At 63.0% G+C, this 111,407-nt stretch carries 105 protein-coding genes, 2 tRNA genes, 1 other RNA gene and 3 pseudogenes (1 of these 111 only partly in view); 42 read left to right on the top strand and 69 right to left on the bottom strand.

Going from position 1 to position 111,407, the window contains the following annotated elements:
* From PG898_RS05275 to PG898_RS05255, 5 genes are all read right to left on the bottom strand, one after another.
* A protein-coding gene (locus PG898_RS05275) for an APC family permease (RefSeq protein WP_041206191.1) crosses the window boundary here: on the bottom strand, positions 1-497 show its beginning. The gene continues 847 nt to the left of window position 1, outside the view; 497 of the gene's 1,344 nt are visible here — the first part of the coding sequence; it begins with the start codon at positions 495-497; its stop codon lies off the left edge, out of view.
* Positions 498-943: 446 nt separating this feature from the next.
* Entirely contained in the window at positions 944-2,287 is a 1,344-nt protein-coding gene (locus PG898_RS05270) for an APC family permease (RefSeq protein ID WP_226173121.1), read from the bottom strand.
* Positions 2,287-2,424 carry a hypothetical protein gene (locus PG898_RS05265; protein WP_005331854.1) on the bottom strand — a complete coding sequence of 46 codons (138 nt, stop codon included), beginning with the start codon at positions 2,422-2,424 and terminating at the stop codon, positions 2,287-2,289. The genes PG898_RS05270 and PG898_RS05265 overlap by 1 nt, the downstream gene beginning before the upstream one ends.
* A gap of 236 nt (positions 2,425-2,660) precedes the next feature.
* A complete protein-coding gene (gabT, locus tag PG898_RS05260) occupies positions 2,661-3,938 on the bottom strand; it encodes a 4-aminobutyrate--2-oxoglutarate transaminase (protein ID WP_270824344.1) in 1,278 nt (425 codons plus the stop codon).
* Positions 3,939-4,086: 148 nt separating this feature from the next.
* Positions 4,087-5,550, bottom strand: coding sequence for an NAD-dependent succinate-semialdehyde dehydrogenase (locus PG898_RS05255; RefSeq protein WP_182785965.1), 1,464 nt, complete (start codon positions 5,548-5,550; stop codon positions 4,087-4,089).
* A gap of 309 nt (positions 5,551-5,859) precedes the next feature.
* On the opposite strand from PG898_RS05255, the gene puuR reads away from it, so the two are divergent.
* The 3 genes from puuR (at position 5,860) to PG898_RS05240 (ending at position 8,110) form a co-directional block, all read left to right on the top strand.
* A complete protein-coding gene (gene puuR / locus PG898_RS05250) occupies positions 5,860-6,471 on the top strand; it encodes an HTH-type transcriptional regulator PuuR (RefSeq protein ID WP_042650494.1) in 612 nt (203 codons plus the stop codon).
* A 49-nt stretch (positions 6,472-6,520) separates the two neighbouring features.
* Positions 6,521-7,798 carry an NAD(P)/FAD-dependent oxidoreductase gene (locus tag PG898_RS05245; protein WP_270824345.1) on the top strand — a complete coding sequence of 426 codons (1,278 nt, stop codon included), beginning with the start codon at positions 6,521-6,523 and terminating at the stop codon, positions 7,796-7,798.
* Between the two features lie 138 nt (positions 7,799-7,936).
* Positions 7,937-8,110: a hypothetical protein gene (locus tag PG898_RS05240; RefSeq protein WP_167332174.1), complete on the top strand. Its 174-nt coding sequence runs from the start codon at positions 7,937-7,939 to the stop codon at positions 8,108-8,110.
* A 98-nt stretch (positions 8,111-8,208) separates the two neighbouring features.
* On the opposite strand, the gene ggt is transcribed toward PG898_RS05240, so the two are convergent.
* The gene (gene ggt / locus PG898_RS05235) at positions 8,209-9,990 is read right to left on the bottom strand and encodes a gamma-glutamyltransferase (RefSeq protein ID WP_270824346.1); all 1,782 of its coding nucleotides are present in this window, start codon (positions 9,988-9,990) and stop codon (positions 8,209-8,211) included.
* A 115-nt stretch (positions 9,991-10,105) separates the two neighbouring features.
* On the opposite strand from ggt, the gene PG898_RS05230 reads away from it, so the two are divergent.
* Positions 10,106-10,720 carry an arylesterase gene (locus PG898_RS05230; protein ID WP_005331877.1) on the top strand — a complete coding sequence of 205 codons (615 nt, stop codon included), beginning with the start codon at positions 10,106-10,108 and terminating at the stop codon, positions 10,718-10,720.
* 83 nt (positions 10,721-10,803) lie between these two features.
* Here the strand turns inward: PG898_RS05230 and rdgC are convergent, their stop codons facing one another.
* The gene (gene rdgC, locus PG898_RS05225) at positions 10,804-11,715 is read right to left on the bottom strand and encodes a recombination-associated protein RdgC (RefSeq protein ID WP_005331880.1); all 912 of its coding nucleotides are present in this window, start codon (positions 11,713-11,715) and stop codon (positions 10,804-10,806) included.
* Between the two features lie 180 nt (positions 11,716-11,895).
* Here rdgC and PG898_RS05220 point away from each other — a divergent pair, with 180 nt between their 5' ends.
* From PG898_RS05220 to PG898_RS05210, 3 genes are all read left to right on the top strand, one after another.
* Positions 11,896-12,324, top strand: coding sequence for a GNAT family N-acetyltransferase (locus PG898_RS05220; RefSeq protein WP_005331882.1), 429 nt, complete (start codon positions 11,896-11,898; stop codon positions 12,322-12,324).
* 107 nt (positions 12,325-12,431) lie between these two features.
* Positions 12,432-13,658, top strand: coding sequence for an exonuclease SbcCD subunit D C-terminal domain-containing protein (locus PG898_RS05215; RefSeq protein WP_005331884.1), 1,227 nt, complete (start codon positions 12,432-12,434; stop codon positions 13,656-13,658).
* The gene (locus PG898_RS05210) at positions 13,655-17,419 is read left to right on the top strand and encodes an AAA family ATPase (protein WP_270824347.1); all 3,765 of its coding nucleotides are present in this window, start codon (positions 13,655-13,657) and stop codon (positions 17,417-17,419) included. Before PG898_RS05215 ends, PG898_RS05210 begins: the two co-directional genes overlap by 4 nt.
* Positions 17,420-17,490: 71 nt before the next feature.
* Here PG898_RS05210 and PG898_RS05205 read toward each other — a convergent pair whose 3' ends face one another.
* The 5 genes from PG898_RS05205 to cysK form a co-directional block, all read right to left on the bottom strand.
* Positions 17,491-18,036: a cytochrome b gene (locus tag PG898_RS05205; protein WP_182785953.1), complete on the bottom strand. Its 546-nt coding sequence runs from the start codon at positions 18,034-18,036 to the stop codon at positions 17,491-17,493.
* Positions 18,037-18,310: 274 nt separating this feature from the next.
* The gene (gene crr, locus PG898_RS05200) at positions 18,311-18,820 is read right to left on the bottom strand and encodes a PTS glucose transporter subunit IIA (protein ID WP_005325875.1); all 510 of its coding nucleotides are present in this window, start codon (positions 18,818-18,820) and stop codon (positions 18,311-18,313) included.
* Positions 18,821-18,863: 43 nt separating this feature from the next.
* A complete protein-coding gene (gene ptsI / locus PG898_RS05195) occupies positions 18,864-20,591 on the bottom strand; it encodes a phosphoenolpyruvate-protein phosphotransferase PtsI (RefSeq protein WP_005325873.1) in 1,728 nt (575 codons plus the stop codon).
* Between the two features lie 44 nt (positions 20,592-20,635).
* Positions 20,636-20,893 carry an HPr family phosphocarrier protein gene (locus PG898_RS05190; protein WP_005303128.1) on the bottom strand — a complete coding sequence of 86 codons (258 nt, stop codon included), beginning with the start codon at positions 20,891-20,893 and terminating at the stop codon, positions 20,636-20,638.
* A 442-nt stretch (positions 20,894-21,335) separates the two neighbouring features.
* The gene (gene cysK / locus PG898_RS05185) at positions 21,336-22,304 is read right to left on the bottom strand and encodes a cysteine synthase A (RefSeq protein WP_041206184.1); all 969 of its coding nucleotides are present in this window, start codon (positions 22,302-22,304) and stop codon (positions 21,336-21,338) included.
* A 163-nt stretch (positions 22,305-22,467) separates the two neighbouring features.
* Between cysK and PG898_RS05180 the strand changes: the two genes are divergently transcribed.
* The 3 genes from PG898_RS05180 to PG898_RS05170 are packed head-to-tail and all read left to right on the top strand — an operon-like array spanning position 22,468 to position 25,651.
* Positions 22,468-23,310, top strand: a complete 843-nt coding sequence (locus PG898_RS05180) for an AAA family ATPase (protein WP_270824348.1) — start codon at positions 22,468-22,470, stop codon at positions 23,308-23,310.
* Positions 23,311-24,474, top strand: a complete 1,164-nt coding sequence (locus tag PG898_RS05175; protein WP_270824349.1) for a vWA domain-containing protein — start codon at positions 23,311-23,313, stop codon at positions 24,472-24,474.
* Positions 24,475-24,529: 55 nt separating this feature from the next.
* The gene (locus PG898_RS05170) at positions 24,530-25,651 is read left to right on the top strand and encodes a beta-ketoacyl-ACP synthase III (protein WP_171269260.1); all 1,122 of its coding nucleotides are present in this window, start codon (positions 24,530-24,532) and stop codon (positions 25,649-25,651) included.
* Between the two features lie 74 nt (positions 25,652-25,725).
* On the opposite strand, the gene tsaA is transcribed toward PG898_RS05170, so the two are convergent.
* A complete protein-coding gene (tsaA, locus tag PG898_RS05165) occupies positions 25,726-26,430 on the bottom strand; it encodes a tRNA (N6-threonylcarbamoyladenosine(37)-N6)-methyltransferase TrmO (RefSeq protein WP_171269259.1) in 705 nt (234 codons plus the stop codon).
* 198 nt (positions 26,431-26,628) lie between these two features.
* On the opposite strand from tsaA, the gene PG898_RS05160 reads away from it, so the two are divergent.
* Entirely contained in the window at positions 26,629-27,609 is a 981-nt protein-coding gene (locus PG898_RS05160; protein WP_171269258.1) for an NAD-dependent epimerase/dehydratase family protein, read from the top strand.
* A gap of 72 nt (positions 27,610-27,681) precedes the next feature.
* Here PG898_RS05160 and PG898_RS05155 read toward each other — a convergent pair whose 3' ends face one another.
* The 4 genes from PG898_RS05155 to cydD all read right to left on the bottom strand — a co-directional run bounded on the left by PG898_RS05155 (position 27,682) and on the right by cydD (position 32,119).
* Positions 27,682-28,074, bottom strand: coding sequence for a DUF488 domain-containing protein (locus PG898_RS05155; protein ID WP_171269257.1), 393 nt, complete (start codon positions 28,072-28,074; stop codon positions 27,682-27,684).
* A gap of 9 nt (positions 28,075-28,083) precedes the next feature.
* A complete protein-coding gene (rcsF, locus tag PG898_RS05150; protein WP_005325859.1) occupies positions 28,084-28,455 on the bottom strand; it encodes an Rcs stress response system protein RcsF in 372 nt (123 codons plus the stop codon).
* Positions 28,456-28,611: 156 nt separating this feature from the next.
* The gene (gene cydC / locus PG898_RS05145; RefSeq protein WP_171269256.1) at positions 28,612-30,357 is read right to left on the bottom strand and encodes a heme ABC transporter ATP-binding protein/permease CydC; all 1,746 of its coding nucleotides are present in this window, start codon (positions 30,355-30,357) and stop codon (positions 28,612-28,614) included.
* On the bottom strand, positions 30,350-32,119 hold the full coding sequence (gene cydD, locus PG898_RS05140) for a heme ABC transporter permease/ATP-binding protein CydD (protein ID WP_171269255.1): 1,770 nt from the start codon (positions 32,117-32,119) through the stop codon (positions 30,350-30,352). The genes cydC and cydD overlap by 8 nt, the downstream gene beginning before the upstream one ends.
* 201 nt (positions 32,120-32,320) lie before the next feature.
* On the opposite strand from cydD, the gene PG898_RS05135 reads away from it, so the two are divergent.
* Positions 32,321-32,394 (top strand) — tRNA-Gly (locus PG898_RS05135).
* Between the two features lie 104 nt (positions 32,395-32,498).
* A tRNA-Gly gene (locus tag PG898_RS05130) sits at positions 32,499-32,573 on the top strand.
* Positions 32,574-32,692: 119 nt separating this feature from the next.
* Here PG898_RS05130 and arcA read toward each other — a convergent pair.
* Positions 32,693-33,412 (bottom strand): two-component system response regulator ArcA, encoded by a 720-nt coding sequence (arcA, locus tag PG898_RS05125; protein WP_005325853.1) that lies wholly within the window; start codon positions 33,410-33,412, stop codon positions 32,693-32,695.
* Between the two features lie 376 nt (positions 33,413-33,788).
* Between arcA and PG898_RS05120 the strand changes: the two are divergent.
* Together PG898_RS05120 and PG898_RS05115 are read left to right on the top strand one after the other, a co-directional pair.
* Positions 33,789-34,119 (top strand): annotated as a pseudogene (locus PG898_RS05120) (DUF3293 domain-containing protein).
* Between the two features lie 117 nt (positions 34,120-34,236).
* Entirely contained in the window at positions 34,237-34,716 is a 480-nt protein-coding gene (locus tag PG898_RS05115; RefSeq protein WP_043130163.1) for a putative 4-hydroxy-4-methyl-2-oxoglutarate aldolase, read from the top strand.
* A gap of 4 nt (positions 34,717-34,720) precedes the next feature.
* Here PG898_RS05115 and PG898_RS05110 read toward each other — a convergent pair whose 3' ends face one another.
* Positions 34,721-35,197, bottom strand: coding sequence for a hypothetical protein (locus PG898_RS05110; RefSeq protein ID WP_171269254.1), 477 nt, complete (start codon positions 35,195-35,197; stop codon positions 34,721-34,723).
* 167 nt (positions 35,198-35,364) lie between these two features.
* Between PG898_RS05110 and PG898_RS05105 the strand changes: the two genes are divergently transcribed.
* Positions 35,365-35,754, top strand: a complete 390-nt coding sequence (locus tag PG898_RS05105) for an META domain-containing protein (protein WP_171269253.1) — start codon at positions 35,365-35,367, stop codon at positions 35,752-35,754.
* A gap of 71 nt (positions 35,755-35,825) precedes the next feature.
* Here the strand turns inward: PG898_RS05105 and PG898_RS05100 are convergent.
* The 4 genes and pseudogenes from PG898_RS05100 to PG898_RS05085 form a co-directional block, all read right to left on the bottom strand.
* A pseudogene (locus PG898_RS05100) lies at positions 35,826-36,170 on the bottom strand (IS4 family transposase); the annotation flags it as partial.
* Between the two features lie 85 nt (positions 36,171-36,255).
* Positions 36,256-37,437 carry a M20 metallopeptidase family protein gene (locus tag PG898_RS05095; RefSeq protein ID WP_171269252.1) on the bottom strand — a complete coding sequence of 394 codons (1,182 nt, stop codon included), beginning with the start codon at positions 37,435-37,437 and terminating at the stop codon, positions 36,256-36,258.
* The gene (locus tag PG898_RS05090) at positions 37,437-37,886 is read right to left on the bottom strand and encodes a hypothetical protein (RefSeq protein WP_005339141.1); all 450 of its coding nucleotides are present in this window, start codon (positions 37,884-37,886) and stop codon (positions 37,437-37,439) included. Before PG898_RS05090 ends, PG898_RS05095 begins: the two co-directional genes overlap by 1 nt.
* Positions 37,883-38,701 (bottom strand): DUF3100 domain-containing protein, encoded by an 819-nt coding sequence (locus PG898_RS05085; RefSeq protein ID WP_171269251.1) that lies wholly within the window; start codon positions 38,699-38,701, stop codon positions 37,883-37,885. Before PG898_RS05085 ends, PG898_RS05090 begins: the two co-directional genes overlap by 4 nt.
* A 219-nt stretch (positions 38,702-38,920) precedes the next feature.
* Here PG898_RS05085 and PG898_RS05080 point away from each other — a divergent pair, with 219 nt between their 5' ends.
* Together PG898_RS05080 and PG898_RS05075 are read left to right on the top strand one after the other, a co-directional pair.
* Positions 38,921-40,138, top strand: a complete 1,218-nt coding sequence (locus PG898_RS05080; protein WP_171269250.1) for a GNAT family N-acetyltransferase — start codon at positions 38,921-38,923, stop codon at positions 40,136-40,138.
* A 161-nt stretch (positions 40,139-40,299) separates the two neighbouring features.
* On the top strand, positions 40,300-40,806 hold the full coding sequence (locus PG898_RS05075) for a GNAT family N-acetyltransferase (RefSeq protein ID WP_005325838.1): 507 nt from the start codon (positions 40,300-40,302) through the stop codon (positions 40,804-40,806).
* Positions 40,807-40,866: 60 nt separating this feature from the next.
* Here the strand turns inward: PG898_RS05075 and PG898_RS05070 are convergent, their stop codons facing one another.
* The gene (locus PG898_RS05070; protein WP_005325836.1) at positions 40,867-41,367 is read right to left on the bottom strand and encodes an SRPBCC family protein; all 501 of its coding nucleotides are present in this window, start codon (positions 41,365-41,367) and stop codon (positions 40,867-40,869) included.
* Between the two features lie 182 nt (positions 41,368-41,549).
* Here PG898_RS05070 and PG898_RS05065 point away from each other — a divergent pair, with 182 nt between their 5' ends.
* Positions 41,550-41,981, top strand: a complete 432-nt coding sequence (locus PG898_RS05065) for a GNAT family N-acetyltransferase (protein ID WP_171269249.1) — start codon at positions 41,550-41,552, stop codon at positions 41,979-41,981.
* A gap of 161 nt (positions 41,982-42,142) precedes the next feature.
* Here the strand turns inward: PG898_RS05065 and ssrA are convergent.
* Both ssrA and smpB read right to left on the bottom strand, forming a co-directional pair.
* Positions 42,143-42,502: a transfer-messenger RNA gene (gene ssrA, locus PG898_RS05060) on the bottom strand.
* Positions 42,503-42,624: 122 nt separating this feature from the next.
* Positions 42,625-43,113 (bottom strand): SsrA-binding protein SmpB, encoded by a 489-nt coding sequence (gene smpB, locus PG898_RS05055; RefSeq protein ID WP_041206169.1) that lies wholly within the window; start codon positions 43,111-43,113, stop codon positions 42,625-42,627.
* A 240-nt stretch (positions 43,114-43,353) separates the two neighbouring features.
* Here smpB and PG898_RS05050 point away from each other — a divergent pair, with 240 nt between their 5' ends.
* Both PG898_RS05050 and PG898_RS05045 read left to right on the top strand, forming a co-directional pair.
* Positions 43,354-43,788: an SRPBCC family protein gene (locus tag PG898_RS05050; RefSeq protein WP_043133123.1), complete on the top strand. Its 435-nt coding sequence runs from the start codon at positions 43,354-43,356 to the stop codon at positions 43,786-43,788.
* Complete coding sequence (locus tag PG898_RS05045; protein WP_171269231.1) at positions 43,781-44,140, top strand: RnfH family protein; 360 nt, start codon at positions 43,781-43,783, stop codon at positions 44,138-44,140. The genes PG898_RS05050 and PG898_RS05045 overlap by 8 nt, the downstream gene beginning before the upstream one ends.
* A 97-nt stretch (positions 44,141-44,237) precedes the next feature.
* Here PG898_RS05045 and PG898_RS05040 read toward each other — a convergent pair whose 3' ends face one another.
* Both PG898_RS05040 and PG898_RS05035 read right to left on the bottom strand, forming a co-directional pair.
* Positions 44,238-44,873, bottom strand: a complete 636-nt coding sequence (locus PG898_RS05040; RefSeq protein ID WP_270824350.1) for an NAD(P)H-binding protein — start codon at positions 44,871-44,873, stop codon at positions 44,238-44,240.
* Positions 44,874-45,000: 127 nt separating this feature from the next.
* On the bottom strand, positions 45,001-45,339 hold the full coding sequence (locus PG898_RS05035) for an outer membrane protein assembly factor BamE (RefSeq protein WP_171269229.1): 339 nt from the start codon (positions 45,337-45,339) through the stop codon (positions 45,001-45,003).
* Positions 45,340-46,042: 703 nt separating this feature from the next.
* Between PG898_RS05035 and udp the strand changes: the two genes are divergently transcribed.
* Positions 46,043-46,798, top strand: a complete 756-nt coding sequence (gene udp, locus PG898_RS05030; RefSeq protein ID WP_025326293.1) for a uridine phosphorylase — start codon at positions 46,043-46,045, stop codon at positions 46,796-46,798.
* A gap of 129 nt (positions 46,799-46,927) precedes the next feature.
* Here udp and PG898_RS05025 read toward each other — a convergent pair whose 3' ends face one another.
* Positions 46,928-47,623: an RluA family pseudouridine synthase gene (locus tag PG898_RS05025; RefSeq protein WP_171269228.1), complete on the bottom strand. Its 696-nt coding sequence runs from the start codon at positions 47,621-47,623 to the stop codon at positions 46,928-46,930.
* A gap of 208 nt (positions 47,624-47,831) precedes the next feature.
* On the opposite strand from PG898_RS05025, the gene rihA reads away from it, so the two are divergent.
* Both rihA and PG898_RS05015 read left to right on the top strand, forming a co-directional pair.
* Positions 47,832-48,767, top strand: coding sequence for a pyrimidine-specific ribonucleoside hydrolase RihA (gene rihA, locus PG898_RS05020; protein ID WP_171269227.1), 936 nt, complete (start codon positions 47,832-47,834; stop codon positions 48,765-48,767).
* 29 nt (positions 48,768-48,796) lie between these two features.
* A complete protein-coding gene (locus PG898_RS05015; protein ID WP_041206165.1) occupies positions 48,797-49,267 on the top strand; it encodes a hypothetical protein in 471 nt (156 codons plus the stop codon).
* A 75-nt stretch (positions 49,268-49,342) separates the two neighbouring features.
* On the opposite strand, the gene PG898_RS05010 is transcribed toward PG898_RS05015, so the two are convergent.
* The 3 genes from PG898_RS05010 to PG898_RS05000 all read right to left on the bottom strand — a co-directional run bounded on the left by PG898_RS05010 (position 49,343) and on the right by PG898_RS05000 (position 51,947).
* Entirely contained in the window at positions 49,343-49,639 is a 297-nt protein-coding gene (locus PG898_RS05010; protein WP_171269226.1) for a winged helix-turn-helix domain-containing protein, read from the bottom strand.
* On the bottom strand, positions 49,636-50,166 hold the full coding sequence (locus PG898_RS05005; protein WP_005325768.1) for a DUF1523 family protein: 531 nt from the start codon (positions 50,164-50,166) through the stop codon (positions 49,636-49,638). The genes PG898_RS05010 and PG898_RS05005 overlap by 4 nt, the downstream gene beginning before the upstream one ends.
* A 158-nt stretch (positions 50,167-50,324) precedes the next feature.
* Positions 50,325-51,947, bottom strand: coding sequence for a methyl-accepting chemotaxis protein (locus PG898_RS05000; protein ID WP_171269225.1), 1,623 nt, complete (start codon positions 51,945-51,947; stop codon positions 50,325-50,327).
* Positions 51,948-52,110: 163 nt separating this feature from the next.
* On the opposite strand from PG898_RS05000, the gene PG898_RS04995 reads away from it, so the two are divergent.
* The gene (locus tag PG898_RS04995; protein WP_171269224.1) at positions 52,111-52,743 is read left to right on the top strand and encodes a LysE family translocator; all 633 of its coding nucleotides are present in this window, start codon (positions 52,111-52,113) and stop codon (positions 52,741-52,743) included.
* Positions 52,744-52,819: 76 nt separating this feature from the next.
* On the opposite strand, the gene PG898_RS04990 is transcribed toward PG898_RS04995, so the two are convergent.
* The 11 genes from PG898_RS04990 to PG898_RS04940 form a co-directional block, all read right to left on the bottom strand.
* Positions 52,820-54,028: a cation:proton antiporter gene (locus PG898_RS04990; protein ID WP_171269223.1), complete on the bottom strand. Its 1,209-nt coding sequence runs from the start codon at positions 54,026-54,028 to the stop codon at positions 52,820-52,822.
* 25 nt (positions 54,029-54,053) lie between these two features.
* Complete coding sequence (locus PG898_RS04985) at positions 54,054-55,157, bottom strand: beta-N-acetylglucosaminidase domain-containing protein (RefSeq protein ID WP_171269222.1); 1,104 nt, start codon at positions 55,155-55,157, stop codon at positions 54,054-54,056.
* 89 nt (positions 55,158-55,246) lie between these two features.
* On the bottom strand, positions 55,247-56,974 hold the full coding sequence (locus PG898_RS04980; protein ID WP_005325763.1) for a potassium/proton antiporter: 1,728 nt from the start codon (positions 56,972-56,974) through the stop codon (positions 55,247-55,249).
* Between the two features lie 280 nt (positions 56,975-57,254).
* Positions 57,255-57,401, bottom strand: a complete 147-nt coding sequence (locus PG898_RS04975; protein WP_005325762.1) for a hypothetical protein — start codon at positions 57,399-57,401, stop codon at positions 57,255-57,257.
* Positions 57,401-58,087: a M15 family metallopeptidase gene (locus PG898_RS04970; RefSeq protein ID WP_171269221.1), complete on the bottom strand. Its 687-nt coding sequence runs from the start codon at positions 58,085-58,087 to the stop codon at positions 57,401-57,403. The genes PG898_RS04975 and PG898_RS04970 overlap by 1 nt, the downstream gene beginning before the upstream one ends.
* The gene (dapE, locus tag PG898_RS04965; protein WP_171269220.1) at positions 58,084-59,211 is read right to left on the bottom strand and encodes a succinyl-diaminopimelate desuccinylase; all 1,128 of its coding nucleotides are present in this window, start codon (positions 59,209-59,211) and stop codon (positions 58,084-58,086) included. The genes PG898_RS04970 and dapE overlap by 4 nt, the downstream gene beginning before the upstream one ends.
* A 22-nt stretch (positions 59,212-59,233) precedes the next feature.
* Positions 59,234-59,584 (bottom strand): ArsC family reductase, encoded by a 351-nt coding sequence (locus tag PG898_RS04960; RefSeq protein ID WP_171269219.1) that lies wholly within the window; start codon positions 59,582-59,584, stop codon positions 59,234-59,236.
* Positions 59,585-59,784: 200 nt separating this feature from the next.
* Positions 59,785-60,099, bottom strand: a complete 315-nt coding sequence (locus PG898_RS04955) for a hypothetical protein (RefSeq protein WP_042648987.1) — start codon at positions 60,097-60,099, stop codon at positions 59,785-59,787.
* Between the two features lie 613 nt (positions 60,100-60,712).
* Complete coding sequence (locus PG898_RS04950) at positions 60,713-61,369, bottom strand: adenine nucleotide alpha hydrolase (protein ID WP_171269218.1); 657 nt, start codon at positions 61,367-61,369, stop codon at positions 60,713-60,715.
* A 188-nt stretch (positions 61,370-61,557) separates the two neighbouring features.
* Entirely contained in the window at positions 61,558-62,901 is a 1,344-nt protein-coding gene (locus PG898_RS04945) for an anaerobic C4-dicarboxylate transporter (protein ID WP_171269217.1), read from the bottom strand.
* A 345-nt stretch (positions 62,902-63,246) separates the two neighbouring features.
* The gene (locus PG898_RS04940; protein ID WP_171269216.1) at positions 63,247-63,855 is read right to left on the bottom strand and encodes a TetR/AcrR family transcriptional regulator; all 609 of its coding nucleotides are present in this window, start codon (positions 63,853-63,855) and stop codon (positions 63,247-63,249) included.
* A 234-nt stretch (positions 63,856-64,089) separates the two neighbouring features.
* Between PG898_RS04940 and PG898_RS04935 the strand changes: the two genes are divergently transcribed.
* Together PG898_RS04935 and PG898_RS21310 are read left to right on the top strand one after the other, a co-directional pair.
* Positions 64,090-65,181 (top strand): alkene reductase, encoded by a 1,092-nt coding sequence (locus PG898_RS04935; RefSeq protein ID WP_171269215.1) that lies wholly within the window; start codon positions 64,090-64,092, stop codon positions 65,179-65,181.
* A gap of 199 nt (positions 65,182-65,380) precedes the next feature.
* Positions 65,381-65,566, top strand: a pseudogene (locus PG898_RS21310) (SDR family NAD(P)-dependent oxidoreductase); the annotation flags it as partial.
* Here PG898_RS21310 and PG898_RS04930 read toward each other — a convergent pair.
* Positions 65,486-65,662 carry a hypothetical protein gene (locus PG898_RS04930; RefSeq protein WP_253264860.1) on the bottom strand — a complete coding sequence of 59 codons (177 nt, stop codon included), beginning with the start codon at positions 65,660-65,662 and terminating at the stop codon, positions 65,486-65,488. The pseudogene PG898_RS21310 and the gene PG898_RS04930 overlap by 81 nt on opposite strands.
* On the opposite strand from PG898_RS04930, the gene PG898_RS04925 reads away from it, so the two are divergent.
* On the top strand, positions 65,631-66,182 hold the full coding sequence (locus tag PG898_RS04925; protein WP_333563612.1) for an SDR family NAD(P)-dependent oxidoreductase: 552 nt from the start codon (positions 65,631-65,633) through the stop codon (positions 66,180-66,182). The genes PG898_RS04930 and PG898_RS04925 overlap by 32 nt on opposite strands.
* Positions 66,179-67,180 (top strand): NADP-dependent oxidoreductase, encoded by a 1,002-nt coding sequence (locus tag PG898_RS04920; protein ID WP_253264858.1) that lies wholly within the window; start codon positions 66,179-66,181, stop codon positions 67,178-67,180. Before PG898_RS04925 ends, PG898_RS04920 begins: the two co-directional genes overlap by 4 nt.
* 76 nt (positions 67,181-67,256) lie before the next feature.
* On the opposite strand, the gene asnS is transcribed toward PG898_RS04920, so the two are convergent.
* Positions 67,257-68,657, bottom strand: a complete 1,401-nt coding sequence (gene asnS, locus PG898_RS04915; protein WP_041206162.1) for an asparagine--tRNA ligase — start codon at positions 68,655-68,657, stop codon at positions 67,257-67,259.
* A 199-nt stretch (positions 68,658-68,856) separates the two neighbouring features.
* Here asnS and PG898_RS04910 point away from each other — a divergent pair, with 199 nt between their 5' ends.
* Positions 68,857-69,201 (top strand): hypothetical protein, encoded by a 345-nt coding sequence (locus PG898_RS04910; RefSeq protein ID WP_171269214.1) that lies wholly within the window; start codon positions 68,857-68,859, stop codon positions 69,199-69,201.
* Between the two features lie 118 nt (positions 69,202-69,319).
* Here PG898_RS04910 and PG898_RS04905 read toward each other — a convergent pair whose 3' ends face one another.
* Entirely contained in the window at positions 69,320-70,141 is an 822-nt protein-coding gene (locus PG898_RS04905; protein ID WP_171269213.1) for a HAMP domain-containing protein, read from the bottom strand.
* A 135-nt stretch (positions 70,142-70,276) separates the two neighbouring features.
* Positions 70,277-71,551, bottom strand: a complete 1,275-nt coding sequence (gene bioA / locus PG898_RS04900; RefSeq protein ID WP_171269212.1) for an adenosylmethionine--8-amino-7-oxononanoate transaminase — start codon at positions 71,549-71,551, stop codon at positions 70,277-70,279.
* Positions 71,552-71,742: 191 nt separating this feature from the next.
* On the opposite strand from bioA, the gene bioB reads away from it, so the two are divergent.
* From bioB to htpX, 5 genes are all read left to right on the top strand, one after another.
* Entirely contained in the window at positions 71,743-72,831 is a 1,089-nt protein-coding gene (gene bioB / locus PG898_RS04895; protein ID WP_171269211.1) for a biotin synthase BioB, read from the top strand.
* Complete coding sequence (gene bioF / locus PG898_RS04890) at positions 72,828-74,024, top strand: 8-amino-7-oxononanoate synthase (RefSeq protein ID WP_171269210.1); 1,197 nt, start codon at positions 72,828-72,830, stop codon at positions 74,022-74,024. Before bioB ends, bioF begins: the two co-directional genes overlap by 4 nt.
* Entirely contained in the window at positions 74,014-74,889 is an 876-nt protein-coding gene (locus tag PG898_RS04885) for a methyltransferase domain-containing protein (RefSeq protein ID WP_171269209.1), read from the top strand. Before bioF ends, PG898_RS04885 begins: the two co-directional genes overlap by 11 nt.
* Before the next feature lie 87 nt (positions 74,890-74,976).
* Positions 74,977-75,657: a dethiobiotin synthase gene (gene bioD / locus PG898_RS04880; protein WP_171269208.1), complete on the top strand. Its 681-nt coding sequence runs from the start codon at positions 74,977-74,979 to the stop codon at positions 75,655-75,657.
* 114 nt (positions 75,658-75,771) lie between these two features.
* Positions 75,772-76,644 (top strand): protease HtpX, encoded by an 873-nt coding sequence (htpX, locus tag PG898_RS04875; RefSeq protein ID WP_171269207.1) that lies wholly within the window; start codon positions 75,772-75,774, stop codon positions 76,642-76,644.
* Between the two features lie 89 nt (positions 76,645-76,733).
* Here htpX and PG898_RS04870 read toward each other — a convergent pair whose 3' ends face one another.
* A complete protein-coding gene (locus tag PG898_RS04870) occupies positions 76,734-78,536 on the bottom strand; it encodes an MOSC N-terminal beta barrel domain-containing protein (protein ID WP_270824352.1) in 1,803 nt (600 codons plus the stop codon).
* Positions 78,537-78,888: 352 nt separating this feature from the next.
* Between PG898_RS04870 and PG898_RS04865 the strand changes: the two genes are divergently transcribed.
* Entirely contained in the window at positions 78,889-80,550 is a 1,662-nt protein-coding gene (locus PG898_RS04865) for an NAD(P)-binding protein (protein WP_171269205.1), read from the top strand.
* The gene (gene nifJ / locus PG898_RS04860; protein WP_171269204.1) at positions 80,547-84,152 is read left to right on the top strand and encodes a pyruvate:ferredoxin (flavodoxin) oxidoreductase; all 3,606 of its coding nucleotides are present in this window, start codon (positions 80,547-80,549) and stop codon (positions 84,150-84,152) included. Before PG898_RS04865 ends, nifJ begins: the two co-directional genes overlap by 4 nt.
* A gap of 166 nt (positions 84,153-84,318) precedes the next feature.
* On the opposite strand, the gene PG898_RS04855 is transcribed toward nifJ, so the two are convergent.
* The 6 genes from PG898_RS04855 to PG898_RS04830 form a co-directional block, all read right to left on the bottom strand.
* Positions 84,319-84,534 carry a YdcH family protein gene (locus PG898_RS04855; protein ID WP_043131615.1) on the bottom strand — a complete coding sequence of 72 codons (216 nt, stop codon included), beginning with the start codon at positions 84,532-84,534 and terminating at the stop codon, positions 84,319-84,321.
* Between the two features lie 286 nt (positions 84,535-84,820).
* Positions 84,821-85,411, bottom strand: a complete 591-nt coding sequence (locus PG898_RS04850; RefSeq protein ID WP_171269203.1) for a hypothetical protein — start codon at positions 85,409-85,411, stop codon at positions 84,821-84,823.
* 11 nt (positions 85,412-85,422) lie between these two features.
* A complete protein-coding gene (locus tag PG898_RS04845; RefSeq protein WP_171269202.1) occupies positions 85,423-86,769 on the bottom strand; it encodes an MATE family efflux transporter in 1,347 nt (448 codons plus the stop codon).
* Between the two features lie 139 nt (positions 86,770-86,908).
* Positions 86,909-88,732 (bottom strand): SulP family inorganic anion transporter, encoded by a 1,824-nt coding sequence (locus PG898_RS04840; protein WP_270824353.1) that lies wholly within the window; start codon positions 88,730-88,732, stop codon positions 86,909-86,911.
* A 70-nt stretch (positions 88,733-88,802) separates the two neighbouring features.
* Positions 88,803-89,387 (bottom strand): nucleotidyltransferase family protein, encoded by a 585-nt coding sequence (locus PG898_RS04835; protein WP_270824367.1) that lies wholly within the window; start codon positions 89,385-89,387, stop codon positions 88,803-88,805.
* Positions 89,377-89,634, bottom strand: coding sequence for a GNAT family N-acetyltransferase (locus PG898_RS04830; RefSeq protein ID WP_268433321.1), 258 nt, complete (start codon positions 89,632-89,634; stop codon positions 89,377-89,379). The genes PG898_RS04835 and PG898_RS04830 overlap by 11 nt, the downstream gene beginning before the upstream one ends.
* A 146-nt stretch (positions 89,635-89,780) precedes the next feature.
* Here PG898_RS04830 and cysM point away from each other — a divergent pair, with 146 nt between their 5' ends.
* A complete protein-coding gene (gene cysM / locus PG898_RS04825) occupies positions 89,781-90,683 on the top strand; it encodes a cysteine synthase CysM (RefSeq protein WP_270824354.1) in 903 nt (300 codons plus the stop codon).
* 39 nt (positions 90,684-90,722) lie between these two features.
* Here cysM and PG898_RS04820 read toward each other — a convergent pair whose 3' ends face one another.
* The 4 genes from PG898_RS04820 to PG898_RS04805 are packed head-to-tail and all read right to left on the bottom strand — an operon-like array spanning position 90,723 to position 94,450.
* Complete coding sequence (locus PG898_RS04820) at positions 90,723-91,907, bottom strand: iron-containing alcohol dehydrogenase (RefSeq protein WP_270824355.1); 1,185 nt, start codon at positions 91,905-91,907, stop codon at positions 90,723-90,725.
* A 17-nt stretch (positions 91,908-91,924) separates the two neighbouring features.
* The gene (locus PG898_RS04815) at positions 91,925-92,434 is read right to left on the bottom strand and encodes a hypothetical protein (protein ID WP_270824356.1); all 510 of its coding nucleotides are present in this window, start codon (positions 92,432-92,434) and stop codon (positions 91,925-91,927) included.
* Positions 92,424-93,014 (bottom strand): TetR/AcrR family transcriptional regulator, encoded by a 591-nt coding sequence (locus tag PG898_RS04810; RefSeq protein WP_270824357.1) that lies wholly within the window; start codon positions 93,012-93,014, stop codon positions 92,424-92,426. The genes PG898_RS04815 and PG898_RS04810 overlap by 11 nt, the downstream gene beginning before the upstream one ends.
* 8 nt (positions 93,015-93,022) lie before the next feature.
* Positions 93,023-94,450, bottom strand: a complete 1,428-nt coding sequence (locus tag PG898_RS04805; protein WP_270824358.1) for a coniferyl aldehyde dehydrogenase — start codon at positions 94,448-94,450, stop codon at positions 93,023-93,025.
* 212 nt (positions 94,451-94,662) lie between these two features.
* On the opposite strand from PG898_RS04805, the gene PG898_RS04800 reads away from it, so the two are divergent.
* Positions 94,663-94,956, top strand: coding sequence for a hypothetical protein (locus PG898_RS04800; RefSeq protein ID WP_163148587.1), 294 nt, complete (start codon positions 94,663-94,665; stop codon positions 94,954-94,956).
* Between the two features lie 63 nt (positions 94,957-95,019).
* Here the strand turns inward: PG898_RS04800 and PG898_RS04795 are convergent, their stop codons facing one another.
* The 8 genes from PG898_RS04795 to PG898_RS04760 form a co-directional block, all read right to left on the bottom strand.
* Entirely contained in the window at positions 95,020-95,469 is a 450-nt protein-coding gene (locus PG898_RS04795; RefSeq protein WP_106887397.1) for a C40 family peptidase, read from the bottom strand.
* A 117-nt stretch (positions 95,470-95,586) separates the two neighbouring features.
* Positions 95,587-96,501 carry a hydrogen peroxide-inducible genes activator gene (locus tag PG898_RS04790; protein ID WP_163135960.1) on the bottom strand — a complete coding sequence of 305 codons (915 nt, stop codon included), beginning with the start codon at positions 96,499-96,501 and terminating at the stop codon, positions 95,587-95,589.
* Positions 96,502-96,806: 305 nt separating this feature from the next.
* Positions 96,807-97,772, bottom strand: a complete 966-nt coding sequence (locus PG898_RS04785) for an alpha-L-glutamate ligase-like protein (RefSeq protein ID WP_005325705.1) — start codon at positions 97,770-97,772, stop codon at positions 96,807-96,809.
* A 3-nt stretch (positions 97,773-97,775) separates the two neighbouring features.
* Positions 97,776-99,314, bottom strand: a complete 1,539-nt coding sequence (locus tag PG898_RS04780; protein WP_005325703.1) for an inactive transglutaminase family protein — start codon at positions 99,312-99,314, stop codon at positions 97,776-97,778.
* A 3-nt stretch (positions 99,315-99,317) separates the two neighbouring features.
* A complete protein-coding gene (locus PG898_RS04775) occupies positions 99,318-100,106 on the bottom strand; it encodes an ATP-dependent zinc protease family protein (RefSeq protein ID WP_005325701.1) in 789 nt (262 codons plus the stop codon).
* Between the two features lie 52 nt (positions 100,107-100,158).
* Positions 100,159-101,136 (bottom strand): tRNA 5-methoxyuridine(34)/uridine 5-oxyacetic acid(34) synthase CmoB, encoded by a 978-nt coding sequence (gene cmoB, locus PG898_RS04770; RefSeq protein WP_171269194.1) that lies wholly within the window; start codon positions 101,134-101,136, stop codon positions 100,159-100,161.
* On the bottom strand, positions 101,133-101,873 hold the full coding sequence (cmoA, locus tag PG898_RS04765; RefSeq protein WP_111911251.1) for a carboxy-S-adenosyl-L-methionine synthase CmoA: 741 nt from the start codon (positions 101,871-101,873) through the stop codon (positions 101,133-101,135). Before cmoA ends, cmoB begins: the two co-directional genes overlap by 4 nt.
* 383 nt (positions 101,874-102,256) lie before the next feature.
* Complete coding sequence (locus PG898_RS04760; protein WP_171269193.1) at positions 102,257-103,105, bottom strand: DUF72 domain-containing protein; 849 nt, start codon at positions 103,103-103,105, stop codon at positions 102,257-102,259.
* Between the two features lie 432 nt (positions 103,106-103,537).
* On the opposite strand from PG898_RS04760, the gene aspS reads away from it, so the two are divergent.
* The 3 genes from aspS (at position 103,538) to PG898_RS04745 (ending at position 108,022) form a co-directional block, all read left to right on the top strand.
* Complete coding sequence (gene aspS, locus PG898_RS04755; RefSeq protein ID WP_171269192.1) at positions 103,538-105,316, top strand: aspartate--tRNA ligase; 1,779 nt, start codon at positions 103,538-103,540, stop codon at positions 105,314-105,316.
* 68 nt (positions 105,317-105,384) lie between these two features.
* On the top strand, positions 105,385-106,125 hold the full coding sequence (locus PG898_RS04750; protein WP_005325689.1) for a YebC/PmpR family DNA-binding transcriptional regulator: 741 nt from the start codon (positions 105,385-105,387) through the stop codon (positions 106,123-106,125).
* Between the two features lie 271 nt (positions 106,126-106,396).
* On the top strand, positions 106,397-108,022 hold the full coding sequence (locus PG898_RS04745; protein WP_171269191.1) for a phosphoethanolamine transferase: 1,626 nt from the start codon (positions 106,397-106,399) through the stop codon (positions 108,020-108,022).
* Between the two features lie 68 nt (positions 108,023-108,090).
* Here the strand turns inward: PG898_RS04745 and nagC are convergent, their stop codons facing one another.
* Genes nagC through nagB form a run of 3 tightly spaced genes read right to left on the bottom strand, consistent with a single transcriptional unit; the run spans position 108,091 to position 111,265 of the window.
* Positions 108,091-109,305: a DNA-binding transcriptional regulator NagC gene (gene nagC / locus PG898_RS04740; RefSeq protein ID WP_025326348.1), complete on the bottom strand. Its 1,215-nt coding sequence runs from the start codon at positions 109,303-109,305 to the stop codon at positions 108,091-108,093.
* 4 nt (positions 109,306-109,309) lie between these two features.
* Complete coding sequence (nagA, locus tag PG898_RS04735; protein ID WP_171269190.1) at positions 109,310-110,455, bottom strand: N-acetylglucosamine-6-phosphate deacetylase; 1,146 nt, start codon at positions 110,453-110,455, stop codon at positions 109,310-109,312.
* Between the two features lie 9 nt (positions 110,456-110,464).
* A complete protein-coding gene (gene nagB, locus PG898_RS04730; RefSeq protein WP_171269189.1) occupies positions 110,465-111,265 on the bottom strand; it encodes a glucosamine-6-phosphate deaminase in 801 nt (266 codons plus the stop codon).
* Positions 111,266-111,407 lie beyond the last annotated feature (142 nt).

Raw genomic sequence — 111,407 nt, 5'->3', positions numbered from 1 at the left:
ATGAGGCCGAGGAAGGTGAGGATGATGGCGATCTGGATGAACACGATGAAGCCGTTGAGGTTCGCCACCAGCTTGATGCCACGCAGGTTCAGGAAGGTCATCACGGTCACCAGGCCGAAGATGAAGATCCAGGGATCGACGCCGGGGAACATGGCGGTCAGATAGATCTTGGCCAGGAGGATGTTGATCATCGGCATGAACATGTAGTCGAGCAGGGAGGACCAGCCCACCATGAAGCCCACATAGGGGTGGAACACCTTCTGGGCATAGGTGTAGGCCGACCCCGCCGAGGGGAAGCGGCGCACCAGATGGCCGTAGCTGAAGGCGGTCAGCAGGATGCCGCCAAGGGCCAGCAGGTAGGCGGTGGCGACGCGGCCGTCGGTGATGTCGCCGACGATGGCGAAGGTATCGAATACTGCCATGGGGGTGAGGTAGGCCAGACCCATCACCACCACCTGGAACAGGGTGAGCGTCTTGAGCAGCTTGGCACCGGCCATCACGCTTTCTCCTCTGCACGGGCCCCATGGGCGAAATGGGACGGGCTCAGGGACGCGGCAGCGCGTCGCTGGACACAGGGGACGCCACTCTGTTGTACAGATGGATGGCGTACGCCGGCGGGGACCGGCAGAAAAGCAGTGAAATGCCCCATGTTTTTCCTCACAACGTCGGGAGATTGTTTGGCAATCTCGGTATCAATTCCGGCACAAGGTCCGGCCTCTTGGTGAATGGTGGTTTGCCCCACAAAAGCAAAGAACCGATGCTGTAAAAACATCGGCTCTCAAGGGGCGCGATATTGTGCCCTCAGGGGGGGAGGGAGACAAGCTAAAAAGGCCCCCAACGGGGATTTTGTTGCCCGGGTAAGGAGTCATCGAGGCCCGCAGGGCTTGAAAAGGGGGGCGACATCAAGACAGAGCCCGCACGGGGCGGGCTCGGGGGAGAGGTGTCAGGAGGCGTCACCCTCGGGGCGGCGCAGCTGGACCCGGAAGACGGTCAGGCGCAGCAGCAGGTAGAGGGCGCCGAGGGCGGCCCAGATCAGTCCCAGCTCGAAGGAGGCCGGCTCCAGATTGAGCCAGAGCACGCCGATGCAGGCGGCTCCGCACAGGGGGAGTACCAGGAACACCAGGTGCTCCCGCAGGGTCTTGTTGTGACCGAGCCTGACATAGAAGTGGGCAATCACCGCCAGGTTGACGAAGGTAAAGGCCACTAGGGCACCAAAGTTGATGAGCGCCAGCGCCATCTCCAGATCGAATGACACGGCGGAGAGGGCCAGGGCCCCCACCAGCAGCACGTTCAGGGCCGGGGTCTGCCAGGTCGGGTGGATGTAGCCGAAGAAGCGGCTCGGCAGGGCGCGATCCCGCCCCATCACGTAGAGCAGGCGCGACACGCCGGCGTGGGAGGCGAGCCCGGAGGCCAGCACCGCCACCGTGGTGCAGACCAGCACGACGGCCTGGAACAGCTTGCCCCCCACGTAGAGGGCGATCTCCGGCAACACCGCATCCGGCTGCTGGAAGCGGGAGATGTCCGGGAAGAACAGCTGCAGGAAGTAGGAGACGCTGATGAAGAGCACGCCACCGATGAGGGCGGTGAGCAGGATGGCGCGGGGGATCACCCGATCCGCGTTGGGGGTCTCCTCGCACAGGGTGCTGATGGCGTCAAACCCCAGGAACGACAGGCAGAGGATGGAGGCGCCGGTCAGCAGCGGCGTCAGGGCCATCTGATCGGAGAAGAAGGGGCGGCTGCTGGTGACGGTGCCGAGCCCTTCCCCCTGGTGGACGCCCCAGGCGATAAGACCGATGAAGACGGCGATGATGCTGAACTGCATGATGACGATCAGGCTGTTGAAGTTCGCCACCAGCTTGATGCCGCGCAGGTTCAGGAAGGTCATGATGGCGGCCAGCCCCAGGATGTAGATCCAGGGATCAACCCCGGGCAGCAACACCTCCAGATAGATCTTGGCCAGCAGCATGTTGATCATCGGCATGAACATGTAGTCGAGGAGGGAGACCCAGCCCACCATGAAGCCCACATAGGGGTGGAACACCTTCTGGGCATAGGTGTAGGCAGATCCTGCCGAGGGGAACTTGCGCACCAGGTGGCCGTAGCTCATGGCGGTAAACAGCATGCCGATGAGGGCGAACAGGTAGGCGGTCGGCACATGGCCTTCGGTGATCTCGGTGACGATGCCGAAGGTGTCAAACACGGCCATGGGGGTCAGGTAAGCCAGCCCCATGATGACCACGTGCCACAGCTTGAGGCTCTTTTTCAGACCGGCGGGATGAGCATGCATCATGCTGTCTTCTCCATCCGGGCCGAGGGGATCAGGGTGACGGTGATGTCAGCCTGGGCATTGGGGGCGCCAATGTGTAGCACAGACGGCTGGCGCAGACCGGCGCGGGCCGGCAGGAAAGCGGTGATATACCCCATGGTGTTCCTCACTAAGAAGCGGGTGTCGTGAGATGGCTGTCCATCTCGTTATCATTTCCGGTCTGTTCCGGCCTCGTTATGGATTTATTTGACGCAAAAAAAGAACCGGGCTGCGATGAGCGGACGGTCCTTGAATACGGCGGCGCATTGTGCATTCGTGCTGTCCCCTTGACAAGCATATCAAGGGGACAAAAACGCATTTTTTTGCACTTGATAGGCGAACGCTTTCTTCCGGATCAGGTCAATGAGGCCACCAGGGATTGCTCGAGCAAGAGCAGCCCTTCATCGATGATGGCCGCCGGGGCGGTCAGGGGAGCGAGAAAACGGATCACGTTCCCGCGTACGCCGCAGGCCAGCAGCACTAGGCCGCGCTTGCCCGCCTCGGCCACCAGCCGCTTGGTGAGATCCGGGGCTGGCTGACTGGCATCGCGCCCGTTGACCAGCTCCATGGCCACCATGGCCCCGGGGCCGCGGATGTCGCCGATGCAGTCAAACCGCTCCGCCAACTGGTGCAGGCGCGCCTTGATCTGCTCGCCCTGGGCCAGGGCTTGCTGATTGAGCCGCTCCTCCTCGATCACCGTCAGCACCGCCAGGGCGGCGGCGCAGGCGATGGGGGATCCCGCATAGGTGCCACCGAGACCGCCTGGCTTGGCGGCGTTCATGATGGCCGCCTTGCCCACCACGGCGGAGAGGGGGAAACCACCCGCCAGGCTCTTCGCCAGCGTCATGATGTCCGGCTCGACGCCGCTGTATTCGATGGCGAAGGTCTTGCCGGTGCGACAGAAACCGCTCTGGATCTCGTCACAGATGAGCAGGATGCCGTGCTGGTCGCAGATCTTGCGCAGCGCTTGCAGGAAGCTCGGGGAGGCGACATAGAAGCCCCCTTCCCCCTGCACCGGCTCGATGATGATGGCGGCCACCCGGGCCGGTTCGATGTCCGAGCTGAAGCAGAGATCCAGCGCCGCCAGGGCATCCGCCTCGCTCACCCCCAGGTAGTCGGCCGGGAAGGGCAGGTGATAGACCTCTCCCGGGAAGGGGCCGAAGCCGGTCTTGTAGGGCACCACCTTGCCGGTGAGCGCCATCCCCATCATGGTGCGGCCGTGAAAGCCCCCCTTGAAGGCGATGGTGCCGCTGCGACCGGTGTGGGCGCGGGCGATCTTGATGGCATTCTCCACCGCCTCGGCGCCGGTGGAGAGGAACAGGGTACGTTTGGGGGTGGGGCCCGGCATCAGGGCGTTGAGCTTCTCGGCCAGCTCGATATAGCCCGGATAGGGGGTGACCTGGAAGCAGGTGTGACTGAATTTCTCGAGCTGCTCGCGCACGGCGGCGACCACCTTGGGGTGATTGTGGCCGGTGTTGAGCACGGCGATGCCGGAGGCAAAGTCGATGTAGCGGTTGCCCTCCACGTCCCACAGCTCGGCGTTCTGGGCCCGGTCGATGAAGACCGGCAGCAGGGTGCCGACGCCCTGTACCACGGCCGCTTCACGGCGGGCCTGCCAGGATTGGTTACTCATCTCTATTCTCCCTCTGGGGCAAGCCCCTCAATTCACTGTGATGGGCCGGCAGCCTGGCTGCTGACCCTCTCCTTGTGGTGGTGCCATGGGATGGACGACGCGAGACACCCCAGTCACTAAAGATTTTATATTTACAATAAATGAATATTTAAGCAATGGAGCCGAAGCAGAGATACTTGGTCTCCAGATACTCTTCCAGGCCCTCGCTGGCCCCTTCCCGACCGAGCCCCGACTCCTTGATGCCGCCAAAGGGCGCCAATTCGGTCGAGATGATCCCCTCGTTGATGCCGACCATGCCGTATTCCAGCTGCTCGGCCACCCGCCAGACGCGGGCGATGTCGCGGCCATAGAAGTAGGCGGCGAGGCCGTAGGGGGTGTCGTTGGCGATGGCGATGGCCTCGGCCTCGGTCTCGAAGCGCACCAGCGGGGCCACGGGGCCGAAGATCTCCTCCTGCAGGATGGGGTTGTCCGGGGCCACGCCGGTCAGGATGGTGGGGTGGTAGAAGAGCGGGCCGGCGGGATGGGCTTGCCCCCCCACCAGGACCCTGGCACCGGCGGCCTCGGCCTGGTTGACCAGGGAGGCAACCTTGTCGGCGGCGGCGGCATTGATGAGGGGGCCAATCTGGGTACCCTCACCCATGCCATCCCCCACCTTGAAGCTGCGCACCGCGGCGGCCAGCTTCTCGGCGAAGGCGTCATGGACACTGGCCTGCACCAGGATGCGGTTGGCACAGACGCAGGTCTGGCCGGCGTTGCGGTATTTGGAGGCGAGCGCCCCCGCCACGGCGGCGTCGAGATCCGCATCGTCAAACACGATGAAGGGGGCGTTGCCGCCGAGCTCCAGAGAGAGCCGCTTCATGGTGTCGGCGCACTGGCGCATCAAGAGCTTGCCGATGCGGGTGGAGCCGGTGAAGGAGAGCTTGCGCACAGTCTTGTTGCTGCACAGCTCGTTGCCCACGGCGGCCGCCTGATGGGAGGTGACGATGTTGATGACCCCGGCGGGGATGCCCGCCTGCTCGGCCAGGGCTGCGAGCGCCAGCGCGCACAGGGGCGTCTCGGCGGCGGGCTTGATGACGATGGTGCAACCGGCGGCCAGCGCCGGGCCGGCCTTGCGGGTGATCATGGCGATGGGGAAGTTCCAGGGGGTGATGGCGGCCACGACCCCAACCGGCTGCTTGATGGTGGCCAGACGCCTGTCACCGCTGAAACCCGGGATGGTGCGGCCATAGGCGCGCTTGCCCTCTTCCGCGAACCACTGGATGAAGCTGGCGCCGTACGCTACTTCCCCTTTGGCCTCGGCCAGGGGTTTGCCCTGCTCGCAGGTCATGATGCGGGCCAGTTCATCCTGGTTGGCCATGATGAGCTCGAACCAGGCGTAAAGCTTGTTGCTGCGCTCCTTGGCGGTGAGGGCCGCCCAGGCGGGCTGGGCCCGGTGAGCCGCCGCGATGGCAAGCCGGGTATCCGCCTCGTCCATGTCGGGTACCTGGGTGATGAGCTGGCCGGTCGCCGGGTTCAGGACCTCGAACCGGCGTCCGCTCCGGGCCTCGCACCAGCGGCCATCCATATAGGCAAGGGATTTGATCAGGGAGAGTGCGGGTTGTGATGCTGACATAGATAGGAAGCCTCGATTGTGGGTCTGGGTGGCCAACTCATCCCGTGGTGCCACCGTATAGAATAATAAGCACGTAACGACCATAAAGTGAGCCGAAATGTTTTTCAAGTGTTAAATATATTTGAGTGAACGGTACGCTGCATGCTAGAAATGGGGCTGTCAGGACGATTCTTGCGTTCCTCATCGTGTGGGGTGTGCAAAATAATGAACGCTCTCGGCTGTGCAGGATAACGAACAGAGGGCCGAGGTTGACGTATTATTTTAACCAGTCGTCACAAGGTATTCGAATGGCCATACAAGGAGGTGGGGATGCAGCAACCACAAGGCGAGGTCCAGTGGCAGACCATGACGGATAACCCCTTGTCTGACAAAGGGATGGATAAAACCATGGGAGAGCGGCTCGCCCTCCTTCGCCGTAGTCTCGGGCTCTCCCAGCGCCGGGCCGCCGAGTTGAGCGGCCTGACCCACGGTGCCATCTGCATGATAGAGCAGAACAAGGTGAGCCCCTCGGTCGCCTCGCTGCAAAAATTGCTCTGCGTCTACGAGCTGCCGCTCTCCCGCTTCTTCGCCGAAGAGGAGGCGCGGGCGCCGAGCGTGGTGATCAAGGCCGATCAACTCATCGAGCTGGGCAGCCAGGGGGTCTCCATGAAGCTGGTGCACAACGGCAACAATCGTCGTCAGCTCGGCTTCATGCTGGAGACCTATGCCCCCGGCACGGACACCGGGGGACAGGTCAAGCATCTGGGTGAGGAGGTGGGCACCGTGCTGGAGGGCTCGGTCGTGCTGAGTCTGGCCGGGCAGACCTATCAGCTCAGCGCCGGAGACAGCTATGTGATCGATACCGGCGAGCCCCACAGCTTCAGCAACCCGTCGGGGCAGGTCTGTCGCATCGTCAGCGCCCACACCCCCGCCAGCTTTTGAGATTGAACAGCGCGAATATTGGAAACGAACCGGTAAGGAAACAGGGATCATGACCGAACATGTAAAGAGTTACTACGCAGCCAGCGCCAATCAGCACGCGCCCTACCCGACACTGACCGAGCAACTGGAGTGCGATGTCTGTGTCATCGGGGCGGGCTATACCGGCCTCTCCAGTGCGCTGCATCTGGTGGAGAAGGGCTACAAGGTGGTGGTGCTGGAGGCGGCCCGGGTCGGCTTCGGGGCCAGCGGTCGCAACGGCGGCCAGATCGTCAACTCCTACAGCCGCGACATCGACACCATAGAAGCGAACTGCCCGCCGGATCAGGCCAGGCTGCTCGGTTCCATGCTGTTTGAAGGGGGCCAAATCATCCGCGAGCGGATCAAACGCTACAACATCCAGTGCGATCTGCAGGAGGGCGGGGTCTTTGCCGCCGAGACCGAGAAGCAGCTTCATGAACTCAAGGCGCAATATGAGCGCTGGCAGAAGTGGGGCAACGACAAGCTGGAGCTGCTCGATGCCGACGGGGTGCGCGAGGTGGTGGCAAGCGATCGCTACGTCGGCGCCCTGCTCGACAAGAGTGGCGGCCATATCCATCCCCTCAATCTGGCGCTGGGGGAGGCCGAAGCCATCCGCATGCAGGGGGGGCAGATCTTCGAGCAGTCCGCCGTCACCAGCATCACTCCCGGTCAACCGGCTCTGGTCAAAACCGCCAAAGGGGCGGTCAAGGCGCGCTTCGTGGTGGTGGCCGGCAATGCCTACCTCGGCAACCTGGTGCCCGAGCTCGCCGGCAAGAGCATGCCCTGCGGCACGCAAGTCATCGCCACCGAGGTAATGGGGGAAGAGCGGGCCCGCGCCCTGCTGCCGCAAAACTACAGCCTGGAAGATTGCAACTACCTGCTCGACTACTACCGCACCTCCGGCGATCACCGGCTCATCTACGGCGGCGGCGTGGTCTACGGCGCGCGGGATCCGGCGGACATCGAACGGCTGATCATCCCCAAGATGCTGAAGACCTTCCCGCAGTTGGCGGGGGTCAAGGTGGAATACACCTGGACCGGCAACTTCCTGCTCACCCTGTCGCGCCTGCCACAGTTTGGTCGCATCGGCCCCAACATCTACTACATGCAGGGTTACAGCGGCCACGGCGTCACCTGCACCCATCTGGCGGGCAAGCTGCTCTCCGAGGTGCTGAGCGGTCAGGCGGAGCGCTTCGATGCGTTTGCCAAGCTGCCGCACTACCCCTTCCCGGGTGGCCGCCTGCTGCGCATCCCCTTCACCGCCGCCGGCGCCGCCTGGTACACCTTGCGAGATCGGCTGGGGGTATAAGGTCACTCCGTTATCAATAACGGGACAAGCAGGGGTTGCTGTCACCTGGCGGTCATCAAGATGAGTGAGCATGGGAGCATGCTGGGGATAGAGGGGGTCCTCTTCCCAGTCAGGATCCACACTCTCTTGGAGTCTCCCATGCGCTGCTATCTGGCCAGCCTGTTTGTTCTGTTGCTGACGCTGCCTTGGTGGACTCCGCCCGACTGGTCAGTGACGCCTGCCAGCAAGATGGAAGTGCAGGCCGCACGGCTGGAACAGATTGAACGCCAACATTGGCGGTTGGCTCGCCCGGCAGTGCAATCTCATCCCTGAGAGTTACTTCCAGTCGCAATCAATCAGGCCGCCCACGGGCGGCCTGATTGATTGGGCAGGCATGGCGCCTGCCTGCGGGCTGAGGCGTTTGTCCTTACTCAGTCACCTCTGGCAACCCCTTCCCGGCGCGGATCGGCGGCGCCAAACCAGCCGCCGGCATTGCGCTGTACCCCTTGCAACCCCGAGGTCTGCTCGCTGAGCACTATCTCATGACCCCTGGCCTTGAGCCCCTGGATCACGGCCTCGGGCGTGCGCCCCTGCTCCAGCTCGGTGGGGCCGTTGCGGCTGCCAAAGTTCGGCAGGTTGATGGCCTGCTGCAGGTTCAAGCCCCAGTCCTGGGTGCCAAGCAGCGTCTTGCCCACGTAGTTGATGATGGCCGAGCCACCCGGGGAGCCCAAGCTCATCTCCAACTGCTTGCTCTGCTTGTCGAACACCAGCAGGGGCGACATGGAGGAGCGCGGGCGCTTGCCCGGCTCCACCCGGTTGGCCACCGGCAGACCGGCGGCATCCACCGAGGTGAAGGAGAAGTCCGTGAGCTGGTTGTTGAGCAGGTAACCGTTGACCATCAGCCGGGAGCCGAAGCCGTCCTCGATGGAGCTGGTCATGGAGACCGCCATGCCGTCTCCATCCACGATGGAAACGTGGCTGGTGGAGGGCAGCTCGGGGGTGGCATCCTGGCCACGGGCCAGTGCTCGTGGCGGGGTGCCCGGTTGGGCGACGCCCATGGATGTCTCCCCGATGAGGCGACCCCGCTCGGCGAGATAGCCCTTGTCCAGCATGCCGCGCACCGGCACCGAGACGAAGTCGCCGTCGGCCACGTACTGGTTGCGGTCGGCGAAGGCGAGCCGCGCCGCCTCGCTGTAAAGGTGGATGGCATCGCTCGACGCCGCCAGCCGTCCGTCCGCCCCCTGTACCGGCCTGAGGGCCGCCATGTCGCGGCTCTCCAGCATGCCGAAGATCTGGCCGAGCGCCAGGGTGCCGGAGGAGGGGGTCGGGAAGCCGCACACTTCGCTCTGGCGATAGTCAAAGCAGAGACCGTCCCGCAGCCTGGCGCTGTAGCTGGCCAGATCCGCGGCGCTCAGCACCCCGGGGTTGGTGGGATGGGCGTGCACCTTGGCCACCATGGCCTCGGCGATGGGCCCTCGATAGAAGGCATCGGCACCGTCCCGTGCCAGCGTCCTGAGTACCCCGGCCAGTGCGGGGTTGGTGAGGCGGGTGCCCGCCGCCCTGGGGCTGCCGTCCGCCTGATAGAAATAGGCCCTGGCCTCGGGGTCTTTGGCCAGATAAGGATCCTTGGCGAGCAGGGTGGCGAGGCGAGGGCTTATCACAAAGCCCTGCTCTGCCAGGGTGATGGCGGGCTCGAACAGGCTGGCCCAGGGCAGCTTGCCATAGCGCTCGTGGGCCAGGGCCAGGGCGCGCACCGTGCCGGGGGCGCCGACCGAGCGGCCGCCCACCACGCCGTCGTAGAACGCCATGGGTTTGCCATCCTTCATGAACAGTTGATCCGTGGCCGCTGCTGGTGCCGTCTCACGGCCATCCACGGCCGCCACCTGCTTGCCATCCCACACCAGCATGAGGGAGCCGCCGCCGATCCCGGAGGATTGCGGCTCCACCAGAGTCAGTACCAGCTGGACGGCGATGGCCGCATCAACGGCGCTGCCTCCCGCCTTGACGATCTGGTAGCCCGCATCCACCGCCAGCGGGTTGGCCGCGGCCACCATGAAGTCGCGCCCCTGCCAGCCCGGCTTGTCGGTCCAGCCGCTGGCTGCCTCCGGGGCGATCAGGGTCTGGGGAGGGGGGACATAATGAAAAGCACTCTGGGGGGCGCAGCCGGTGAGCAGGCCGAAGGCGACCAGCAGGGCGAGGGGTTTGAGGGACATGACAGGCTCCTTGTCGGTTTCTTGTTCACCCGTCGAAATGTGGCACAGTTGGAGCCTGATTGAAAGATTGTCTTTATACTCATGTGGTTACAAAAATATCAAGGAGGGGCTCAGGATGCACAAGGAGAGTCTGGTGAGGCGTTGCGTGACGGGGCTGATCTGCCTGCTGCTGGCCGCCTGCGGGGAGCCAGGGTTCAGACCCCTGGCGGCGGGGGAGACCATATTGGCATTTGGAGACAGCCTGACCGAGGGGCGTGGGGTTAGCCCGGCCCAGAGTTACCCCAGCGTATTGGCGAGCCTGAGCGGTCACCCCGTCATCAATGGCGGAGTCTCGGGGGAGTTGAGCCGGGCCGGGCGGGCCCGCCTGCCCGGCTTGCTGGCCGAACACAGGCCCGCCCTGGTCATCTTGCTGGAAGGGGGGAATGACATACTGCGCGGCAGCGGGGAAGGGGTGCTCAAGGCCAATCTCGCCGCCATGATAGAGGCGGTACAGGGCAGCGGTGCCCAGGTGCTGCTGGTGGCCGTGCCTCGCAAGTCCCTGTTTGCCGACGGCGCCCCCCTTTACGGGGAGCTGGCAGAGCAGTACGGACTGGTGCTGGACAACGACAGCCTTGGCGAGTTGCTGCGCACTCCCGGGCTCAAGTCCGACGCCGTGCACTTGAACGCGCAGGGATATGGCGCCCTGGCCGAGCGGCTGCACCGGCTGCTGCAGGCCCGCGGCGCGCTCTGAGGCAGGTGCTCCTGCGCGTCGGCGGGGCCGCCCGGAATAAAAAAAACCGCCATCAGGCGGTTTTTTTACAGGCAGGGGACAACTCAGAGGGACTGCTCTTCGCCACCCAGGGCGGCAAACAGCGCCGGGATGAACTGGGCCAGCTCGGCGGTCACCAGGGCGAAGTCCGCATCCAGGCGGGCGGCGGGATCCTCGCTGGTCACGTCATCGTTCTGCTCGCGCAGCTCCTCGCTGAACTTGAGGCGCTTGATGGAGAGATCGTCCCCCAGCACGAAGCTCAGGGTCTCGCCCCAGTTCAGGGCCAGCTTGGTCACCAGCTTGTCGTTGGCCAGGTGATTCTTGATCTCGTCGCTCATCAGATCCTGCTGCTTGCAGCGGATGATGCCGCCGTGCTCCATGGCACTGCGCAGCTCGGCCTCGTCTTCCAGGGTGAAGCTGGCGGGCAGATTACCCTCGTTCAGCCACTCGGTCATGGTGATCTCTGGCGGGTTCTTGAGGGCCACCGGCACCACGGGCAGGGTGCCGATGCTCTTGCGCAGCAGCGCCAGCAGATCGTCCGCCTTCTTGGCGGAGCCTGCGTCCACCACCATCAGGTTGTCGGCGGGACTTATCCAGGCGAAGGTCTGGCTGGTGCGGCTGAAGGCGCGGGGCAGCAGGGTATGCATGATCTCCTCCTTCAGCGCCTCCTTCTCCTTCTTCTTGAGGGCGCGGCCCTGCTCGAATTCGATCGCTTCCACCTTCTCCGCCAGCATCTCCTTGACCACGGTGCCCGGCAGCATCTTCTCTTCCTTGCGGGCGCAGAGCAGGATATGGCCAGAGGCTGAATGGGTCAGGGTGGAGCCGAATTTACCGAGGGGCTTGACCCACCCGAACCGGGAGATGTCCTGACTGCCGCACGGGGTGAAGGCACAGGCCTCGAGCTGGGTTTCCAGCTGATCCACGGTCAGGTCAAAGGGGCGGGTAAAGCGATAAATCTGCAGGTTTTTAAACCACATGGCGTCCTCGGTCTCATAGATTGTCCGGCGGGCATTGTACTAGAGAGGCGCTTTGTGATCAGCCAATCATTCTCGCTAAATAAAGGGCGATCGACTTCACATGGCCTCATCTTGACCGCCCGTCTCGTCATCGAACTCCCCTAGACTGCGGGTGTTCAGATTGTTAACAAGGATGCGAATATGTTGAGAGCGAGCCGGCCGGAAGACATGGAAGAGATCGTCGAGATCTGGCTGCTGGCATCCTTGCAGGCCCATGATTTCGTTGACGCTTCCTGCTGGTGGCAGGCTCAGGAGGAGCTGCGTACCCGCTACCTCGATCACGCCCGCATCTGGGTGTTCGAGGAGCGCGGCGAGCTGCTCGGTTTCATGGCGCTGGTGGATGACTATCTGGCTGCTCTGTTCGTGCGACCCGACCGTCAGGGGCGCGGGGTCGGCCATGCCCTGCTGCAGGAAGCCAAGCAGCAGGGGGGGGCGCTCCATACCCGGGTCTTCGTGGAAAACGAGCCGGCGGTGCGCTTCTATCGCCGCCACGGATTCAGGATCGGGAATGAAGTATCGGATCCCCTGACCGGCCATCCCCAGTATGAGATGCATTGCCAGCCCGTCTGAATCTGACGTCAGCGGCCTGTTTTGCTTGAAAAAAGAGGGGCGTATCCTCATCTTGTCCTCATCGGGTACCACTGGCACCTCCCCTCTTATCTTTCGAGCCGTTTTTCATGAAGATCCTGCACACAGCCGACTGGCACCTTGGCCATCAACTCCATGGCCATGAGCGCCGCTTCGAACACGATGCCTTTCTCGACTGGCTGACCAACACCATCAAGACGCGGCAGATCGACGCCCTGCTGGTAGCAGGGGATCTGTTCGATACCGCCAATCCGCCAGCCAGCGCCTGGCAGCAGCTCTATCGTTTTCTGGCCAGGCTGCGCGCCGAGATGCCTCACCTCAACATGGTGCTGATCGGCGGCAACCACGACTCCCCCTCCAAGCTGGACGCCCCCCACGAGCTGCTGCGGGCCTTCGACCTGCATCTGGTGGGCAGCATCAGCCGGGACGGGGAGGGCAAGCTCGAGACCGATCGCCTGCTGGTGCCGTTGCAAGACAAGGAGGGCAAGGTCGCCGCCTGGTGCGCTGCCGTGCCTTTTCTTCGCAGCAGCGATCTGCGGGTGGAGCCGCTCGAAGAGGGGCAGGATCGGCTGATCGAGGGGGTTCGCCAGATCTACCAGGACGTGCTGGCGCAAGGCCGCACGCGCTGCGAGCCCGGCCAGGCGCTCATCGCCATGGGCCACGCCTACCTGGCGGCGGGCCAGCTATCCGAGCTCTCCGAGCGGCGGGTGCTGGGGGGCAATCAGCATGCCCTGCCTGCCGACATCTTCGCCGCCGCCGACTACACGGCCCTTGGCCACCTCCATCTGGCCCAGAGCCCGGCCGAGGGGGTGCACTACAGCGGCTCGCCGCTGCCGCTCTCCCTCGCCGAGGCCAACTACAACCACCAGGTGCTGGAGGTCAGGTTTGAGGGGGGCAAGCTGGCGGGGCTGGAGCGGATCCCCGTGCCCCGAGCGGTGGAGATGATCCGCCTGCCCCAGGGCACACTCGAGGAGGCGCTGAAAGCCATAGAGGCGCTCTCCCTGCCTGACTGCCCTCAGGAGGCGCAGCCCTTCCTCGAGGTGCGGCTGCTGCTACCCAAACCCGAGGCGCGCATCCGCGAGCGCATTCTGGCGGCCATGGCGGGCAAGCCGGTGCGCCTCGCCCGTATCAGCACCCAGTATCAGGGCTCGGGAGAGGGGCTGGCCGATGGCCGCGAACGGCGCAGGCTGGATGAACTCGCTCCCACAGAGGTGTTTCGCCTCTGCTATCAGCGGCAGTTCGACGGGGAGCCGGCGGCCGAGTTGGTGGCGTCGTTTGAAGAGATCCTGGAGCAGGTGAAGGAATCCAACCCATGAAAATCTTGTCTCTTGCAGGGGAAAACCTGGCCAGCCTGACCGGGGCTTTCACCATCGACTTCGCCGGTGGCGCTTTGGGGGCTGCCGGGCTCTTTGCCATCACCGGTAATACAGGCGCGGGCAAGAGCACCTTGCTCGACGCCATCTGCCTCGCCCTCTATGACGAGATGCCGCGCTTCATCGCCAATCGCAAGCACGTGGCCGAAGTGGGCAGGGCGGATGACGAGGAGAAGCTCAAGGCCAACGACGTGCGCGGCATCTTGAGCCGCGGCCACGCCAGCGGCTGTGCCGAGGTGAAGTTCCGCGGCTGCGACGGCCGCATCTGGCTTGCGCGCTGGGCGGTACGCCGTGCCCGCAATCGCTCGGAGGGGCGCTTCCAGGCTCAGGAGCGCAGCCTGACCGACGTCGAGTCGGGGCAGGTCTTCTCCGGCAGCAAGCGGGAGCTGCAGGATCGCATCGACGAGCTGGTGGGCCTCTCCTGGGAGCAGTTCCGCCGCGCCGTCATCCTGCCCCAAGGGGAGTTCGCCGCCTTCCTCAAGTCGAGCGCCGATGAGCGCTCCGCCCTGCTCGAGCGGATGACGGGCACCGAGCTCTACTCCGCCATCTCCATCCAGACCCATGAGCGGGCACGGGCCGAGCAGCAGGCGCTGGCAACCATACAGCAGCGGCTCGGTGACGTGGCCCTGATGGACGACGAAACGCGCGAGCACTGGGTCGCCCAGCAGCTGAGTCTCTCCACCAGCCTCAAGCACGAGCAGCAGCAGCGTCAGCTGTTGCAGGACTTGCGGGATCTCAACGGACGGATTGCCGCCCAGTTGCAGGCCTGCCGGGAGGGGCAGGAGGCGCTGATCGCCGCCGAGGCAGCCCATGGCGAGGCGGCGCCCGGGCGGGAAGAGTTTGCCCGCGCCGAGCAGGCCCAGGTGGCCCGCGCCGATCACGACGAACTTGCCCGCCTCACCCTGGAGGTGCAGCAGCAGGAGCAGCAGATAGGCCAACTTGCGCCCCAGCTGGAGCAGGTTGAACCCGTGTTGCAGCAGGCCGCGCTGCGCGAACAGCAGCTGCTGGCCGACAAGATTGCCGCAGAGCGGGAGTGGGGCGCCCTGCAACCCGAGCTCAAGCGGGCGCAGGAGCTCGATACCCGGCTCAAGGAGAAGAGCCAGCAGTTGCAGGAGACCCGGCAGCAGGGGACCCAGGCACGCGCCCTGCAACTGGAACTGCAGCAGGAGTGGCATCAGCAGGCGAGCCGGGTCGAGGCCCTGACGGTGCGCCGTCAGCAGTGGGCTCTGTGGCTCGAGGAGCGCAAGGCCCTGGCCCCGCTGGCGCGCCAGTGGCAGCCTTTGCTGGCAACCATCCAGGACTGGGCGGCGGACAGGGAGCTGCTACAGCGCGTGTTGCAAAGCCGCGAGCACAAGGACCATGCCCTGCGGGATCTCGCCAGCCGGCTGGCGCAGGGACAGCAGGAGCGCGACGACTGGCAGCAGGAGCAGGCGCGATTGCAGCAACAGCAGCACGAGTTGCAGGAGCAGCAGTGGGAGATCCGCGTTGCCAAGGCGCAGGAGCAGTGGCAGCAGCAGACCGAACAGCTGGGCCAGCTGCATCAGTTGCTGGAGCTGGCTGATTATGGTCGCAATCACGGCGAGCAGCATGGCCGTTTGCAGCAGGAGATCGCCCAGCTGGAGCAGGCCCTGAGCCGGCTGACCACGCTCGGCGGCGAGCTGGCGCCGGCCCGAGAGCGGCTCGCCCTGCAGCGAGACGAGGCGCGCCACGCGCTGGAGCAGTCTCGTGCCATCGCCAGTTTCGAGCAGTATCGCCACATCCTGAACGATGGTGAACCTTGTCCCCTCTGCGGCGCCGAGGAGCACCCCTACAGTCAGAGCCAGCCGCAGGTGGCGGGCATTCTGGGTCAGCTGGCGGATCGATCCCGCAGTCTCGAGCTCGAGTGGGAGCGACTCAATCATCAATACATCCAGTGCGAGAGCGAACGCCAGGAGCTGGCACGCCAGCTGGCGGCGCGCCGCCAGCATCTGCCGGAGCTGGATGCCCGCGCCGAACAACTGACCTTGCGTTGGCAGCAGCTCGGCGGTGCCAAGTTGCTGGGTCATCCGTTGCCACTGAATCAGAATCAAGCCGATTCCCTGACCAAGTGGAGCGAGCTGATGAGTACCCTGCTTGGCCGTGGCCAGACTCTGGAGCATGGGCTGGCCCAGAGCCAGCAGCAACTGCGTGAGGCCCAGTTCGGCCAGCAGCAGTTGCAAGCCGTGCGCCAGCAGCTGAGCCAGCTGACCGCCCGCCATCAGCAGTTTGAGCAGCAATGGCAGGAGGCGGAGCGGCAGAAGGTTGAGTGGGAGGCCGAGCTGAAGGCACTGGCCGAACAGGAGGCATCCTTGCGTCAGCGCCTGGCACAGGGTGAGGCCCGTCTCGATCAACAAATGGGGGCCGAGCCCTGGCGCCAGTGGCTTGGTAGCCAGCAATGGCTGGTGTGGCAGCAGACCTGCGAGGAGTATCTGCACGGACAGAATGAGTGGGAGCAGCTTGGCGGCGAGCTGGCCACTCTGACCCCGGTCTTGAGTGCCCAGGAGGCGCGGCTGCAAAGCCAGAACGAGCTGCTGCACAAGCTGGAGCGCGACTACAAGGAGGCGGAGCAGCAGCGTCAGGGGTTGCTCGCCAGCCGGGAGGCCTGCCTCGGGGGCCGCGCCATCACCCTGATCGAGCAGGAGTGGCAGCAGCGATTGCAACTGGCGGCCAGTCAGCTCGAGGAGGCGGTGACGGCACTGCGGGTCGCCCGGGAGAAGCAGACCGAGCTCAAGGCGAGGCTAGCCCATCTCGAGCAGGACAGGCAGGTGAGCAGCCGTCGTCGCCGCGAGGCGCTGGGGCGCTGGGCGGCCCATGCTGGCACTCTCGGCATCGCCGAATATGATCTGCGTCGGCTGCTGGCCATCACGCCGGATGAGCTCAGGGCTCGCCGCAGCGCCTTGCAGCGCCTGGATGATGCCCTGGCCGAGGCCCGCACCCGGTTGGCCGAGCGTCAGCGGGCGCTGGCCCAGGAGGAGGCCAAGCTGGCGCGCTATCGGGAGCATCATGGGGAACTGACCGCCCTCACGGCCGAGGCCCTTGCCGAGCGTCTGGGCGCCTGCGAGGCTCGCTGCCGCGAGCTGGAAGAGCAGCTGTTCCAGTGCAAGAGCACGCTGGCCCAGGCCGAGGCGGCGGCGCTGAAGGCGGGGAGCCTGCAGGAGGATTTGGCGGCCCAGCAGGCGGTGACGGATCACTGGCTGCAACTGTCCGAGCTTATCGGCTCCGCCAGCGGCGCCAAGCTGCGCACCTTCGCCCAGAGCCTCACGCTCGAACGTCTATTGTTGGAGGCCAACGCCCAGCTTGGCGAGCTGTCGCCGCGTTATCGGCTGGAGCGGGTGCCCGGCACGGATCTGGCGCTGCAGGTGGTGGATCTCGACATGGGGGACGAGGTGCGGTCTGTGGACTCCCTCTCCGGCGGCGAGAGCTTCCTGGTGTCGCTGGCCCTGGCGCTGGCGCTCTCCAGCCTGTCGTCGCGCCAGACCCAGGTCGAGTCGCTGTTCATTGACGAGGGGTTTGGCACCCTGGATCCTGACAGCCTGGATCTGGCGCTCTCCAGCCTGGACTCCCTGCAGGCGGCGGGCCGCCAGATCGGGGTCATCTCCCACGTTCAGACCCTGGTGGAGCGGATCGGCGTGCAAATAAGGGTCGAGGCCCTCGGCGGCGGCGAAAGCCGGGTGGTGCTGCCCTGAGGATGATGTGCGTCCATGACAAAAGGCCCCTGTCAAAGGGGCCTTTTTGTTGGTGTGCAACCCGTCGCCGGTTATTTGCGCTCGGGCAGCATATTGGTCAGGGTGCTGTCCTTGAGCACGTGGTGGTGATAGAGGGCGGCCCCTGCGTGCAGGGCAATCAGGGCATAACCCAGATTTGCCAGCGTCTCGTGCAGATCCTTGATGGTCCCTTTCAGGCCATCATCCGGTCCTATCAGCGCGGGCAACTCAAATCCGAAGAAGGGGATGGGCTTTCCACCCGCGCTCAGCAGCAGCCACCCCAGCAGCGGGGTGAGTATCAGGAAGCCATAGAGGGCCAGATGGGCGAGGTGGCCGAGCTTGAGCATCAGCGGTGAAGGGGCGGGCAGGATGCGCGGTGAGGGGCTGCCAAAGCGCACCAGCAGCCGCACCACTACCAGCGCCAGGATCAGCAAGCCCACCATGAAGTGAAACTCCTTCATCAGGTCGCGTCCGGCCGAGCCCTTGGGAAAAATATCCCTGAACTCCATCAGCCCATAAACGGCCACTATCAGCAGCAGGGTTAGCCAGTGCAACCCTATGCTCAGGCTGCCATAACGTTGTTCCGTATTCTTCAGCATCTTTATCTCCTTCCGGAGGGCGCATTCCATCGCCCTGGTCCATCCCGTCACGCATGGCGCCGGGATCCCGTGGTTTCCACACCCATGCTACAAGGCTTGTCGGGCAATGCCTTGATCTCGACCGCGCTTTTGCATCGGAGTGCCCTTGCCCGGTCAGGGAACTAGCTAGCCCCTGATGGTTGAGAGCAGGCGGACCTAAGGTGTTGCCCATAAAAAAACCGAAGCACATGGCTTCGGTTTTTTGTTGCAGCAGCTGGCACCAGCCAGCGGAGCATTATTTCTTGATGCGGATAACCGGGGTCTCGCCCACGGTCACGGCGCCAGTCATCTTGATCAGCTCTTTGATCTCGTCCATGTTGGAGATGACGACCGGAGTCAGGGTAGACTTCGCCTTCGCTTCCAGTACGGCCAGATCGAACTCGATGATGGTATCACCGCGCTTGACCTTCTGACCTTCCTGGGCGATGCGGGTGAAGCCTTCGCCTTTCAGCTCGACGGTGTCGATACCGAAGTGAACGAACAGCTCGATACCAGAGTCGGATTCCAGAGAGAACGCGTGGTTGGTCTCGAAGATCTTGCCGATGGTGCCGTCGCACGGGGCAACCATCTTGTTGCCAGCCGGCTTGATGGCGATGCCGTCACCGACGATCTTCTCGGCGAAGACAACGTCAGGCACATCTTCGATGGGCACGATTTCGCCAGACAGCGGTGCAAAAATTTCGATGCCGCCGGTGTCAGAACTGTCATCGGAAACCAGTTTCTTCAGTTTATCAAACAGACCCATAGTAAAAGCTCCTAGAGATGATTGTCGCTGTTTGCAGCCGATCTTAGCAGACTGCCTTCTGCTTAATAAAGTTATCTACACAGGCTTCGATTTCGGCGGCGGTCGCATAGCTCAGTGCTTGGTCTGCCATTGCCTTCACATCTTCGAAGTTGGTGTTGCGGATAAGCTTCTTGATACGCGGTACAGAGATGGCGCTCATGGAGAACTCATCCAGACCCATACCCAGCAGCAGCAGGGTGGCGCGTTCGTCACCAGCCAGTTCACCGCACATACCGGTCCACTTGCCATTGTCATGGGAAGCGTCGATTACCATCTTGATCAGGGTCAGGACGGAGGGTGACAGCGGGTTGTACATGGCGGAAATCATCTCGTTACCACGATCGACGGCCAGGGTGTACTGGGTCAGGTCGTTGGTACCGATACTGAAGAAATCCACTTCCTTGGCAAGATGATGAGCCATCACGGCAGCAGCCGGGGTTTCGATCATGATACCCACTTCGATGGATTCATCAAAGGCTTTGCCGTCGGCACGCAGTTCAGCCTTCAGCTGCTCTACGGTGGCCTTGAGGCTGCGGAACTCTTCGACGGAGATGATCATCGGGAACATGATGCGCAGCTTGCCGAAGGCAGAGGCGCGCAGGATGGCCTTCAGCTGGGCGTGCATGATGTCTTCACGATCGAAGAAAATACGCACGGCACGCCAGCCCAGGAAGGGGTTCATCTCTTTCGGGAAATTCATGTAGGGCAGTTCTTTGTCGCCGCCGATGTCCATGGTACGGACGATGATCGGCTGATCCGGCATGGCCTCGGCCACTTCTTTGTAGGCCTTGAACTGCTCGTCTTCGGTCGGCAGCGCATCGCGGTCCATGAACAGGAACTCGGTACGGTACAGACCCACGCCTTCGGCGCCATTGCGGATGGCACCCTCGGTATCCTTGACGGTACCTATGTTGGCGCAGACTTCGACCTGATGACCATCCAGGGTGATGGCGGGCAGGTCTTTCAGCTTGGCCAGTTCGTCCTTCTCGGCCTGGAACTGGGCCTGGAATTTCTTGGCTTCAGCCAGCTGTTCGGCGGTCGGGTTGATGATGATCTGGTTGTTGATGCCATCCAGTATCAGCATCTCGCCATTGTTGACGCGCGCGGTGATGTCGTTGGTGCCCACGATGGCCGGCAGCTCCAGGGAGCGGGCCATGATGGAAGTGTGAGAGGTGCGGCCACCGATGTCGGTGACGAAGCCCAGCACATATTTCAGGTTGATCTGAGCGGTTTCGGACGGGGTCAGGTCTTTGGCGACCAGAATGACCTCTTCGTCTATGGTGCTCAGGTTGACAACGGCGATGCCCAGCACGTTCTTCACCAGACGGGTTCCGATGTCACGGAAGTCGGTGGCGCGCTCACGCAGATAGGGGTCGTCCAGCTCGGCCATCATCTTGGCGTACTGTTCGATCACTTCATAGATGGCTTTGTCGGCGGACGCCTTGTTGTCTTTGATGAAGGATCTGATATCCCCTTCCAGCTCCTCATCTTCGAGCAGCATGATGTGGCCTTCGAAGATGGCCTCTTTTTCTTCACCGAAGGTACGACCGGCCATCTCTTTGATGGCTTCCAGCTGTGCGGCTGACTTGGTGCGGGCTTCGAGGAAGCGGTTGATCTCGGCGTCAATCTGGTCGGCAGAAATCTTGCCCTGATTGATAACGATTTCATCTTCTTTCAGAAGAAGCGCCTTACCGAATGCGATACCGGGGGACGCAAGAATGCCAGATATCATAATCCTTCCTATTAAAACGACTGTGGGGGAGGAGTAAAGCTGGATTACTCCAGCTCGTCCATCAGGGCAACCAGCTTCTCAACGGCTTTCTGAGCGTCCGGGCCGTCGGCCTGGATGGTCACGTTGGTGCCTTTGGTCAGGCCCAGGGTCTGCAGCTTGAACAGGCTCTTGGCGCTGGCGGATTTGCCACCGGAGACCACAGTGATCTCGCTTTGGAATTCTTTGGCTTCTTTCACGAACTGAGCTGCGGGACGGGTGTGCAGGCCGTTTTCAGCAGTAATAACAACAGACTTCTCGTACATGGTTTCACCCCATATTATTGATATTGTGTGGAGAGATGGTCGCTAATGAGGCTTCCTGTCTCACCGTGTCAGTATGGATATGTTGTAAAGTAACGAAATCAGACCTGCAATGGTTTAATCCAGGTCAATTTTCTGTGCAGTATTCGGCGCCCTGGCTAAGTCTTTTTCGTCATCGGGCTACAAGCCGCGTCAGGTCTGGCCTGAAATTAATTTATAACGAAAAATAACACTTTGTTACCTTGTGATACCTAGCCGGTAAACACCTCGTGACGCCGCACAGGATATGAGATTTATCACAGAATGTCTGCTTTTTTTGTCACACCCAAGTTTGTTATTTTACCCCAAAAAATAAGGGGTCGACTGACACTGATGGCTACTGAGTTTAGCGCATAATGAAAACGGCGCCCCCAGAGGCGCCGTTGTTTTGGTGTAATGCGATCAATTACTGTTGCAGTTCCTGTTCGCTGAACACGCCGGCGAAGAGGGCACTGGAGAGATAACGCTCGGCAGCACTCGGCAGGATGACGACAATCGTTTTCCCTTCGAACTCCGGCAGCTCGGCCAGACGGGCGGCAGCGACCACGGCGGCGCCGGAGCTGATCCCCGCCAGAATGCCTTCCTCTTCCATCAGGCGGCGAGCCATCTCGATGGACTCCTCGCTGCTCACCTGCTCGACGCGGTCCAGCAGGGTCAGGTCCAGGTTGCCTGGAATGAAGCCCGCGCCTATGCCCTGGATCTTGTGGGGACCGGGCTTTATCTCTTCGCCCGCCAGTTTCTGGCTGATGACGGGGGATTCGCTGGGTTCGACCGCCACGGAGACGATGGCCTTGCCCTTGGTCTGCTTGATGTAGCGGGAGACACCAGTGATGGTGCCGCCGGTGCCGACGCCTGCCACAAACACATCCACGTCACCGTCGGTGGCATCCCAGATCTCGGGGCCAGTGGTCTGCTCGTGGATCTCGGGGTTGGCGGGGTTTTCGAACTGCTGCAGCAGCACATACTTGCCCGGCTCGGATTCGAGGATCTCGTTGGCCTTGGCAATGGCGCCCTTCATGCCCAGCGGGCCTTCGGTCAGCACCAGGTTGGCGCCAAGCGCCTTGAGCAGCTTGCGGCGCTCCAGGCTCATGGTGGCCGGCATGGTCAGGGTGATGGGATAGCCACGGGCCGCAGCCACGAACGCCAGGGCAATGCCCGTGTTACCGCTGGTAGGCTCGATGATCTCCTTGCCCTTGGTCAGCACGCCGCGTTTCTCGGCATCCCAGATCAGGTTGGCGCCGATCCGGCACTTGACGCTGAAGCTCGGGTTGCGGCTCTCGATCTTGGCCAGCACGCGGCCCTTGGTAACACGGTTGAGACGAACCAGCGGGGTGTTGCCTATGGTCTGGCTGTTGTCCTCAAAAATTTTGCTCATGGTGCTATCCCTGTGTTTGTTAAGGCGATGAAACAAGATTACCCTGTGGTTTCTGAATGAGAAGTGACGAATCGTTATAACAATATGTTATTACAACATATAGAACTTATTCTCTCTCGCCGAAGGGCCCCTGGGTTCTCCTGCGACCAAAGGAATGGATCTCATGGGATTTGCAGGAAGCGATCGCTATCTCGCATCAAAGTCACTGAGTATGGCCGTCAATGCCGCCATCGTGCTGGAGAAGCCGCTGCTGATCAAAGGTGAGCCGGGCACCGGCAAGACGGTGCTGGCCGAGGCGGTTGCCGAGTCGCTCGGTGCCGACCTCATCAGCTGGCATATCAAGTCCACCACCAAGGCCCAGCAGGGGCTCTATGAATACGATGCGGTGGCCCGGCTGCGGGACTCCCAGCTCGGGGATCCGCGGGTCGGGGACATAAGCCACTACATTCGCCAGGGCAAGCTGTGGCAGGCCTTCGCTGCCTCGCAGAGGCCGGTGCTGCTCATCGACGAAATCGACAAGGCGGACATCGAGTTTCCCAACGATCTGTTGCTGGAGCTGGATCGGATGGAGTTTGATGTCTACGAAACCGGCGAGCGCATCAAGGCGCGCCAGCGCCCCGTGGTCATCATCACCTCCAACAATGAGAAAGAGCTGCCGGACGCCTTCCTGCGCCGCTGTTTTTTCCATTACATCCGCTTCCCCGACAAGGCAGAGATGCAGGCCATCGTCCAGCTGCACCATCCCAACCTCATGGAGAGCCTGCTCGGCGAGGCGATGGATCTCTTCTTCGAGCTGCGTAATGTGGAGGGGCTGCGCAAGAAGCCCTCCACCTCCGAGCTGCTGGACTGGATCCGCCTGCTGCTGGCCGATGACATAGCCCCCGAGGCGCTGCGCAGCCGGGAGCCTGGCAAGCTGGTGCCCGCTCTCTATGGCGCCCTGCTCAAGACGGAGCAGGACTTGCACCTCTTCGAGAAGCTCGTCTTCCTGGCGCGTCGTGGCGGCTGAATGCTCATCGACTTCTTCCTTCACCTGCGCCGTCACAAGCTGCCCTGCAGTCTGCGCGAGTTGCTGGATCTCCATGGGGCCCTGGCGGCCGGACTCGCCAGCGTGGACATGGACGACTTCTATCGCTTGTCCCGCAGCCTGCTGGTGAAAGACGAGGCTCACTATGATCGCTTCGATCGCGCCTTCGCCGAGTACTACCAGGGGCTGGAGGCCATCCCCTTGCTGCCCGAGACGCTGCCGGACGACTGGTTGCGCCAGGAGTTCGAGCGGCTATTGAGCCCTGAGGAGAAAGCCTTGCTCAGATCCCTCGGCGGGCTCGACAAGTTGCTCGACACCCTCAACCAGCGCCTGCGCGAACAAAAGTCGCGCCACGCCGGCGGCAACAAGTGGGTAGGTACCGGTGGCAGCAGTCCGTTCGGCCATGGCGGCTTCCACCCCGAGGGGATCCGCATGGGGGGAGAAGGCCAGCATGGCAAGGCAACCAAGGTGTGGGAGGCGCGCCACTATCGCAACTTCAGCGACGACTCGCCGCTCGGCCAGCGCGCCATCCAGCTGGCGCTGCGCAAGCTCAGGCGTTGGGTGCGCAAGGGCAATCCCTCGGAGCTGGATCTCGACGACACCATCAGCAGCACGGCCCGCCAGGGCTGGCTCGATGTGAAGCTCAGACCCGAGCGCCACAACGGGGTCAAGCTGCTGGTGTTCTTCGATGTTGGGGGGTCTATGGATGCCCACGTGGCCGAGGTGCAGAGGCTCTTCTCGGCGCTGCGCCACGAGTTCAAGCATCTGGAGTACTTCTATTTTCACAACTGTCTCTACGACTTCGTCTGGCAGGACAACGCCCGCCGGGCCGAGGAGCGTTTTGATACCTTGCGGCTGCTGCGCACCTACGGCAGCGACTATCGGGTGATCCTGGTGGGTGACGCCAAGATGGGTCCCTACGAGATCACCTGGCCCGGTGGCAGTGTGGAGCAGTGGAACGAGGAGTCCGGCCAGGTGTGGCTCGGGCGCCTGCAACAACATTTCCCCAAGATGGTGTGGATCAATCCGCTGCCCAGGCAGGAGTGGCTCTGGCACCCCTCCATCAAGTTGATGAACGAATTGATCGGCGGGCGCATGCACCCGCTGACCCTGGCGGGTCTGGCTGCGGCTATCGACCAGCTATGAATCTCTGAACCCTAAAAAACAGACAAGCCGGGATTGCACCCGGCCAGGAGCAAAGATGACCTCTATCGTAATCAGTGGCTCAGGCCTCTATACCCCGCCCTTTGCCGTCAGCAATGAAGAGCTGGTGGCGGCCTTCAACCAGTATGTGGATCTCTACAACGAGGAGAACGCCTCCGCCATCGATGCGGGCCAACTGCCCGCCAAGCAGCATTCGAGCTGCGAGTTCATCGAGAAGGCGTCCGGTATCAAGAGCCGCTATCTGGTGAGCAGGGAGGGGGTGCTGGATCCGGACATCATGCAGCCCCTGCTGGCGGAGCGCCCCGATGACCAGCCCTCCATCATGGTGGAGATGGCGGTGGCCGCCGCCGAACAGGCACTGATCGCCGCCGGTCGCGAGCCGGGGGAGATAGATCTGGTCATAGTCGCGGCCTCCAACATGCCGCGCCCCTACCCGGCGCTGGCCATCGAGCTGCAGCACTATCTGGGGGCGAGCGGCATGGCCTTTGACATGAACGTGGCCTGCTCCTCCGCCACCTTCGGCATCAAGACGGCGGCGGATCTGCTGGCGGCCGGCACCGCCAGACTGGCCCTGGTGGTGAATCCCGAGATCTGCTCGGGGCACCTCAATTTCCGCGACAGGGACAGCCACTTCATCTTTGGCGACGCCTGCACCGCCGTGCTGCTGGAGCGGGAGGCCGATTGCAAGGTGGCCAACCCCTGGCAACTGGTGGCGAGCAAGCTGGTGACCCAGTACTCCAACAACATCCGCAACAACTTCGGCTTCCTGAACCGATTCAGTCCGCGCACCCGCTACGGAGATGACAAGCTGTTCCGCCAGCAGGGGCGCAAGGTGTTCAAGGAGGTGCTGCCTCTGGTGTGCACACAGATAGAGGAACAGCTGGGGGAGCAGGGCTGGCAGGCGGGGGAGCTGAACCGCCTCTGGCTCCATCAGGCCAACCTCACCATGAACCAGTTCATCGGCCGCAAGCTGCTGGGCCACGACGCCAGCCAGCAGGAGGCGCCGGTGATCCTCGACAGCTATGGCAACACCAGCTCGGCGGGCTCCATCATCGCCTTCCACCTGTTCAACCAGGACCTGCCTAGCGGGGCCCGTGGTGTGCTCTGCTCCTTCGGCGCTGGTTATTCCATCGGCAGCCTGTTGTTGCAACGCCTCTGAGTACCGCCATCCGGCGGTGGCAGCAAAAAACCACCCGAGCGGGTGGTTTTTTTATTGGCCGGGGCCGGTGAAGATCAGGCGGGCTCTATGGCCGACACCAGGCATTCAGGTTCTTTTATCTGAAATCGAACGTTTACATCGAACAATCTGACGCCGTACTCCTTGTCGTCCGGCTTGCCCTTCTTGTAGGCGGGACGGGGATCCTGGGCCAGCACCTCGCTCACCAGCTGGCGCAGCTCGGGGTGGGCCTTGAGCCAGGGCATGAGCTGCAGCTCCGCCTCGGGGGTGAAGCTCACCATCAATGGCGGGGTTGGGGCCTCGGGGGCGAAGCCGCCCCGGGCGTGGGGCAGGCTGTCGGCATAGGGAATGTAGGGCTTGATGTCGACCACAGGGGTGCCGTCCAGCAGATCCACGGCGCCGAGGTCGAGCCACAGCTTGCCACGCTCACGGCCCACCCCGTGCAACTCGACCACGGAGAGGCCGAGCGGGTTGGGGCGGAAGGTGGAGCGGGTGGCAAAGACCCCGACCCGCTCGTTGCCGCCAAGGCGCGGTGGACGCACCGTCGGGTGCCAGCCCTGGGCCATGGTCTGGTGAAACACGAAGCTGAGCCAGAGGTGGGAAAACTGCTCTATGCCGCGCAGCACGTCCGGCTGATCGTAGGGAGGCAGCAGCTCCAGGCGGGCGCGGGCCGATTTGACCAGGCCTGGCTGGCGGGGGATGGCGAACTTCTCCTTGTAGGGAGAGCGGATGATCCCGAGTGTGTCTATATCGAACTTCATGGCGGATCCTGGCTGAAAACCCCGGCAATGTAGCACAGGCGGACCGAAAACGCAGGCGTCGCCACAGTCGTGGCCGCCTGTGATCCCGGTCGCAGAGCGCGGCATCCGAGGCTGTGCCCTGGCGTCAACTTGCGTAGGGTGGGGGAAGAACGGGGATTGGCCGGGGTCATGGCACCGCGGCGCACAGGAGAGACAGGGATGAAACTGCTGATTATCGGCGGCACCGGTTTTTTGGGCCGCCACCTCACCTCGCTGGCCCTGGATTGGGGTCATGAGGTGACGCTGTACAATCGGGGTCACCGCCAGCACCCTGACTGGCGCGAGCTGACTCAACTGCAGGGGGACAGGGATCAGAGCCTGGATCCCTTGCTGGGGGAGGGACTGCACTGGGATCTGACCATAGACACCTGCTGCTATGACCCAGCGCAGGCGGCCAGCCTATCGACGGCCCTGCTCGGGCGTTGTGAGCGCCTCATCTTCATCTCCACCATCAGCGTCTATCGGGACTTCGCCCGGCCCGAGATGGACGAGTCGGCGCCGCTGCACGAGGTGGCTCCCGGCGAGTCAGCCAGCGGCTACGGTCCGCTCAAGGTCTTGTGCGAGGCCGAGTATCGGACCCGCTGGGGGGAGCGGCTCTGCATACTGCGCCCCGGCGTGCTGTGCGGCCCCTTCGACCCGACCGGCCGTCTGGCCTGGTGGGTGCAACGGGTGCAGCAAGGCGGATCCTGGCTGCTGCCGGGGGAGGGGCAGGACAGGCTGCAATACCTGGATGTGCGCGACTGCGCCGAGTTCGTGCTGCGGGCCGCCGAGCAGCGGCTGGAGGGTTGCTTCAACCTCGTCAAGCCCGGCATCGCTTTGGTGGACTGGGTGGAGCGTCTGGCGGCCAGGCTGGCCCCCGCCACTCCCATCGTGCCCGAATGGGCGCCCTGGCCCGCTCTGCTGGCCACCGGGGTGGAGCCCTGGCAGAGCTATCCGACCCTGTTGCCCAATGAGCAGCCCGAGCATGCCGGCTATGGCCGCATCAGCGCCGAGGCGGCCATCGTGCAGGGCCTCAACTTTCGGCCGCTGGAGGAGACGGTGGCGGATGTGGCCGAGTGGCTGGCCGGCGCGCCGGACGCTGCGGTGGCCGCCGGCATCACAGCCGAGCAGGAGACGCGGCTGCGTCAGCTTGTCCGGTAGCGTGGCCGGCAAGTGCCGCAGCAAAGCAAAAGGGCATCGAGAGATGCCCTTTTCTGTCTGGTGTGAGCGCCGCTACTCGGTGCGCATGGCGGCGCCGGCGGCGATCAGCAGCTCGCGCAGGATGGCGCGATGACAGCGGAACTCCTGCTCGCAGTAGCAGCCCACTGACAGGTTAGTGGTGTGGGAGAGGGCTGCCAGCAGCGCCAGATCGTGGCGGGCAGCTGGGCTTGCCATCTCGGCCTTGTACTGCTTGCAGAAGGCGGCCCACTGGGCCGGGGTCTCGGCGGCCTGACCGAGCTTCATGGTCTCGGCGCTGGGGGCCAGGTTGGGGAACCAGACGTCGTACCAATCCTGGCTGGCAAAATCGCTCTTGGGCACGCCGCGAGGCGGGCGGCGTACTGTGCCGATGCGCAGTCCCTCATCGGGGAGACGGGGGCTGCCGAGGCGGACGATGGCGAGGGCCATGCCGAGACCTTACTTCTCTTCGGCCACTTTCAGCGCCTGACCGTAGCAGATCACCTGCTTCAGGCAGCCCGGCACATCGCTGAACTCGGCGCACTTGTCGAAGCTGACGCCGTTGCCGCCCATGTCGGCCACGCGGCGGCGGGCCAGGGTGCGGGCTTCGCCGGCATTGGGCACCGCCTGATTGGCATCGGCCTGGCAGGACTCACCCTCGACGGTGCCGAGGTAGAGGTAATTGAGGTCGGCGAGCTGGTTCTGCTCATAGATCCGGACGCCGCCCGGCTTGAAATACTCGTCGAAGTTTTCCTTGTCCAGATTGCTGTTGAAGGCGAAGTCGGCACAACCGGAGGCAATCAGGGGCATCATCAGGATCAGGCGTTTCATGTCGAGGTCTTGTTGAACAGTGAGGGAGCCATTATAGGGGTCAGTCGCTGCCTGCGACCAGCCCCATTTTTCGCCCGGGAGGCGAGCTGTGACGGGGATCTTGGCACTATTAACAAGACAAGGGGCAGATCCCTGCCCCTTGTTCATTGGCTTTCATCAGGCGGGAGCCAGCCGCTGGTGCAGGCTGCGGTAGTAGTCATCTTCCAGTAACTCCTGGTGCGGGGCGCAGAGGCGGATCTTGCCCTCTTCCATCAGGGCCACCCTGTCCATCTGCTCCAGCCCCAGCAGGCGGTGGGAGATGAGCAGCAGGGAGCGCCTTGCCCCCAGCTTGAGCAGCAGGGCCATGATCTCCCGCTCGGTCTGGCTGTCGAGGCCTTCGGTCGGCTCATCCAGCAGCCAGAGCGGGGCGTCGTGCAGCAGGGCGCGGGCGATGCCGATGCGGCGGCGCTCGCCGCCGGAGAGGGGGCGACCGCCATCCCCGAGCCAGGCGTCCAGTCCGCTCTCTACCTCTTCATCTTCACCTGCCAGCAGGGTGGCGAGACCCACCTGGGTGAGGACTTCGGTCAGCCGCTCGTCGCTGGCGTCGGGGGCGGCCAGCTTGAGGTTGCCGCGCAAGGTATCGGCAAACAGATGCACCCGCTGGCTCACCACTGAGCAGGAGGCGCGCAGCGCCCCTTCGCTGTAGTGGGTCAACGGCTTGCCATCCAACAGAATCTCGCCGCTCTGTGCCGTCCACTCCCGGGTCAGCAGCCCCATCAGGGTGGACTTGCCACACCCTGTCTGCCCCAGCAGCGCCAGCTTCTCGCCGGGGTTCAGTTGCAGGGTGCAGCCTCGCAGCACAGGGGCATCCTGGCCGGGATAGGCAAAATGGAGGTCCCGTATCTGCAAGGCGCCTTGAGTCGCAGGCGCTTGCTCCTCTCCCCACTCTGGTGCCTTGGCCTCCTGCAGTATCTCGTTGAGACGACGGGCCGAGGTGAGGCTGGTGGAGAGGTGCTGGAAGGCGCCCGCCAGAGGCTGCAGCGCCTCGAAGCTTGCCAGTGTGGCGAACACCATGAGCGCCGTGATGGGATCCGGGGTGCCACCGCCGACGCCGTGACCGGCCAGCCACAGCATCAGGGTTAGGGTCCAGCCGCTGAGCAGCTGGACCGAGAAGCTGGCGAGGCCGCTCACCCTGGCCATGCGGGCCTGGGCCTGGATCAGGGCCTGCTCGGCCTGTTGCAGCTCGGCCAGCGCCTTGGGGGCGGCGGCGAACATCTGCAGCTCGGCATGGCCGTCCAGGTAATCCACCATGCGGGTGCGCATGGTGGATTTCTCGGCGATGAGTCGACGACCGGGCGACCGGCCGGCGAAATAGAACACCAGCGGCAGGGCCAGCATGCCAAAGAGCAGTATGGCCCCCAGGGTCAACGCCAGGCGGCTGTCGAAGAAGGAGAGGAAGAACACCAGCCCGGCGCAGCTGAGCAGGGCCGCCCCTATGGGAGTGACGAGGCGCAGGTAGACGTGATCCATGGCGTCGATGTCGGCCACCAGACGGTTGAGCAGATCCGCCTGACGAAAACCGGCCAGGGTGCCGGGGGAGAGGGGGGAGAGCCGTTGCCAGAACCAGACCCGCAGCCGGGTGAGCACCCGGAAGGTGGCGTCGTGGCTAACCACCCGCTCACCCCAGCGGCTGGCGGTGCGCACTATGGAGAAGAAGCGCACCCCGCCTGCCGGGGTCATGTAGTTGAAGGTGTCCCGGCTGGCGACCGCCAGCCCCGCCACGGCGGCGGCGGAGAGGAACCAGCCTGAGAGGGAGAGCAGCCCCATCCCGGCCACCAGGGTGACCAGGGCCAGCAGCAGGCCGAGGGAGAGGCTGAGCCAGTGCTGGCGGTAGAGACGCAGGAACGGCAGTAGATCAGTCATCGAGAGAATCCCCTGAACGTTGGGATAGCAGACGGGCGAAGGGCCCCTGTGCCTGGCAGAGTTGCGCGAAGTGGCCTTGCTCCACCAGCTGGCCGCGCTGCAGCACCAGTATGTTGTCCATCTGGCTGAGCTGATCGAGGCGGTGGGTGATCATCAGCAGGGTCTGGCCTTTCGCAGCGTCTTCGAGCGTGCTCATGATGGCGCGTTCGGAGTGGCGATCCAGGCTGGCAGTGGGTTCATCCAGTACCATCAACTGGGTGGACTTGAGCAGGGTGCGGGCCAGGGCGAGGCGCTGGGCCTGACCGACGGAGAGACCCCCGGCCTGATCTCCGACCGGATAGTCGAATCCCTTCTCCCTGGCAAATTCCCAGGCCTGGGCCCGCACCAGGGCGGCTTCCAGCTCGGCGTCGCTGGCCGTGGTCCTGGCCAGCAGCAGGTTGTCTCTCAGGGAGGCGTGGAACAGCTGGGGGTTCTGGGAGAGCCAGCCCAGTTGCAGCCGCCATTGGCTCATGTCCAGCTCGGTGAGCTCCTGGCCGTTGACACGGAGCGAACCGCGATAGGGGGCAAAGCCGAGCAAAGCGTTGACCAGGGAGCTCTTGCCGGCCCCGCTGATCCCGACCAGGGCAGTGCGCGTGCCTGCCTCAAGGGTGAAATCGATGGGGCCGACCAGCACCTTGCCCTCGGCGCTCAGCACCTCCAGAGCGCGGGCCTCCACCCTGATGGGGCCATCGGCCTGGAAGGGGGCACTCCCTGAAGCTGGCTCGCTGACTTCGGCCTCGAGAAACTCCAGCAGCTGCTCGGCGGCGCCTATGGCCTGCGCCTTGGCGTGGTAGTGGGCGCCGAGTTCCCGCAGCGGCGCGTAAAACTCGGGAGCGAGAAACAGCACGAACAAGCCGGTAAAGAGCGTTACCTTGACGCCATAGTTGCCGAAGTTGAGGTGATCTATGTAAGAGAAGCCGAAGTAGACCGCCACCAGGGCCACCGCGATGGCGGCGAAGAACTCCAGCACGGCCGTGCTAAGGAAGGCGAGCCGCAGCACCTCCATGGTTCGCTCCCGAAAATCTTCCGAGGCGTCGCGAATGGCTTCACCCTCCGCCTGGGTACGCATGAAGAGCTGCAGGGTACGCAAGCCCTTGAGTCTGTCGAGGAAGTGGCCGGAGAGCCGCGCCAGGGACTGGAAGTTGCGGCGGTTGGCATCGGCGGCGCCGACGCCCACCAGGATCATGAAGAGTGGGATGAGGGGCGCGGTGCCGAGCAAGATGATGCCAGCGGCCCAGTTGACCGGGAACACGGCCACCAGGATCACCAGGGGAATGAAGACGGCTATGGCCATCTGGGGCAGATAGCGGGAGAAGAACTCCTGCATCTCTTCAATCTGCTCGAGCAGCAGGCTGGCCCAGCTGCCGGCGGGGCGGCGCTGGATATAAGCTGGCCCGAGGCGGGCGAGGCGGGTGAGCACCAGCTCGCGGATGGCTTGGCGCACCGCACTGCCTGCCCTGAAGCTCGCCACCTCCCGGCCATAAGCCAGTGCAGCCTTGGTCAGGGTCACCAGCAGCAGGGCGATAAAGAGGGGAATGGACTGCTCGGGCGTGGTGCCTTCGATGATGAAGCCGTGGAGCAAGGTGGCCAGCAGCCAGGCCTGCATCACCATCAGTATGCCCTGACCCATGCCGAGACCGATGGAAAGACCGATCCAGCGCCGGCCATGGCCCGATTGTTTGCGCAACCAGCCATAGAGATGTTTCTGCTTGTTCTTGTCCATTACCACCCTCCTCGGTCGAGTGGCGCAAGACTATCGTCGCCCCCACGGCTTGGCAACCTCGCAGATCCGGGAGTGTGAACGTCTTTGTTTGAAAAAGCAGCTGCATGCTCAATAGTTGGCCGAACAGCTTGATTTATGGCAAAAAATACGAAGGCGGTGATTGCGCTCGCCGGCAAAATGCATATAGTAGAGGCCACTGACGCGGGTGTAGTTCAATGGTAGAACGGTAGCTTCCCAAGCTGCATACGTGGGTTCGATTCCCATCACCCGCTCCACATTCTGATACCAGGTATCTGTCCCGTCTCGTTGTTGCCTACTTCTGGCACGTCTCTTAAGACGCCGATTCCATGCCTTGTATCTGCTGCGTTCCTGATGTCTTGCGGGCATCGTATAATGGCTATTACCTCAGCCTTCCAAGCTGATGATGCGGGTTCGATTCCCGCTGCCCGCTCCAGCTTTCATGCAAAAAGCCCACTCGACTGAGTGGGCTTTTTGTTTTGGCGGACAGACGACTTGCACCAGCCACAAACAGAAGAGGCGCCCACAGGCGCCTCTCGCTTCACCGGGCAGGGGTTATTCCTGCTCCAGCTCGCCACAGAAGCGGTAGCCTTCGCCATGAATGGTGGCGATGATCTCCGGGGTGTCGCCCACGCTCTCGAAGTGCTTGCGAATGCGGCGGATGGTGACATCCACGGTACGATCGTGGGGCTTGAGCTCACGGCCTGTCATCTTCTTGAGCAGTTCGGCACGGGTCTGGATCTGGCCCGGGTTTTCGCAGAAATGCAGCATGGCGCGGAACTCTGAGCGGGGCAGCTTGAACATGTCGCCTGCCGGGCTGACCAGTGCACGGCTGTTGATGTCCAGCGCCCAGCCATTGAACAGGTAACGCTCCACCAGCTTCTTCTCTTCGCCACCGGCGGTCACGTTCATGGTGCGACTCAGCAGGTTGCGGGCACGGATGGTCAGCTCGCGTGGGTTGAACGGCTTGGTGATGTAGTCATCGGCGCCGATCTCCAGCCCCAGGATCTTGTCCACTTCGTTGTCACGACCGGTCAGGAACATCAGGGCGATATTGTCATCTTCACGCAGCTCGCGCGCCAGCAGCAGGCCATTCTTGCCCGGCAGGTTGATGTCCATGATCACCAGGTTGATGGTGTGGCTGGTCAGGGCTTGATGCATCTCATCGCCATTGTTGGCTTCCAGCACTATGTAGCCTTCGGCCTCGAAGATGCTCTTGAGGGTGTTGCGGGTGACCAGCTCGTCTTCGACGATCAGAATATGTGGTGTTTGCATGAGTATTCCCAGATTCTTATCAGTTAATTATCGAAATTTTAACACTCTTTGGCGTTATCCGACCGGTCCTGAAAATTTATTACGTCATCCTGGGTATGAATGTCAGGTCGAATCATCGCGAATTTGGTATCTATGTTGGCAAACATCCCTGTGCCGCACATAGGCTCTCAACAAGTCTGATCGAGAGAAGCCTGGAAAGGTAGTCCATTACAAAAGTTGCTGCATTTTATCAGTTAACAGGCGCATAACAACACTCTTTGCCGTCAGATAGCAACTTTTTAACTCAGGTTTGATATAAGTCAATCCCGAGGTTCGCTGCATCATACGTGGGCTGGCCCGCTTTTTCGCCCTTAAGAAATGTAATGGGATGTAACATGTGGTTGACATGACTTTGTGGGAAAACTACAGAAATGTGTGTTTTATTGCCCCCTTCGCACCGCCAGTCTGGGCTGCCTATGCCATCGTCACGGCCTGGAATCCGGCCAGCCAGCGGGTGGGGCAGCGCTCCGGATGAGTGCTGGCAGGAGGCGTCCCTGTTGCTGCACATTCCTCAGGGCGAGGCCATCCGACTGGCCGCCCGCTTCGGGCAGAATGCCCTCTACTGGGTGGTAGAGGGGGAGCTCTGGTTGGTGCCCGTCCTGCTGAAGGGGGAGCCATGCCATCTTGGCAGACTGACTTCCCGCTGGATGCTCAGAGCTTTCGCATGATGAGAGGCTGGACGGGAGCCACACCATCCGGGTATGTCGGTTGCCCGCTGGATTGTCAGCCTGTCCACATGATGAAAGAATGAGCGGACTCATTCACTCCATGGAAGGATGCTGACCATGCTGGATCTACTGCCCGACCTTTGCGATCAACATGGCGATGCCCTGCAGGTGGCAGAGCCGCTGTTTCACGATTATGGCGGCAAGCCGCTGTTTTATGGCGAGGCGGTCACTCTCTCCTGCTTCGAGGACAACAGCCTAGTGCGGGAGCTGGTGGCGAGCCCCGGTCATGGCAAGGTGATGGTGATCGACGGCGGTGGCTCCCTGCGCCGGGCGCTGCTGGGGGACCAACTGGCCATCAAGGCGGTGGAGCAGGGATGGGAAGGGATCCTGATCCACGGCGCCGTGCGAGATGTGGGCACCTTGGCGACGCTGGCGCTGGGAGTCAAGGCGCTGGCGGCCTGTCCGGTCAAAACCGAGAAACGCGGACAGGGCGAGCTGGATGTGGTGCTGTCCTTTGCCGGGGTCAGCATAGCGCCGGGGGATTATGTCTACGCCGATCTCAATGGCGTGCTGGTCAGTGGCGCCAGGCTCCTCTGATCCCTCAGAAGTTGAAACCTACCCCCAGGGTGAGGAACTGCTCGGTGCTGAAGGCACTGAGGCCGTAGTTGGCGGTGATGGCCAACTGCGGTGTCACCAGCAGGCTGCTGTTGAGCTCCACCAGGGTGCTGGGCTTGCTCACCTCCAGCTGTTTGAGCTGGCTGCCGATGTTCAGTGAGGGGGATAGGCGGTAGCGCACCCCAGAGCTGATATTGAAGCCGGCCTGCTCGCTGTGGCTGCCCACTGCCGGTCCGGCCTCCATGTAGAGGCTGATATCATCCTCTACCGGATATTGGTAGCCGGTGTTGATGAGCCAGATATCGAAATTGTCGCCCGTATGGGCCTGGTTGCCGAGCAGTACGCCGGAATAGCTTTTCACGTAGAGCTGGCTGTCGGCTTCGTTTTTGAGGAAATCCCAGTCGGCGGCCTGGGCCGAAAAAGTGAGACAGGATGCGAGTGCGATGACGAGAGACTTGACCATTCGTTTCCCCTCCCTGGGTCCGGAACAGGACTACAAGCATGGCACATGCCAGCAGGGAGTAAAGGGAACTCCGATCACAATAAAAGAGTTTTGATGGGCGCCAGAGTCATGATAAACAGGCCCCTCACTCTGTGTCTTCACGACTTTCTCCATCACGAGGTGAACTCATGAACAAGAAACTGACCCTGCTGGCTGCGCTAGCCCTGGGAGGCTGCGCCATGGCAACGGGTTCTACCCTGGCAGAGCTGCAAGCATCGACCTGGCAGTTGCAAGGGGCGAGCGGTGATACCTTCACCCTGCAGGTCGCCGGCGACAAGGTGGCAGGCAAGGGCGGCTGCAACCGCTACTTTGGCGGCATCACAGAGCAGGGGGACGGTGTTCTGGCTCTGGGCCCCATGGGGGCGACTCGCATGATGTGTACAGGGGAGCTGGCCGGCAAGGAGATGAACTACCTGCAGGCGCTGGAGAAGGTGGCAAGCTTCCAGATAAGCGGCAAACAGCTGGTGCTGAAGAATGCAGAGCAGGCGACGCTGCTGACCTTCGATGCGGTGAAATAAACGGGTATGTTGTCAGGGATTGTCGCAGCCTGACATCAGCCCCAAAGACGCCACGGCGTAATGCCAGTCAGTTAAGTTTGACTGGCATTTTTTTATTCGCTTTTTTCATATTCTCCTTCTGTGACCTTGCCTTCACACTGCACGGCCAATATCGCTCTCTTCTGATGGGCAGGACAAACAACCTCGCTTGTGGCTCAAGGTCCGCTCCCCGCCTTGGGAGATTGCCCGCTGACACATACGGCATGCAACACAGTCATGGATGAGGAACGCCGACGCCATATGAAAACTCAGCTGACTCATCGTGTCTCTCTTCAGGCTCGCCGCCATCTTCACCATCTGGCTGTGCGACAGGTTGTACGCTGGCAGTGCATCCATCGATCTTGCCTTATACCCACCGCCTCCTTGCTGTTGAGGGTGCGGGTCAGCAGGCGGGCCTCCGCGGCCCACCTGCCAGATAGTTGGGGGATGCATGATGTGAGTAATTGCAGCTCCCCTTACCCGTCAGGTGCGTCTGGTCGCCAGATTGACAAAGATCTGGGCTCCCACCAGCAGACAGTCATCGTCCAGGTAATAGGGATTGGCGTGCAGGTAGTTGCAGATCCCCTTGGCCTGATTGCCGCTGCCGAGGAAGAACATGGCCCCCTTGCGATCCGGGGTGGCGTTGATCATGTAGCTGAAGTCTTCGCTGCCTGTCATGGGTTGACCCTGGGCATTGATTCCCTCGGCCGGCAGCACATCGGCGGCGGCTTGTTGCAGACGCTCGCAGGCCTCGGTGTGGTTTTCCACCGCCGGGTAGCCGGCATGGACCATGGTGGTCTTGAAGCCGCGCAGCTCGCTCTGGGCGATGATGTCCCTGAAGCTGTTTTTCAGGATCCGGTCGGTCTCGGCGTCCATGGCACGTATGGTGCCACGGGCCTGCACATGGTCGGCCACCGCGTTGGGAATGGTGCCGCCGTTGATCATGCCGCAGCCGAACACCGCCGGGCTGAACGGGCTGGTACGCTTGGCGACTATGTAGTCCATGTCCTCGATGATCCGCACCGCCTCGCGGATGGCATCCAGCCCCTTGTGGGGGGTGGAGCCGTGGGCCGAGATGCCGTGTACATCCAGGGTCCAGGCCGAGCCCCAGGAGGACATGACCCCCTGGTTGAACTTGATGGTGCCCGTCTCCATGGCGCCGTCGTTGTGCAGGGCATAGACCTCGTCCACCCCTTTCATGCAGCCGAGCTCCACCATCTTCTCGGCCCCCGGCACCCGCATGTCCTCCTCCGCCATCTGGAAGATGACGCGAACGTTGTAGCGCAGCTGCTCCCGGTGACCTGCCAGGAATTTCGCCGTGGTCAGGGCGATCGCCATGTGGGAGTCATGGCCGCAGTTGTGAGCCATCCCTTCATGGGTGGACTTGAACGCCACCTCGCTCATGTCGTGCATCTCCAGGCCATCCATGTCGGCACGAAACGCTATGGTGGGAAGCGCAGGCTCTATGACCAGATCCCCGTGAAAACCGGTGAAGCCCGGGTAGTCGGTGATCTGGTAGCCGAACTCTTCCATCAATCCCCGGCAGTAGGCGGAGGTCTTGAACTCGGCCCCGGAGTATTCCGGGATGCGGTGCAGGTGGTGGCGCACCTCGTGGCTGAAACCGCGCAGGGCCAACAGGTCAGGTTCGATATGGTAGTGGTTCATCAGATGATCCCTTGAATGGAGAAACCGAGCTGGGCAACCAGGGAGGCGCCGAAGAAGCAGCAGGTAGAGACGATCATGAAGATGAGGATCACCTTCCACGACATCTTCTTGAGCTCCTCCAGCTGACCGCCCACCGAGAGGCCGGCGAAGGCCAAGAGCGGCACGCAGCAGGAGAGGAAGGAGATTTTGGCCACGGCGTCGATGAAGAGGCCACGCACTGGAGTCTCGGGCAGGCAGATGAGGATGCCGATGATGGTGGCATAGGCAAAGGCCGGCAGGGACGAGGGCAGATAGCGCTTGGCCACCAGGGAGGCGAACACCACCAGGGACATGGCGACGAAGCTGTCACCCATGAGCCAGAGCGGGGTGCCCGTGGTCAGGGTCTGGGTAAACATGGCCAGTAGGATCGCCAGAAAGACGAAGCGCATATCCATCACGATGCTTTTCATGCTTTCGCTCCTTTGTCAGTCAGTGCATAGATCTTTTCGGCAAGGGGGAGCCCCAGATAGGTGAGGGAGAGGGCACCCAGGGCCGACGAGAGCAGGTTGGAGGCGGCGGCTATGCTCAGCACCTGCTGGGCCAGTGCCTCGTCGAGGCCGTTGATCAGGGCACCGGAGGCGGCGCTCAGCATGGAGCCTGAGCCCACGCCGGAACCGGCGGCCAGGGCCAGCGGATGCAGGCCTGTGAGGGGCGCTATGCTGCCGAGCACGCTGAACCAGAGGGTGCCGATGACGGAGCCGCACAGGTAGATGGCGAGCACGCCTATGTACTCCTGGGATCCGGTGCCGAATCTGCCCTGGATCACCGCAACCGAGGGTTCACGGCTGATGGAGGAGCAGGCCCCGATGGCGCGGCGACCGAAGCCGAACTTCACTGCCAGCGGAATGGCGATCAGGATGGGCAGGAGGTTGCCTATCTCCTGCAGGAAGAGCGGCACGCCGACGCTCAGGATCATCTTGAGGTTGGGGATGATCATGCCCGCATACTGAGTACCCAGGATCAGGAGGCTGAAGCCCACCATCTTGCCGCAGAAGCCATCTTCCTTATCGCCAAAGAGGCGCTTCCAGCCGGGGATGCGATCCTTGACCGGCTTGGCGGAGACTATCATGCCGATGATGACGGCAAAGAGCATGGGCAGTATGGGGATGATGGCGATGCCTATCCTGATCTCCTGTTTCCCGATGAGGTACTGGGCCACGAAGATCAGCAGGGCGGTCGCCAGGGTACTGACTAACACCGTTTTGAGTGGGCTGGTTTGCTGCATAGTGTGTTCTCTTGTTATGCGTTGTCATTCACGCGCGGCGCCGGCCGCTGCGAGATGGGGGCATGATAGGAAGGGCAGGGAGGCATTAATGTGACCGTCATCAAGCTGGCCATATGGCATTTTTTCATGGGGTATGCCGTTTAACCATGCTAAACATATGGTTTAACAAACCATTGGTAGCCGGTTATGCTGCGCAGTTCGGCGGTCGCAGGGGGAAGCATGGAACTGTTGATAGAAGAGGCGCTCTGGCAGCCTCGCTGGCAGGGTGCGCTGCAGGCGTGGCAGGAGCAGGGCAACCGTTGGCAGTTGCTGCGCGGCAGGGGTAGCGAGCAGCCGGCAGTGACTCCTGCGCCTTGGGCCTGCTGCCCGCCCGACGGCATCCTCTCGGCCAGCGGTTTGCTCGCCGCCTGGCTGGGGGAGGATGAGTCGCCCCTCATGACGGCGGACCCGAGCCGCCAGATCCTGATCTCTGCCTCCTGCGTTCTCCTGACCCTGGCCAAGGAGAGCGGCCTGCTCACCCTGGGGCCCAGCGGCGCGGATCTGCGATTGAGCGCGGACGACGAGCTGGCTGATGTACTGCAGCGACTGCTTGCCCGGCGCCTGTACATCCCCACATTGCATGAGCCATCGTCCGAACCAGTCTCTTGCTTGGTGCTGCGACCACTGCAGGCGGAGGATGAGACCGACATCGTGCGTTATTGCTCGGATGAGGCGCTTGCCCGCTACACCCTCAACATCCCCCATCCTTATCCACTGGAGGCGGCCCGCGACTGGCTCGCCATGAGCGGGCGCAAGGCCGCCCTCGGGCTGGGGTGGACCTGGGCCCTGACATTGCCCACCCGTGATGAGCCGGCCCCTCTGCTCGGGGTGATCTCCTTGCACTGGCACGGCGAGCTTGCCTGGTGGGTGGGCGTGCCCTGGCAAAACCGCGGACTGGCCACCAGGGCGGCGCTGCTGGTCAGGACCTTTGCCTTCGAGCAGCTGCGCCTGCCCGCCCTGACCGCCCGCCACATGCCGGGCAACCTGGCCTCCGGCCGGGTGATGGCCAAGCTCGGCATGCATCATTGCGGTCGGCGGCCCGGGTCGGCACGCCAACCCGCTGAACTGGATCATTGGCGGCTGGATCGCCCGCCGCACCTGCCGGACGGCCTCAAGGGTGCGCTGGCCCCCTGGCTCGAAGACGAGCGGGTGGCGGTGGCGATCCTCCATGAGAACGAGGCCGGAGGGCAGGAGGTGGCGCTCTTCATGGAAGGAACCGATGCGGGCGGTGAGCTGCACCTCCCCGCAGGGCTGACGGTCAGGTGCCATCCGCTCGCCTGGCTGGCACCTGAGGTCCCCGGGATGCAGGCCCATGGTGGCGGTGTCCTGCTCAAGGATAGAGGCGAGCTTGGTCTCGGTTATCTGCTGCGATTGCTAGGGGATCATCCTGGCGCTTGATGTTGACGAAGCCGGTGGGAAGGGGTGGTATTGCGACGTTTGGCGCACGGATTGCCACTCGTTTTCCTGAGTCAGCCCTCCCATTTTCGGATAAAGACGCTCAAGTCAGGGGCCACTTCTGTGAAATAATGGCGGCCCTGCTGTACGAGGAGTAACCCTGTATGTTGAGAACCGAGCGTCCCGGCGACATGCTGCCAGTCTACGAGCTGGTGAGCGCCGCTTTTGGTCGTCCCGATGAGGCCGAACTGGTCAATCGCCTGCGCGAGTGTGGGGCCGCCGTGGTCACCATGGTCGAGGAGGAAGAGTACGAGTTCATGGGGCACCTGATGCTGAGCCCGATCACCATTGACGGGCAGGAAGGTCCCTGGCTCGGGCTGGCACCGGTGGCCGTCCATCCGGACTGGCAGGGGCAGGGTATAGGCTCGGATCTGGTGCGGGAAGGGTTGGATACGGCCCTCGAGATGGACTGGAAGGCGGTGGTGGTGCTTGGCGATCCCGCTTACTACGCCCGTTTCGGCTTCCGGCCCGCCAGCGACTTCGGCCTGCACTGCATCTACGAGGTGCCTGCCGACTGTTTCATGGCGATGGAGCTGCAGCCCGGGGGGCTGGCCGGTCTGCAGGGCGAGGTGCTCTATCACCCCCTGTTCGATGAAGAGTCGGTGGAGTGATCGCCTGATCCCTCATGAAGAAGGACCCGTTCAGGGTCCTTCTTCATTTCAATCGCTCCCTCACTGGGCGAGAGATTTCAACTGCGGCTTGCCCGGCGGATTGTTCCAGTCGATGGGGCCGTGGGTGAAGCGATACTGCAACCTTGGCAGGCTGAGCTCCAGCCACTCCTCCCGGAAGTAGGCATAACCCTGGTCCCAATCGGGATCCTGGGCCCAGCCGGTTTGCAGGAAGTGGAGCCGGGTACCCTGGCCTTCGGGCACGAAGCGCAGGCTGACCTGGGTCTTCTGCTGACGGATATGGGGAAACTGGGGAGGGAAATTCCAGCTGAAGCTGAGCAAGTCATGGGGCATGACCGCCATCACCCGGCACCCTTCACTGCCGCGTTCCCCCAGCGGGGCCTCTGGCCTGAAATAGATTTCGAAAGGACCGTTGGGTTCCGCCACCATCAGGCATTCGGGCGCCAGAAAGCTGCGCAGACCGCTCTCCGTGGTCCAGGCCCGCCAGACATCGTCGATGTGGGCGGGTACCAGAATACTGCCTTCTATTTGCTTGTTATCCATAAATCAGTGAACCTCAAACCAGTCATGGACGGGACCCAGGCAGTATAGCCCCTAAGGCGATAAAATAGGCAGCCCTGCATCACACCATCACGTATTCAAGGGGGTCCAGATTGCCGATTTGACAGCGCGGCGGGATCCATCGAGAGTGGGAGGCAGTGAGCAGGCAAATCAAGGATGTCTTCATGATCAGAATGATGCGAGATGCAGATGAACCCATGCTGGCGCAACTGTTCCTCAAGGGAAGGCGACAGGCCTTTCATTGGGTCGAGCCCTCCCTGTTTAGGCTGGAGGATTTTGCCGAGCAGACCCGGGGTGAGCAGATCTGGGTGGCAGAGAAGGGCGGCACCCCCTGCGGATTTGTCTCCATCTGGGGTCAAGACAGCTTCGTGCATCACCTCTATGTGGTGGCCGACTGGCATGGCCAGGGAATGGGGCGAGCCTTGCTGGCCGCCGGGCTCGCCGGACACAAACCCCCGGCATCCCTCAAGGTGGCCACCCGCAACACCACGGCGCTGGCGTTCTACCATCGTCTGGGCTGGGAAAATACGGATGAAACGGGGCACTGTGACATCACGGGGCCCTGGCGCAGGCTGGTCCTGACATCCGGCGACTAACCTCCCTCGCGAGGACGCCCTCTGCCACGGCAGAGGGCGGCATCAGAGCCATCCCGTCCGCCGCAGCACCCCGGACAGGCTGCCAGAGCCGGCTCAGAGACATGAACGCAATCCATAAAAAAAAAAGGCCACTTCCTGCGAAGTGGCCTTTTCCAAACGTTTGGTGGAGCTGGGGGGATTTGAACCCCCGTCCAAAATTACTACATCCTCGGTACTACATGCTTAGTCACTCTTTACATTCGCCAACACGCTGCGGAGAGACACGCCACGCATTGACTAGCTCGATTGGTTTTAATGCTTCCGCCCCGAGCAGGACTTCCACACGATCCTGTGAAGGATGACCTTCCAATTCCCTAGGACACAGGCAAGCTAGGGGAGAAGGGCTCAGCGCAGGTTATTAAGCTGCGAGTGCGTAGTTTTCGTCGTTTGCGACTATTTTTTTGCGGTTTGTTAACGAGGCCTACCGCACCTCGGCATGCACCTTGGGTTTCGTGAATCTTGTCGAATCCAGAATCAGCCCCAAGTTGTCAAAAGCGATTGTACGCAAAAATCCTGCCATGGCAAGGCGTTGATGGCAATCGACCGGCATGGGCCGGTCGATTGCTGGTTTATTGGTCGCCCCACGGGCGCTGGCGGCGCACAATCAACCGCGGTTCTTGTTCTTCATGATGCGGGCCTTCTCACGGTCCCATTCCCGGGCCTTGGTGTCTTCCCGCTTGTCGTGTTCTTTCTTGCCTTTCACCAGGCCGATCTCGACCTTGACCCAGCACTCTTTCCAGTAGAGCGCCAGCGGCACTATGGTGTAGCCCTGGCGGGCAACCAGGCTCTCGAGCTTGTCGAGTTCACGGCGGCTCAGCAGCAGCTTGCGGGTGCGAGTCGGGTCACACACCACGTGGCTGGAGGCGGCGTTCAGCGGCAGGAAGCTGGAGCCGAACAGGAAGGCTTCGCCCTGCAGGAAGATGACATAGGCTTCGCTGATGTTGGCCTTTCCCGCCCGCAGGGATTTGACTTCCCACCCTTGCAGGGACAGGCCGGCTTCCACGCGCTCTTCGATGAAGTACTCGTGACGGGCGGTTCTGTTGAGTGCAATGGTGCTGGACCCGGCTTTGTTTTTACTGTTTTTTTTGCTCATGACGGGGGCCTTCGGCAATGTTTAGGAAGGCGCATTATACGTGGGTGGCGGCGGCTGTAAAACGCGCAACCACTCGAGTGGCGGCTTTGTGAGCAGTTCGGTGATGTTTTTGGTTGGCAAGGTGACGTAAAGCTGGTCATCAGGGGCGGCAATTGCGCGCGTGGCGGTCAGGTGAGCAGTTTCGGCGGTGATTTTGGCTGGCAAGGTGATAAAATTGGCCCGATTGGATGAGGAAAGCCCATGCCCCGTATTACTCGCAGTGCCCTGGTGATGTTCAGCGCGGAACAAATGTTCCGTCTGGTCAATGATGTTCACGCGTATCCCGAGTTTCTGCCCGGCTGTGTCGGCAGCCGCGTTCACGAGACGGGTGAGGATTACATGATGGCCTCGGTGGATGTGGCCAAGGCTGGCATCGCCAAGACCTTTACCACCCGCAACCTGCTCGATGCCAACCGCGCCATCAAGATGGAACTGGTGGAGGGCCCCTTCAGCAAGCTGGCGGGCTGGTGGACCTTCACGCCGCTGGACGTGGATGCCTGCAAGGTGGAGTTTGATCTCGACTTTGAATTTACCTCCAAGCTGATCGAGCTGGCCTTTGGCCAGATCTTCCGCGACCTGGTGGGCTCCATGGTGCTCGCCTTCTCCAACCGCGCCAAGGTGGTCTACGGTGTCTGATCTGCTCAATATCGAAGTGGCCTATGCCCTGCCTGAGCGGCAAAACGTGCTGTGCATCCGGGTGGCCCCGGGCACCAGCGTGCTGGCCGCCATCGAGCAGTCCGGCATAGTGCAGAAACATCCGGAGATCGATCTCTCGGTCAACAAGTTCGGCATCTACAGCCGTCCGGTCAAGGGCAGCGAGCCGGTGCAGGACGGGGATCGCATCGAGATCTACCGCCCGCTCATCGCCGATCCCAAGGAGATGCGCAAGAAGCGGGCCGAGAAGGCCAAGGAAGAGGGGCGGGCCGATGTGGTCACCGGCGGGCGCCCCGATGTGCACCGCAAGCGAGACGATGCCGACCCGGCCTGATGGGCTGGCAAGGGAGAACAGAAGAGGCGCCATGGCGCCTCTTTTTGATTCAGTACCGCCGCCAGGAGCCTATGGGAAGATAGAGGCCCCCGCGTCATCACAGGGTGAGCAGCCGCTCGTTTTGCACTATCTCTACCCCCTGAGCCTGGTTGGCGAGCACCGTCATGGCATGTGCCACCTGGCTCGCCTCTATGGCCTGCCAGCGCCTGAGGGGCCCCAGCAGCAGGGGCTTTATGCAGGGATAGATGGCCTGAATTATCTGCTCGGAGCGGCGTGGGGGCTGGCGATGGCCGAGCAGCATGGCGGGGCGCAGTATGACGAGTCGCTGCCACTCCTGGGCCAGCAAGGCCTGCTCCATCTCGCCCTTGGTGCGGGGATAGAGGGCGGGAGAGCGCGAATTGGCCCCCAGGCTGGAGACGACCAGCAGGCGCCGGCAGTCGTGGCGACGGGCGAGGGCGGCAAAGGCCAGCACATAGTCGTGATCGACACGGCGAAAGGCCTCATCGGAGCCGGCGTCCTTGCGGGTGGTGCCGAGGCAGCAGAAGGCCATGTCGACGGGGCCGGGTAGCGCCACCTCGTTTAGGCGTTCGAAGTCTACCGGCAGCCAGTGCCGGTTGGGGGTGGCCTCGCCCGGCTGGCGGCAGAGCAGAATCAGCTGGTGCTCAGTGCCGAGCTGGCGGATGAGGGCCTGGCCGACCAGGCCGGTTGCCCCGGCGATCAGGATCTGGCTCATGTGATCTCCTTGAGGGGATGATGAGGGGCGTTGACGTCCTTGATCATGGTTCAGGGTGTGCGCCCCTGCGAGGCTGGGCCTGAGGCCAGACAAGAGAAAACCGGCCTTGGCCGGTTTTATGATGCTGTCAGAGCGGGGTGTTGAAGGCGGCGGGGAGGGGGAAGTCACCCGTGGCGGTGGCGAGTCTGTCACCCACGAAGTTCAGGGTCAGCTCCTTGCGCTCCTTGTCACCACGACCTGGCTGGAACTCATAGAGATAGTACCAGGTGTTGGGGTCAAAGCCGTCGCGCAGCATGGGAGAACCCAGCACGAACTCGACCTGCTCGCGGGTCATGCCCTGGCGCAGCTTGTCGACCTGCTTTTGTTCCACATAGTTGCCCTGAGGAATATCGATGCGATAGACCAGGCTGCAACCGGACAGGGTGAGGGCGGTCAGGGCCGCGGCAATCAGGTGTTTCATCCGCATATCGGGTTCAGATCATCCATACAGTCTTTTTTAGCTCGGCAAATCATACCCACTCCCCGTGCGGAAGTAAAAAGCCATTGATCCTCCTGCCAATAAAAAGGGCCGCGTGGCGGCCCTGACAAACCACAGCCCCTCACATGGCGGCGCGGAAGAGGGCGACGATCTCGGCGAACGGTATCGGCGAAGCCGCAGGCCTGCTTGAGGGCGTGATCGGCCTGCACATCAAGGTCATCGACCCTGATCCCGGAGTGTGCTGCTTGTCGTTTTCCCCAGAAAGGTTTTTCATCTTTCGCGGCGGGTTACACATGGCCCTGGATGTCGCCATGATGGGTGGTCATCAAGTCGTATGCGGTACCTACATACAGCGTCAAGGGGATGATGCGAGGTCAATGGTATCTGATTGACAACTTTATGGACTCGATCGCGTACCTAAAAACCGGGGCCTGGTGGGGATTGACAAGGGCGCTTGCCTCTTGTTTGGTGTAAAAACGTTTTTCAAGAAATTCATCAGGTTAGCAAACGTTTTGCCGGTTTTTTACCGCCTCGGATGCGTGGAAGTGTGAAGCGCGTCAAGGAATTGGAAAGCGCTTTCGACCATAGTTGGCGCCTTCCCCGATGGAGGGAAACAGGCTCGAAAATACCATAAAGAATCACCTTAACTGCGCTCGGCTGCGAGGCGGCGGGATGCAACCAGGAGTCCACTATGTCTGATGTATTTCACTTGGGTTTGAAGAAAGCGGATCTGCAAGGCGCCACCCTGGCGATCGTTCCCGGTGACCCCGAGCGCGTGAAGCGCATCGCAGAGCTGTTGGATAACCCTGTGCACCTGGCCAGCCATCGTGAGTTCACTACCTGGCGCGGCGAGATGGACGGCAAGGCCGTGATCATCTGCTCCACCGGCATCGGCGGCCCGTCCACCTCCATCGCGGTGGAAGAGCTGGCCCAACTGGGTATCCGCACCTTCCTGCGCATCGGCACCACAGGTGCCATCCAGCCGCACCTGAACGTGGGTGACGTCATCGTCACCACAGGTTCAGTGCGTCTCGACGGTGCCAGCCTGCACTTCGCGCCCATGGAGTTCCCGGCCGTGGCCGACTTCGACTGCACCACTGCGCTGGTCAACACCGCCAAGGAGCTTGGCTCCACCCTGCACGTGGGTGTGACAGCCTCTTCCGACACCTTCTACCCGGGTCAGGAGCGTTACGATACCGTATCCGGCCGCGTAGTGAGTCGTTTCCAGGGTTCAATGAAAGAGTGGCAAGCCATGGGCGTGCTGAACTACGAGATGGAGTCCGCCACCCTGCTGACCATGTGCTCCAGCCAAGGCCTGCGCGCCGGCATGGTAGCCGGTGTCATCGTCAACCGTACACAGCAGGAAATCCCGAACGCCGAAACCATGGCAAGAACCGAATCTGATGCCATCAAGATCGTGCTGGGCGCCGCCCGCAAGCTGATCTGATAGCACCACAAAGAGTGGGGGGTGGGGGCCGTTGCGAAAGCGCGGCCCCTATCTTTATCCGCCGTTTGCCCTGTCCCCTTTTGCCTCTCTGTTTTCCCCTCCCAATCCGTTTGATGTCGGCCAACGTCCCTAGAAAGGAGCGGGACACTTGACGGCCATCGGCTTGCCGCTCACCGGATGCACGAAATCCAGCGCGCTGGCATGCAGCATCAGCCGTGGCGCCTGCTCACAACCCGGCAGCTCCAGACCGCCGTAGAGATCGCAGCCGAGTATGGGATGACCCAGCAGCTGGCTGTGGATGCGCAGCTGATGGGTGCGGCCTGTCTCCGGCACCAGGCTGACCCGGGTCAATGGCAAGGGCTCGCCCCTCGCGCCCTCGCGCACCAGTCGCTCCACCACCCGATAGCGGGAGCGGGCGGGCTTGCCGCTGGCGCAGATCTTCATCAGCGGGAAGATCGCCGGATCCTTGGCGATGGGCGCCTCGATCACCCCCTCATCGTCCGCCAGATGACCGCACAGCAGGGCCTCGTAAGCCTTGCTCACGGTGCGCTGGCTGAACTGCTGGCACAGCATCCCGTTGATGCCCTTGTCTCTGGCCACCACCATGAGACCTGAGGTGCCAAAGTCGAGGCGGTGCACCAGGGTGCAGCCGGGGTAATCCTGCACCAGCCGATGGTGGACAGAGTCGAGGTTCTGCGGGTTCTTGCCCGAGAGGCTGAGCAGGCCGCTCGGTTTGTTGATGAGCAGCAGGTGTTCATCCTCGAACAGGAGCTCTATTTGGGCACTGCAAGGGGGGGCGATAAAGGTATCGACGATAACAGACATGGGGCGCACGGGCTGGAAACGGGGGGGCGATCATACTCCAAGCGGTGGCGCGGGGCGAATCGGCGTGAGCTGGCCAGATCCTGCCTGGGGTGCCTGGTGGCAAGTGATTGATAATGCAGGACGACGCTGTTTTGTGACCCCTTCCCGAGTTCATTCGGCGCTGGCTTGCTAAGGTATGGCTCCCTGTCATGTCGTAAGGAGTCTCTCCATGGCGTTGCCCATTATTCTCGATTGCGATCCCGGCCACGATGATGCCATCGCCCTCATCCTGGCGCTGGCGAGCCCGGAGCTCAAGGTGCTGGCGGTGACCACCAGCGCAGGCAACCAGACCCCGGACAAGACCCTCAACAACGCCCTGCGCATCCTCACCCTGCTCGGTCGCCACGACATTCCGGTGGCGGCGGGGGCCCCCAAGCCGCTGATGCGCGAACTTATCATAGCCGACAACGTCCACGGAGAGTCGGGCCTCGACGGCCCCACACTGCCGGATCCCGCCTTTGCACCCCAGGCCATGACGGGCCTTGAATTGATGGCCAAGTGCCTGCGCAAGAGCCAGGAGCCGGTCACCCTGGTGCCGACCGGTCCGCTCACCAATATCGCCCTGCTGCTGGCGGCCCACCCCGAGTTGAAATCCAGGATTGGCCGCATCGTCTTGATGGGTGGCGCGGCGGGGGCGGGCAACTGGACCCCGGCGGCGGAATTCAATATTTATGTGGACCCGGAAGCGGCCGATATGGTGTTCAGCGCCGGCATTCCCATCACCCTGTGCGGGCTGGATGTGACCCACCAGGCTCAGGTGATGGACGAGGATATAGCGCGGGTGCGTGCCATCCCCAACCCTGTGGCCCAGTGCGTGGCGGACCTGCTCGATTTCTTCATGATCTACCATCGGGATCCCAAGTGGGGATTTGCTGGCGCGCCGCTCCATGACCCCTGTACCATCGCCTGGTTGCTGGCGCCGTCGCTCTTCCATGGGCAGGATTGCTGGGTCGGCATAGAGACCCAGGGCAGGCATACTGTTGGGATGACGGTGGTGGATCGCTACGGGCTCACCGGTAAACCGGCCAATGCGCGGGTGTTGCTGGGGCTGGACAGAGTCGGCTTCATCGATCTGCTGGTGGGGCGCCTAAGGGCGTTTGACTAAGTTCTTCGACATCGAATAAGGGGTTGGGCATGTGGAAAGGGACGTTGGCACTGCTGACATGTATGCAATTGACGGCCTGTGCCACCCCCTTCGAGAGGATGTGGCAGGGGCTGGCGACCTGCGATCTGGACGATCTCTACCTGGACAGCGAGAGCGGTGAGCCGTCCCACCCGTTGCTCAAGACCTTCACCCCCGACAAAACGTCAGACGGCTTCGCCTGGTACAAGACCCACCAGGAGCTTCATGGCCTGCCCATCACGGGTTTTCTGATCCCGGCTTCGACCTTCGAGGTGCACGCCCTGTTTGTGGATACCCCCATCGCCAATGCGCGCAGGCTGACCCACAACGCCTACGGCAGCGAGTTTGCGGATGAGCAGAAACACGACAGGGGGGAGGCTCCCCTGCTGCTGCGTGATCCTGGCAACCCCAAGCGCTCCATCATCGACTGCACCCGGGGGGAGTCGGCGGAGCCGCTGCCGGAAGAGCCCTTCCCGGAGTAGGGAAGTTCATTCTGATGACCATGAGAGAGGGGAGCCACGGGCTCCCCTCTCTTTTTATCTGTTGCCAGCTCGTCCTCAGGGATAACCCAGGGTCTGCTTGATGACAGGCAACTGGGCCTTGATCCAGTCAGGATTGATGGGTCCCCAGTCGCTGATGCGATAGTGACCCTGCAGGTGGCGGGCCCCTTCGGTCTGCTCGAAGGCGCAGCTGATGTCCAGCTCAGCCAGGGCCGTCAGGGTATCCTGGGCGGTGCGCCTGGGCATGCCGGTGGCGGCCATGATGGCGGGCACTGTGTCCGTGCCCTGGCTGATCAGGTGAGCCACGTAGAGGCGCCGGTAGAAGCTGGAGCGGGTCTTGCTCGGTTCGCTCATATCTCGTCCTCGAGACGATCGAAGTAGCGCCAGGTGGCGATGGCGGCCTTGCCCATCACCAGCGCCCAGATACCGAACCAGAACCAGCGGAAGAAGCTCCAGGTGGAGGCATCGGGCTCTGTGCTCTCAATCTTGGTGACGTTGGGGAAGAGGGAGAACATGTTCACCCGCCAGCCGTAGGAGGTGATGATGGCCAGGCGCTTCTCGAACTCCATGGACTTGGCCTTGGCCTGGACGTCGGCGGCATTGAACTTGAAGTAGAAGGGCCAGCCCCAGCCGGTGTCTTCGTTGCGGAACACCCGGATCTTCTCGCCGGGACGCTCTGTGTAGATGTAATAGACGTCGGTGATGGGACCGTCGGCCGGGTTCTTCTGGCTGATGGGACCATCCTTGTCGGTGCGCTTCACCTCGACCCCGGTGATGGTGGCGATGGTGTGTTCCGGCAGATAGAAATCGAGCCAGAGCGCGGATAGCAGGGCGATGAGGCCGAGCGTGATAAAAGCGGGTTTCTTGAACTTGAGGCTCATGGTGTTCTCTGGGTGAGGGGGAATGACGTGCCTCTACCATACCCATATTTGCGCATGCAGCCCAGCCCCTAATGGCGCCTTGTTGGCAAAAAGCCGTTTTAAACGGGAGGAAGCAGACCCCGGGGCGGGGCCCGGAGTCTGTCAACGAGAGGGGAGTATTACAGCTGGAACTGGGCGAGCTGCCTGCGCTGCTGCTCGGCGAGCTGTGACAGTTCGTGACTGGCGGCTGCGCTCTGGCTGATGCCGGCCACGTTCTGGTTCACTATCTCGTGGATGTTGGTGATGTTGCGGCTGATGTCGGCGGTGACGCAGGATTGCTCCTCGGCGGCGGTGGCCACCTGGGCATTGGCCCCATTGATCTGGTTGACCGCCTCGGTGATGCCCCCCAGCAAGTCTTGTACCTCGGCGGAGAGGCGCTGGTTGTGGCCGAGGATCTCCAGGGTCTCCTGCACGCCGCTGTTGGCCGACAGGGACTGGCTCTGCAACTGTTCTATGATGACCTGGATCTCCTTGGTGGAGTCCTGGGTCCGCGCCGCCAGCAGGCGCACCTCGTCGGCCACCACCGCAAAGCCTCGGCCGGTTTCGCCGGCGCGGGCGGCCTCGATGGCGGCGTTGAGCGCCAGCAGGTTGGTCTGCTCCGAGATGCTCTGAATCACCTCGATCACCTTGCCGATCTGCTCGGACTGGGACTTGAGCTGCGCCACCACGGTGGCGGCGTTTTCCAGGCTGCCGGTCATGCGGCCGTTGGCCTGGATGCTCTCGGCAAACAGCGCCAGCCCCTGCTCGACCCGACGGTTGGCGTCCCGCGCCAGCTCATCGGCCAGGGCGGCGTTGTGGTTGACATTGTCGGCGGTGCTGGCCAGCTCGGTGACGGCGGAAGCCACCTGCTCGGTCTCGCTGCGCTGCTGCTGGGCGTTGGCCTCGGACTGGGTCATGACGGCGGCCAGCTCGGTGGCGGCTGAGGCCACGTTGCCGCTGATGCCGGTCAGGGTCTGAATGGTGTTGCCAAGCTGGCTCAGGGTCTGGTTGATGTCCTTGGCGAGCTGGCCCAGCTCGTTGTTGCCTTCTGCCCTGGCGCGCACGTTGAAGCGGCCGAGGGCGACGGCGTGCATCACCTCCTGCAACTGGCCGATGGGCTGGACGATGCGACCGGAGAGCCACCAGCCGCCGCAGAGTGCCGCGACCAGGGTGGCGGCCATCAGCAGCAGGGTCTGCAGCAGGGTGGCGTGGTAGTGGGCCTGCTCCTGGGCGATCTCCTGCTGGATCAGCTGATTGATGTGGGCAGAGAGGGTGTCAATCTGCTTGATCAACTGCTCCCCCAGCTCGCGAAAGCGCAGCCGGGATTGCTCATAGCCGGCGGGTTCTACCCCGTCCCCGTGCTTTTGTGCCAGCAGTGGCAGCATGTTGCTGCGGGTGTGGCCGAGATAGGCCTGCAGGGCCGCCGCTACCTGGCCATTGTCCTGCTCGGCCCCGCTGATCACCAACCGGGACAAGAGGCCGTTGATCTCCTGCTCGGCGGCATTCAGCGTGCCGGGCAGCTCGGCGAAGCGGGCCTTATCGTAGAGACCGTAGATGGCGTTGGTGCGCAGCCGGTAGGTGGCGTGGATCAGCGCGGCGATGTCGTCCTTGTGACGGGTGACGCTGGCGGTGGTGTTGTTCATGTCCCTGATGGCGCCGTCGATCTCCTGCTTGCTGACCACGGCCATGAGCAGCATCAGCAGGCTGGCTAGCAGTAGCGGAATGAGAACTTGCAGACGAATGGACAGATTATTCAAAGACATGAAAGATCCTGACTCGAAAGAGGAGTAAGGCCGCATCTTACACAGGTGCGACAATCCTTGTCACAGGGTTTTTAATGCTGAATTCTTGCTGAACGCAAAGGTTTTTCTTGTGTTAAAAGAGTGTGATAGGCAAGATCGTCTGCTTGTTACCTGGAGGTGTAGTGTGTCCCACTGGATTGATCCCGCCATCTTGGCGCTCTTTGTTCCCACGTTCTTCTTTGTCTCCGTGACCCCCGGCATGTGCATGACCCTGGCGATGACCCTGGGCATGAGCCTGGGGGTGCGTCGTACCCTGCACATGATGTGGGGGGAGCTCATCGGCGTCGGCCTGGTCTCCGTGCTGTCGGTGGTCGGGGTGGCGGCCGTCATGCTCAACTATCCAGCCCTGTTCTCGGCCTTCAAGTACGTGGGCGGTGCCTATCTGGTCTGGCTCGGCATCCAGATGTGGCAGGCCAAGGGCAAGATGGCGATTCCGGCAGATCTCTCGGCCGGGCAGGAGACCAGGCCGCTTGGGCTGGCGCTGCAGGGTTTCGTCACCGCCATCGCCAATCCCAAGGGCTGGGCCTTCATGGTCTCCCTGCTGCCCCCCTTCATCAACGCGGCCAAGCCGATGGCGCCACAGATCAGCGCCCTGGTGGTGCTCATCCTCCTCATCGAGTTCTTCTGCCTGCTGCTTTACGCGAGCGGTGGCCGCACCCTGCGCCACTTCCTTGCCAGGAGCGGCAACGTGACCCTGATGAACCGGATCGCGGGCTCGCTCATGCTGTTTGTCGGCGTCTGGCTGGCCTTCGGCTGAGTGCCATCGCTGATGTGCAGCAATAAGGTAAAAATGCCACCGGTCGGTGGCATTTTTCATGAGTATCGGTTGGGGATCAGCGAGGCTTGAAGCGCTCGACCCAGGGATTGGCGGTCAGGCCGTGGAGGATGACGCTCAGGATGATGGTGCAGAGCACGGTGGCGATGATGGGGCGCTGGCCGATGAGCGCCGGCTGGTTTTGCAATACCATCACCGCGAAGACGATGCTGGCAAGGCCCCGCGGCCCGAACCAGCCGATAAAGAGCTTGAGCTCCGGCTTAAGGCCGGTACCGATGAGGCTGAGCCAGACCGGTACCATCCGCAGCAGGGTCAGGCTGGCAACGGCATAGAGCCAGTATTGCCACTGCATCAGCTCGGGCAACATGGGGAGCAGAGTGGCACCAAAGACCATCCAGATCACCACGGAGAGCAGATCCCCGTACCCCTCGCAGCTGTCCATGTAGGCGTGCTTGTGTTCACCCAGCCTGCGGCCGATCAAGAGGCCGCCCACGAAGGCGGCGATGAAGCCGCTGCCCCCCAGGGTCTGGGCCAGGGCAAAGCAGAGCAGGGCCAGTCCCGGCATGGTGAGCTGGCGCCAGAGTGGCAACTGCCAGCCGTTCAGGTAGGAAGCCTTGAGCAGCCGGATGGTGAGGCTGGTCAGCACGAAGGCGACCAGCAGACCTATGCCTATCTCCTCCAGCATCAGGGTGATGGCCAGCGTGGCGGTGCCCGCATGTTGTTCGGTGGGGGCGATGAGGGCGAGCAGCAGGAGCAGCACGGGCACACAGATGCCGTCGTTGAGGCCGCTCTCCTGATTGAGCCCTTCGCGCACCGGCGCAGGCACCACAGGGTTGCTCACCACGGCTTTGCCCAGCGCCGCATCGGTGGGGGCGAGAATGGTGGAGAGGATGGCCATCTCCAGTAGTGGCAAGTCGGGGAAGAGCCAGTGGCCGAACAGGGCCCCACAGACCAGGGTGAGGGGCAGACCGATGAGCAGCAGCCGGATAGGCAGTTGCCGGTTGGCCTGCAACACCTGCCAGTTGGTGTTGGCGGCGTCGTTGAACAGCACGATGACCAGCGAGAGCTCGGCCAGCAGCTTGATCCCTTCGCTGTTGATGGAGAGGGAGAGCAGCCCAACGCCGCCCTGCCCCAGCAGCCAGCCCACAAGCATGAACAGCAGCGGGCCGTTGACAAGACGGGATTCAAACCGCCCGGCAATCAGGCTGTAGATCAGCAAGAAGGCGGCGATCACCGCCAGATTCTGGTAAATCAGGGATGCATCCATACCCTCTCCTCAACACATAAGGGGGTCAGTCGGTCAGGCAGTCCGGATCGAACACGTATTCCCCCGCCAGCCAGCGCAGGATCTCGCCCACGCAGGCCTGATCCTGGAACGGCAGGTAACGGCTCTTGAAGTGGATGATCTGCTCCGGGGTGAGCTGGGCCAGGCCGATATCCTGGAACAGCGGCAGATCGGCCTGGATCATGGCGGAGATCTGCGGTCCGCAGGTGGCGTTGAGGGAGGCGTGCAGCGCCTTGTCCGGGTCGTACTGGCGGCCGAGTCGATAACTCATGGGCAAGGTGGCGAGCGGCAGCACCGAGAGTGCCGCCTGCTTCATGGGGTTGACCGCGTGACCGGAGGTCAGCTCCGCCAGTTCGGCGGGGCGGTTCTCGAAGGCACGCAGGTGCAGGAAGCTGCTCGCCTTGCTGCCGTCGTTGACCGGGTAGTTGTCCCACAGAAACGGCTTGCGATGCAGCCACTCGGCCACCTGTTTGAGGTGAGCCGCCGGATAGTCGCTGGAGCAGACTTTGGGACCGGTCCAGAAGATGTCAAAACGCTTGTCCAGCCCCTGGCCCAGATCGGTCAGATAGTGGGGCGGCATGGCGCCGAACACCTTCTCCAGCACAGGATCCGTCGAGTAGTAGCTGGGGCAGAAGATGAGACGGCTGGCGCCGGTGTGAGCGGCGATGTCGTGGGCTATGGTGAGCTGCCAGTGGGCGAGATCCGGGGTATCCCCCTTCATGTCGTCAAACAGCACCGCCAATATGTCGGGCTTGAGCGCCTCCTCGATGAGGCGCACCTTCTCGAGCAGGGCCGGGCGCTTGTGGGCATAGTCGTGATGGGCGCCCATGGGGCTCAGGCCCACCCCGAAGGCGAGGCCGTTATCGCGGCACTGCCGGGCCAGCTGGCTCAGGTGGGCGAGCTGTTCCTTCGGCCAGGGCTCGGCCCAGTGCTTGCGCAGATAGCCGTCTTCCTTGGGGGCATAGAGGTAGAAGCCATAACCATGGCGGGGCAGCCACTGGGCGTAGCGGGCGCGTGCCTCCCAGCTCCAGCCCTTGCCGAAGAAGCCCTCGATCAGCCCCAGTCGGGGCGAGGGAGGATACAGACCAGACAACAGGGTTTGATAAGGCATGGGTCACTCCCTTCTCGCCGGGCGCCGGTTCACCGTCTTGTCGTGAATTGGCGCCGAGTATGTGTATTGAACAGGGTCCGGTTGGCGTCCTAGACCGGATCTTCTTCCAGGAAGCGCACCCCTATCTTGCGAGGCTCGCCCTCTTCCATCTCCGCCACCGTCCAGAGCAGGCCCTGCCAGGCGACGTGGTCACCCACCACCAGATTATCGCCCAACTGATGGGCAATGAAATCGCCGAGAGTCTGATCCGCCACCTCGCTCACATCCAGTCCGTACAGCGGGGCGAGATCCACCAGCCTGGCGGTGGCCTCCAGCAGGAAGTCACCGAAGAAGCGTGGGCCGAGATCCTGTTCCGGCGCCTGGCTGAACAGTTGGCCGAGGGCGGGGAGATCGCGCTCGTGGCCGATGACGCAGAGGATGTCGTCCGACTGCAGGCAGGTACTGCCCGAGGGGTGCAGCAGCTCCCGGCCGCGGAACAGGGCGCAGATGCGGGTGCCTTCCGGCATGCGTAGCTCCCGCAGCGGCGAGCCGATGCACCACTTCTCGGCGCTCAGGCGATAGACGAAGGTCTCCCACTGGCTGTCGAGATCGATCTCGAGCCCGGAGCGATTGATGGGTGACGGCGGTGCCGGGACCTCCACCCGTGCCAGCCGGGAGGCCAGCGGCAGCGAGCTGCCCTGCAGGATGAGGGAGACCAGCACCACGAAGAAGGCGACATTGAAGTAGAGCTGGGCGTTGGGCAGCCCCGCCATCATAGGGAAGACCGCCAGTATGATGGGCACGGCGCCGCGCAAGCCAACCCAGGAGATGAACCAGCGCTCCCGGGGGGCGAAGTTCTTGAACGGCAGCAGCCCGATCCACACCGACACCGGGCGGGCAAACAGGATCATCCACATGGCCAGCGCCAGCGCCGGCACGGCGATGGGCAGCAGCTTGTGGGGGGAAGCGAGCAGTCCCAGCACCAGGAACATGCCGATCTGGCTCAGCCAGGTCAGACCGTCCAGCACCGACAAGGTGGTGCTGCGGCTGCGCAGGGAGAGGTTGCCAAGCAACAGGCCGGTGAGGTAGATGGCGAGGATGCCGCTGCCCCCCACCGCCGTGGTGAGGGCGAAGATCAGCAGGCCGCCGCTGACGGTGAGCAGCGGGTAGAGCCCGGGGGCCAGGCGGGCCGTGTTGATGAGTTTCCACAGCAGCCAGCCCCCACAGAGGCCGATGCCGGCGCCGAGGCCAAACTGCTTGACGAGTTGCAGCAGCAGGAAGCCGGCGTCCAGCCCCTGCTGGGCGGTGGCCAGCACCTCGATCAGGGTGACGGTGAGAAAGACCGCCATGGGATCGTTGCTGCCCGACTCTATCTCCAGGGTGGCGCTGACCCGCTCGTTGAGGCTACGCCCGCCGAGCAGAGAGAACACCGCCGCCGCATCGGTGGAGCCGACGATGGCGCCGATCAGCATCCCCTGCATCAGGTTGAGATCAAACAGCCAGGCGGCGGCGAGTCCCGTGAGGCCGGTGGTGATAGCCACCCCGACGGTGGCGAGCGACAGGGCGGGCCAGAGCGCCACCCGAAACGAGGAGACCCGGGTGCGCATGCCGCCGTCGAGCAGGATGATGGCCAGCGCCAGGTTGCCCACCAGGTAGGCGACCGAGTAGTCGGCGAAGTGGATGCCGCCGGGACCATCCTCACCGGCCAGCATGCCGACGGCGAGGAAGATGACCAGGATGGGGATACCGACCCGGGACGAGAGCGTGCTCAACAGGACACTGGCTCCCACCAACAAGGCACCGATAAAAAAGAAACTGTTGATGGTGGTGGCATCCAATGGCGAACTCCTTATTGCGGTCGGCAAAACAGGCACATTATATGCAGATTGCCCCCCTTTGTGTGGCTTAATTGTGCATCGATTTGCAGTTTTTTACGGTTGTTGTGCCGTTTTTAAGCAGTTGTCGCAGGGCGGAAGGGGGGCAAAAAAGAGGGGGAATGAGTGGCAATCGATGTCATTTTTCAGGGGACGGGCGTCGCGTCGTCAGCAGGTGGGAACCGACCCCGGCAAGGGGCCAGAATAGGGTCGCTGGAGCACCGTAGTGCCCCTGCGGGGGAGGTCAGTCGTCCTCGTCATCCTTGACTTCCCGGATCTTGTCCCTGTATTTCGGCAACTGCTTTTCGAGCTGTTTCATGTCCTTGATGGCATTGAGAAACAGCCCGAGCAAAAACAGCAGCGGCAGGCCTATCCATAACCACAGACTCATCAGATTCTCCTTTCGGTGTGACCGGCGGTGACATAACGGGCCAGGATCTCGTCGAGATGGGCCAGTATGCACTCCTTGCCTTCAATATCCGCCTGTTGCAGGCAAAGCGCCAGCGCATCTGGATCTAGCCGCTGTTCGCCGGATTCCGGCGCGAAGCTGATGTGCCAGGGCTCGTAGGCGACTCCCTGAGCCGCGTCCAGCGGTTTGGCATAGGGCAGGAAGAAGCCGAAGTCGGCCATGTGATCCCCGAGCCACTCGCCAAGGTCGGCAAACCAGCCTCCCGCCTCATATTCCCAGGGCTCCAGCGCCAGCCGGGTGCCGACGGGCAGGCAGTCGGGATCATAGATGTCGAGATCCGTGCCCCAGTGGTGGCGGCTGGTGCCCGGCAGGGCGCTCCAGCGCAGGATGGCGTGCAGCCGCTCCATATCATCGAGCTGCAGCGCATCCAGCGGCTGGTTGTCCGCATCCAGCAGCGGTCGCTCCCCGCGCCACTTGCCATTCCAGATGGCGAGCTGGCGCTCGAAGCTGCGCCAGCTGGAGGCGGCCTGCAGGTTGAACCCTTCATAGGCGGCAGCCACCTGCATGTCGTTGAAGGCCGCCGCCGTGGCGGCGGTCAGACGGTGGGGCCCGCGCCCCACCAGGATGAGGTGGCTCTCGTCGAGCCCAAGCAGTTGATCCTGGGTCATGCCAGCAAGTGCTCCAGCACCCCTTGATACATGTCCGCCAGCAGATCCAGATCGTCCGCCTTCACGCACTCGTTCACCTTGTGGATGGTGGCGTTGACCGGGCCCAGCTCGATGACTTCTGCGCCGGTGGGGGCGATAAAGCGTCCATCGGACGTTCCCCCCGTGGTGAGCAGGGCCGGTTGCTGACCGTTGACCGCGGCCACGGCGGCAACGGTGGCCTCCAGCAGGGCGCCGGTATCGGTCAGGAAGGGCTGACCGGAGAGGGTCCACTTCAGTTCAAAGTCCAATCCGTGGCGGTCCAGCAGCGCCTCGACCCGCTCGCGGATATCGAGATCGGTGAGCTCGGTACTGAAACGGAAGTTGAACTGCACCTGCAATTCGCCCGGGATGACGTTGGAGGCGCCGGTGCCCGCCTGGATATTGGCGATCTGGAAGCTGGTGGGGGGGAAGTAGGCGTTGCCCTGATCCCAGACCGTCGCCGCCAGTTCGGTCAGCGCCGGTGCCGCCTTGTGGATGGGGTTGTCCGCCAGATGAGGGTAAGCCACGTGGCCCTGCACCCCGCGCACCAGCAGATCGCCGGTGATGGAGCCACGGCGTCCGTTCTTCACCACGTCCCCCACCAGGTTGGTGGAGGAGGGCTCGCCGACGATGCACCAGCGGATCTTCTCGTTGCGCGCCTCCAGGGTGTCGATGACGCGCACAGTGCCGTTGATGAAGGGCCCCTCTTCATCGGAGGTGATGAGGAAGGCGATGGAGCCCTTATGGTCCGGATGCTCGGCCACGAAGCGCTCGGTGGCCACCACCATGGCGGCCAGCGATCCCTTCATGTCGGCGGCGCCGCGGCCATAGAGCATGCCATCCTTGATGGTCGGCTCGAACGGCGGGGTGTGCCACTTCTCCAGCGGGCCGGCGGGCACCACGTCGGTGTGGCCGGCGAAGCAGAACAGCGGCCCCTCGCTGCCACGGCGGGCCCAGAGGTTGGTGGTGTCTTCAAACACCATGGGCTCGATGACGAAGCCCTGGCGTGCGAGGCGCTCCGCCATCAGGGTCTGGCACCCTTCGTCCAGCGGGGTAACTGAGGGGCGGCGGATCAGATCCTTGGCCAGTGCGATGACATCCGACATCGGCGTTCCTTAACAGAAAAGTTTAACGAGAGAAGAGGGATTGATAGTGGTCTGCCTTGAAGCCCAGGCTCAGCTCGCCATCGCGGTCCAGCAGCGGGCGTTTGATCATGGCGGGGTGCTCCAGCAGCAGGGCACGGGCCTTGGTGGTGTCGAGCCCCTGTTTGGCCTCCTCCGGCAGAGCACGGAAGGTGGTGCCACGGGTGTTGAGCAGGGCTTCCCAGCCCAGCTGATCCAGCCAGCCGTCCAGTCGGGCAGGCTCGAGGCCGTCGACCCTGTGGTCATGGAAGCGATAGTCGATGCCAGCCTCGTCCAGCCACTTGCGGGCCTTCTTGATGGTGTCGCAGTTCTTGATGCCATAGAGGGTGGTGGCCATGGGAGATCCTATATCTGCGGGCCTGGGGCCCTGAAATCCGAACATGAAGTCATGCAAGGGCCCGATTCTGGCATTGTGGCCCAGCCATGGCAACGCTCATGGCCGGGCTGGCTGGTTTTACCAGCTGGGAGGGGGAAGAAAGCGCGAGGGCCAGATAGCCAAAACGCGCCGATGGGCGCGTTTTGGAGGAAGGGGGGCTATCAGTGCAGTGCGGTCCATGCGTGATCGAAGACCCGGGCCCGTTCCCAGGGCGCATCCGGCAGGCTGGAGGAGAGGCCGGTGTATTTGCCCACGTCATCCACCACGATGGCGGAGAGGATCGGCAGGTCGTTTTCGGTACAGTACATGCGGATGCGTTGCAGCAGGGTGCGCAGCTCATCCTGGCACTGTTCCAGCCCGGCCTGCCTGGCCAGTTTGGAATAACGAATGGTGGTGCGTTCCTTTGCAGACTCGACGAGGATGTCCCACAGCTGGTAGTCGCAGGGTGAAGTCCCTGCGGTGGCTTGGCTTGTCATAACTCTCTCCGGTGCGAAATGATCGCTTTGTGTCGACGGGCATCTTGGCCAGTTCACCCCTGACGGGCGTTGATCCAACGCAAAAAAAGTGGAGGTTCTTGCTCAGGATGCCATGCCCGGCATTCTAGTGCGTTGGAGCTGGATTGAAGAACTGTTTTAGATGGTTTATTTGGAGTTTAATGCGGAGAGGATTCGGAAAAACCACTTTTTTAGATGGAAAGCAAGGAGAAAGGAGAGGCCAACCACTGGATCACGTTTCTCGATAGTCTTGCCGGGAGCCTACCCTAGTACTCTTGTTTGCCTTGCTCGTGCCGATGGTCGTGGCCTGCGGTATCGTCAAGGATTACCGCCCGCAAGCGATATCGGCGCTGGATGCCGTCTGCACCTTGTGGCGAGTTCCACTCGGGCGCTGTATGCCTGCTGCTGAAGAGCATTGCGCCATGCATCGACCTGCTGCAGAGGGGGCTGATCAGGCTGTTGAAATAAGCTGGCGTCTTGCTTGCTTCGTGGGCAACGGGTCCAACCCGATCAAGACGGGAGGCATTGCCTCCCGTTGTGTTATCTCGCTTGTTTAGCGTGCCCTGTAGCGATCCGGTCCCATGGCGTGGTTTTGTTATCCCTCATCTTCTGCCAGGTAGGCCAGATGATCTTGGCGCGCCACCTGCCAGCCATCGAGGTGCAGTGGGGCGGCAAAGCCCGGGCCGTCGGTCACCATGGTGTGGTACTCCCCCTGCTCGCCGCAGGCATCGAAGCCCTCGCGCTCGGCCAGTTGCTGCAACTCGGTCAGGGTGGCTGCATCCAGCGAGCGCCCGGTCCATTCGGTGGCCAGCACCCGGGTATCGACACAGGAGAGGTGGGCGACGATGCCGCGCGCCAGCATATCCGCCAGCAAGGCTTGGCGAGATTGCTGCCAGAGCGGGGTGTGGACGGTGAGCCCAAGCGGCTGGCAACGCTCACGGATCCAGTTTGGCGCGCCCCCCACGCTGTCGATATCGCCAGTCAACACACCATCGAGGGCCCACTCCTGCTGCAAGCGGCTCAGCGCAGTCTCATAGCTCTGCTCGAACGGCGCTTCTATGGTGACCAGCAGATGGGGCAGCCCGAGGGCCGCCGCCTGACGGCGCACCAGCGGCAAGGGGTGAGCGAGAAAACGGGGCGCAGGGGGAGCAAAGGTGGCCAGTGCCACCACCTGATGGCCTGCATTGCGGGCATGACAGAGCGCCAGCATGGCATCTTTGCCACCGCTCCAGAGCAGGATGACACGAGACATGGATAAGATTCCGATGGTGAAAGACTGTGCATGCTACCCAGCGGCGGGGGCGCAGGTAAAGTCATAGTGTCTGGAAATGGCGGCTGGAAATAGCCGCAGGAAATTGTTGGGGAACAGGGCGGGGGAGAAAAAAGCAGGCCCCCGAAGCGGGGGCCTGTCTGTCAATGGCGTGCTAAACGCGACTGCGATTACAACAGAATGGTGGTCAGCACATACCCCAGGGCGCAGGAACTGCTGACCCCGATCAGCCCAGGAATGATGAAGCTGTGGTTGATGATGAACTTGCCGATGCGGGTGGTACCTGAGCGGTCGAAACCGATACAGGCCAGATCGCTCGGGTAGGTCGGCAGCACGAAGTAGCCGTAGCTCGCCGGCAGGAAGGCGATCAGCAATTTCGGCTCCACGCCCAGTGCCAGACCCATGGGGGCGATGGCGGTCAGGGCGGCGGCCTGGCTGTTGACCAGCTTGGAGATGAGGAACAGCACCAGGGCGTAGGTCCAGGGCTGGGCCTGTACCACGTGAGCCAGGGTCTCTTTGAGCAGCGGCATGTGGGCCTGGAAGAAGGTCTCACTCATCCAGGCAACCCCGAACACTGAGAAGATGGCGACCATGCCCGCCTTGAAGACGGCACCGTTGGCGATGTCGCCCGGCTTGACCTTGCAGCGCATCAGGATGATGGCACCGGCGATCAGCATCATCATCTGGATCACCAGGTTCATGGAGAGCGGGCCCGTCTTCTCCTTGATGGTAAATACTGGACGCAACCCTTCGTTGGCACCGAGCAAGACCACGGCAGCGATGGCGGCGAAGAAGATCCAGGTAGACCAGTAGGCCTCTTTCGGGAACTTGGTGTTGAGCAGGGTTTCACCACCGCCGTAGACGAAGGTGCGCTGCTCCGGATCCTTGATCTTGGCCTGGAACTCCTCGTCCTTGTCCAGGTCCTTGCCGCGGCGCAGGCTCCACAGGGCCGCCATCATCACACCGGTCAGGGAGGAGGGGATGGCGATCATCAGGATGTCGAGCAGGCCATAGGCCTGACCGATGCCGTGACCGGCCGCCAGGATGGAGACCATGGAGACCACGGCGACCGACACCGGCGAGGCGCAGATCGCCATCTGGGAGGCGACAGACGCCACCGCCATCGGGCGCTCGGGGCGGATGTTCTTCTGCAGCGCGATGTCAGCGATGATGGGGAACATGGTGTAGACCACGTGGCCGGTACCGCACAGGAAGGTAAGGGTCCAGGTCGTCAGCGGCGCCAGGATAGTGATGTATTGGGGGTGACGGCGCAGCAGGCGCTCGGCCACCTGCATCATCAGGTTGAGGCCGCCGGCAGTCTGCAGGGTGGCGGCGCAGCCGATCACCGCGAGTATGGTCAGCATCACCTGCACCGGTGGTTCGCCCGGCACCAGGCCGAACACGAAGGTCAGCAGGAACAGACCGATACCACTGATGAGACCCAGTCCCATGCCCCCAAAGCGGGTACCCAGCAGCAAGCAGCCGAGCACCACCAAAAATTCCATCAAGATCATTCCATTACCTCGTGTGATTGAATCCATGTCCGCACTGGCCCAGGGGCCCGGGAGCATCTGTCATTATTTGCCCCTAAAGGGTTAGCGGGTATTCTGTCACCCCTAAAGAGGTAAAAAATTGAGGTGGTTCAATAACCGACCCTTTTCCGATTTAAGTGCATAAAAACTACGGATAAGGCCTTGCGCAGGGGCGCTGAGGGAGGACAGGCAGGTGAATAAGGTGAGGGATTTATTCGAGGATCAGTGTGATATGCAAGGGCATCGCCCCTGTCAGGAGTCGGCAGGGGTCGAGGAGGGGGTGTAGCAGGCCGGGGAGGCCATGACCTGCGAGTCTGACGGGGCGGCTCAAGCGTCCCGGTTTGACTCGGTGGTAGTCGGGTCTTCGGAAGAGGCAGTCTGTGACAGCAGGGTTGTTCGGCAGGCATCCAGGATCTCATCGGTCAGTGGCGATTCATCCGGACAGGCCCGTGACAGCATGATGGCCCCTATCATCTGTGCCATCAGCGCGATTCTCTTGGCGCGATGGGCCTGGGTGTTCTCTGTATCCGGCGTGTCGCGCAGACTCCCTGTACGCGCCAGCATCGCTTCAATGCCGGCTTCGAAGGCGACCTTGACCTGGGCCGGTTGCCGCGCCGCATCGGCGCACAGTGCGGCCATGATGCAGCCATCCCCCGGGGCATCGCGGTGTTCCCTGGACAGGTAGTGCCTGACAAACTCGGGGGCATCAAGGGCGCTGGTCTTCTCCACGCTTTGTTCAAAGCCGCAGGTGGCGGCCTCCGCCATCAGATCCGCCTTGGCGGGGAAGTGCTTGTAGAAACCGCCGTGAGTGAAGCCGGCCGCCCCCATCAGATCCGCCACTCCCACGCCATCGTAACCCCGTTCGCGAAACAGCTTGGCTGCGGTGGCGACTATGTGTGCCCGGTTTGCCTGAGCCTGTGCCTTGGTGACCCTCATACCCGGTCGTCCTCTGAATCATGGAAGTGGTGATTACTATACATTGATGTTAGTCATCATCAAAATGCTTGACTGAAAAGATTATGATCGTCATCTTTAATGCGCAGACCCCGGGAAGGGGTTGAACGCCCTGACCCTCGATTGACCCTTGCAGCCCCCGAGCAGGGCGGCGCCATGTCGGGATACGGACTACCTTCCTTCCCAGACCCATGTTCCATACGACAGAGGCACGCCATGACAGACAAGAGACTCTTCGAGGCCTATTCCCTTGGCCCCATCACCCTCGCCAACCGCATCGTGATGGCGCCGCTCACCCGCAACCGTGCCGGCCCCGGCCTGGTCCCGAGCGAGCATGCCGCCACCTATTACAGCCAGCGGGCCACTGCAGGTCTGCTGATTGCCGAGGCGACTCAGATCTCGGCCCAGGCGCAGGGCTACCAGGACACCCCCGGCCTCTATACGGCGGCGCAGATTGCGGGCTGGCGCAAGGTGACCGATGCAGTGCATGCCAGGGGAGGTCGTATTTTCGTGCAGTTGTGGCACGTCGGCCGCGTCTCTCACGCCTCGCTGCAACCCGATGGCGCGGCGCCGGTGGCCCCTTCGGCCCTTCGCGCCCAGACCAAGACCTTCGTCAACAATGAGTTCGTCGAGGTGTCTATGCCCCGAGCATTGGCACTGGAGGAGCTTCCCGGCATCGTCGACGATTTTCGTCAGGCGGCTGCCAACGCCATGGCGGCGGGCTTTGACGGGGTCGAGATCCATGGTGCCAACGGCTATCTGCTGGAGCAGTTCCTCAAGGATGGGGCCAACCTGCGTACCGACGGCTATGGCGGCTCCATCGAGAACCGCGCGCGGCTGCTGCTCGAGGTCACTGCCGCCGTGGCCAAGGAGATTGGAGCCGATCGCACCGGGGTCCGGATCTCCCCCGTCTCACCGGCCAATGGCATCTCCTGCAGCGATCCCCAGCCGCAGTACGACTATCTCGTCGAGCGGCTCAGTGCGCTGGGCGTCGTCTACCTGCACGTGATCGAGGGTGCCACCGGCGGCCCCCGGGATGTCGCCCCTTTCGACTTTGCCTCCCTGCGTCGGCGCTTCAAGCAGACCTATCTGGCCAATAACGGCTATGACCTGACGCTGGCCGGCAGTGCTCTGGCCCAGGGCAAGGCGGACCTGTTTGCCTTCGGTCGCCCCTTTATCAGCAATCCGGATCTGGTCGAGCGCCTGCAGCAGGGTGCCCCGCTCGCCGCGCTCAAACCCGAGACCCTTTATGGCGGTGGCGCCGAGGGCTACATCGACTACCCGGCCCTGGCGGGTGCCGGCGAGTAAACGTAGATCGGCAGGGGGCGTCATAGCAGGCCCCCCGCCGACACAGCGCCCTCGGCCGTTGAGTGCCTGGCGCGACATCCATCCCGGTTCAAAACGATCACAGAGAGAATGACATCATGACCATTAAACCCAGAGTGCTTATCACAGGTGCCTCCAGCGGCATTGGCGCCACCTATGCCGACCGCTTCGCCCGGCGCGGCTGACGGCGCTGGCCAGCCGCCTGCGCCAGGCGTACGGCGTCGCCGTCGACATCCTGCCCGCCGACCTCACCCAACCCCGGGAGCTGGCCGCCGTGGAGGCCCGGTTACGGGATGATGCCAGCATCGGCATCCTGATCAACAACGCAGGGGCGGGTCAGGTGGGTCACTTCCTCGCACAGACCGCCAGCAGCGTCGAACAACTGCTGGCCCTGAACACCACGGCGCTGGCGCGCCTGGCCGTCGCGATTGGTGCAAGCCGGCGAGGGGGCCATCGTCAACATCGGCTCAGTGGTTGGGCTCGCACCCGAGTTTGGCGCAACCATCTATGGTGCGACCAAGGCCTTCGTGCTGTTCCTGTCCCAGGGGATGAGCCTGGAGCTCTCTCCGAAAGGGGTCTATGTGCAGGCGGTTTTCCCTGCCGCCACGAGAACCGATATCTGGGCCCGTACCGGCATCGATCCCGACAGCTTGCCTGAGTTGATGGAGGTGGAGGAGCTGGTGGACGCAGCCCTGGTCGGTTTCGATCGCAGTGAAGCCGTCACCATACCGCCGCTGCATGAGGCCAGCCGCTGGGATGAGCTCGATGGCGCACGCCGCCGAGCGTTATCAGTTGGCGCCGCAAGACCACTGATCTGGGCAACCACACCGACGGTCTGTTGGAAGATGTATCAACCCGACATTCATCACTCAGGCCGTCGCCCTTTTCCGTTTGATGATGCGCGCCGAATATGTGCGGGTGCCCTGGATTGGACAGGGGCTTTGCCTGGTTCGACTCCATCATGTTTCCCGGTAACAAGATGATGAAAGCCTTTGTGTTCAAACGCTATGGTCGCTCGGCGCGGCCCGAGTTCGCCGAACTGCCGCACCCGACCGTGGGGCCGGACGAGATCCTGGTCAAGGTGCATGCCGTCGGTCTCAATCCCATCGACAACATGATCCCGCAGGGCACCTTCAAACCCCTGCTCAAGTTCGAGCTGCCCGTCGTGCTCGGCAGCGATCTGGCCGGTGTGGTGGTGGAGGTCGGCAGCCGGGTGACGCGGTTTCGGCCGGGGGATGCCGTCTATGCCAGCCTCTTCGATCTGGGGCGCGGCGCCCTGGCGCAATGGGCTGTGGTGCCCGAACACGCGGCGGCCCTCAAACCGGCCAGCCTCGACTTCGTTCAGGCGGCGTCCATTCCCATGGTAGCGCTGACCGCCTGGCAGGCCTTCACCGAGCAGGCCCCACTCGCGCCGGGCCAGAGGGTGTTCATTCCCGCGGGATCCGGTGGCATAGGCTCCTTTGCCATTCAGCTGGCCAGGCACCTGGGGGCCTTGGTCGCGACCTCTACCAGCACGGCAAACGCCGAGTGGGTAGGACAGTTGGGGGCCGAGGTGGTGGTCGACTACAGACGGCAGGCGTTCGATGCCGTTTTGCAGGGTTATGATCTGGTGCTGGGCACCTTGCGGGGAGACGCGATCGAGCGGTCGTTGTCGATCCTCCAGCCAGGTGGGCGGGTCCTGTCGCTGGTCGGCCCGCCGGATGCGGCCTTTGCGCGGGCGAGAAACATGAACATCATCATGACCGCCCTGTTTGGCCTGATGAGCTGGAAGATCCACCGTCTTGCCCGGCAACGGGGCCTCACCTACGGCATGATGTTCGTGCGCCCGGATGGTGCCCAGCTGACCCGTATTGCTGCGCTGCTCGACGAGGGCAAGCTCAGACCCGTGATCGACAAGGTCTTTCCGTTTGAACAGGTCGGCGAGGCGCTCGCCTATCTGACCGGTCGCGCAAAGGGCAAGGTCGTCGTCAGCCTGGCGTGAGAGGTGCAGGGCGACGGCAGGAAATAAAAAAGCCGACCCTTGGGTCGGCTTTTTGCGATTCGCGTGCTGTCCTCGATTAGAACTCGGCGGTGCGCGGGGTACGCGGGAAGGGGATGACGTCGCGCACGTTGCCCATGCCGGTCACATAGACCACCAGGCGCTCGAAGCCGAGACCGAAGCCGGAGTGCGGCACTGTGCCGTAGCGACGCAGGTCGCGATACCACCAGTAATCTTCCTTGTTCAGGCCCATTTCGGCCAGACGGGCATCCAGCACCTCGAGACGCTCCTCACGCTGTGAGCCACCGATGATCTCGCCGATCCCCGGGGCCAGCACGTCCATGGCGGCGACGGTCTTGCCGTCGTCGTTGAGGCGCATGTAGAAGGCCTTGATGTCTTTCGGGTAGTTCTTCACCACCACAGGAGACTTGAAGTGCTCCTCGGCCAGATAGCGCTCGTGCTCGGAGGAGAGATCGATGCCCCAGGAGACCGGGAACTCGAACTTCTTGCCGCAGTTCTTCAGCACTTCGATGGCGTCGGTGTAGTCGATCTGGGCGAAGTCGGAGGCGACGAAGCGCTCCAGACGGTCGATGGCGTCCTTGTCGATGTGCTGGGTGAAGAACTCCAGATCGTCGCGGCGCTCGGTCAGCACGGCGTTGAAGACGTACTTCAGCATGGCTTCGGCCAGGGCGGCGTTATCTTCCAGATCGGCAAAGGCGATTTCCGGCTCCACCATCCAGAACTCGGCCAGATGGCGACTGGTGTTGGAGTTTTCGGCGCGGAAGGTCGGGCCAAAGGTGTAGACCTTGGACAGGGCGCAGGCATAGGTCTCGACGTTGAGCTGACCGGAGACGGTCAGGAAGGTCTCCTTGCCGAAGAAGTCCTTGTCATAATCTACCTTGCCTTCGGGCGTGCGCGGCAGGTTTTCCATGTCCAGGGTGGAGACGCGGAACATCTCGCCAGCGCCTTCGGTGTCGGAGGCGGTGATGAGGGGAGCGGCGATCCACAGATAGCCTTCTTCATGGAAGAAGCGGTGAATGGCCTGGGCCAGGCAGTTGCGCACCCGGGTCACGGCGCCGACCACGTTGGTACGGGCACGCAGGTGACCCTGCTCGCGCAGGTATTCGATGCTGTGGCGCTTGGCAGACATGGGGTAGGTGTCCGGATCTTCGACCCAGCCCACTACCTTGACGTCGGAGGCCTGCAGCTCGAAGGCCTGGCCGCTGCCCTGGGAAGCCACGACCACACCGGTCACTTCCACGGAGCAGGCGGTGGTCAGACGCAGCACTTCATTCTCGTAATTGGCCAGGGTATTGGGAACGACGGCCTGTACCGGATGGAAACAGGAGCCATCGGATATGGCCAAAAATGAGATCCCCGCCTTGGAATCGCGGCGGGTCCGGATCCACCCTTTCACTGTCTGGGTGGTGCCAACCGCATACTTACCGGTCAGCACATCTACTACGGATGCGTGCGTCATCGAAATATTGTCTCCAGCTTGTTCTTGCAGCGCTATTTGCAACACTAGGGGTCTGGCCCGGGCACAGATGGCCCACCATGGCAGACTAAGCCGTCAATCTTACCCGCGCGGGTTTGATAAACAAGCAAAAATGTCGGACCCTTGCGGGGTTTTTCCCATGAATCTTGCGTGGATCCGGTCGGTTGGGCAGGGGGTGAGAGTGAAGGAACGCAGACGGGGGCCGGATGGCTGGATACGGGTACTCCAGGGGCTGGTGATCCTCTGCTGGAGCGGCTTTATCGTCCTGCTCTCCCTTTACCACTTCGCCAGGCCGCAGACGGCCTACGGTTTTCTGGTCTATGGCGGGGTCAAGGTGCGCCAGGACTGGGATCCCGCCCTCACCCCCTGGCTGGTGCACGGGCTCTGGGGTTGCTGCCTGCTGACCCTGGTGGTGCTGATGCTGGAGCGCAGGCGCAGCCGACGGCAAGAGGATGCGCTGCACGTCAATCTGTTCATCCTGTTGCTGATCCTGGTCGCCAGCCTGCTGCTTTACTATCTGGCGTGATCCGCCGGTTTCTCGTCCTGTGACGAGAGCACTGGAGCGCAGGCGCAGAGGCAGAGGATGCGCGGCACATCAATCTGTTCAGCCTGTTGCTGATCCTGGTCGCCAGCCTGCTGTGTTACTACCTGGCGTGATCAGTCGGCTTCTCGTCCTGGGACGAGGGGGCGGGGCGCTTGCCGAGCTGGCGCTCCACGCTGTCGAGCATCTGGTTGTAGGCGAGGGCCACCCGGCCTATCTCGTCCCCTTCATCGCCCTCCAGCCGGTGGCCGAAGTCGTGCAGATCGGTGGCTGCTTCCATGGAGCGGGTCAGCTGGTTGAGGGGGCGGACTATCCAGGTACGGATGACCCAGAGCGTCAGCAGCAGCCCCAGCCCGAAGATGAGGGTGAGACTGAGCGCCGAGGTGAGAATGTTCTGCTCGACCCGGGTAAAGAGGGTGTCGAGGGAGTAGTCAAAGCGCACCGCCCCCAGCACGGTGTTCTCCGGTACCTGGTGACAGCTGGTGCAGTCGGTACCGCGAAAATCCTTACTGGCCAGCAGCGGGCGGGTCACCACCAGTTTGCTGTGGATGCCGTCGTGCACCACCTCCAGACTGCCCTTGCCCGTCAGGGCCAGGGCATCGAATCTGTCCTTGGGGGCCTCGCTGTCACGTCCCGCTCCGTACTGCTTGTTGACCGCCGCCCCACGCACTATGCGGGCATCTTCCACGTGGGCGTGATCGAGAAACTTGGCGCGCAGGGTGTCGCGGGCGTCCATCTTGCCGGTCAGCATCAGCATGTTGAGGCCGTCGAAATAGGCTTCGCTCTGCTCGCGGCTCTGCTCCTTGATGAGGGTCAGAATGAGGTCCCGCTCGCGCACCGCCTGATAGGCCGCAGAGAACACCAGTACCATGGAGAAGATGAAGAGCAGGAAGAAATTGATCTTGGCAGTGATGGAGAGGCGCATGGGAAAGGTACATCTGTTGGGTAAAACCCGCGCAGTCTACTCTCCTCGCCAGCCGGGTTTTGGTGTCTCGCTCACATTCTGATGAAAAAGAGCCAAAAGGCCCTGCATTCTCATGCAGAGCCTATTCATCGAGGCTCAGAATTCACCGCTGGCGATGGCCTCATGGATGGCATGGGTCAGCACCCGCAGCTCTTCGGGGGTGATGACGAAGGGGGGCATCAGGTAGATTAGCTTGCCAAACGGACGGATCCAGGCCCCCAGCGACACGAACTTGCGTTGGATGCGCGCCACGTCCACCCGCTCCTTCATCTCGACCACACCGATGGCGCCGAGTACCCGCACGTCCGCCACCGCCGGATGCAGGGTCAGCTGTACCAGTTCGGTTTTGAGTTGATGCTCGATGGCCCGCACCCGTTCCTGCCACGGCGAGGCCAGCAGCAGATCGATGGAGGCGTTGGCTACCGCACATGCCAATGGGTTGCCCATAAAGGTGGGGCCGTGCATAAAGACCCCCGCTTCCCCGTCACAGATGGTACGGGCGACCTGCTCCGTGGTGAGGGTGGCCGAGAGCGTCAGGTAGCCGCCGGTGAGCGCTTTGCCCAGGCACATGATATCGGGGCTGATCCCTGCCCAGTCGCAGGCAAACAGCTGACCGGTGCGGCCAAAGCCGGTGGCGATCTCGTCGGCGATGAGCAGCAGGCCGAACTCGTCGCACAGGGCGCGCACCCACTGCAGGTAGCGGGGATGATAGAAACGCATGCCGCCTGCCCCCTGCACGATGGGCTCCAGCACGATGGCGGCTATCTCTTCGTGGCGATCGGCAACCAGCTCCGCCAGCTCTACGACGCAGCTCTCGTCCCACTGGGCGTGGAAGCGACAGCTGGGCGCTTCGACAAAATGGTGCTCTGGCAGGAAGCCCTTGTAGAGCTCGTGCATACCGCCATCCGGATCGCAGACGCTCATGGCGCCGAAGGTGTCACCGTGATAGCCGCCCCGCAGGGAGACGAACTTGGCGCGGGGTGTTCCCCTGGCGTGCCAGTACTGCTGGGCCATCTTGAGTGCCACCTCCACCGCCACCGAGCCGGAATCCGCCAGAAACACCCGATCCAGCCCGGCCGGGGTGATCTCCACCAGCTTGCGACAGAGCGCCACCGCCGGGGCATGGGTCAACCCGCCAAACATCACGTGGGACATCTTGCCGAGCTGGGCAGTCGCCGCTGCGTCCAGTTCCGGCACCTGATAACCGTGGATGCAGGCCCACCAGGAGCTCATGCCATCCACCAGTTCACGGCCGTCGCTGAGGGTGAGGGTCACCCCCTTGGCGCTGGCCACTTCATAGCAGGGCAGGGGATGGGTGAGGGAGGTGTAGGGGTGCCAGACGTGGTGCAGGTCGAATTCTTGATTGGTCATTTTGTGTTCTGTTGTCAATTGATTTGATCTGGTCGGTGTTGACAGTCTACGCGTGCTCTCTACACTAGCCAACAATTTCAGCCACTTGGCGCCACGCCTCGCAACGAGCGGGCAGGCCGATGGCGGGTTCTGCGGTTCTTCATCCCAAGGGGGCGGCGCAGGATCCCACTTATAACAACCGGAAGCCATGTATGAATGCTCTTACCCTGGGCGGTCACGCCCTTCGTCACGACTGGACCCTCGCCGAGGTCGAGGCCCTGTTTGCCCTGCCATTCAACGATCTGCTGTTCCAGGCCCAGACGGTGCACCGCGCCCATTTCGACCCGAACGAGGTGCAGGTGAGCACCCTGCTCTCCATCAAGACCGGCGCCTGCCCGGAGGATTGCAAATACTGCCCGCAGAGCGCCCGCTATCACACCGGTCTCGAGACCGAGCGGCTGATGGAAGTGGAGAAAGTGCTGGAGCGGGCGCGGGAGGCCAAGGCCAACGGCTCGTCGCGTTTCTGCATGGGGGCCGCCTGGCGCAACCCCAAAGAGAGGGACATGCCCTATATCCTGCGCATGGTCGAGGAGGTGCGCGGGCTGGGGATGGAGACCTGCATGACCTTGGGGATGCTGACCGCGGATCAGGCGGCGCGTCTGGGCGCCGCCGGGCTTGATTACTACAACCACAACCTCGACACCTCGCCGGAGTTCTACGGCGACATCATCACCACCCGCACCTATCAGGACCGGCTGGACACCCTGGAGCACGTGCGCGGCGCCGGCATGAAGGTCTGCTCCGGCGGCATCGTCGGCATGGGGGAGCAGGCAAAGGATCGGGCGGGCCTCTTGATGGCGCTGGCCAACCTGCCCCGCCACCCGGAGAGCGTGCCCATCAACATGCTGGTCAAGGTGAAGGGGACGCCCATGGAAAACCAGGAGAATCTGGACCCGTTCGAGTTTATCCGCACCATAGCCGTGGCGCGCATCATGATGCCCGCCTCCCACGTGCGTCTCTCCGCCGGGCGGGAGAAGATGAACGAGCAGATGCAGGCCATGTGCTTTATGGCGGGGGCCAACTCCATCTTCTACGGCTGCAAGCTGCTGACCACGCCGAACCCGGACGAGAACAGCGACATGCAGCTGTTCAAGCGGCTCGGCATCCGCCCCGCCCAGCGGGCCCAGAAGCCGGATCAGGTACAAGAAGAGGAGCTGCTGGCCGAGGTGAGCCGCCAGAGCGAGCCCGCCGAGATGTTTTATGACGCCACCCGCCCCCGTGCAGGTGCCGTCCGTCCATGACTTCCCCTGTTGTCACCGGTCCCTTTGCACTGGGGGAGGCCCTGGCCGAACGTGATCAGGCCGCCCTGCTGCGCCGACGCACTCCTGTGGATGTGGCGAGCGGCGGGCGGATCCGGGTCGGGGGGCACGACTACCTCAACCTCTCTGCCAACGACTACCTGGGGCTCGCCGATCATCCCGCCATCAAGGCCGCCTTCAAGGAGGGGATCGACCGCTATGGCGCGGGCGCCGGCGCCTCGCCCCTGGTGACAGGCTACAGCCGTGCCCACCAGCAACTGGAAGAGGCCCTTGCCGACTGGCTCGGGGTGGAGGCTGTGTTGCTGTTCAACTGCGGCTTCTCGGCCAATCAGGCGGTGCTCAAAGCCCTGCTCGGCAAGGATCATCTGCTGTGGCAAGACAAACTCAACCACGCCTCCCTGCAGGAGATGGGCAGCCAGCTGCCCTGCAAGATGAAGCGCTTTGGCCACAACGATATGGCCGCTCTCGGGCGTCAACTCGAGCCAAATCGGGGCTTGATCGTCTCGGAAGGGGTGTTCAGCATGGACGGGGATCAGGCTCCTTGGGCTGAACTTGCGGCATTGGCTGCCCGGAGCGGTAACTGGCTGATGATCGACGATGCCCACGGCCTCGGCGTGCTGGGGCCGCAAGGGCGCGGCACCCTGGCGGCGCAAGGGGTTGCTCCTGCCAGCGTACACATTCATATGGGCACCTTCGGCAAGGCGCTCGGGGTGGCCGGCGCCTTCGTGGGCGGCAGCCGCGAGCTGGTGAATTATCTGGTCAACTTCGCCCGCCACTATGTCTACAGCACCCATATGCCCGCCGCCCAGGCCTGCGCGGTGAGCAAGAGTATCGAGCTGGTGCGCGCCGCCGATGAGGCCCGCGCGCACCTCGTTCGCCTTATCGCCCGCTTTCGGCAGAGGGCCGAGGCGCAGGGCTGGACGCTGGGCGCAAGCAACACCCCCATCCAGCCCCTGCTGGTGGGGGAGAGCAGTGCCGCCTTGCAACTGGCCGAGCGGTTGCGGGAGCGCGGCGTCTGGGTCAGCGCCATACGCCCGCCCACTGTGCCGGTCGGCACGGCGCGCCTTCGCATCACTCTCTGCGCCGCCCACGGCGAAGATGACGTGGATCGCCTGCTCGAGGCCCTGGGTCCCTACCCATCCACCGACGAGAGAGGCGGCGCCCATGCTGCATGAGCGTTTCCAGCAGGTCGACAAGGCCCAGCTCGCCCGCCGCTTCGGGGCGGCCGCCCGCCACTACGACGCCCATGCCCGCTTCCAGCAGGAGGTGGGGCAGGCGCTGCTCGACCTGATGCCGGACAGGCCGGTTGGTTCTGAACTGACGGTTTGCGGGCTGGATCTTGACACTGCCGTGTACCGGCGTGGTTTGCCCGACTCCTTGCCTGACGGTTTACCGGAAACTGGGCTGGATCTGGGCTGCGGCACCGGCTTCTTTCTGCCCGCGCTGGCGGGTCGTTGCCAGCAGTTGCACGGGCTGGATCTCGCCCCCGGCATGCTGGCGCAGGCCGCCCTGCGTGGCAGCGGTGCCCGGCTGGTGTGCGGCGATGCGGAGGTGCTGCCCTTCGCGGATCAGAGCCTGGACTGGGTCTTCTCCAGCCTGGCGCTGCAGTGGTGCGAACGCCCGGCCCAGGCGTTTGCCGAGATCCACCGGGTGCTCAAACCCGGTGGTCAGATCTTCTTCTCGACCCTGCTGGCCGGGTCGCTTTGGCAGTTGCGTGAGGCCTGGAGCGTCGTCGACGGGCACGCCCACGTCAACCGCTTCCTCGCCCTGCCCCAGTTGCAGCAGGCCATTGGTGCCGCGGGTTTTCAAGCGCCTGAGCTGACCTCTGTCACTTGGTCCCTCGCTTATCTGGAGCTCAACGACTTGCTGCGGGATCTCAAGGGCATAGGGGCCAGCCAGGTCAATGACGACAGGGCCGCGGGGCTGGGCAACCGCCAGCGCCTGAGGCGTCTCGGAGAAGCCTATGAGCGCCACCGCCAGCCCGACGGCCTGCTGGCCGCCAGCTACGAGGTCTGTCTCGGGCGCCTGGTTCGACGTTGATAGCCATTCAAAGGCAGTAATAATCCCTGCTATTCACCATTGATACCAGGGCGCAACCGGCGCCCTGAACTGCGCTGAGGAATCATCATGGCGACATCCTATTTCATCACGGGTACCGACACCGACGTGGGCAAGACCCTGGTCGCCCGTACCCTGCTGCAGGCGTTCGCCGCCCGGGGCATAGTCTGCGCCGGCTACAAGCCGATCTCCGCCGGCTGTGCCCGCACCCCCGAGGGGCTTCGCAACCTCGATGCTCAGCAACTGCAAGCGGCCGCCAGCCTCCCGCTGCCCATCGACTCGGTCAACCCCTATGCCTTCGAGCCCCCCATAGCCCCCCACATAGCCGCGCAGGAGGTGGGGGCGAGCATCCCTCTGTCGGGCCTGTCTGCGGGGCTGCGGGAGATTGAACGGGCCGGGGCTGAACTGGTGATAGTCGAGGGGGCGGGGGGCTGGTTTTTGCCGCTGGATCACCAGCATCTGCTGTCCGACTGGGTCGTCCTTGAGCGGCTGCCGGTGATCCTGGTGGTGGGGGCCAAGCTGGGTTGCCTCAATCATGCCCTGCTCACCAGCGCCGCCATCCGTCATCAGGGGCTGACCCTGGCCGGCTGGGTGGTGAATCGGGTGGATCCGCACATGAGTCGCTACCAGGAGAACCTGGCCACCTTGAAAGCCTTGTTGCCGGCCCCATTTCTGGGTGAGATCCCTTTCGTAGACCAGCCGCTCGAGGCGGATCTGCGCGAGTGTCTCGACATCTCGTCCCTGCTCTGAGGCCCAACATTCAGCAAACATTCATCGAGTCTGTCTATGATCGGGGGCAGGTGTGGTATCAGGTCGATTGTGAATTGGCCCGAACCATGCATCCATATCTCACAAGGAGTCAATATGAAGCGAATTATGCTATTCCTGGTGACCAACCTGGCCGTCATGCTGGTGCTGGGGGTGGTACTCAATATCCTGTTCTCGGTTCTGGGGATCAACAAGTCCAGCATTTCCGGTCTGTTGGTGTTCTGTGCCGTGTTCGGTTTTGGGGGTTCCTTTATCTCCTTGCTGATGTCCAAGTGGATGGCCAAGCGCAGCTATGGCGTCCAGGTCATCGAGCAGCCCCGTAACGAGACCGAGCACTGGCTGGTGAGCACGGTGGCACGTCAGGCCCGTGAGGCAGGCATCAAGATGCCGGAAGTGGGGATCTACGACTCCCCCGAGATGAACGCCTTCGCCACCGGCGCCCGTCGTGACGACTCCCTCGTTGCCGTATCTTCCGGCCTGCTCTACAGCATGAGCCGCGACGAGGCGGAAGCCGTGCTGGCCCACGAGGTGAGCCACGTGGCCAACGGCGACATGGTGACTCTGACCCTGATCCAGGGGGTGGTGAACACCTTCGTGATGTTCTTCGCCCGCATCGTGGCCGGTGTCATCAGCAACTTCTTCAGCTCCAACAACGACGAAGAGAGCAGCAGCTCCGGTGGCTTTGCCTACATGATCACCGTGTTCGTGCTGGAGATGCTGTTCGGCGTGCTGGCCTCCATGATCGTCATGTGGTTCAGCCGTCAGCGCGAATTCCGCGCCGACGCCGGTGCCGCCAAGCTGGCCGGTCGCGACAAGATGATAGCCGCGCTGCAGCGCCTCTCCCGCGGTGCCGAGCCGCAGATGGAAGGCACCATGATGGCCTTCGGCATCAACGGCAAGCGCTCCATGAGCGAACTGTTCATGAGCCACCCGCCCATCGAACAGCGCATCGCCGCCCTGCGTGGCTGATTGCCGGATGGGATAAGAAAACGGCTGCCTCAGGGCAGCCGTTTTGTTTTGTGGTGGTGATGGCGGCAATCTATGACGGCGCGATCCTCTTATTTGATTACCAGATCGGAGAGGGGCACGGCGCAGCAGGTGAGGATCTTGCCCGCAGCCCGCTCGGCGGCTGTGATGGCCGGAGCGTCCGGGTGATCCACCTCGCCCGAGATCAGCGTCTGTTTGCAACTGCCGCAGATGCCGGCGCGGCAGCTCCAGGGCAGCTCCACCCCCTGCTTGTGGGCCTGATCCAGCACAGTGCCCTGATTGTTGCCAGCGAAGGTCTGCTCGCCGATGCGCAGTTGCACCGCCTTGTGGGGACGGGCCACCGAGAGGATGGCCCCGCCAAAGCTCTCCTGGCGGATGCGCTCGGCGACGACCCCCTGCTCCTGCAGCCACCTGACCGCCTCGCTCATGAAGCCGTGGGGGCCGCACAGGAAGATCTCCCGCGCCAGCAGATCCCTGACCTGCTCGAGGTGCCCCTTGCCAAGGCGACCGCTCATGCCCTGCCAGTGGTCGTCAGGCTGACTCAGGATCAGGGTCAGTTGCATGCCAGCCTGACTCATGGCGTGCAGCTCGGCGGCGGCCGGAATGTCGGCCTCGCTGCGGCACAGGTGCATAAAGTGAACATCTCCCAGCTCCCCGCGCAGCGCCAGGGTGCGGGCAATGGACAGCATGGGGGTGACGCCTGAGCCCGCCGAGAGCAGCAGCAGCTTGCGCTCAGACCCCAAGTGAAACTCGCCGGCCGGGGGGGCGGCCAGCAGGTGATCGCCCACGCGCAGATCATGGTGAAGCCAGGGGGAGATACGGCCATCGGCCAGCTTCTTGACGCTGATGCCGTAGCGCTCTGGTCTCTCCGGGGTGGAGCTCAGGGTGTAGCGGCGCTGTTGCCGTTCCCCCTTGATGTCGAGGCTGATGGGCAGGTGCTGGCCCGGCAGATAGTCGGGCAGCGGCTCGCCGTCGGCCGCCTCGAACCAGAAGGTCTCCAGATCCCGCGCCAGCGGCTCGCGGGCGACGCAGACCAGCTCCCGCTTCTTCGGCGCCGCATTGGGGTAGACGGGGGGGCGGACGGTTTCCAGCACCTCGATTTCGCTCCCTGCCTCAATCCAGCCCTCGTTCAGCGCCACCAGATTCTGGCCGAAATAGACCTCTCCATCCTCGCCACGGCGGTAGCGGGTGAGGGTGGCGAGCGGCTCTTTCAGCGCGTTGAAGCGATCCGTGCCCGCCTCCACCGTGGTCATGATGCAGCGGCTGCACGGCTTGGCCACCAGAAACTCCACCTCGCCGATGCGGATCCGCTTCCAGCCATCCTCTTCGAAGGGGCGGGTGCCGCTTGCCACCAGATTGGTGCGAAACTGGCTCATCTGGTGCAGGGCATCGGATCTCAGGTTGAGATCATCCAGCGAACTCTGGCTTACCAGCAGCAGGGGATAACCGTCGGCAAAGCTGACCCGGGTGCCGGTCTTCTCCCGAAAGCGGTCAGAGGTTTCGCCGAGCCAGAGCAGGCGAACCGGCTCCCCCGCCACCCGGCTGAGCCACTCATCGGCCTGGGACTGGGTGTGCAGGGCATGGAAGCTGTCACCCCAGACGCCGGTGGCCTGGGGGGCGCGGCTGAAGTCGACCTCCTGCAGCCTGAGCTGTGCCAGCCCCTGGTAACGCAGTTGCAGGCCGCCCTCCACCGGGGTGGCCGTCACCAGTTGCAGCTGGGGATGGGTGCGGGCTGTGATGAAGCTGCCATCCGGCTTGACCACCATGTAGCGGCGATCCCCCAGCAGCCCCTCCTGGGTCACCAGGGCGCGGGTCAGCGGCATGCCCGCCGTCGATTTGATGAGGTAGAGATGTATGCTGGCGAGGCTGGGCATGTCCGGGTCCTTGTGCTGTGACGATTCCAGTGAAGAGGGCAAGATAACGATTCCAGCCCCGTGCGGCAATCCTCTCCTTTTCCCCCACCCCAACGGTGGGGGATCGCGACAGGGTTGCAGGCCCGAAGGCGTGCGTGGTGTGACGGAGATCCGGTTGTGGGGGCGATGCCCCATAAAGCGCAACATTTATTGATCCTGATCCACCATGTCGTACAAAAAACGGCCCATCATCGAGCCAGTTTCCAGTTTCTGACGCTTTCGCTTCTTCCCTCTCCGGCCACCGTCTGCCCAGGCAACACGGTATCAAGCGCCATCGGAGCGGGCCTGTTACCCAACAAGAAGAAAGCAATGTATGAGCAAACAACTGGATATGACCCCACAGCCGGATCTCTCCCAGAAAACGGGAACAGGCCCGGTCCGTACTCGGCTGCCCGTTTGGCGGCCGGCCCTGCCACCTTGCAACCATGCCTGCCCGGCTGGCGAGAACATCCAGGCCTGGCTTGCCCTGGCCGAAGCGGGCCGCTTTGAGGCGGCCTGGCAGACGCTTATCGAAGATAACCCGCTGCCTGCGGTCCATGGCCGGGTCTGTTATCACCCCTGCGAGAGCGCCTGCAACCGGGCCCAGGTGGATGAGGCCGTCTCCATCCACGCCATCGAGCGCTTCCTCGGCGACGAGGCGCTGGCCCGTGGCTGGCAGCCTGCGCCCCCCGCGCCCGCCAGCGGCAAGAAGGTGCTGGTGATCGGTGCGGGCCCCTCCGGTTTGTCCTGCGCCTGGCACCTCAACCGGCTCGGCCATCAGGTAGAGATCCGCGAGGCGGGGCCGCTCGCCGGCGGCATGCTGCGTTTCGGCATTCCCGCCTACCGCCTGCCCCGTGAGATGCTGGATAGGGAGGTGGCCCGCATCGTCGCTGCTGGCGTCACCCTCACCCTCAACCACAAGGTGGAAGACGTGCTCAAGGCGCGCGACGAGGGGGGCTTTGACGCCGTCTTTATGGCCATCGGTGCCCATCTGGCCAAGCGGGTCGATATTCCGGCCCGGGAAGCGGGCAAGATCCTCGATGCGGTGAGCTTCCTCGAACAGGCCAGTCTGGCCGAGGAGCAGGGCTTGCCGCCCCCCAAACTGGGGCGGCGGGTGGCTATCTACGGCGGCGGTAACACCGCCATGGACGCGGCCCGTACTGCTCGCCGTCTCGGGGTTGAAGAGGCGATGATCATCTATCGCCGCGACCGGGACCATATGCCCGCCCACGCCTTCGAAGCCGATGAGGCCGAGGAGGAGGGGATCAAGATCAACTGGCTGCGCACCATCCGCCAGCTCGATAGCACCAATATCGAAGTGGAGGTGATGGCGCTGGATGCCGAAGGCAAGCCGGTGCCCACCGGCAAGTTTGAAACCCTTGAAGCGGACTCTCTTATTCTGGCGCTCGGTCAGGAGGTGGACTTGAGCGTGCTGGAGAGCATCCCCGGCGTGCGGGTCAACAAGGAGGGGGTAGTGCAGGTTGGAGAAAACCTGATGACGGATGTGCCGGGTCTGTTTGCCGGTGGCGACATGGTGCCCTCCGAACGCACCGTCACCATCGCCACCGGTCACGGCAAGAAGGCGGCACGCCATATGGATGCCTGGCTGCGCGGTCGCCACTACCACAAACCGCTCTCCCATTTGCAGGCAGGGAAGCCGCTGGTGGGGCCACAGCAGTTGCAACTCTGGTTCCAGACCCACGCCCCGGCCAGCAGTCAGCCGGTCAAACCGGCATGGGCGCGAGACGACTTTGGCGAGATCATCGGCGGGCTGGATGAAGTTGCCGCCCGCTACGAGGCGGCGCGCTGCTACTCCTGCGGCAACTGCTTCGAGTGCGACGGCTGCTACGGCAGTTGCCCCGAGCAGGCCATCGCCAAGCTGGGGCCGGGCAAGGGCTATCAGGTGGATGCGGCACTCTGCACCGGCTGCGGCGCCTGCCATGACCAGTGTCCCTGCCACGCCATCGAGCTACGCCAACCGGAGATATTCCAATGAAACATGAACTGATCATGGTCGATGGCAACGAAGCCGCGGCCCGGGTAGCGTATCAGCTGAGCGAGGTGTGTGCCATTTACCCCATTACCCCGAGCTCGACCATGGCCGAACTGGCCGACGCCTGGGCGGATGAGAAGCAGACCAACCTCTGGGGCAATATCCCCACAGTCGTGGAGATGCAGAGCGAAGGGGGGGCGGCCGGCACGGTGCACGGCGCCCTGCAGGCGGGGGCGCTCGCCACCACCTTCACCGCCAGTCAGGGGCTGATGCTGATGCTGCCCAACATGTACAAGATCGCCGGTGAATTGACCGCGGCGGTGTTCCATGTGGCGGCCCGTTCGCTGGCGGCGCAGGGGCTGTCGATCTTTGGCGACCATCAGGATGTGATGGCGGCGCGCAGCACCGGCTTTGCCATGCTCGCCTCCGGTTCGGTGCAGGAGGCGCAGGACTTGGCCTTGGTCGCCCACAGCGTCACCCTGCAGTGCCGGGTGCCCTTTATCCACTTCTTCGACGGGTTCCGTACCTCCCACGAGGTGAACAAGATCACCGCCCTGCATCGGGACGAGATCCGGGCGCTTATCGACAACGACTGGGTGCGCGCCCACCGTGCCCGGGCCCTCAACCCGGATCATCCGGTGATGCGTGGCACCGCCCAGAACCCGGATACCTATTTCCAGTCCCGCGAGAGCGTCAACCCCTTCTACGAAGCGGTACCGGCGCGGGTGCAGCAGTGCATGGACAACCTCGGTGAGTTGACCGGTCGTCACTACAAGCTGGTGGAGTATCACGGCGCCCCGGATGCCACCGATGTGATCGTGCTGATGGGCTCGGGGGCGGCCACCGCCCGCACCACGGTGGACTGGCTCAACCGGCAAGATCGCAAGACCGGGGTGCTGGTCATTCGCCTCTATCGCCCCTTCCCGGTGCAGGCGCTGCTGGACGCGCTGCCGCAGAGCGTGCGCCGCATCGCGGTGCTGGATCGCACCAAGGAGCCGGGCGCGGGCGGCGAGCCGCTGCTGCTGGATGTGCAGAGCGCGTTGATCGATGGTTTGCAGCGCGGTCTTATCAAGCGCCTGCCGTGGCTCAGTGGCGGCCGCTACGGCCTCTCGTCCAAAGAGTTCACCCCCGCCATGTGCGCGGTGGTGTTCGAGGAGTTGGCATCCGATGCACCGCGTCCACGCTTTACCGTGGGAATTGTCGATGACGTGTCGGGCCTCAGTCTGGCCTGGCACCCCATCGGCGATCTGGAGCCCGCCAGCCGGGTGCGGGCGCTGTTCTTCGGCCTCGGTGCCGACGGCACGGTTGGTGCCAACAAGAACAGCATCAAGATCATCGGCGAGCTGGAGGGCTTCCACGCCCAGGGCTACTTCGTCTACGACTCCAAGAAGTCGGGCTCGCGTACCGTCTCCCACCTGCGCTTTGGCCCCGAGCCCATCGACGCCCCCTGGCTTATCGAGCAGGCGAGCTTTATCGGCTGCCACCAGTGGGGCTTCGCCCTGTCGGTCGATCTGCTGGAGCACGCCGCGGAAGGGGCGACCCTGCTGCTTAACGCTCCCTATGAGGCTGACCAGGTGTGGGGTCAGCTGCCCGAGCGGCTGCGCGCCCGTATCCGCGCCCTCAATATCCAGCTCTACTGCATCGATGGTGATCGGGTGGCCGAGCAAAACGGCATGGGCAATCGCATCAACACCATCATGCAGACCTGCTTCTTCGCATTGGCCGGGGTGCTGCCGCGGGACGAAGCCATTGCGTTGATCAAGGAGAGCATAGAGAAGAGCTATGCCCGCAAGGGGCCCGAGGTGGTGGCGCGCAACTTCGCCGCGGTGGACGATACCCTGGCTCACTTGAGCAAGGTGGCGATCCCGGCCGGTGATGAGCCGATCAGCGACTATCCGTTGCCGCTGGCACCGGGTGGCAGCGAGTTTGTCCAGCGCGTCACCGGCGAGATGTTGGCGGGGCGCGGCGATTTGATCCCGGTCTCCATGCTGCCGGTGGATGGCACTTACCCCACCGCCACCAGTCGCTTCGAGAAGCGGGATATTGCCCGCGAGATCCCGATCTGGCACTCCGATATCTGCATCCAGTGCGGCAACTGCGTCTTTGTCTGCCCCCACGCGGCGTTGCGGGCCAAGTTCTACCATCAGGACTGGCTGGCAACCGCGCCCGAGGCGGCTCAGTCGGTGCCCGTCACTGCCAAGGGCTTCCCCGACAGCCGTTACACCTTGCAACTCTACCCGGAGGATTGCACCGGCTGCGGTCAGTGCGTGCAGGCCTGTCCGGTGCGGGCCGGAGCGGATGCCAGCCATCAAGGCGAGAGTGCTGAAGGAGAGAGCCACGAAGGCGACCGCGCCATCACCATGATGGATAAGGCGCCGCATCTTGCTGGCCAGAAGCAGGCGCTGCGCTGGTTCGAGAGCCTGCCCTGGCCGGCCCGCGAGCGGGTGGATTTCTCCACGGTGCGCGGTACCCAGTTCCTCGAGCCCCTGTTCGAGTTCTCCGGCGCCTGCGCCGGCTGTGGCGAGACTCCTTACCTCAAGCTGCTGACCCAGCTGTTTGGCGATCGCATGCTGGTGGCCAACGCCACCGGTTGCTCCTCCATCTACGGCGGCAACCTGCCGACCACCCCCTGGGCCAAGAACGGCGAAGGGAAGGGGCCGGCCTGGTCGAACTCCTTGTTCGAGGACAACGCCGAGTTTGGCTTTGGTTTTCGTCTCACCGCCGATCAGCATCACGGTCAGGCGGTGGCGGCCCTCGAAGCGATGAAAGGGGAGCTGGGCGAGTCGCTGGTCGATACCCTGATCAATGCCCCGCAGCTGCTGGAGTCGGAGATCCGCGCCCAGCGCACCCGGGTGGCGCAAGTGCGCGAGCGGCTGGAAGAGGTGAAATCCGGCAAGGCTCGCTCGCTGCTGTCCCTCATCGATCAGCTGGTGCGCCGCTCGGTCTGGATCATCGGCGGCGATGGCTGGGCCTATGACATCGGCTCGGCGGGGCTCGATCACGTGCTCGCCTCCGGGCGCGACGTGAACGTGCTGGTGATGGATACCGAGGTCTACTCCAACACTGGCGGCCAGATGTCGAAATCGACCCCGCTCGGTGCCGTCGCCAAGTTCGCGGCGGGGGGCAAGACGCTGGCCAAGAAGGATGTGGCGTTGCAGGCCATCGCCTACGGCAACGTCTATGTGGCCCGCATCGCCTTCGGCGCCAACCCGCAGCAGGCGCTGCAGGCCCTGCGGGAGGCGGAGGCCTATCCGGGCCCCTCGCTCATCATCGCCTACAGCCACTGCATCGCCCACGGCATCGATATGGAGTTTGGCCTGACCCAGCAAAAACGCGCCGTCGCCTCCGGTCACTGGCCGCTGATGCGCTACAACCCGGTATTGCGCAGTGCGGGGCAGAACCCCTTCAGTCTCGACAGCCTGCGCCCCTCCATCCCGCTCGCCGAGTACCGGCAGGAGGAGACCCGTTATCGCGTGCTGGCACAGAGCCATCCGGAGGAGGCGGAGCGGCTGATGCAGGTGGCGCAGCAGGTGGTATGGCAGAGGTGGACCACCTACGAGGAGATGGCCACCCGCGAGGCCAGCCATTTCCATCCGCCGGTGTGAGGATGAGGGTTAATCAAAATAACCAAGCGGGCCAGTGGCCCGCTTCTTTTGTTTCCGGTGTCAAAGAGGAATGGCCTGCACCACGTCGTCGTGAGCGGGCAATAAAAAGCCCGGCTTTGAGCCGGGCTGGGGGATAAGTTGCTTATCCGGGTATTCGTCGAGGCGTCTAATGTGGATGTTGTTTGAGGATGTCGTATATCTCCTCTTTCAGTTTAAGTTTCTGTTTTTTCAGATCCTTCACCTCGGAGCTGTAATCGCTGGCGTGATGTTTTTCCAGCTTCCTGATCTCCGCATCCAGGTCGTTGTGCAAGTCAAACTTCTCTTGGAAATGGACATCACTGCTCTTCAGTTTCGAGATGAGATCTCTGTACTCAGGGAACATGTAATGAAGCCTCCTTGTTGTCGTTTGATTGTGCCTTGACCTTCAAACTACCCCTTCCCCCGGGAGATAAATGTGATCCCGATCCAATTTGAGGCCACGGATTTGCTGCATCTGGCAGATGATTTTTAACTGATTGAATCACAAGCAGATAAGCGATTTATGGGGAGTGCATAGAGGACGGAACTGGGATCCTGTTCACAGTTGTGACGCTTTGATGACGGTAACGGCGCGACAGACGGGCAGCAAGAAGGGGCGCGGGGCCCCTTCTTGCTAACAGGTGTGGCGTTTACTCTTTTTTCTTTTTCTTCTCGGGCAGGGGCTTGCCGTCACGGGCAATCACCTTGCCCACCTCGAAGCCTATCTGCGCCGCCAGCTCTTCCAGATCAGGCGCCTTGGCTTCGTTGCCGATGGCGTACTGGTAGTTGGCGATGGTGATCTTCTCGGCTACCGGGGTGCCGGGGACTATGGGCTCACGCCAGCCCTGACCCACATGGGCCACCAGGGTGCCGTTCATGATGAGCTCGCCGACTATCTCCTGGGTGGGGATGCCCTTGCCGTAGGTGAGGCCCTGGGGGTGCTTCTTGCCGACCAGGGGTTCGTTGCTGGCGGGCACCAGCTTGGTGCGGATCAGCCACTTGGGATCCTTGTGCTTGCCCACCGCCTTGCCGGTCTGGTACTCGTTGATCTTGATGGTCTTGATCATCTGGGCCATGAAGTCCTTGGTCAGGGCCTTTTGCGCCTCGCTGGTCTGGTCGATGACGATGGGGGCCACGTACCAGGTCTGGGGGGCTTGCGCCTTGGGGGCCGCCGGGGCGGTTTGTGCCATGGTGAGCGGGCTGAGCAGGATGGCCGCCAACAAGAGTCCGATTTTCTTCATTGTGATTCCGCTTATGTTTCGACAAGAATTTTGTTTTGCCAGCGACGACTGCGCCAGCGCCAGAACATGGCCAGACCGCGAACCCACTCGTCGCAGGCCAGCGCCAACCAGATGCCTACCAGGCCATAGCCCTGCATGATACCAAGGAAATAGGCGAGGGGAACGGCAATGCCCCACATGGAGACGAGCGCCATGTAGAGCGGGAAACGGGCATCCCCGGTGGCGCGCAGGGCGTTGATCACCACCAGGTTGAAGGTGCGGCCGGGTTCGAGGATAAGGCTGATGAGGAACAGCTGCGCCACCTGGGTGATGATATCGGGATCGTCGGTGAACAGGCTGATGATGGCGCGTCCGTTCAGGGCCGCGGCGATGGCAATCAGGCTGGTGACGATGAGGCCAAGTTTCAGGCTCTTGATGAGCTGGCGATAGGCCTGTTCGAAGCGACGTGCCCCTGCCAGGTGGCCGATGATGATCTCGTTGCCAAGGCCGATGGAGAGGCCGAACAGCAGGATGAACAGGCAGATCTGGAAGAAGTAGGACTGGGTCGCCAGCGCCTTGTCGCCGAGCAGGCCGACGAAGGCGGTCACCACCATGAACTGCAGCATCCAGGAGAGGTTCTCCCCCGCCGCCGGCAGACCTATGTGCAGCACCTTGTCCAGCATGGCCTTGCTGGGGCGAAGGATCTCCGGCAGCCGCAGCCGAATGCCGGTCTTGCGCGCCACCAGCCACACCAGCAGCACCACACCGACGATGCGTCCGGCAACAGTGCTGATGGCGACCCCGGCGACCCCGAGCTGGGGCAGGCCGAACCAGCCATAGAGCAGCAGCAGGTTGCCGACGAAGGTGATGAGGTTGACGATGAGGGTCACGTACATGGCCTGACGGGTGTGGCCATGGGCGCGCAAGGTGGCGGCCAGACAGAGCGCCGCGGCCTCCGGCAGCAGGCAGAGGCCGATGATCTGCAGATAAAGGGTGGCATCCCCCATCAGGTGAGCGGGCAGGTTCATCAGCGCCAGCATGGTGCTGGCGCCGGCCATGACCCCGACCGCGGCCACCAGCCCCACCAGCAGGTTGAAGCCGATGGCGGTGTGGATGACCACGCGCGCCTTCTCCCTATCCCCGGCCCCCAGATACTGGGTGATCACCACGCTGGTGCCGATGCTGACGAAGCTGAACAGGGTGATGGCGAGATCGAACACCTGGTTGCCGACTGCCAGTGCCGCCACCCCTTGATAGGAGACATGGCCCACCATGAAGGTGTTGAGGGCCCCGGTCAGGAAGTGCAGGGCGAGATCGATGAACAGTGGCCAGGTCAGGGCGAAGAGGGAGCCCGGGCCCGCGTGGGATTGAGTCTGCATGGGGTGTCCAAATACTGGGGATGGCCCTCGTCAGCGCCATCTGGACGGGCATTTAACACCAAGCCGGTGCGGGGTGCAATCCTGCCCTGAGCAAAGAGGGGGCCGGGCTGGCCCGGCACCCTCTCGCCGGGTGGCACCGTCAGACCGGGGTGGCGCCCGCTTCCTGCTCGCAGGGCCGGGTGAGGTGCGCCGAGTCCGGCAGCTCGTCGTCCTGGGGCCAGCGGGAGAGCAGAGTATCCGTGGTGCTCTCCACCACCTCGTCATCCTTGAACACAGGCTCCCGATAGCAGCGGGTCATGCGCAGGGCCTGATACATGTCGGGACTGAGGATGACCCCCTCGTCCCCAATCCGGATCCCTGCCTGCTTGAGCCACTGGGTCATCTGGCCGTGGCGACCGGCCATCACCATGTGGATGCCACGGCGTCTGAGCTCCTTGTGCAGTTCCCCCACCATGCTCATCACGCTGATGTCCTGATGGGTGAAGCAGGCCACCGCGTCCACCACCAGACACTTGGGATTGTGGGGATCCTGCACCAGCAGCGCCAGCACCCGCCGCTTGAAGTAGGGGGCGTTGAAGTAGGTGAGCGGCGAGTTGAAGCGATAGACCAGGATGCCGGGGATGGCCTTGGCCTGCTCGTTGTCCCCCAGGGTGCGCACCACCCCCTCGTCATCCATGCCGAGCAGCTGATCGGTGGGGCGCATCACGTTGCGCAGGAACTGGAACAGCCCCAGCAAGACGGCGAGGGTGATCCCCGGGATCACCCCCATGGTGAGCACGCTGATAAAGGTGATCAGCGCCAGCCAGAAGGCGGCGCGGTCCGAGTCGCGCAGGGCCCAGAGGCCGCGAAAATCGGTGAGCGACAGGGATGCCATCACCAGCACCACCCCGAGGGCGGCGGTGGGAATGAATTGCAGCGGCGCAGTCAGGTAGAAGGTGATGAGGGCGATCACAGCCGCGGCTATGATGGAGACCAGCTGGCTCTTGCCGCCGTTGGCGTCGTTGACAGCGGTGCGTGAATCCGCACCGCTGATGGCAAAGCCCTGGGAGACAGCAGAGGCGAGGTTTGCCATGCCAAGGGCCCGAAACTCCTTGTCCGCATCGATTTCGTAGCCGTTCTTGGCGGCGAAGCTGCGGGCGGTGAGCATCATGGAGACGAAGCTCACCATGGCGAGGTTGAGCGCCGGCAGCACCAGCTCGCGCATCAGGCCGGGGGGGAACTCCGGCATCTGGAAGGCGGGCAGGCCCGAGCCCACGGCCCCCAGGGTGGCGATGTCGAACTGGCCGAGATTGAGGGCCCACACCAGGGCCGCCGTCACCACCATGGCCACCATGGAGGAGGGCCAGGATGGCCTGTAGCGCTTGGCCAGCAGCAGGGTGAGCAGGGCGGTCAGGCTCATGGCCAGGGTCGGCAGATGGGTCTGGGTAATGTAGTCGGTGCCATTCAAGATCCGCTCGATGAGATAGCGCTCGCTGAAGGTGAAGCCGAAGATCTTGGAGAGCTGGCTCACCATTATGGTGATGGCCACCCCGTTGAGCAGGCCCATCAGTATGGGGCGGGAGAGAAAGTCCGCCAGCACCCCCAGCTTGAAGCGGCTGGCGATCAGGCACCAGAAGCCGGTCATGGCGGTCATGGTCATCACCAGTTGCCACTGGCGGGTGGGATCCCCGGCGGCGAGCGGTGTCACCACGGCGGCAATGACGGCGCAGGTGGCGGCGTCCGGGCCGACGATGAGCTGGCGGGAGGTGCCAAAGAGGGCGTAGACCACCATGGGCAGTATGCAGGAGTAGAGGCCGACGATGGCGCCCACCCCGGCAAGCTCCGCATAGGCGATGGCCACGGGCAAGGCCACGGCCGCCACCGAGAGGCCAGCGCGAAGATCCGGCATCAGCCAGGCCCGCTGATATTGCAGCAGGGCGGCGAGGCCCGGCAGCCAGCGTTCGAGAGAGAAGAAGTCGCGCATTATTTAACCCATTGAGTTATAAACAGCTTTTCCTTAGTGTGCCCAAGGTTGTCGGCCCATTGCAATCCGGTCATGGCCAGTTCACCACAAGGTCAGGCCAGATGCGCTGCCACTGTTTGTCCCTGATCCTGTCGATGAAGATCCGGCTTTCCTGCCGGCAGCGCGGATTGGGGCTCACCTGCAGGGACCAGTTGGGGGCAAAGCCGTAGGGGGCCAGCCACTCGAACGAATCGTCTGCCAGCAGGCGGACCCCGATGCAGGTGGGCACCTCTACCCAGTGACTGAGCGCCGCCAGCGAGCTGGCGAAGGGGGCCACTTGCTGGCGTACATGCATGCGCGCCTGATTGCGTACCTCCCAGCGCTGGCCGGGCAGACGCTCCGCCAGCCAGTCTTGGTGCCCCCGCTCGGCCAGCCCTTGTGGATCCCCTGCATCCAGATAGATGAGATCTATGTCGTTGAGGGGAGTGGGCTCGGCCTTGTGGTGCAGGTGATCCCAGATGAGGTTGCGCACAAAGCCCGCCCCCAGCGCCCAGTCTGGCAGGGCCAGCTCCCGTGCCGTTCGCAGGCAGGCCATGCGCAGGGGATCGGCCCGCAGCAGGGCCTCGGTGTGGGCTTGCAGCTGCGCCTCCCTAGGGGCTTGTGCCTCAACCGGCATGACGGCGCAGCCAGACATCTATGTAGCTGCAGCTCGGCACTATGGTGAGCCCCTCTGCCCGGGTCCAGTCGTAGAAGTTACGGGCCAGCTTGTCGGCAATGCCCTGTCCGCGCAGCTCGGACGGCACCTGGGTGCTGTAGGCGTCTACAGTGGTTGCGTCCAGCCTGCGGTAACTTAGGCGGGAGAGCTTGCCGTCCACCTCGCAGATGAACTGCTGCTGGTCGGCCTGATGAAGAATGTCGCTCATGGAGGCTCCTCAAAGGGTGGGGAAGGGATATCAGAGCATGCTGGCCGGACTTTGCCAACCGTGCTCTTTGCGGGCCGAGGAGGCTCGCTTACACTGACCGGCCTGCGAGCGGCTCGCTAGGCAAGGTATAGAACAGTTAGCAGAGGATGGATCCCGTTATGGCCTTCGCCACCCTGGAAGATCTGATTGGCAATACCCCGTTGCTGCGCCTGCGCCGCATCAACCCCTGTCCCGACGTGACCCTGCTGGTGAAGCTGGAGGGCAACAACCCCGCCGGCTCCGTCAAGGACAGACCGGCCCTGAACCTCGTTCGGGCGGCGGAGGCGAGCGGTTACTTAGGGCCAGGGGCACGACTCATCGAGGCCACCTCGGGCAATACCGGCATAGCGCTGGCCATGGTGGCGGCGGCCCGGGGGTACAGAATGCGGCTCGTCATGCCGAGCACCATGAGCCAGGAGCGGCGCGATGCCATGCAGGCCTATGGCGCCGAGCTGGTGCTGGTGGAAAACGGCATGGAAGAAGCGCGGGATCTGGCGCTGGCCATGCAGGCCCGCGGCGAGGGGCTGGTGCTCGATCAGTTCAACAACCCGGCCAATCCGGATGCCCACTACCTCTCCACCGGCCCCGAGATCTGGCGCCAGAGCGAGGGGGCCATCACTCACTTCGTCTCCGCCATGGGCACCACGGGCACCATCATGGGGGTCTCCCGCTACCTCAAGGAGCAGAACCCGGCGGTGCAAGTGATAGGCCTGCAACCGGCCGAGGGGAGCCAGATCCCCGGCATTCGCCGCTGGCCAGAGGCCTATATGCCCGCCATCTTCGATCCCGAGCGGGTCGATCGGGTGCTGGATGTGACGCTCGATGAGTCGCTGGCCATGATGCGCCGGCTGGCGCGGGAAGAGGGGATCTGCTGCGGGGTCAGCTCGGGGGGCGCCGTGGCCGGTGCCCTGCGGGTAGCGGCAGAGCTCAGCCAGGGGGTGGTGGTGGCCATCATCTGCGATCGGGGGGATCGCTATCTCTCCACCGGGGTCTTCACGCCGTCCATCTGATCCTGCGCCAAGCCGGCCCTCTGCGGGTCGGCTTGTAGGTCATTCCCACACCTGTTCCAGCAGCGCAAGCAGCTCTTCCCTGTCCGCATCCTTGCGGTTGTAGAGCAGGGCGCCGTCGTTGATGGCGAGATCACGAATGTCGGTGAGCACCGATCTGTCCGTCACGCCGGCTTCCGCCAGGGTGCGCGGCAACCCTACCGCCTGCCAGAGACTGTCCCGCAGGGCGCAGAGTGCATCCAGGGCCGCCTGGGGACGCAGCGCCTGTGGGGTGGCCGCGAAGCGCTCCGGCCCCGCCAGCGGCAGCAGCAGGCGGGCCAGCTCAGGGTCTATCTGCGGCCTGTTGTAGTCGAGCACCGCGGGCAGGAAGAGGTTCATGCACAGGCCGTGGGGCAGGTGGCAGCGGGCCCCCAGGCTGTGGCCGAGGGCGTGCACCAGCCCCACCATGGAGTTGGAAAACGCCATGCCCGCCAGGGTGGATCCCTCCGCCAGTTGCAGCCGCAGGTGCTTGTCTTCGGGGGCCTGCAGCACCTTGGGCAGGGCATCGGCTATCTTCTCCACCGCCATCAGGGCCAGGGCGTCGCTGACCGGGTTCTTGGCATTGCCGATGAAGGCCTCGATGGCGTGGGTCATGGCGTCCATGGCGGTGGCGGCCGTGATGGGCAGCGGCAGCCCCCGGGTGAGGCGCGGGTCCAGCACCGCCAGCTGGGGCAGCAGGAAGGGGGAGGTGAAGGGCACCTTGCGCCCGCTCCCCTCGTCCCGGATCACCGCCACCAGGGTCACTTCCGATCCGGTGCCCGCCGTGGTGGGCACCGCCGCCAGCGGTTTGAGGGGGCGGGTCAGGCAACCGGCCCCCGCATGATCCAGCAGCCGCTCCCCGCCCAGGGTGACCAGGATGTTGACCGCCTTGGCGGTATCGATGACGGAGCCGCCCCCCAGGGCCACCAGGCTGTCACAACCCAGTTCCCGCCAGCGGGTGGCGATGCGCTCCACCACGGCGGTGGAGGAGTCGGCTGGGATCTCGTCCCAGATGGCGGCGACCGGCAGGCCCCCCTCCGCCAGCACATTGGCCAGCAGGGTGGCGAGCCCGCTGCCGCCGACCCCCTTGTCGGTCAGCAGCAGCGGACGGCGTGCCCCCAGTGCCATCAGCTCGTCCGGAAGCTGTTCCAGCGCCTGCTCCCCTGCCATCAATCTGACCGGACAGAAGAAATCGTAATAACGGCTCATGATGTTCATCCTTCTTTTCAACCGGTCAGCAGACCCAGGTAGATGTGGCAGGCTCGCGTCAGCTTGTGGCGCGGGCTCGGGTAGTGGCGCAGCAGGGGCCGCGCGATGAAGGCAGGCAGGATCAGGGCTTGCAGCTGCTCCAGCGCCCGCACCAGATGCATGGCCGCCCCGAGATCCCCCTCCACCAACAGCCGGTTCTCGCAGAAGGCCTGATTAATGCCGAGGCGAAAGCTGAGGGCGCGAAAGGCGATGGCGGGGTGCTTGAAGCAGACCCGCAGAACATGGGGACTTGTTGCCCCAAGGGACGCGGGGCCGCATCGCCAGCGCCCGGCCACCTGGTGCAGGGTCAGCCCATAAGGCAGCCCATGCACCTCCAGCCGGATGCGAAGCCCCTCCGGCAGCGGGGCGAGCTCACTGCGCACCGCCTCGTCGACCCGGGCGGCGCGGCACAGGGTGCGGCCGATGATCCAGAGCAGACTCCCTATCCAGAGGCGCCTGCCGGTGGCAAGCCAAGGATCACGCGTCATGAAGGCCTCCTGCAATGGCGGACCAGAAGAGGGCGAAGGCGCTGGCCTGCCAGTGGGGATCGTCCCCGAGCTCGGGCTGGTCGACAAAGAGGGAGGCACAGGCCAGAAACTGGCTCTGGCACACCTCCAGCATCAGGACGGGGGGCGCCTGCATCAGCTCGCCGCTGGCTTGACCCCGGGCAAGCAGGCGCGGCAGGAAGCGTAGTGTCTCCCCCAGGATCTGGCTGCGCAGCGGCCGTGCCAGCAGGGGGGAGTGGAAGAAGCCCAGCACGAACTTGAGCTCGTGGGGATGGGCCTGCATCCAGCTCATCGCCTGACACCAGTAGTGGCGCGCCTGCTCCCTGAGTGGCAGGGCCGGATCCGCGTCGCTGATGGCGGCGCCAAGGCGCAGCTTGACGTCCTGGTAGAGCTGCTGGATCAACAGCTCCTTGCTGGGAAAGTGGTGGAACAGGGTGCCGTTGGCAACCCCTGCCGCCCGGGCGATGCGGGCGGTAGCGGCCCCCTGCAGGCCATCCTCGGCGCACAGGGCAAGGGCGGCATCCAGGATCTGGCGGCGTTTGTCTGTCATGGGATCGCTCATGTTGCCTCCTAGCGCAGGAACAGGGCCATCATCAGCTGCTGGTACCAGCGCCGATAAGGGGGGTGGATCAGGTTCCCCGTGCTGAAACGGCCGCGGCGCAGCACGGTTTTCGCCTTGGAGAAGGTGAGAAAGCCTTCGTGGCCGTGGTAGTGCCCCATGCCGGAGGGGCCTATGCCGCCGAAGGGGGCGTCGTCCGCCGCCACCTGGAACAGGCACTCGTTGATGGCCATGCCACCGGCGTGGGTCTCCCGGATGAGGCGGCTCTGCAGCGTCTCGTCCAGGCTCATTAGATAGAGTGCCAGCGGGCGTGGCCGAGCCGCCACATAGGCAATGGCCTCCTCGATGCTGTCATAGGGCACCAGGGGCAGCAATGGGCCGAAGATCTCCTGCTGCATCAGCTGGCAGTGGCCGGGTACCTCGGTCAGCAGGTGGGGCACCAGGCGGCGGGCGCCGTCATCCCGGGCCGGCGAGGCGCAAGGGTGCGCCTGGGCACCCGCCTGCTTCGCCTCCGCCAGCCAGGCGGTGAGCCTCTCATACTGGGCCGCGTTGATGATGGAGCCGTAATCCGGACTATCCAGCCCCTTGGGATAGAGGCGGCGAAAGTGCGTCTGATAGGCTTCGATAAAGCCCTGCTCCTGCCCCCGCGGCAGCAATACATAGTCCGGGGCCACGCAGATCTGGCCGGCGTTGAGGCTCTTGCCGAAGATCATCCGCTCCACCGCCAGGGCCAGGGGCATGTCGGGGGCGATGAGGCAGGGACTCTTGCCACCAAGCTCCAGGGTCAGCGGCGTGAGCTGGGGCGCGGCGGCAGCCATCACCTGCCTGCCCACCGCCGTGGAGCCGGTGAACAGCAGATGATCGAAGGGCAGTGTGCTGAAGGCGGCCGCGAGTCCCGCATCTCCCTCGATGAGCACCACCTCGTCGTCGTCAAACACCGCCTCCAGCAGGGTGCGCAGCGCGGCATTGGTATGGGGTGTGAACTCGGATAGCTTGATCATGGCCCGGTTGCCGGCGGCGATGGCGCCGATGAGTGGCCCCAGGCTCAGCATCACCGGGAAGTTCCAGGGCACCATGATGCCGACCACGCCAAGCGGTTGATAGTGCACCTCGACCCTGGCGGGGGCCAGCAGCAGGCCGGGGTGGCGCCGCACTGGTCTCATCCAGCCCTTGAGCCGTTTCAGGCTGTAGTTGATCTGCATGACGCAGGGCAGGATGTCGGCGACCAGGGAGTCGTAGTCGCTGCGCTGGCCATAGTCTAGGGCCAGGGCGTCGCAGAGCGCCTGCTTGTGGGCGAGCAGGGCGCTCTTGAGCGCGGTCAACCGGCTGCGGCGCTGTGCCAGGCTCGGCATGGGCTGGGCCTGACAGGCCTGCTTGAGGCGGACCAACTGCTCGGGCAGGGAGAACTTGTCTGGGGACTCTGTTCGTATGGCTTCCATGGCATGCTCCGCACAAAAACTGACCGACTGATTAGTCGGTCTAAGCCTACCGGCTTGTTGCCAGCTTGTAAACATGGGCGTACCAGAGCAAGGGCGGATGAGTGGGTTCTCTGATGGAACTGTGCTCGGCCACACAGTTTGGGGGTATCCCGATTGGTGAATTATCCAATAAGAGGTAGTTTTCAATCATCAACTCAAATGGAGAGCAGCACATGACCAGGGAATTGCACAGCCTGCTGGCCCGGCTGGACGATGTGATCGAGCGCATGCCGGACAGTTTCAACACCTATGAATTTGCCCAGAAGCTGGCGCTGCAACATCAGCGCGAGTATTTCGCCGCGGGTCACTCCCTGGCGGAGCAGGACAAAAACCTGCTGCGGCTGCTCCACGAGAAGATTGCCGAGGCGCTGGCAGCAAGCGAGCGGCTGATCGAAGGGGCCCTGCTGCCCTGCGTGACCCCCTGGGGGGAGCGAGCCACCTCGCCCCGCTGGCACCGCAAGCACTGAGCCTCTGCGCGGCACATAAAGAAGAAGGCCCCTCGGGGCCTTTTTGGTGTTCGTTGGTGGCGGCTACTGGGTCAGGCGGCGGGCTTGCCAGTAGCGGCTGTTCCAGTAGACGTTGTCGAGGCGAGAGCGGATCACCCCCTTGCTGGTGGAGGCGTGAATGAACTCCCCTGCACCTGTATAGACGCCGACGTGGTACTGCTGCCAGCCGGTCTTGAAGAACACCAGATCCCCGTGCTGCAGACGGTATCTGTCCACCGGCCTGCCGAGATTGGCCTGGGATTCAGTGGTTCTGGGCAGGGTGAAGCCCAGCACCTGCTGGTAGGCAAGCTGGGTGAAGGCGGAGCAGTCGAGGCCGGCGCGATTGGTGCCGCCCATGCGATAGGGGACGCCGCGCCACTGCTGATAGAAGCCGTCGAAGGCACTGGCCTGGCGGGCAGGAGGGGGCGGCTCCGGGGTACTGGAGCAGGCGACGACAAGCAGGGCCAGCAGGGGCGGAAGCAAGGTGCGAAACATCTCAACTCCTTGATAGGGCACGGGATTCATCATAGACGATGTTCCTGCCTGGAACCTGAACAGCGATAGCATAAAAACTTGCCGAGGGCAGAGAAAGGGCCCCCGGCAAGCCAGGCGTCAGTCCGCCGCCTTGGGACTTATCAGCGGCGTGAGCAGTTCGGCAATCTTGTAGAAGGTCTGCACCCGGGTGGTGCTGGGGCGCCATACCAGGCCAATCTCGCGATAGGGCTTCTCCCCGGGCAGGGGGATGGCCACCAGATCCGAGTTGTCGAGAATGCCCGCATCTATGGCCATCTGGGGCAGGAAGGTGGTGCCAAGGCCGGCGCCCACCATCTGCACCAGGGTGTGCAGACTGGTGGCGGCGAAGGGGTTGATCTTGCTCTTGTCCCGCAGCCGGCAGGCACTCACCGCGTGCTCGGTCAGGCAGTGCTCCCGCTCCAGCAGGAAGATGCTCTGATTGGGCAGCTCCTTGTAGTCGAATGGCATGTGCAAAGTGGCAGCCATATCTGACGGCATCACCATATGGAAGGGATCCAGCCCCACCGTCTTGCTGTGAAAGCCGCCTATCTCCACTGGCAGCGCCAGGATCAGCAAGTCGAGCTGCCCCTGCTCCAGCTGCTTGAGCAGATTGGTGGTGGTGTCTTCCCGCAGCAGCAGCTCCAGCTCCGGATAGGCCTTGCCGCACACCTGCAGCAGCTTGCTGAGCAGGAAGGGGGCTATGGTGGGGATGCAACCCAGGCGGACGGTGCCGTGCATGACGCCCCCCTGCTGCTGGCCGAGCTCCATCAGATCCCGGGCGTCGGAGAGCAGGTTGCGCGCCCGCGCCACTATCTCCATGCCGACCGGCGTCATGATGAAGCTCTTGTGGTCACGCTCCACCAGTTGCAGGTTCATCATGTCCTCCAGGGTCTGGATCCCGGTACTCAGGGTGGACTGGCTGACATGACAGGCCTTGGCGGCGCGATTGAAATTCTTGTGCTCGTCCAGAGCGACCAGATACTGCAGCTGTTTCAGGCTGGGCCAACGTTGCATAGGGGAAACCCGATCGATGCTATCTATTTGATTTGATTAATCTACCATCGAGAGACTGCTTTGTCGCCGAGATTAGGCGCCCTCCTGGCAGGGTCTGTGCATTGCGGGGCAAGCGGATGGGGATAAGCCCGCCATCCACCTGCCCGTCGCTACAACAACTGCCATGGGAGCTTATCCCCTTGTGCCAGCCCGTTGAAGGGGGGTTGCCATGGGATGTGACGGGGATCGGCCTTCCCGGGGGGCACCCGACGCCGGCCATAAAAAAACGCGCCGGGTGGCGCGTTTTTGCAGGCGTGAGGGGCAGGCTATTCGTCGAAGATACCGAAGTGATCCTTGGCGAAGTTGACGCGTTGCTCCACGTTCATCTTGACCTGACCCAGCTTCTCGATGGTCTTGAGGTTGGGCACCAGGCCGCGGCCGTTGGCGATCTGGATGGCGAGACCGGGACGGGCGTTGAGCTCCAGCAGCATGGGGCCGCGGAACTTGTCCAGCACCATGTCGGTCCCGATGTAGCCAAGCCCCGACATCTCGTAGCAGGAGGCGGCCAGGGTCAGCAGGGTATCCCAGTGGGGCACCTTGAGATCGTAGAGATCCAGGCCGGTGTCCGGGTGGTGGCGCAGGGGGTTGCCAAACTGCACCGCCCGCAGGGCGCGACCGGTACGCAGGCACAGACCCACCCCCACGGCGCCCTGGTGCAGGTTCGCCTTGCCGTCCGAGGCGGCGGTGGAGAGACGCATCATGGCCATCACCGGGAAGCCCTTGAAAATGATCACCCGGGCATCGGGCACCCCTTCGAAGGAGTAGCCGTCGAACACGTCATCGAAGTTGATGAGTCCTTCCACCAGCGCCACGTCGGGCTTGCCGCCCAGCGAATAGAGGCCCGCCAGTATGTTGGAGACATGGCGCTCTAGATCCTGACCGGTGGAGGCGCTGCCGTTGGGCTTGTAGAAGCTGCCCTCTTCCTGACGCAGGATCACCAGAATCCCCTTGCCGCCGGAGCCGCGGGCCGGCTTGATGCAGAAGCCCGGCCAATCCTTCACCAGCTCGGTGATGCGGGTCACGTCGTGCTGCTCGCGGATGGTGCCGATGAGTTCAGGCACCGTCACCCCCGCATCCAGCGCGATGCGCTTGGTCTTGAGCTTGTCATCCACCAACGGGTAGAGACGACGCGGGTTGTAGCGGCTGATGTAGGAGTGGTTGCGTTTGTTCATGCCGAGGATGCCTGCCTGAGACAGGCTCCACGGGCTGGTGTATTTCTGCCAGAACCACATCTGTTACTTGTCCTTACCCGGGGTGGCACCGGACTTCATCTCGTCCACCAGCGGCTTGAAGCGCTTGAGCTCGCTCAGCTTGTAGCCGGTGTAGTTACCCATCACCAGCACGGTGGCCATCAGCACCAGTTGCAGGCCGAGGAAGTTGAAGGTGAGGTGACGAATGAGCTCGTTGTCCATGGCCAGGTAGGCGATGACCGCCACCAGCAGGGAGCCGCCACCTTGACGGAACACCTCTTTCGGGCCCTCTTCTTCCCACAGGATGGACATCCGCTCTATGGTCCAGGAGAGGATGATCATCGGGAAGAAGGTGATCTTCATGCCGTCGGTCAGCCCCAGCTTGAAGGCAAACGCGGAGAAGATGCCGATCATCGAGATCACCATGATGATGATCGCCGATATTCGGGCCACCAGCAGCAGGTTGAGCCGCGACAGGTAGGAGCGGATGACCAGGCCGGTACCGACGATCAGCAGGAAGCCTATCAAGCCCGTAACGAGCGAGGTCTGGATAAAGGCGACCGCGATCAGCACTGGCATGAAGGTGCCGGAGGTCTTGATCCCCACCAGCACCCGCAGGAACACCACCATCAGCACACCGATGGGGATCAGCAGCAGACCCTTGAACAGCGCCTGCTCTTCCAGCGGCAGGCTGTGGATGGAGAAGTTCATCATCTCGGACTTCTCGAACTTCTGCGCCAGGGCCACGTTGACCGGCTGTTCCTGCTCGATCATCGAGAAGGTGACGCGGGAGTTGTGGCCACCGGTGACGTCCAAGAGGGCGCCGGAGTTGTATTCCCACAGCAGCAGGTTGCCCGGTTGTCCCTGTTCACCGGTTTGCGGGTTGAACAGCTTGTAGTCGGTCGGGCTGTTGAACACCTGCAGGTAGTCCACCAGCTCCTGGCGACGGCGACCGTCTTCCAGGCTCAGGGCGTGCACTACGCGTGCCGGCACTTCGGCGTTGTTGAGCAGCTCGGCGATCAGGCTGGCACGGCTCTTGTGAGACTTCAGCAGCTCGGCGTTCTGTTCCTGCTTCTCGATCTCCTTGATGATCTCGCGGGTCAGGGTGTAGCCGTCGGCGGAACGCTCCTGGGCGCGCTCGAGGATCTGCTTCATCGCGGTGGCGTAGGGCTCACTCTCGATCTGCTTCTCGATGGCGGGCGGCAGCGGGTTGGCGGCGGGCTTGGCATGGGCATCCGCCATCATGTCGACCCGATAGTAGAGCTCCTGGCGGCCAGAGGCGGTGCGAATGGACCACTCGGCGCGGGCATCCCCGTCTTTTTCCACGAACGACAGGCCGTAGCCCGGGCTGGCGGCATTCTCGTTCATCAGGGTGAAGCCGGGCTGGGTGCCCGGAATGGCCAGGGAGGCGATCACCGGCTCACCGGTCGCCTCGAACTCGAGCTTGGCTTCGATAGACCAGATCTGACGTTTTTCACCGGGCGTGAGCGGCACGTCCAGGGCGACATGGTGATAAAACGTCATTCCCAGGCCGACAATGAACAGCAGGGCGACCAGCAGATAGAACGGCTTACGGGAAACCATGGATTATTTTACATCCTTGAGCTTGGGTTTTGGTTGGATATACTCGCGGGCCACGTCGACCACGGCGATGTCTTTCAAGAATTCACGGCCCAGCAGCACGGGGAAGGTCATGTCGCTGCGGTCTTTGAGGGTAAACTCGGCCTTCTCGGTCATGTCGCCGATGCGCACGGTGAGGCGCACCACGGGACGACGGTCGAGGTCGTCGGCAGAAGCCTGACGCACCCGCACGTGACGCACCAGCGGCGCCTCGATCTGGATCTTGTCGTCCATCTCCTGGTGGCTCAGGAAGAAGCGCACCCAGTTTTTGCCGTTGCGCTCGAAGATGGTGATCTCCTGGGCACTGATGGAGGAGGTGGTGGCGCCGGTATCGACCCGTGCCTGGAAGGCATCGTTGGCGGCATCGACCCAGATCCACTCCGCTTCACCCACCAGCAGCTTGCCGTCGACCGTGTGGCCCTGACTCGGGGCCGGGCACTTCTCGGTGGGGATGGCCATGGGTTTGGGGGGCTCGGGTGGCAGGGTAGCCAGCTTGCTGTCGACTTTCTTCACGGACTCTTTCATGTTGGTGACATCGGTGTTGAGCTGAACCAGCAGGTGCTGTTGCTGCACATACTGCTTCTGTTGCTGTTCCATGGATGTTTGCAGGCGTTGCTCGCTCAACGTGATCTCGTTGCGAAGCTCGGCCAGCGTCAGGGTCGGGGCCGGGGGGGCTTTTTCCATACTGACACACCCGCCGAGACTGAGCAGGGAGAGCAGGGTCATTCCTTTTAATTTGCTTTTCATGTCATTCATTTAACTGTGCTTCCTGGAATTGGGTCAGTGTAACTTCCACAGCCGCCATCGGCTAGTCTTTGGCCTTTCTGGCGATCAGTACGGCACGCTTGGGTGCCGGGTATCCTTCGACCGTGAGTGCCGGATCGTCTGGGTCCAGGTAGTCACTCAGGGACTCGTTAATCATCCAGTCGGTACGACGCTGTTCGTCGGTACTGGTCATATTCTCGTCCACGATTCGCACGTCGCTGAACCCACAGCGTTCGACCCAGAGTTTGAGAGCCGTGCTTGAGGGGATAAACCAGACGTTGCGCATCTTGCCGTAGCGATCGGTGGGCACCAGCACGTCGTTGACGTCGCCGTCGATCACCAGCGTCTCCAGCACCAGCTCCCCGTCGTCTTTGAGCTGGTTGCGCAGCTGTTCGATGTGCTCGATGGGGGACTTGCGATGATAGAGCACCCCCATGGAGAAGACGGTGTCAAAGGCCCGCAGCTCAGGGAGCTCCTGGATGCCGAGCGGCAGCAGGTGGGCGCGCTGATCGTTGCCGGCGAAGTGGCGAATGGCCTCGAACTGGCAGAGGAAGAGCGGGCTAGGATCGATACCGACCGCGAGTTTTGCCCCTTCGCCTACCATGCGCCACAGGTGGTAGCCGCTGCCGCAACCTACATCCAGCACGTAACGCCCGGCGAGCGGGCTGATGTGGGGCAGCACTCGATCCCACTTCCAGTCGGAGCGCCACTCGGTGTCGATGTGGATGCCGTGCACATGGAAGGGGCCCTTGCGCCAGGGCATGAACTGGCGCAGCAGGCTCTCGGTCTTCTTGCGCTCCCCCTCGTTCAGGCTGTCCATGCCGCCTACCTCGACCCGGCTTTTCAGCTCGACGTTGCCGGGGGCCACCTGCGGCAGCTTGTTGAGGGCGCGGTTCCAGCGCGGCAGGTCCCCGTGCAGGTTGTCGTGCTGCCAAGCGTGCAGCTGGGCGGGCAGGGTGTGCAGCCAGTGGCTCAGCCGGTTCTTGGCGATCAGTTGATAGAAGTTGGCGAAGTCGATCATGGCTGGGCGTCGCTTGATTTGATGGCAATCATGGAGCCGAAGTTGAAGCACTGGAACCAGAGATCCTGATGGGTGAAACCGGCGTCCCGCAGGCGGGCACGGTGAGTCTCCAGGCTGTCGGTACGCATCACGTTTTCAAGGGCGGTACGCTTCTGGCTTATCTCCAGCTCGCTGTAGCCGTTGGCCCGCTTGAAATCGAGGTGCAAGTCGATGAGCAGCGCGTTGACCTGTTCGTCCTCGAAACGGAATTTCTCGCTCAGGATCAGGATGCCACCGGGGCGCAGGCCGTCATGGATGCGCTGGATCAGGGCGGCCCGTTTTTCGGGGGCGACGAACTGCAGGGTGAAGTTGAGCACCACCACGGAGGCGTTCTCGATGGCGATGTCGCAGATGTCCGCCTCCACCAGCTCCACCGGCACCTCGGACTTGAAGCCAGAGAGATGGGCGCGGGCACGCTCGATCATGGGGTGGGAGAGATCCACCGCCGTGATCTGGCAGCCCGGCTGATTGACATGGCGGCGCATGGCCTGGGTCGCGGCGCCGAGGGAGCAGCCGAGATCGTACAGGCGGCTCTGGGGCTGGGCGTAACGGGCTGCCATCATGCCGATGGCGGAGATGATGTTGCTGTAACCCGGCACGGATCGCTGGATCATGTCGGGGAAGACATCGACGACCTGTTCGTCAAAGCAAAAATCCCCCAATTGGGCAATGGGGGCGGCAAAAATCTGATCGTGCATGCTGGCGCAACCTGACAGCCGGTGCGCGAACCGACTGTGTGTTCAATGGAGTCGTTGGGTGACACCCGTCCGGGTCGTCACCGGTTTACGAACGGGGTGGCTGGCCTTGAGATCCTTCGGGCCTGCCCTGTTCGCAATGGACCATCATCCTGGTCCTTTATGGGAGTGAGCCGTCTGCGGCATGTGTTGCCATGGACAACGGTCAGCGCCCCTTCTTGGGAGCTGGACGGTCGCCTGCGGCACAATGCAATGGCGGGCGTCCGGCTCCTTGCTTGGGGCGGTAGTGTAGAGGAAAGGCGGGCGTTTGTCTTGACGCCGAGGCCCGTCCAGCCACAAAAAAACGGCTTTTTTTAGCGGTGAAACAGGGGTGGGGAAGCGAGCGGCTAAAAGGGCAGCAGGCCCTGGCGCGCGCGATCGTTTTCCCCCGGCCAGGGGGCCATCTCCTGACCGAGCAACCGACTGACCTGACGGGCCAGTTCGGGGGCCCGTGCATTGTCGGCGGTATGGATAAAGAGGTAGAGATCCTTCCCCTCTGCCAGCCATTGCTGCCAGCGGGGCAGCCAGGAGGGCAAAAACGGGTGATTGTCCTCGGGATGAGGCAGGCCGATAAGGCGCACCACAGGGCTGTTTGCGGTGGCGAGCAGGTGCACCGGGAGCCTCGGCTTCTTGCCCTGGGCATCGACGAGGGCCGGCGTAGTGGCAGGCACCGAGAAGAGCGGTCGGCTGTCGAGCATGATGCGGTTGATGCCCCTGTCCATCAGCAGGCGGTTCAGGGCCCGCTCCGCCTCACCTTTGGCGAAGAAGTCGGGGTGGCGCACCTCCAGGGCATAGGTGAAATCCGGCGGCAGGCTCTCGAAGAAGGCGGCGAGGCGCGGCAGGCCGGCGGGGCCGAAGCGGGCGGGCAGTTGCAGCTTGAGCAGCCCCAGTTGCCCGTGCAGCGGGCCGAGCAGGGTGATGAAGTCCGCCACCTGCTTGCCGGCGCTCACCAGATCGCTCTGGTGGCTGATTTCTTTCGGAAACTTGAAGCTGAAGCGGAACTGGGGCGGCACCGCATCGGCCCAGCGGCGCACCGTGTCCGGGGTGGGGGAGGCGTAGAAGGTGGTGTTGCCCTCCACGGTATTGAACACCTGGGCATAGTGGGCGAGGTGCTCGGCGGGTCTGGCGCCCACCCCCAGCAACTGCCCGGGCCAGGCCGGGTGTGACCACTGGGGCAGACCCAAATAGAGGCTCATGTCGGTTCCTGTCTGCGGATTTATGCTGTTTTGCTCCCCTTTTTGCGCCAGGACAACAAAAAACAGGGCAAAGGGGGCTGCGGGCCATTTTACCCAAATGGGGGTTTTCCTCTATAATGCCAGCCCTTTTGTTTGCCAAATCGTTGTGACTCACGGGGTTGTGCGCCTAAGGTGGCGATGACCTGGGTCACAAGGTTGCCAGACAACGACGCTTGCCGATGTTCTCGCCTCGCGCGTCGCCCCTCAGTGGGGCCACTCGGCGCGAGCCGGCATTGGCGGCAAGTATCCGGCTCGGGGAGCCGGATGATATGAGACTGATTTCAAACCGGGTAAGAATCCGAATCTGGCCAGCTGTGAGACAGACGGTGCTTGCCAGTCGTGCCCGGCGACCCAAGGTGAACCGTCTCTCTACCATTTCGAAGGAAGAAGTCCATGCGCTCTATCTATTGCGGACAGGTCAATGAGGCCCATGCCGGGCAGACCATTACATTGTGCGGTTGGGTCCATCGTCGTCGCGATCTCGGCGGCCTCATCTTTATCGACATGCGCGACCGGGAAGGGATCGTGCAAGTCTTCTTCGACCCGGACAAGCCGGACGCCTTCGCCCTGGCCTCCGAGCTGCGCGGCGAGTTCTGCATCCAGGTGACCGGCGTGGTGCGTACCCGTCCGGACTCCCAGCGCAACAGCGACATGGCTACCGGCGCCATCGAAGTGTTCGCCCACGAGCTCACCATCATCAACCGTGCCGAGCCGCTGCCGCTGGACTTCAACCAGGTCAACAGCGAAGAGATCAGCCTCAAGTATCGCTATCTGGACCTGCGTCGCCCCGAGATGGCCAAGTACCTGAAGACCCGTGCCAAGGCCAGCGCCTTCGTGCGCCGCTTCATGGACGAGCAGGGCTTCCTCGACATCGAGACCCCCATGCTGACCAAGGCGACCCCGGAAGGGGCCCGTGACTATCTGGTGCCGAGCCGGGTGCACAAGGGCAAGTTCTACGCCCTGCCGCAGTCCCCGCAGCTGTTCAAGCAGTTGCTGATGATGTCCGGCTTCGATCGCTACTACCAGATCGTCAAGTGTTTCCGCGATGAAGACCTGCGTGCCGACCGCCAGCCGGAATTCACCCAGATCGACGTGGAGACCTCCTTCATGACCGCGCCGCAGGTGCGCGAAATCATGGAGGAGATGATCCGCAAACTCTGGATGCACATCCTGAACGTGGATCTCGGCGACTTCCCGATCATGACCTTCGACGAGGCCATGCGCCGCTTCGGTTCCGACAAGCCGGATCTGCGCCTGCCGATGGAGCTGGTGGATGTGGCCGACCTGCTGACTGCGGTGGAATTCGCCGTGTTCGCCGGCCCCGCCAACGATCCGAAAGGCCGCGTGGCAGCCCTGAAAGTCCCGGGCGGCGCCGAGCTCTCTCGCAAGCAGATCGACGAGTACACCAAGTTCGTCGGCATCTATGGCGCCAAAGGCCTGGCCTGGATGAAGGTCAACGAAGCGGCCAATGGCATCGAAGGGGTACAGTCCCCGGTCGCCAAGTTCCTCACCGACGAGATCGTGCGCGAGATCCTGGCCCGCACCGGCGCGGCCGATGGCGACATCCTCTTCTTCGGTGCTGACAGCAAGAAGGTGGTGTGCGACGCCATGGGCGCCCTGCGCCTGAAGGTGGGCCGCGATCTGGGTCTGGTGGAAAACGTCTGGAAGCCGCTGTGGGTCATCGACTTCCCCATGTTCGAGGAAGATGGTGAAGGTGGCCTGGCTGCCATGCACCACCCCTTCACTGCCCCGAGCAACCTGGGCCCGAGCGAGCTCAAGGCCAACCCCCTGGGGGCCTATGCCAACGCCTACGACATGGTGATCAACGGCTACGAAGTGGGTGGCGGCTCTGTGCGTATCCACAACAGCGAGATGCAGTCCACCGTGTTCGACATCCTGGGGATCACCCCGGACGAGCAGCGCCTGAAGTTCGGCTTCCTGCTGGATGCCCTGAAGTACGGTACCCCGCCCCACGCCGGTCTGGCCTTCGGTCTGGACCGCCTCAGCATGCTGCTGACCGGTACCGACAACATCCGGGACGTGATCGCCTTCCCGAAAACCACGGCAGCTGCCTGCCTGATGACGGATGCCCCCAGCTTCGCCAACCAGGCCCAGCTGACCGAACTGGCCATCGCCACCGTTGCCAAGGCCGATGCCAAGGCTGACGCCTGAGAAGATTGAAGAACGGGTCGCCATGCGACCCGTATCCCATTGATTTCACATTATAACGGAGAGTTTTTATGGCAGGTCACAGCAAATGGGCCAACATCAAACACCGCAAGGCGGCACAAGACGCCAAGCGTGGCAAGATCTTCACCAAGCTGATCCGCGAAATTACCACCTCGGCTCGCCTCGGTGACGCGGATCCCGCCAACAACCCGCGCCTGCGCGCGGCGGTCGCAGCTGCCCTGACCGGCAACATGACCCGTGACACCATCAACCGTGCCATCCAGCGTGGCGCCGGTGGTGGTGATGGCGAGCAGCTCGAGACCATAGTCTACGAAGGTTACGGCCCGGCGGGCTCCGCCGTCATGGTGGAGTGCCTGACCGACAACCGCAATCGCACCGTGGCCGAAGTGCGTCACGCCTTCAGCAAGTGCGGTGGCAATCTGGGCACCGACGGCTCAGTGGCCTACCTGTTCAGCAAAAAGGGTCTGCTGACCTTCGTGGGCGTGGACGAGGATGCCCTGATGGACGCGGCCCTGGAAGCGGGCGCCGATGACGTGGTCACCGAAGAGGATGGCTCCATCGAGGTCTACACCACCCCGAACGATTTCGGCACAGTGCTGGACGGCCTGGAAGCCGCCGGCTTCAAGCCTCAGAGCGCCGAAGTGACCATGATAGCTTCCACCGAAGCCGAGCTGGACGCCGACACCGCACCCAAGCTGATGCGTCTCATCGACATGCTGGAAGACCTGGATGACGTGCAAGAGGTCTACCACAACGGCTCCATCTCCGACGAAGTGGCCGCGCTGCTCTGATCTGATCGCACAGCCCCTGACTGGGGATGGACACCAGACGGCAGCCTCAGGCTGCCGTTTTTTTTATCTCCCTGACTCTTCTCAGACGCCATTTCCTTCGCTGTGCCTTCCTTAATTCCCGCTTAAGTTTGCCTTCTTACTCTCTCATTGCATCCGGGCCGCTGTGCCCATCACCACCTTGTCTGCTCGGGAAGAGAGACGGGTGGCAGGGATGCCCACAACGGAGTCCCCATGCAGGGTCTCCAGATCACTGGTTTGTCGGAGTCTTCTTATGCGCCTCACTCTGGGAGTGATGAAGGTCAATCTGTTGCTGGTGCTGCTGTTTGCACTGGTGTTCAACTGGCCCATCTTCCTGCACTTTTACCGCATTCTCACCCAGCTGGAGCACGTCAAGGCGGGCTTTGCCCTCTCTATCCCCTTGGTGCTGCTGGCCGCGCTCAATGCGGTGTTTCTGCCCTTCACCTTCCGCTATCTGCTCAAGCCCTTCTTCACCTTCCTGATCGTCACCGCCTCCCTGGTCAGCTACGCCATGCTCAAATACGGCATCATCTTCGATGTGGGCATGGTGCAGAACATACTCGAAACCAACAGCGGGGAGGCCACTTCCTACCTCAATGGTTCAGTGGTGCTCTGGTTCCTGCTGACCGCCGTGCTGCCGGTGCTTGGCCTCTTGTGGCTGAAGATCGAATACCCAACCCCCTGGTACAAGGGGCTGGCCCAGCGTCTGGCGGGGATCGCCCTCTCCCTGCTGTTCCTGGTCGGCGTCGCCACCCTCTATTACCAGGATTACGCCTCGGTCGGGCGCAACAACCATACCATCGTAAAAGAGATAGTCCCCTCCAACTACGTGCGCGGTCTCTATCGCTACGCCCGGGATATTCTCTTCGCCACCCCTGTCCCTTATCAGCCGATAGGCACAGATGCCAGGGTGGTGGACAAGGGCGGCAAGCCGACCCTGATGTTCCTGGTGGTGGGGGAGACGGCCCGCAGCCAGAACTACTCCCTCAACGGCTATCAGAAGCAGACCAACGGCTTCACCATGAAGGAGCCGGATCTCGTCTCCTTCAGGGACGTGCGCTCCTGTGGCACCGCCACCGCTGTCTCGGTGCCCTGCATGTTCTCCAACCTCACGCGCCGGGAATATGACGAGACCCTGGCCAAGTCCAGGGACGGCCTGCTGGACGTGCTGCAACACGCCGGTGTCTCAGTGCTGTGGAAGGAGAACGACGGCGGCTGCAAGGGGGTGTGCAATAACGTGCCCACCCTGGAGATCGAGCCCAAGGCCTTCCCCCAATACTGTGAAGGGGACTCCTGCTATGACGAGGTCTTGCTGCAGGGGCTGGATCGGCAGATCGCCGGGATGAAGGGCAAGCAGGGCAGCAAGCTGGTGGCCTTCCACCTGATGGGCAGCCATGGCCCGACCTACTATCGCCGCTACCCGGCCGAGGATCGCGTCTTCCTGCCGGACTGCCCGCGCAGCGACATCGAGAACTGCAGCAACGAGGAGCTGGTCAACACCTATGACAACACCATCCGCTATACCGACAAGGTGCTGTCCCAGCTTATCGCCAAGCTCAAGACCCTGGAGAGCCAGTACAACGTGGGGCTGGTCTACCTGTCGGATCACGGGGAATCCCTGGGGGCGCTGGGGCTCTACCTGCACGGCACCCCCTACAAGTTCGCCCCGGACGATCAGACCCGGGTGCCCCTGCTGACCTGGTTCTCTCCCCAGTTGCAGCGGGATCGCGGGCTCAATCAGGATTGCCTGCGCCAGGAGGCGGACAGCAAGCGCTTCTCCCACGACAACCTGTTCCACTCGATGCTCGGCATCATGGACGTGCAGACCCAGGTCTACGACGGCAAGCTTGACCTGTTCAAGCCCTGTAGGGCGGGGTAAACCGGCGAAAAAGACCATAAAGAACGGCAGCCACTGGCTGCCGTTTTTGTTTCCCAAGGCTTGGGCCTTTACTTCTGCTCCATGATGATCTGCAGCAGATCCCCTTCCAGCAGGGAGCGCTTCACCAGGGCGAAGCCGCCTATGGTGGGCTGGTTCTGGAAGCGCGCCTTCACTATGGGCAGGCCACGGTGGAAGCTCGGCAGGGACTGGTGCTCGACGCAGCGACGGATGGCCGGGATCAGTATCTCCTCGGCGGCGGTGATTTCGCCGGCGATCAGCACCTTCTGAGGGTTGAACAGGTTGACCGTGATGGCGATGGCCCGGCCCAGGTGTTCTCCCACGTTCTCGATCACGCTGCGGGCCAGTTCGTCACCGGCCACGGCGGCCTTGCACACCTCCTGGATGGTGATGTGCTTCTCCTGCAGCGAGCTCAGGTGGCCGCGGCTGATGAGCTCCTTCACCTTGTCGACGATGGCCTCGTTGGAGGCGATGGTCTCGAGGCAGCCGAAGTTGCCGCAGTGGCAGCGCTTGCCGAGGGGCTCGACCTGGATGTGGCCTATCTCGCCGACGTTGCGGTTATGACCGAGGAATACCTGCCCCTTGGTGATGATGCCGGAGCCGGTGCCCTGGTGGACGCTCACCAGGATGGAGTCCATGCAGTCGCGGGACTCGCCGAAGAAGTGTTCGGCCAGCGCCAGGGAACGGGTGTCGTTGCCCACGTAGCAGGGGAGGTTGAAATGGTGCTCAAGCAGCTTGGCGAGCCCCAGGTTGCGGATCTGGTAGGTGGGGGTATAGATGACCATGCCGGATTCCGGGTTGACCAGACCCGGCATGGTGAGCGCGACACTGATGAGGTTGCGGCTGCGCTCGGTATTGGCGTCGATGAAGGCGCCAATCTCCCGCAGCAGCATGTCGACCACGGGCTGCTGCTCTATCTCTGTCACCTGGGTGATGTGCTGATCGAGCTCCTTGCCGTCGAGATCATACAGGGAGAGCTGCAGATAGCCGCGGCCAAGCTTGGCGGAGACAAACTGAAAGCGATGCTTGATGGTGGTCAGGGAGATGGCGCGTCGTCCGCCGGTTGACGCCTGGGGCGACGTCTCCCTGATCAGCCCATGCTCGATCAGTTGCCGGGTTATCTTGGTCACGCTGGCCGGGGCCAGCTGACTCAACTCGGCAATTTTGACCCGCGAGATGGGCCCCTGCAGGTCAATGAGTCGATAGACGACGGCACTGTTCACCTGCTTGATAAGATCTACGTTTGCTATTTGTCCGCCAGTCATAGTGTCACTGTGTTGTGTAGTGTCCGTTAACCACGGTCCCGCAGACCGTGAAGGCCTGATCAAAGACGGTGAGGTTGGCAATTTTTCCGACCTGGATACTACCGAGACGTGAGTCCCATCCAATGGCGCGAGCGGGATAAAGGGTGGCCATTCTCAGTGCTTCATCGAGCGGTAATCCGACCTGTTTGACCAGATTCTCCACCCCTTCAATCATGGTGAGGGCAGAGCCGCCGAGTGTACCATTCTCATCGACGCACTGACCATCGCGGAAATAGACGGTTGCGCCACAAAAATCAAACTGCTCAAAGCCTTCCGGTGCACCCGCCGCGGCGGTGGCATCGGTGACCAGCACCAGTTTCTCGCCGAGGATCCTGTGTGCCAGGCGCACGTTGGCCCAGTGCACATGGTGACCGTCGACGATGATGCCCGCATAGACATCCTTGCGATCGTAGATGGCGCCCACCACGCCAGGCTCGCGACCGTTCAGGGTCGGGGTCATGGCGTTGTAGAGGTGGGTGGCAAAGCGCATGCCGTTGTCAAACCCGGCCATGGCCTGGTCATAGCTGGCAGCGGTGTGACCGGCTGAGACCAGGATGCCGGCCTCCACCAGTCGACGGATGTGCTCCGGCTTGTTGCGCTCCGGCGCCAGGGTGATCTTGGCGATGGCGTCGCTGTTGGCGCAGAAGAAATCGATCATCTCGTCGACGGGCTGACGGATCTGCTCGGCCGGGTGTATGCCCTTGCGCTTGAGGTTGGTGTAGGGCCCTTCCAGATGGACCCCCAGCACCTCATTCGGACGGGCGGCCATGTAGTCGCGGGTCACCGCCACCGCCAGCTTCATGTCGGCATCCGGACTGGTGATCAGGGTCGGCAGGAAGCTGGTGGTACCGGACTTGAGATTGGCCGCCTGCATGGTGGCCAGGGTCTCTGTGGTGATGTGACCGTTGAACATGACGCCACCGCAGCCGTTGAGCTGGACGTCGATGAAGCCGGCGCTGAGGTTGGCGCCCTTGAGATCAATCTGCTCAATGCCCGCTGGCAGTTCGGCCAGGTGGGAGATGGCGACAATCTTGTCGCCTTCGATCAGTACGCCGTGGCCGGTCAGCACGCAGCTGCCGGTATAGAGGGTGCAATTAGTCAGTGCGTACATGACGGCTCCTTACAGGCGGTCGATGTTGGCGGCTTCCAGCTGCTGGAAGTAACGGACCGTCTTGACTTTCAGCTCCATGGTGGAGGGCTCGTCGCACACCATCATGCCCTTGGGATGCAGTTGCAGGGTGGAGATGGTCCACATGTGGTTGACGCAGCCTTCCACCGCGGCCTGCAGGGCCAGGGCCTTGGCGTGGCCTGTCACCAGGATCATGATCTCTTCGGCATCCATCAGGGTGCCCACGCCCACGGTCAGCGCCAGCTTGGGCACCTGCTCCATGTCGCCACCGAAGAAGCGGGAGTTGGCGATGCGGGTATCCTCGGTCAGGGTCTTGACCCGGGTACGGGAGGCCAGGGAGGAGGCCGGCTCGTTGAAGGCGATGTGGCCGTCGTTGCCGACGCCGCCCATGAACAGGTTGATCCGGCCATAGGACTTGATCTTGTCCTCATAGCGCTTGCACTCGGCCACCAGATCCTCGGCATTGCCGTTGAGGATGTTGATGTTTTCCGGGCGAATGTCAACCAGGTTGAAGAAGTTATTGTGCATGAAGCTGTGGTAGCTCTCCGGGTGCTCCTTCGGCAGGCCCACGTACTCGTCCATGTTGAAGGTCACCACGTGCTCGAAGCTCACCTCACCGGCCTGGTGCAACTCGATCAGGCGCTTGTAGGTCGTCAGCGGCGTGCCGCCGGTGGGCAGGCCCAGTACGAAGGGGCGATCGCTGGTCGGTTTGAACGCATTGATGCGGTCAACGATGTAACGGGCAGACCAGAGACCCACCTGGCTGGCAGACTTCAACGGGATCAGGCGCATTCTATATACCTCAGAACGGTTGCCGCACAGGATTGACGGCAAGGGACCAAACACGGATTCAAGTTGTTTTATAGCGTAAATAAAGATTGCGAACTAAGCCACATCTATCCGCTACCTTTATCTCTGTTGAGTGATAATGATC

It is taken from the genome of Aeromonas sp. QDB31, assembly GCF_027707605.1.
Taxonomy (GTDB): Bacteria; Pseudomonadota; Gammaproteobacteria; order Enterobacterales; family Aeromonadaceae; genus Aeromonas; species Aeromonas media.
Note: the sequence above shows the minus strand (reverse complement) of the source record. Positions and strands in the feature narration are given on the sequence as shown.

Excerpts from the sequence above, each read along its gene's own strand:
- bioA (WP_171269212.1), bottom strand. The coding sequence starts at position 71,551 with ATGACCAATCAAGAATTCGACCTGCACCACGTCTGGCACCCCTACACC.
- cysK (WP_041206184.1), bottom strand. The coding sequence starts at position 22,304 with ATGAGCAAAATTTTTGAGGACAACAGCCAGACCATAGGCAACACCCCG.
- PG898_RS05035 (WP_171269229.1), bottom strand. The coding sequence starts at position 45,339 with ATGCGGATGAAACACCTGATTGCCGCGGCCCTGACCGCCCTCACCCTG.
- PG898_RS05215 (WP_005331884.1), top strand. The coding sequence starts at position 12,432 with ATGAAGATCCTGCACACAGCCGACTGGCACCTTGGCCATCAACTCCAT.
- gabT (WP_270824344.1), bottom strand. The coding sequence starts at position 3,938 with ATGAGTAACCAATCCTGGCAGGCCCGCCGTGAAGCGGCCGTGGTACAG.
- PG898_RS05230 (WP_005331877.1), top strand. The coding sequence starts at position 10,106 with ATGCACAAGGAGAGTCTGGTGAGGCGTTGCGTGACGGGGCTGATCTGC.
- PG898_RS04870 (WP_270824352.1), bottom strand. The coding sequence starts at position 78,536 with ATGCCCAGCCTCGCCAGCATACATCTCTACCTCATCAAATCGACGGCG.
- PG898_RS04750 (WP_005325689.1), top strand. The coding sequence starts at position 105,385 with ATGGCAGGTCACAGCAAATGGGCCAACATCAAACACCGCAAGGCGGCA.
- PG898_RS05245 (WP_270824345.1), top strand. The coding sequence starts at position 6,521 with ATGACCGAACATGTAAAGAGTTACTACGCAGCCAGCGCCAATCAGCAC.
- PG898_RS05170 (WP_171269260.1), top strand. The coding sequence starts at position 24,530 with ATGACCTCTATCGTAATCAGTGGCTCAGGCCTCTATACCCCGCCCTTT.
- PG898_RS04865 (WP_171269205.1), top strand. The coding sequence starts at position 78,889 with ATGAGCAAACAACTGGATATGACCCCACAGCCGGATCTCTCCCAGAAA.
- PG898_RS04785 (WP_005325705.1), bottom strand. The coding sequence starts at position 97,772 with ATGTGGTTCTGGCAGAAATACACCAGCCCGTGGAGCCTGTCTCAGGCA.
- PG898_RS05265 (WP_005331854.1), bottom strand. The coding sequence starts at position 2,424 with ATGGGGTATATCACCGCTTTCCTGCCGGCCCGCGCCGGTCTGCGCCAG.
- PG898_RS05220 (WP_005331882.1), top strand. The coding sequence starts at position 11,896 with ATGTTGAGAGCGAGCCGGCCGGAAGACATGGAAGAGATCGTCGAGATC.
- PG898_RS04930 (WP_253264860.1), bottom strand. The coding sequence starts at position 65,662 with ATGTTGACGATGGCCCCCTCGCCGGCTTGCACCAATCGCGACGGCCAG.
- rihA (WP_171269227.1), top strand. The coding sequence starts at position 47,832 with ATGGCGTTGCCCATTATTCTCGATTGCGATCCCGGCCACGATGATGCC.
- crr (WP_005325875.1), bottom strand. The coding sequence starts at position 18,820 with ATGGGTCTGTTTGATAAACTGAAGAAACTGGTTTCCGATGACAGTTCT.
- PG898_RS04885 (WP_171269209.1), top strand. The coding sequence starts at position 74,014 with ATGCTGCATGAGCGTTTCCAGCAGGTCGACAAGGCCCAGCTCGCCCGC.
- PG898_RS04855 (WP_043131615.1), bottom strand. The coding sequence starts at position 84,534 with ATGTTCCCTGAGTACAGAGATCTCATCTCGAAACTGAAGAGCAGTGAT.
- PG898_RS04760 (WP_171269193.1), bottom strand. The coding sequence starts at position 103,105 with ATGAGCCTCTATTTGGGTCTGCCCCAGTGGTCACACCCGGCCTGGCCC.
- PG898_RS04905 (WP_171269213.1), bottom strand. The coding sequence starts at position 70,141 with ATGCGCCTCTCCATCACTGCCAAGATCAATTTCTTCCTGCTCTTCATC.
- PG898_RS05080 (WP_171269250.1), top strand. The coding sequence starts at position 38,921 with ATGGAACTGTTGATAGAAGAGGCGCTCTGGCAGCCTCGCTGGCAGGGT.
- PG898_RS05240 (WP_167332174.1), top strand. The coding sequence starts at position 7,937 with ATGCGCTGCTATCTGGCCAGCCTGTTTGTTCTGTTGCTGACGCTGCCT.
- puuR (WP_042650494.1), top strand. The coding sequence starts at position 5,860 with ATGCAGCAACCACAAGGCGAGGTCCAGTGGCAGACCATGACGGATAAC.
- PG898_RS04920 (WP_253264858.1), top strand. The coding sequence starts at position 66,179 with ATGATGAAAGCCTTTGTGTTCAAACGCTATGGTCGCTCGGCGCGGCCC.
- PG898_RS05000 (WP_171269225.1), bottom strand. The coding sequence starts at position 51,947 with ATGTCTTTGAATAATCTGTCCATTCGTCTGCAAGTTCTCATTCCGCTA.
- PG898_RS05050 (WP_043133123.1), top strand. The coding sequence starts at position 43,354 with ATGCCCCGTATTACTCGCAGTGCCCTGGTGATGTTCAGCGCGGAACAA.
- PG898_RS05070 (WP_005325836.1), bottom strand. The coding sequence starts at position 41,367 with ATGGATAACAAGCAAATAGAAGGCAGTATTCTGGTACCCGCCCACATC.
- cydC (WP_171269256.1), bottom strand. The coding sequence starts at position 30,357 with ATGACTGATCTACTGCCGTTCCTGCGTCTCTACCGCCAGCACTGGCTC.
- PG898_RS04955 (WP_042648987.1), bottom strand. The coding sequence starts at position 60,099 with ATGACAAGCCAAGCCACCGCAGGGACTTCACCCTGCGACTACCAGCTG.
- PG898_RS04830 (WP_268433321.1), bottom strand. The coding sequence starts at position 89,634 with ATGAGCGACATTCTTCATCAGGCCGACCAGCAGCAGTTCATCTGCGAG.
- PG898_RS05065 (WP_171269249.1), top strand. The coding sequence starts at position 41,550 with ATGATCAGAATGATGCGAGATGCAGATGAACCCATGCTGGCGCAACTG.
- PG898_RS05075 (WP_005325838.1), top strand. The coding sequence starts at position 40,300 with ATGTTGAGAACCGAGCGTCCCGGCGACATGCTGCCAGTCTACGAGCTG.
- PG898_RS04745 (WP_171269191.1), top strand. The coding sequence starts at position 106,397 with ATGCGCCTCACTCTGGGAGTGATGAAGGTCAATCTGTTGCTGGTGCTG.
- PG898_RS05105 (WP_171269253.1), top strand. The coding sequence starts at position 35,365 with ATGAACAAGAAACTGACCCTGCTGGCTGCGCTAGCCCTGGGAGGCTGC.
- PG898_RS05160 (WP_171269258.1), top strand. The coding sequence starts at position 26,629 with ATGAAACTGCTGATTATCGGCGGCACCGGTTTTTTGGGCCGCCACCTC.
- PG898_RS04820 (WP_270824355.1), bottom strand. The coding sequence starts at position 91,907 with ATGAGCCGTTATTACGATTTCTTCTGTCCGGTCAGATTGATGGCAGGG.
- PG898_RS05085 (WP_171269251.1), bottom strand. The coding sequence starts at position 38,701 with ATGCAGCAAACCAGCCCACTCAAAACGGTGTTAGTCAGTACCCTGGCG.
- nagB (WP_171269189.1), bottom strand. The coding sequence starts at position 111,265 with ATGCGCCTGATCCCGTTGAAGTCTGCCAGCCAGGTGGGTCTCTGGTCT.
- nifJ (WP_171269204.1), top strand. The coding sequence starts at position 80,547 with ATGAAACATGAACTGATCATGGTCGATGGCAACGAAGCCGCGGCCCGG.
- udp (WP_025326293.1), top strand. The coding sequence starts at position 46,043 with ATGTCTGATGTATTTCACTTGGGTTTGAAGAAAGCGGATCTGCAAGGC.
- tsaA (WP_171269259.1), bottom strand. The coding sequence starts at position 26,430 with ATGAAGTTCGATATAGACACACTCGGGATCATCCGCTCTCCCTACAAG.
- PG898_RS04985 (WP_171269222.1), bottom strand. The coding sequence starts at position 55,157 with ATGCCTTATCAAACCCTGTTGTCTGGTCTGTATCCTCCCTCGCCCCGA.
- nagC (WP_025326348.1), bottom strand. The coding sequence starts at position 109,305 with ATGACTGGCGGACAAATAGCAAACGTAGATCTTATCAAGCAGGTGAAC.
- PG898_RS04775 (WP_005325701.1), bottom strand. The coding sequence starts at position 100,106 with ATGAATGACATGAAAAGCAAATTAAAAGGAATGACCCTGCTCTCCCTG.
- PG898_RS05025 (WP_171269228.1), bottom strand. The coding sequence starts at position 47,623 with ATGTCTGTTATCGTCGATACCTTTATCGCCCCCCCTTGCAGTGCCCAA.
- dapE (WP_171269220.1), bottom strand. The coding sequence starts at position 59,211 with ATGTCGGATGTCATCGCACTGGCCAAGGATCTGATCCGCCGCCCCTCA.
- aspS (WP_171269192.1), top strand. The coding sequence starts at position 103,538 with ATGCGCTCTATCTATTGCGGACAGGTCAATGAGGCCCATGCCGGGCAG.
- cmoB (WP_171269194.1), bottom strand. The coding sequence starts at position 101,136 with ATGATCGACTTCGCCAACTTCTATCAACTGATCGCCAAGAACCGGCTG.
- cysM (WP_270824354.1), top strand. The coding sequence starts at position 89,781 with ATGGATCCCGTTATGGCCTTCGCCACCCTGGAAGATCTGATTGGCAAT.
- ggt (WP_270824346.1), bottom strand. The coding sequence starts at position 9,990 with ATGTCCCTCAAACCCCTCGCCCTGCTGGTCGCCTTCGGCCTGCTCACC.
- PG898_RS04780 (WP_005325703.1), bottom strand. The coding sequence starts at position 99,314 with ATGGTTTCCCGTAAGCCGTTCTATCTGCTGGTCGCCCTGCTGTTCATT.
- asnS (WP_041206162.1), bottom strand. The coding sequence starts at position 68,657 with ATGACGCACGCATCCGTAGTAGATGTGCTGACCGGTAAGTATGCGGTT.
- PG898_RS04805 (WP_270824358.1), bottom strand. The coding sequence starts at position 94,450 with ATGGAAGCCATACGAACAGAGTCCCCAGACAAGTTCTCCCTGCCCGAG.
- PG898_RS04940 (WP_171269216.1), bottom strand. The coding sequence starts at position 63,855 with ATGAGGGTCACCAAGGCACAGGCTCAGGCAAACCGGGCACACATAGTC.
- PG898_RS04800 (WP_163148587.1), top strand. The coding sequence starts at position 94,663 with ATGACCAGGGAATTGCACAGCCTGCTGGCCCGGCTGGACGATGTGATC.
- PG898_RS04810 (WP_270824357.1), bottom strand. The coding sequence starts at position 93,014 with ATGAGCGATCCCATGACAGACAAACGCCGCCAGATCCTGGATGCCGCC.
- PG898_RS04835 (WP_270824367.1), bottom strand. The coding sequence starts at position 89,387 with ATGCCGGTTGAGGCACAAGCCCCTAGGGAGGCGCAGCTGCAAGCCCAC.
- PG898_RS05115 (WP_043130163.1), top strand. The coding sequence starts at position 34,237 with ATGCTGGATCTACTGCCCGACCTTTGCGATCAACATGGCGATGCCCTG.
- PG898_RS05210 (WP_270824347.1), top strand. The coding sequence starts at position 13,655 with ATGAAAATCTTGTCTCTTGCAGGGGAAAACCTGGCCAGCCTGACCGGG.
- PG898_RS05255 (WP_182785965.1), bottom strand. The coding sequence starts at position 5,550 with ATGTCAGCATCACAACCCGCACTCTCCCTGATCAAATCCCTTGCCTAT.
- rdgC (WP_005331880.1), bottom strand. The coding sequence starts at position 11,715 with ATGTGGTTTAAAAACCTGCAGATTTATCGCTTTACCCGCCCCTTTGAC.
- bioB (WP_171269211.1), top strand. The coding sequence starts at position 71,743 with ATGAATGCTCTTACCCTGGGCGGTCACGCCCTTCGTCACGACTGGACC.
- PG898_RS04815 (WP_270824356.1), bottom strand. The coding sequence starts at position 92,434 with ATGACGCGTGATCCTTGGCTTGCCACCGGCAGGCGCCTCTGGATAGGG.
- PG898_RS05180 (WP_270824348.1), top strand. The coding sequence starts at position 22,468 with ATGGGATTTGCAGGAAGCGATCGCTATCTCGCATCAAAGTCACTGAGT.
- ptsI (WP_005325873.1), bottom strand. The coding sequence starts at position 20,591 with ATGATATCTGGCATTCTTGCGTCCCCCGGTATCGCATTCGGTAAGGCG.
- PG898_RS04795 (WP_106887397.1), bottom strand. The coding sequence starts at position 95,469 with ATGTTTCGCACCTTGCTTCCGCCCCTGCTGGCCCTGCTTGTCGTCGCC.
- bioF (WP_171269210.1), top strand. The coding sequence starts at position 72,828 with ATGACTTCCCCTGTTGTCACCGGTCCCTTTGCACTGGGGGAGGCCCTG.
- rcsF (WP_005325859.1), bottom strand. The coding sequence starts at position 28,455 with ATGAAACGCCTGATCCTGATGATGCCCCTGATTGCCTCCGGTTGTGCC.
- cmoA (WP_111911251.1), bottom strand. The coding sequence starts at position 101,873 with ATGCACGATCAGATTTTTGCCGCCCCCATTGCCCAATTGGGGGATTTT.
- PG898_RS04845 (WP_171269202.1), bottom strand. The coding sequence starts at position 86,769 with ATGCAGACTCAATCCCACGCGGGCCCGGGCTCCCTCTTCGCCCTGACC.
- PG898_RS05205 (WP_182785953.1), bottom strand. The coding sequence starts at position 18,036 with ATGCTGAAGAATACGGAACAACGTTATGGCAGCCTGAGCATAGGGTTG.
- htpX (WP_171269207.1), top strand. The coding sequence starts at position 75,772 with ATGAAGCGAATTATGCTATTCCTGGTGACCAACCTGGCCGTCATGCTG.
- nagA (WP_171269190.1), bottom strand. The coding sequence starts at position 110,455 with ATGTACGCACTGACTAATTGCACCCTCTATACCGGCAGCTGCGTGCTG.
- PG898_RS04945 (WP_171269217.1), bottom strand. The coding sequence starts at position 62,901 with ATGATCTTGATGGAATTTTTGGTGGTGCTCGGCTGCTTGCTGCTGGGT.
- PG898_RS04990 (WP_171269223.1), bottom strand. The coding sequence starts at position 54,028 with ATGGATGCATCCCTGATTTACCAGAATCTGGCGGTGATCGCCGCCTTC.
- PG898_RS04970 (WP_171269221.1), bottom strand. The coding sequence starts at position 58,087 with ATGACCCAGGATCAACTGCTTGGGCTCGACGAGAGCCACCTCATCCTG.
- PG898_RS05190 (WP_005303128.1), bottom strand. The coding sequence starts at position 20,893 with ATGTACGAGAAGTCTGTTGTTATTACTGCTGAAAACGGCCTGCACACC.
- PG898_RS05090 (WP_005339141.1), bottom strand. The coding sequence starts at position 37,886 with ATGAAAAGCATCGTGATGGATATGCGCTTCGTCTTTCTGGCGATCCTA.
- smpB (WP_041206169.1), bottom strand. The coding sequence starts at position 43,113 with ATGAGCAAAAAAAACAGTAAAAACAAAGCCGGGTCCAGCACCATTGCA.
- PG898_RS05110 (WP_171269254.1), bottom strand. The coding sequence starts at position 35,197 with ATGGTCAAGTCTCTCGTCATCGCACTCGCATCCTGTCTCACTTTTTCG.
- PG898_RS04790 (WP_163135960.1), bottom strand. The coding sequence starts at position 96,501 with ATGCAACGTTGGCCCAGCCTGAAACAGCTGCAGTATCTGGTCGCTCTG.
- cydD (WP_171269255.1), bottom strand. The coding sequence starts at position 32,119 with ATGGACAAGAACAAGCAGAAACATCTCTATGGCTGGTTGCGCAAACAA.
- PG898_RS05010 (WP_171269226.1), bottom strand. The coding sequence starts at position 49,639 with ATGAGCGAACCGAGCAAGACCCGCTCCAGCTTCTACCGGCGCCTCTAC.
- PG898_RS04950 (WP_171269218.1), bottom strand. The coding sequence starts at position 61,369 with ATGTCTCGTGTCATCCTGCTCTGGAGCGGTGGCAAAGATGCCATGCTG.
- PG898_RS05095 (WP_171269252.1), bottom strand. The coding sequence starts at position 37,437 with ATGAACCACTACCATATCGAACCTGACCTGTTGGCCCTGCGCGGTTTC.
- PG898_RS04935 (WP_171269215.1), top strand. The coding sequence starts at position 64,090 with ATGACAGACAAGAGACTCTTCGAGGCCTATTCCCTTGGCCCCATCACC.
- PG898_RS05175 (WP_270824349.1), top strand. The coding sequence starts at position 23,311 with ATGCTCATCGACTTCTTCCTTCACCTGCGCCGTCACAAGCTGCCCTGC.
- arcA (WP_005325853.1), bottom strand. The coding sequence starts at position 33,412 with ATGCAAACACCACATATTCTGATCGTCGAAGACGAGCTGGTCACCCGC.
- PG898_RS04975 (WP_005325762.1), bottom strand. The coding sequence starts at position 57,401 with ATGAGTCTGTGGTTATGGATAGGCCTGCCGCTGCTGTTTTTGCTCGGG.
- PG898_RS04840 (WP_270824353.1), bottom strand. The coding sequence starts at position 88,732 with ATGCGCGACTTCTTCTCTCTCGAACGCTGGCTGCCGGGCCTCGCCGCC.
- PG898_RS05155 (WP_171269257.1), bottom strand. The coding sequence starts at position 28,074 with ATGGCCCTCGCCATCGTCCGCCTCGGCAGCCCCCGTCTCCCCGATGAG.
- PG898_RS04850 (WP_171269203.1), bottom strand. The coding sequence starts at position 85,411 with ATGAAGAAAATCGGACTCTTGTTGGCGGCCATCCTGCTCAGCCCGCTC.
- PG898_RS05040 (WP_270824350.1), bottom strand. The coding sequence starts at position 44,873 with ATGAGCCAGATCCTGATCGCCGGGGCAACCGGCCTGGTCGGCCAGGCC.
- PG898_RS05005 (WP_005325768.1), bottom strand. The coding sequence starts at position 50,166 with ATGAGCCTCAAGTTCAAGAAACCCGCTTTTATCACGCTCGGCCTCATC.
- bioD (WP_171269208.1), top strand. The coding sequence starts at position 74,977 with ATGGCGACATCCTATTTCATCACGGGTACCGACACCGACGTGGGCAAG.
- PG898_RS04960 (WP_171269219.1), bottom strand. The coding sequence starts at position 59,584 with ATGGCCACCACCCTCTATGGCATCAAGAACTGCGACACCATCAAGAAG.
- PG898_RS05270 (WP_226173121.1), bottom strand. The coding sequence starts at position 2,287 with ATGCATGCTCATCCCGCCGGTCTGAAAAAGAGCCTCAAGCTGTGGCAC.
- PG898_RS05015 (WP_041206165.1), top strand. The coding sequence starts at position 48,797 with ATGTGGAAAGGGACGTTGGCACTGCTGACATGTATGCAATTGACGGCC.